The following is a 112826-nucleotide window of genomic DNA, read 5'->3' as shown; positions in this document are numbered from 1 at the left end:
GGCCGCCACCTTGCGGGCGGCGCGGGCGCAGGCCCTGCAGAGCGGGGTGGTGCTGACCCTGACCGGCGTCTTCGTCGCGATCACCGCCTACGCGGGGGCGCGGCTGGCGCAGGAGGGCACGATCAGCCTGGGACAGCTCGTCTCGGCGGTCGGGCTGGCGCTCTTCCTGATCGGGCCGCTGCAGATGCTCGCCTGGGTCAGCGCCGAGCTGGCGCAGGCCCGCGCCTCGGCGGTCCGGGTGGCCGAGGTGCTGGACGAGCCGTACGCCGTGCCCGAGGGCGACGGGCCGCTGCCGGGGCACGTGGCCGGCCGGGTACGGCTGCGCGAGACCGGCCTCGACGTCGCGGCGGGACAGACCGTCGGCGTCGTCGCCCCCGACCCCGCCGACGCGCTGAGCCTGCTGCGGCGGCTGGGCCGGGAGGCCGATCCAGGCGGCGGCGGAGGCGCCGAACTGGACGGGACACCACTGGCCGGCATCGACCCGGCCGCCCTGCGCGAGGCCGTGCTGGTCGCCCCGCACGACGCCGACCTGTTCGACGGCACGGTGCTGGACAACGCCGGCGACCTGGAGGCGCTGGCCGCGGCCGGAGCCGGCGACCTGCGCCCCGAGACGCCGGTGGGCGAGCGGGGCGGATCGTTGTCCGGCGGGCAGCGCCAGCGGGTCGCCCTGGCCCGCGCCCTGGCCGCCGACCGGCCGGTGCTGGTGCTGCACGAGCCGACCACGGCGGTGGACGCGGTGACCGAGGCGCGGATCGCCGAGGGCATCCGCCGCCGGCGGGCCGGGCGCACCACCATCCTGGTGACCACCAGCCCCACGCTGCTGGCCTCGGCCGACCGCGTGGTGCTGGTGGAGGACGGCCGGGTGAGCGCTGACGCCACCCACGCCGAGCTGGTGCGGCACAACCCCGTCTACCGGGCGGCGGTGCTGGCATGAGCGAGCTGTTGCCGGTCGCGACGACCGGGCGGGTGCGCTCCGCCGTACAGGAGATGGTCCGGCCGCACCGGAGACTGGCGATCATCGGGTTCGGCGTGCTCGTCGCCGCGACGGCGACCGGGCTGGCCACGCAGCCGCTGCTGGGGCACATCGTCGACCTGGTGGCGGCGGGCCGGGGCGAGCTGCTGCCGCCGATCGCCCTGCTGGTGCTGGTCGCGGTGGGCGCGGGCGCGCTGACCGCGCTCGGGCTGAGCCAGGTGGCCAGGCTCGGCGAGACGGTCCTGGCGGAGCTGCGCGAGCGGTTCGTGGACCACGCGCTGTCCCTGCCGCTGGAGCAGGTGGAACGCGCCGGGTCCGGCGACCTGACCGCGCGGGTGAGCGCGGACGTGACGCGGGTGGCCGAGGCTGTGCGCGGGGCGCTGCCGGAGCTGGCGCGCTCGGGGCTGACCATCGTGCTCACGATGGCGGGGCTGGCGCTGATCGACTGGCGCTTCCTGCTGGCCGCGCTGGTGGCCGCGCCGGTCCAGGTGCTGACCGCCCGCTGGTACGTACGGCACGCGGTGCCGCTGTACGCCGCGCAGCGCATCGCCACCGGCGCCCAGCAGCAGCAACTGCTCGACAGCATCGCCGGGGCGGCCACCGTCCGGGCCTTCCTGCTGTCCGGCGAGCACCTCGACCGGGTCGGCGGGCGCTCGCGGGCGGCGATCGACCTGACCGTGCGCGGGCTGCGCCTGGTGCTCGGCTTCTACAGCCGGCTGCACGTCGCCGAGTTCGCCGGGCTGGCGGCCGTGGTGCTGGCCGGCTTCTGGATGGTGAGCACCGGTACGGCGGGGCTCGGCGAGGCCACCGCGGCGGCGCTCTACTTCCACGGCCTGTTCGGGCCGGTCAACACCACCCTGGTGCTGCTGGACGACGCTCAGGCGGCGAGCGCGGCGCTGGCCAGGCTCGTCGGCGTCATCGACCTGCCCGCCCAGGAGCCGCCCGGCCGCAGCCTGCCCGGCGCGCGGGTCGAGGTGCGCGGCGTCAGCCACGCCTACGCCGGTGGGCAGCCGGTCCTGCACGAGGTCGACCTGACCGTCGGCGAGGGCGAGCGGGTCGCGCTGGTCGGGGCGAGCGGCGCGGGCAAGACCACGCTGGCCAAGCTGGTCGCCGGCCTGCACCCGGCGGCCTCCGGCTCGATCGGCGCGGGCGAGGTGGTCATGGTCACGCAGGAGGTGCACGTCTTCGCCGGTCCGCTCGCCGACGACCTGCGCCTGGCGCGGCCGGCGGCGAGCGACGAGGAGCTGCGGCGGGCGCTCGACCTGGTCGACGCCCTCGACTGGGTGGAGGCGCTGCCGGACGGCCTGGCGACCGTGGTCGGCGAGGGCGGGCAGCGGCTCACCCCCGCGCAACGCCAGCAACTGGCGCTGGCCCGGCTCGTGCTGGCCGATCCGGAGATCGCCGTGCTCGACGAGGCCACCGCCGAAGCGGGCAGCGCCGGAGCGCGGGTGCTGGAGAAGGCGATCGACCGGGCCACCTCGGGCCGCTCGGCGCTGCTCGTCGCCCACCGGCTCAGCCAGGCCGCCGCCGCCGACCGCATCGTGGTCATGGACGGCGGCCGGGTCGTGGAGAGCGGCACCCACCAGGACCTGCTCGACTCCGGCGGCCGCTACGCCGGGCTCTGGTCGGCCTGGACCGAGGGACGCGGCCGAGGCTGAGCCGCCGCGAGCCGTCCCGCGCTCAGGCGCGGGCGGCTCGGCTGCGCCACAGGAGCCAGACGAAGTACGGCGTGCCGAGCAGCGCGGTCACCAGGCCGGCCGGCACCTGGGCGGGGGCGATGACGGTACGGCCCAGCGTGTCGGCCAGGCTCACCAGCAGCGCCCCGAGCACCGCCGCCATCGGCAGCAGCCGGACGTGCCGCCCGCCCACCAGGGCGCGGGCGGCGTGCGGGGCGACCAGGCCGACGAAGCCCACCACGCCGACGGCCGAGACCGCGGTGGAGGTGAGGATCACCGCCCCGCCCAGCCCGAGCAGCCGCACCGGTTCGAGCGGCACGCCGAGCACGCGCGGAGTGTCCTCGTCGAGCGCGAGCAGGTCGAGGTCGCGCCGCAGCCACAACGCCAGCGGCAGGAAGAGCAGCAACGCCACCGCGACCGGCAGGAGCTGCGCCGGGACCCGCCCGTACGTCGAGCCGGACAGCCAGGTCAGCGCCTTGGCGGTGTTCCACGGGTCCGACTTGACGATGATCAGGATGGTGATCGCGTTGAACAGGGCGTGCGCGCCGACCCCCATGAGCACGAGCCGGTCGGAGCTGAGCCCGCCCTTCCAGGCCAGCAGGTAGACCAGGGCGAAGGCGGCCAGCGCGCCGAGCCCGGCCGCGCCGGACACCATCGCGATCCCGGCCATGGGCACGAGCGTGAGCAGGGCGATGGCCGCCGCGCCCGCGCCCGCGGTGATGCCGAGCACGCCCGGCTCGGCCAGCGGGTTGCGGGAGACGGCCTGGAACGCCGCACCGGCCACGGCGAGCGCCGCACCGGCCAGGATCGCCGCGGCGACGCGGGGCCAGCGCTGGTCGAGCACGTAGGTCAGGGCCTTGCCGGTCCGGCCCTGCAGCCAGTTGGCGACGTCGCCGGTGAGCAGCCAGGTGTCGCCGCCGAGCAGGCCGAGCACGACCGCGCCGATCAGCAGGGCCGTACCGGAGACAAGGAGCACCGCGAAGGCGGTGCGGCCGGTGTCGGCGGTGCGCACGGTCGGGGGCTGCCGGGTGGGACCGGCGTCGCGGTGCCGGCGGGCCAGCCACATGAGCACGCCCGCGCCGAGCATGGAGGTCACCACGCCGGGCGGGACGTCCACGCCGGCCTGCGCGCCGAGCAGGAAGCGCAGCGCGATGTCGGCGCCGAGCAGGATGACCGCGCCCGCCAGCGCGGACAGCGGCACCAGGGCCCGGTGCCGGCTCAGCTCGGGCAGCCGCCGGGCGACGAGCCGGACGATGACCGGCGCGCACAGGCCGACGAAGCCGATGGGCCCGGCGACGGTGACCGCGGCGGCCGACAGCAGGACGGCGAGCACGATGACCGTCAGCCGCAGCCGCCGCACGCGCACGCCCAGCACCTGGGCGGTGTCGTCGCCGAGGCCGAGGATGTCGAGGCGGGCGCCGAGCAGCACGGCCGCGCCGATCGCGAGCAGGATCACCGGGGCCATCTGGGTGACGCCGCCGAGGTCGCTCTGCACCAGCGAGCCGCTGCCCCAGGCGAACAGGCCGGTGTTCTCCTCCTGGAAGAGGATCATGAGCAGGGTGGTCATCGCCTGCAGGGCCAGCGCGGTGGCCGAGCCGGCCAGGATGAGCCGGGTGGTGCCGGTCCTGCCACCGGCCGACAGGGCGAGCACCAGGGCGGCGGCGGCCAGGCCGCCGAGGAAGGACAGGCCGCCGGACAGGAAGGCGGGCAGGCTGAGGCCGAAGGTGGCGGCCAGCACGACGGCCAGGTAGGCGCCGTTGCTGACGGCCAGCGTGTCGGGCGAGGCCAGCGGGTTGCGCGCGACCGACTGCAGCAGCGCGCCCGCCGCGCCGAGCGCGACGCCGACGCTGACCGCGGCCAGCAGGCGCGGCAGCCGGGAGGCGACGAGCACGTTCATGGCCTGCTCGTCGAGGGCGAACAGGTCGGTGTCCGAGGTGCCCTGAGTCAGGTGCACCACGGCGAGGACGGCGATGGCCGCCAGGGTCACGAGGAAGGCCCCCGCGACGCCGATTCTGCGCATCGGCGACGCGGGAGCCTCGACTGCGGTGATCACCCGGTGTAGGCCTTCACCAGGGCGTCGGCGAACTGCCGGGACGACAGCGGGCCGCCGAAGGTCCAGATGCCGTCGGGCAGCTTGGTGACCCGGTCCTGCTTGACGAAGGAGAGCGACTTCCACAGCGGGTTGGCGGCCAGGTCGGCGAAGACGTCGATGCCGTCGGAGGCGCTGTAGAAGAAGCGGAGGTTCTCGTCCTTGACCGCGGTCATGCCCTCGACGTCGGTGCTGCCCAGGCCCCACACCTTGTCGACCTCGCCGGTCCAGGCGTTGGCCAGGCCGAGTTGCTCGGCGACGTCGGAGACCAGCGAGCCCTTGCCGAACGGGCGGATGGAGATCTTGCTGCCGTCCTTCCAGCCGTCGGCCATCATGAACTTCTGCCCGGCCGAGCCGGAGGCGGCGATCTTCGCCTTGCCGTCGGCCAGGGCGGTGTCGAAGTCGGCCAGCACCTTGGTGGCCACGTCGGTCTTGCCGACCGCGGTGGCGATCAGAGTGAGGTCGTCACGCATGCGCTCGATGTTGGCCGAGGCGTCGCTGCCCTTGGCGACGATCACCGGGGCGATCTTCTCGAGCTGGGTGATCAGGCCGGAGTCGTCGGACTCCATCACGACCAGGTCCGGCTGGAGCGCGGCGATGGAGTCGACGCTGGGCTCCTGGCGGTTGCCGATGTCCTTGACCGAGGGGTCGAGCGGGGCCGCGGTGACCCAGGTGCCGTAACCCTTGACGTCGGCGACGCCGACCGGCTGCACGCCGAGCGTGACCAGCAGCTCGACCTCGCCCCACTCCAGGCCGACGACCCTCGTCGCGGGCTTGTCGAGGGTGATCTGCTTGCCGCGGGCGTCGGTCAGGGTGATCTGCGCGGCGGAGGCGGAGGCGGAACCGGAGGGCGCCGCGGCCTCCTGGGCGACCGGGGCCTCGGTGGTGCCGCAGGCACTCAGGAGCAACGTGGCGGCGACGACCGCCAGGAGGGAACGCATGGGGATTTCTCAGCCTTTCATCGCCAGGTGGCGACCCAGCGGGCGGGTGCGGACCAGGCCGTTCAGGGGATCGATCGTGGCCTCGACGCGGATGCCGTAGGCCTCGGTGAGCAGGTCCTCGGTGAGGACCTGCGCGGGGGCGCCGTCGGCGCGCACCCGGCCGCCGTGCAGGAGCACGACGCGGTCGGCGATCTCCGCCGCCTGGTTGAGGTCGTGCAGGACCACGCCGACGGCCACGCCGTGCCGGTCGGCCAGGTCACGCACGAGTTCGAGCAGCTCGACCTGGTAGCGCAGGTCGAGGAAGGTGGTGGGCTCGTCCAGCAGCAGGACGCCGGCGTCCTGGGCCAGGCAGGTGGCCAGCCAGACGCGCTGCATCTCGCCGCCGGACAGCTCGTCCACGGCGCGGTCGGCCATCACGCCCACGCCGGTGAGCTCCATGGCGTGGGTGATCGCGCGCTCGCCGTCGGGGTCGGCGGCGCGCCAGCGGCCCCGGTGCGGGTGGCGGCCGTAGCCGACCACGTCCCGCACCCGCACGCCGGTGGGCGTGGGGCGGCTCTGCGACAGCAGGGTGACCCGGCGGGCGAAGTCGCGGGCGGACAGGGCCAGCGCGTCGTCGCCGCCGGCCAGCCGTACCTCGCCCGAGTCGGGGCGGTGCAGGCGGGCCAGGGCCCGGAGCAGGGTGGACTTGCCGCTGCCGTTGGGACCGACCAGCGCGGTGACCGCGCCGGCGGCCAGGCTGATGCAGGCGCCGTCGACCACGGTACGGCCGGCGTACCCCAGGCACAGGTCGGTGCCGGCGAGCGCGCTGTCGGCGGCGCTCGATGCGTCGGGGTTGTTCGTCGGGGCGTCCGGGTTCATCGGGGCGTCAGTGCTCGTCGAGGCGTTCGTGCTCACCGAGCGCTCACGCGTCCTCGGCGCGGCCCTGGCGCCAGTAGCCCATGAACGCGACGGCCTTGCGGTCCATGCCGCGCTCGGAGACCAGGTGGCGGCGCAGCCGCTTGATCACCGCGGCCTCGCCGGCCAGCCAGGCGTAGCAGGGGCCGTCGCCCTCCTCGGGGACCTCCCAGAGGATCTCGGCGTCGACGTCGACCTCCTCGGGCTCGACGCCTGCCGTACCGCTCGGGAGCAGCCGGGCGGCGGCCTGCTCGACGGCGGGCACCAGGCGGCTGCCCCACTCCTCGTGGCCGCGGGCCAGCCAGGTGACCTTCACCGCGCTCGCGGAGACGATCGGCTGGGCGTCGCTCTCGTGCGGGACCTCCAGCAGCGCCTCGCCGGTGATGTGCGCGGGCAGGCGCTCCAGGATGCCGATGATCGCCGGGACGGCGGTCTCGTCGCCGGCCAGCAGCACCGTCGCGAAACCGGTGGGCGGGTGGAACTCCAGGCCGCCGTGAGCGCCCTCGAAGCGGGCGTCGGGGCCGAACAGCCCGGCCTCGGAGCCCGGTTCGGCGCTCGCGATCCAGCGGGCGGCGGGTCCGGGCGTGCCGGCGGCGTCGTCGTGCAGGACGACGTCGATGTCGACCTCGGACAGTTCGGGGCGGACCGCGCGGACGGTGTAGGTGCGCAGCGGGTTGCGCTCCTCGCCCTGGGCGTACCACTGCTTGAACCAGTCGGCGCCGCGCGGGAAGCGCGAGACGCCCGTGCCGGGGAGCGGCAGGATCAGCTTGATGCGCTGGTCGTAGCCGTTGTCCGCGAACTCGTGCAGATCCTCACCGGTGAAGGTCACTCGCAGGAACGACGGGCTGAGCCGCTGCAGGCTCCGGACCCGGACGTCAAACGCGCGAAAGGCGTCAGCCACCACAACTCCTTACTTAGGCAAGGCTAACCTACACCGATCAGCGCAGGTAGGAAAGCCTTGCCTAAGTCAGGAGCAAAACTCCCAGATCGTCCGGGTGAGCAACTCGGTGAGCCGGTCGAGGGAGTCGAGCTCCACCCATTCGGTGGCCGCGTGCGCGCCGCCGCCGTCCACGCCGACCAGCAGGCACGGGATGCCCGCCCCGGCCAGCAGGGCGCAGTCGGTCCAGAACGGCTCGGCCCGGATGACCGGCGGCCGGCCCAGCACCTGCTCGGCCTGGGCCAGCACGGTCCGCACGATCGCCGCCTCGCGGTCGGCCTCGAAGGGCTCGCGGCGCAGCCCGGGTTCGAGGCGGTAGGCGAAGCCGGGCACGGTCGCGGCGAGCCGGTCGAGGATGGCGGCCAGTTCCGCCTCCGGCCGCTCACCCGGCACCGTGCGGCGCTCGACGGTGATCCGGCAGGCCGCCGGATAGCTGGAGGCCTCCTCGCCGCCGCGGATCAGCGAGGCGTGCACGCTGCCCCGGCCCAGCAGCGGATGCGCCGGACCGGCGGCCAGCCGCTCGCCCCACTCCTCGATCGCGACCAGGAAGTGCCCGGCCTTGGCGATGGCGTCCACGCCCAGGTCGGGGCGCGAGCCGTGCGCGGCGACCCCCTCCACGACGACGTCGAACCAGGCGAAGCCCTTGTGCGCGAGGGTGATCTCCAGGTGGCTGGGCTCGGTGACGATCGCCGCGTCGGCGCTGAAGCCGCGCAGGACCTCCTCGGTGCCGGCGCTGGAGTGCTCCTCGTCGGCCACGCAGCAGACCAGCAGGTCGCCGCGGAGCGGACCGGCCGCGACCGCCCGGGCGGCGGCGGTCATCATGGCGGCGAGGCCGCTCTTCATGTCGAACGCGCCCCTGCCGTACAGCCGGCCGTCCTCGACGCGTGGCGCGAGCGGGTCGCCGTCGTAGCCGGCCAGGGTGACGGTGTCGAGGTGGCCGTTGAGCATCAGCGCCGGGCCGCCGCCGCTCCCCCGCGCGACGGCGACGACCGACGGGCGGCCGGGGCGCTCCTCCAGCCAGGTGATCTCGAACCCGCGCTCGGCCAGCCAGCCCGCGCAGTAGTCGGCGATCGCGGCCTCACCGGAGCCGCCGGGGACCAGGTCGGGGTTGACCGAGTCGAGGACGATCAGCCGGCGCAGCAGTTCGACCTGGTCTGGCATGGGTCCTCCGGGGGATGGCGTTTTCCTCCCACCGTGCCCGGCCGACGCTCACCGATCAAGGCATGCGGCCGCCATCCTCGTCATGCGGTCTCGGTCAGGCGGCGGTAGACGGGGCACTGGGCGAAATCGTCGGCCGTGCACTCCATCAGATGCTCGATGAGCGCCTTGGAGGCCGCGATCTCCGCGAGCCGCCGCTCCAGCTCGGCGTGGTGCCGCTGGAGCAACGCCTGCCGCTCGGCCCGGCCGGTGCGGGTCAGCACCTCCCGGATCTGGTCCAGGCTCATCCCGGCCGCCTTCGCCCGCAGGATCGTCACCACCCGGACGACGTGGTCGTGCGTGTAGCGGCGACGCCCGTTGATCCGGTCGGCGGGCGACAGCAGCCCCACCGACTCCCAGTGCCGCAGCACGTGCGGGGCCAGATCGAACCGCTCGGCGAGCTCACCGATCCGCATCGTCGTCTCGCTTGACTTCATGTTGACATTAACTTGCAGACTTGCTCTCCCCGTCAAGATTTTTCGGAGGCAAGACATGTTCGACGCCGTCATCGTCGGCGGCGGCCCGGCCGGGCTGGCCGCCGCCCTCACCCTCGGCCGGGTCCACCGGCAGGTGCTCGTGATCGACGCCGGCCAGGGCCGCAACGCGCCTGCCGCCCAGGTGCACAACTTCCTCACCCGGGACGGCACTCCCCCGGCCGAGCTGCGCGCCCTCGCCCACGCTGAACTGGCGGCCTACCCCACCGTGCGGATGGTCACCGGCACCGTCGTCCGTGCATTGGACGGCGAGGGTTTCCGCCTGGAGCTGTCCACCGGCGAGAGCGTGGGAGCACGTCGGCTCGTGCTGGCCACCGGGCTCGCCGACGACCTGCCCGGGCCGCGCGGGGTTGCCGAGCTGTGGGGCCGCACCGCGGTGCACTGCCCGTACTGCCACGGCTACGAGTGCACGGGCCGGCGGGTGGCGGTGCTGGGGGCCGAGCTTTCCCGGGTACGGCTGGCGCTGCAGCTGAGCCGGTTCGCCGCCGACGTCGTGCTCTGCACCGACGGGCACCCGCTCTCCGCCGACGTGCGGGCCATCTTGGAGACGAGCGGGGTCGGTGTGCGGTGCGAGCCCGTCGCCCGGCTCGAAGGGGCGGACGGGCTGCTGGAGCAGGTCGTGTTCGAGTCCGGGCCGTCCTTGGCCCGGGACGTGGTGTTCGTCGTCAACGTGCCGCGCCAGCGGTCCGACCTGGCCGCCCGGCTCGGCTGCGCGGTGTTCGACGACGGGTGTGTCGAGGTGGACGACCTCGGCCGCACCAGCGTGCGCGGCGTGTACGCGGCCGGCGACATGGCCCGCCGGGCCGGCATGCCGGTGCCCATGGCCGCCGTCATCGCCGCCGCCGCCAGCGGCACCATCGCCGCGGCCGCCCTGGACCAGGACCTCCTCACCACCGACCACCCCCTCCCCAGCCCCTCCTCCCACGCTCCCTCTTCGCCCGACCCCCTCCTGCAGAAGACCCCGCCCCTCCCCTACTCCCACACCCCCGCCTCACCCGACCCCCTTCTGGACGGGTCTCGGGAGACCTCGCCCCTCTCCTCCCGGGAAAGGGGTCAGGGCGCATGATCCTGGTCACCCCGCGTGGCAACGTCCCCCTGGCCACCGCCGGCCTGCTGCTCGGCATGCTGCTGTCGGTCCTCGACCAGACCGTGGTGGCCCTGGCCCTGCCGGCCATCGCCGCCGACCTCGGCGGCCTGGACGCGGTCGGCTGGATCGTCACCGCCTACGTCCTGACCTCCACCGCGACGGGAGCGCTGTACGGCAGGGTCAGCGACCGCTTCGGCCGCCGCCCGGTGTTCCTCGCCGCCCTCGCCGTCTTCGTCGCCGGCTCCGCCCTCTGCGGCCTCGCCGCGTCGACACCGCAGCTCATCGCCGCCAGGACCCTCCAGGGCATCGGCGCCGGAGCCCTGTTCGTCCTCCCCGCTACCGCCTTGTCCGAGCTGTACCCGCAACGCCTCCGCAGCAAGGTGCAGGGCTTCACCGGCGGCGTGTTCGCCCTCGCCGGCGTCGGCGGCCCGCTGGCCGGCGGCGCGATCACGGACGCCTGGGGCTGGCGGTGGATCTTCTTCGTCAACCTCCCCTTGGGCCTGCTCGCCATGGCCCTCACCGCGGCCGGCCTGCGCCTGCCCGGAAGCAGGGCGAAGGTCCGGATCGACCTCACCGGCGCCGCCCTGCTGACGGGCACCGTGGTCGGCCTGCTGCTGGTCGCCGAGTGGGGCGGCCGGGAGCACGTCTGGGGCTCGCCCGCGATCCTGGGCCTGCTCGGTGCGGCGGTGACGCTGTCGGTGCTGTTCGTCCGCCGCCAGCGCCGCACCGCCGACGCTCTGCTCCCGGTGCGGTTGTTCGCCGGCCCGGTCCTGCGCGCCGCCCTCCCCGCCGCCGGGCTGCTCGGCGCGTTGCTCGGCGGCTCGATCGTCTACCTGCCCACCTACCTCCAGGCCGCGTACGGCATGAGCGCCACCCAGGCCGGCCTGGCGCTCATGCCGTACGTGCTGACCTTCATGGCGGTCTCCTCGCTGGCCGGAGCCCGGATCACCGCCGGCGCCCGGGTCAAGCCCGTCCTGATGACCGGTTCGGCCGTGGTGGTGCTGGGCTTCCTCCTGCTCAGCCGCCTCACGCCCGGCCTGCCGTACGGCTGGGCGGCCCTCGGGCTGGCCGTCCTGGGGCTCGGCTTCGGCCTCCTGATGCAGAACCTGGTCGTCGTGGCGCAGAACGCGGTCCCCCCGGCCGACCTGGCCGCCACCACCTCGGCCGTGGTGTCGGTCCGCGGCCTGGGCCTGTCGATGGGCGTCTCGCTCTTCGGCGCCCTCCTCGCCCGGGAACACGCCGCCCCTGCCGCGGCCATCCCGGCCGTCCTCTTCTGGGGCGTTCCCGTAGCCGTCGCGCTGGTGGCGCTGGTGGCCCTCCTGCCCGGCCCTCGGCCCGCCATGGAACGCGGTGGAACGCCTTCCGGAGGTGAACCCATGACCTGAGGAGCCGCCCCATGCCACGCACCGCCCGAATCGTCATCGCCGCCGTGATCGCGCTGGCCGCGGCAGGAGCTCTGGCCGGGGCGATCCTCGGCGGGCTCAACTGGGGGTTCGCCCTGCTGCTGGTGTCCGGCGGGCTGCTGACTGTCGTCAAGGTCTGGGAGTCGTAGCCCACGCGGGTGTTCCCGCATGTCACGCCGGGCATAACAAGATCCTATAGGAAATCGTAGGGTACACTCCGATCAGACTGGGTGTCAGGTTGGGAGAAAGCCTCTGACCCCCCAGGAGCCAGCCATGGAGGAGACCCCGAAGGGCCTCACCCGCAAGACGTTGTTCAAGGCGGCGATCGTGGCCGCCCCGCTCCCGCTGCTGGTGCCGCAGCTTCCCGCGCTGGCCCGCACCATGGAGGAGCCGCTCACCCCCACGCCCTTCTGCGACGACGGCGACGACCCCACGCCCCCGCAGACCGAGGGGCCCTACTTCAAGCCGAGCTCGCCCCGCCGTACCTCCCTGATCACCTCCACCACGCCGGGCGTGCGGCTGACGGTCAGCGGGTTCGTCTTCGGGCTGGCCTGCCAGCCGATCGCCAACGCGCTGCTGGACTTCTGGCAGGCGGACAACAACGGCGCCTACGACAACACCGGCTACAACTTCCGCGGGCACCAGTTCTCCGACGCCACCGGCGCCTTCCGGCTCACCACGATCGTGCCCGGCCTCTACCCCGGCCGTACCCGGCACATCCACGTCAAGGTCCAGGCGCCCGGGCGGCCCGTGCTCACCACGCAGCTCTACTTCCCCGGCGAGCCGCGCAACAGCACCGACACGATCTTCAATCCGGCGCTGCTCATGAACGTCCGTACCGTCGGCAACGCCCGTGAGGCGACCTTCGACTTCGTCCTCAACGTGCCCGGCACGCCCCCCACCAGCCCGCCGCCCACCAGCCCACCCCCGAGCAGCCCGCCGCCCGGCGGTGGGACCTGGGCGGCGGGCACGGCCTACGCCGCCGGCGCCACCGTCACGTACGGCGGAGCCTCCTACCGCTGCCTGCAGGCGCACACGGCGCAGGTCGGCTGGGAGCCGCCCAACGTGCCGGCGCTCTGGCGGCGGGTCTGACCCTGGAGACCGGACTGCCGCCCATCGTTCCCCTCGGCCGGCGGCTCGCCGGGCGGCAGTCCTTTCCGGGTAGCTCCTTCACGCACTTGGACGTGAGGGATGTGCGTCCCACCCTTCACCCCTGGGGGCTCGCGGCCGCGCCGGGACCAGGCGGAGCCCGGCGCGACCTCCTCCCCCATCCCGCCGCGCCCCCTCCCGGTGCGATCTCTCGGGGTTTCTGGCCGGAGCCCTTTGACTGAGGTGCCGTGCAGGTCGAGTTCGTCTCCCTGTCCGCCCAGAGCGTCAACCGCACCGCCGATCTGGCCGGCTCGCGGCACGGGTCGCCGTCTGCTCGTGGCCGGCCCTCACCCTCCTTTGCGGCCGCCAGGCTCGGGCCGCTCTGCCGTACTAGCGCCTGGCCCGTCCGATCCGCCCGCTCGACCTGGCCATGCCCGGGCCGGACCTACCGCCCGTCTTCCTGCAGGCCCTCCCCCGAGTCTTCCTCGGTGACACCGACCGGGAACACGTCGAAGTGCACGATCACCCGGGCCGTCTCGGCAGCGGTCTCGCGACGCTCGGCCGCCGCCCGGAACCGGTCGAGCACCTCCAGAACCTCCGACGCCATCTCGTGCATCTCGGCCGCGGTCAACCGCAACGACCGCCGGCCCAGCACGCTGCCCCGCACCCACTCCTCAGGCGTGGACGCGGCCTCCTGCCGCCACCGGGCCAGTTCCTCGGCCCGCTGACCGAGAGCGCGGTCGATGAGCAACTGGGCCGCGTGTACGGCTCCCGCGTCCGGCTCCTTCCACGGCTCGCCGGTCGAGAAGCCGCCGGGGGTGATGCGCCAGTACTTCTCCTTCCCCCGGCCGAGACCCTCCGCGATCTCGATCATCTGGTGCCGGGCCAGCTCCCGCAGGTGGTAGCTGGTCGCGCCGGTGTTCTCGTCGAGCAGGCCGGCCAGTTTGGTCGCGGTCAGGGGTCCGTGTTCCTCCAGCAGCTCGTAGATCCGCAGCCGGAGGGGGTGGGCGAACGACTTCAGCGCCGCCCCGGTCAGCTTCCGAGCCGCCGCCCCCACCACCCCGGCTCCCACCGAGCCCGCCACTCCTGCAGCCCCGGCCGGGCCCGCTGCTCGGGCCTTGGAGTCGATCGCGCCCCGAACGGCTGAACGGGGCGAAGAGGTGGGTGTGCCGGGCGGGGCTCCCGGCGAGTCCTCGGGGGCGGGGGTGGAGAGCGGGGCGGGCGGGGTCATAGCCATACGCTAGCTGCCCGAATATCCGCTTGCAAAGGAAAGTGTGCAAAGATAGCTTTGCAAAGGAAGATTTGCACAAGCTGCTACGAAGAGGTTCCTGTGCGGGCGTTCAGACATCTGCTGGTTTCCACGGCCACGTCCAACCTGGCGGACGGGCTGCTCAAGGTGGGCGCGCCGCTCCTGGCCGTGACGATGACCAGGTCCCCCACGCTGGTGTCGCTGGTGGGGATGGCCACCACGCTGCCGTGGCTGCTGCTCGCCCTGCACGCGGGCGCGATCGCCGACCGGGGCGACAGGCGGCGGATCATGATGGCGGCGGGCCTGGTGCGCACGGCGACGCTGGGGGCGGCGACGGTGCTGGCGTTGTGCGGGTGGCTGAGCCTCCCCCTGCTGGTGGCGGCGGTGTTGCTGGCGGGCGTGTCGGAGGTGTTCGCCGACACCTCGGCCCAGGCCGTACTGCCGATGACGGTCCCGCGCGAGCGGCTGACGCACGCCAACGGCCAGGTGGTGGGCGTGCAGACGATCGGCAACGACTTCGTCGGCGCCCCGCTGGCCGGCCTGCTGGTGGCGCTGGTCCCGGTGGCGGTGATCGGGGCGCCGGCCCTGCTCTACGGCCTGGCGGCACTGGCCCTGGTGGGGATGCGCGGCACCTACCGGCCGGAGAACCCGTCGACCGGCCCCCTGCGTCGCGACATCGCCTCAGGGCTGCGGTACCTGCGCGAGCACAGGTTCCTCCGCACGCTGGCCATCTCCGCCGGCCTGCTGAACTTCGCCAACGCCGCCTACTTCGCGGTGTTCATCCTGTGGGCGGTCGGCGCGGGCTCGCGGATCGGCATGGAGCCCGCGGCGTACGGCCTGGTGATGACCACGCTGGCGGTCGGCGCGCTGGTCGGCTCGCAGGTGGCGAGCCGGGTGGCCGCGGCGCTGGGCGACGGGCGCACGCTGGCGGCGGTGTGGACGCTGAGCAGCCTGCTCCTGTTGGTCCCGGTCCTGTACCCCACCCCGTGGGCCCTGTACGTGACCGGCGCCCTGCTGGGGGTCACCGGCGCGGCGGGCAACGTGATCGTGATCTCGATGCGCCAGCGCATCATCCCGGAGGAACTGCTCGGCCGGGTGAACTCCGCCTACCGCCTGATCGGCATGGGCGGCAGCCCGCTCGGGGCGCTCGCCGGCGGGCTGGTCGGCGAGGCGTACGGGCTGCCGGCGGTGTTCGTGTCGGCCGTGGTGGTGTGCTTGATCGCGGTCGCGCTGATTTCGCCCCGACTGATTTCCCGCCCCCTGACCTGCACCACCGTCGTTTCCGGCATATCCGGATCACGGTAAGTGTCCCCCGGGCCGTGATCAGGTGACATGATTACGATCGAGCGACGAGGGGATGGTATGCGGGAGATCGGCGGACGGTACCTCCTGAGCGAGGAGGCCGGTCGTGGGGGGATGGGCATTGTCTGGCGTGCTTTCGACCAGCTTCTCCATCGCGAGGTTGCGCTCAAGGAGCTGACGCTCTCCGGCGAGCTCGCCGCGGTGCGCCGCAGGGTGCTCCGCGAAGCCCGGATGGCCGCCGGCCTGAGCCACCCCAACATCGTCACCGTCCACGACCTCATCGAGGAGGGCGGGCGGCTCTGGATCGTCATGGAGTACCTCGACGGCCTGTCCCTGCACCAGCTCCTGTCCCAGGTCGGCACCCTGCCCGCCCAGTCGGTCGCCGCGATCGGCCGGCACCTGCTCGCCGCCCTCCGCAACGCGCACGGCTCCAGCGTCCTGCACCGCGACGTCAAGCCGGCCAACGTCATGCTCACCGGTGACCGCGTGGTGCTCACCGACTTCGGCATCGCCACCGCCGACACCGGCGCCAACGCGCCGGCCTCGCGCGGGCTGCGCGGCACTCCCGCGTTCATGGCCCCCGAGAGGCTGTACGGCGGAGCGGCGACCAAGGAAGCGGACATGTGGTCCTTCGGGGCCACGCTCTACAGCGCGGTCGAGGGGCAGCCGCCGTACCCGGGCAAGGACGCCCCGACGGTCGTGGCGATGATCCAGAACGGCGTGTACCCGCTGCCCCGGCGGGCCGGCGCGCTGCGGCCGGTCATCGAGGGGCTGCTGCGCTACGACCCGGCCCGGCGGCTCACCCAGCAGCAGGCGGCGATCCTGCTGGCCGACATCCGCACGGCCACGCACCACCACCACGCCACGCTCTGACCCACCACAGGACGGCACCCGCCCAGGACTGCCCCGCGCCCGGGGTCACCGGCGCTTGGCCGCCCGCTGAGCGGCCTCTTCCGCGTCCAGCGCCGCCGCCTCCTCCGGGGTGGGCGCACTGCCACCGAGGTGAGCCGGCAGCCACCACGCACCCGCCTCCCGCTCCGGGTACTCGGCCTGCGCCCGGTCGACCAGCCCGCGCATCCGCTCGCGCAGGTCCAGGGTCAGCGCCGCGACGTCGTCGTCCGGCCCGACCTGCATGGGCTCCCCGACCAGGATGCTGATCGGCACGTGCCGCTGGGTGAGGCGCTTGGGCCGCCCCTTGGTCCAGAGCCGCTGCGTCCCCCACAGCGCGACCGGCAGGAGCGGCACGCCGCCCTCCTGCGCCAGCCGTACCGCACCGTTCTTGATCTCCTTGACGGTGAACGACCGGCTGATCGTCGCCTCGGCGAAGACGCCGACGATCTCGCCCGAGCGCACCAGGCCGAGGGCGTGCGCGTAGGAGTCGGCCCCGGCCGAGCGGTCGACCGGGATGTGCCGCATGCCGCGCATGAGCGGCCCGGAGATCGGGTGGTCGAAGACCTGCTTCTTGGCCATGAACCGCACCTTGCGGCCGGCCGGGAAGGCGGCGTAGCCGGCGAAGATGAAGTCGAGGTAGCTGATGTGGTTGCTGACCAGCACCGCGCCACCACGTGCTGGAACGCGGTCGACGCCTTCCATCTGGAAGCGGTAGTCCATGAGTCGGAAGACGGTCCTAGCCGCGGCGATCACGGGCGGGTACACGAGCTCGGCCATGAACTAGACAGTAACCTACGCCTGCGTAACCTTGCGACGCCCGAAGCCGGGGTAGAAGGTGGCAACGAGGCCCCCCACGGCGACGGCGAAGGGAGGAGTGGCCGCCCCGCGCGCGCCACGTACCCGATGAAGAAGCTCCTCAACGATCCCGGCGACGCGGTCGCCGACGCCCTCGCCGGCCTCGCCGCCGCCCACCCCGGGTTGCGGGTGGACGTGGCGGAGCGGGTGGTGTACCGCGCCACGATGACGCCGGGCAAGGTCGGCCTGGTGTCGGGCGGTGGTTCCGGCCATGAGCCGCTCCATGCCGGTTTCGTGGGGTACGGCATGCTGGACGCCGCCTGTCCGGGCGAGGTGTTCACCTCACCGGTGCCCGACCAGATCGTCCAGGCCACCACCGCCGGCCACGGCGGCGCGGGCGTGGTGCACATCGTGAAGAACTACACCGGTGACGTGCTCAACTTCGAGCTGGCCGCCGAGCTCTGCGCCGAGGAGGGCGTGGAGGTGGCCTCGGTGCTGGTCGACGACGACGTGGCGGTCCAGGACTCGCTCTACACCGCCGGGCGGCGCGGCACCGGTGCGACGTTGTTCGTGGAGAAGATCGCGGGTGCGCTGGCCGAGGCGGGGGCGCCGCTGGCCGAGGTGGCGGCGACGGCGCAGCTCGTGAACGGGCGCAGCCGCTCGTTCGGGGTCGCGCTCAGCTCCTGCACGGTGCCGTCGGCCGGGAAGGCCACCTTCGACCTGCCCGCCGACCAGGTGGAGCTGGGCATCGGCATCCACGGCGAGCCGGGGCGCAGCCGGGCGGGCATGGGGACGGCCCGTGAGCTGGCCGGGCTGGCGATGGACGCCGTGCACGGTGACCTGCCGCTCGAAGGGGATCTGCTCGTGCTGGTCAACGGGATGGGCGGCACGCCGTTGCTGGAGCTGTACGTGATCTTCGCCGAGGTCGAGGCGTACATCCGCGGGAAGGGGGCGCGGGTGTCGCGGTCGCTGGTCGGGAACTACGTGACGAGCTTGGACATGCAAGGCTTCTCGGTCAGCGTCTGCCGGCTCACCGACGAGCTCGAACGGCTCTGGGACGCGCCGGTGGAGACGCCCGGCCTGCGCTGGGGGCGCTGATGGACGCCGCCTTCTTCACCGCCTGGCTGGCCGAGTGCGCCGCCGTCGTCGCCGCGCACCGCGACCGGCTCACCGAGCTCGACGCGGCCATCGGCGACGCCGACCACGGCGCCAACCTCACCCGCGGCTTCACCGCCATCCAGGAGGCAGCGGTGCCCGCCCAGGCACCGGCCGACGACCCGGCCCCGACGCCCACCTCCGGCTCCCCCCTCCCTCCCGGGAAGGTGGTCAGTGCGGCCGGGAGCCTGCTCATCCGCAAGGTCGGCGGCGCCTCCGGCCCCCTGTACGGCACGGCGTTGCGGTTGATGGGCCAGGCGCTGGGCGACGCCCCGCAGGTCTCCCCCGCCGACCTGGCCACCGCGTTGGAGGCCGGGGTCGTGGCGGTCGAGCGGCTGGGCAAGGCCGCCGTGGGCGACAAGACGATGATCGACGCCCTCCGCCCGGCAGCCGCGGCCCTGGCGCTTGCCGTACAGGACGGGGTGAAACTGGAGGAGGCGCTCGACCGGGCGGCGACCGCGGCAGAGGCGGGTGCCCGGGCGACGGCACCGCTGCGCGCCCGCAAGGGCCGGGCCAGTTACCTGGGCGAACGCAGCGAGGGCCACGAGGATCCGGGCGCGGCCTCGGCGGCGCTGCTGGTCAGGGCCCTGCACACGGTGGCCGCCCGATGGTAGGCGTCGTGCTGGTCTCGCACAGCGCCGGGATGGCGGCCGAGGCGGTGGCGCTGGTGCGCGGCATCGCCGGGGAGCGCGTGCCGCTGGCCGGGGCGGGCGGCGACGTGGGCGGCGGGCTCGGGACCAGCATCGACCTGATCGAGACGGCGATCGCGCACGCCGACGAGGGCGACGGGGTGGTCCTGGTGCCCGATCTCGGCAGTTCCGTGCTGACCGCACGGCTGCTGGAGGAGCCCGGGCGGGTGCTCGTGGCGGACGTGCCGTTCCTGGAGGGCGCGGTCGCGGCGGCGGTCACCGCCGGGGGCGGCGCGCGCCTGGCGGAGGTGCTCGCCGCCGCGGAGGAGGCCTGGATCTACCGCAAGACCTGACCGGGGCCGCAGGACCCGGCCGGGACCGCAGGCCTGACCGGGGCCCCGCCTTGAGCACGTGGGCCCGGAGCACCATGCTCAGGCCCACCGAACCCCGGCTCAATGACCCTTGAAGGCCTCCTCCAGCCACCACGAGCCGTGCTCGCGGGTCACCTTGGCGTGCACCAGCAGCGGACGTTCGCGCGCGCCCTTCACCCACTCGGCCACCCCGGCCAGGTCGTCCGGCCCGGTCACGGTCACCGCGGCGCAGCCGTACCCCGCGGCCAGGGCGGCGAAATCGGTCGGCGGGAAGGTCACGGTCTGCATGGGCTCGCCGCGGAAGTGGTGCACCTCGGCGCCGTACCCCTCGTCGTCGTAGACCACGATGACCATGGGCAGCCCGAGCCGCACCACGGTCTCCAGCTCGGCGATCCCCATCAGCGCGCCGCCGTCGCCGAGGGCGGCGACGGGGAGCCGGTCCGGCTGGGCGAGGGCCGCGCCGATCGCGGTGGCCAGGCCCAGGCCGATGGACTGGAACCCCTGCGTGCAGCAGAATCCCCGCTCATCCGGGACATCGATGAACATCGCCGGATATCCCATGAAATTTCCGGAATCGGTGGCCAGCACGCGCTCCGCCGGCAGCACGTCGTCCAGCCCGATGCTCAACGTCCGCGGGTCGATGCGCCCCGCCCCGCTCTCGTCCTCGTACGGCACGCACCGCCACCGCCCCTCCCGCGCGATGCGCTCGGCGAGCTCCGGGCTCCGATACCCCCCGGCCGGCCGGTCGAGCGCGGCGGCGACCCTGGCGGCGACCGCGGCGACGTCGCCCACGACGCCCGCGCTGACCGGCCGGTTGCGCCCGAGCGCGGCCTCGTCGGCGTCCACCTGGATCACCTCGGCCCCCGGCGGCAGGAGCTTGCCGTGGGCCGTGGTCCACATGGTCAGCGCGCAGCCCCAGGCGACCACCAGGTCCGCGCCCCCGATCAGCTCGGCGGCCAGCGGGGTGGCGAAGCCGCCGCTCACGTCGAGATCCCAGGGGCTGCCCCGGAACAGCCCCTTGGCGACCGCCGAGGTGGCCAGCAGGGCGCCGGTCCGGTCGGCGAGCTCCTCCAGCGGGCGGCGGGCGTGCCGGGCGCCGCGTCCGGCGATGAACACCGGCCGCTCGGCCGCGCCCAGCTTCCGCGCCAGCTCGTCGGCCCCCGCCCCGCCGTCAAGGGCCGAAGCCGCCTGCGGTCCGGTGAGGGTCAGGCCGTCGGCGAGGGCCTGGGCGATCCGGGCCTCCTGCTCGGGGCCGAAGGCGGCCTCCTCCCGCTGGACGTCGAGCGGCAGGTTGAACAGCACCGGCAGGCGGGCCGTACGAGCGGTCCTGACCAGGTCGACGACCTCCGCCACCACGCTCGCCCCCGAGCCGAGCCGTACCGACAGCCCGCCCACGGACTCGACCAGCCCGGCCTGGTCGATGTGGAAGTTGGACCGCTCGTCCGTGGCCTCTCCGGCGACCACGATCAGGGGCGTCCGGCTCTTGGCCGCCTCGGCGACGCCGGTGACCGTGTTGGTGAGCCCCGGCCCCTGGTGCACGGTGACGAGGCCGACCGAGCCGGTGAGCCGGGCGTGCGCGTCGGCCATGGTGACCGCGCCGGCCTCGTGCCGGGCGGCGACGAAGCGCGTCCCGGCGGCGACGAGCGCGTTGGTGAGGTGGAAGTTGCCGCTCCCGACCACCCCGAAGGCCGTCCGGCAGCCCAGCGCGGCCAGGACCCGCCCGGCGGCTTCGGCGGCGTTCACCGCTCGACCAGCGCCAGGACGCGCAGCGGGCTGCCGGACCCGCCGAGGATGGGCAGCGGCGGCGCGATGACGAGCGCGCCGGTCGCCGGCAGCCGGTCCAGGTTGCGGAGCTGAGTGAGCCCGTACTTGCCCGCGCCCAGGAAGAAGGAGTGGCAGGGGAAGGCCGGGTCGAAGGAGTGCGCGGCGCCCGCGTCGGTGCCGACGGTCTCGACGCCGACGCCCAGGATCGGCGTCTCCTCGGCCAGCCAGCGCGCGCACCCGGGCGAGATGCCCGGCCACGAGCCCTGGTTGAGGAAGGCGGCGCCGTCCTCGGCGCGGCGGTCCCAGCCGGTGCGGTACAGCAGCCAGCCGCCCTCGGGCAGCGGGCCGTTGGCGCGTTCCCAGTCGCGGACGTGCTCGATCTGCAGCAGGAAGTCGGCGTCCTTGCCCGCCTCTGCGGTGCAGTCGAGGACGACCGCGGGGGCGAGCAGGTGCTGGAGGGGGACCTGGGCGACGTCGAGGCCGTCCTGGCCGGTGACCCAGTGCACGGGCGCGTCGAAGTGGGTGCCGGTGTGCTCGCCGGTGTGGATGTCGTTCCAGTACCAGGCGGGTCCGCGGTCGTCGTAGCGGCTGATCTCCTCCAGCCGGAACGGGATGGTGTTGGCGAAGGGCTCGGGGAGCTGGAGGATCGGGGTCTCCGCGGACAGGGGGGCGGTGAGGTCGACGACCTCGACGGCGCCGCTGCGGAGGCTGTCGGCAAGCATCTTCAGCACGGACATGCGGGCATCTTCCCCCGCCCGGCCACATCCGGGGAAGAGCCGGCCGTCCGGCACGCCGGGCGGACCTGCGGGAGGTGGTTCAGCCGCCCACCCGAACCCACTCCCCGCAGCCCGCGGTCTGGAAGGCCTTGTCGGTGGGCTGGATGGTGACGGTCGCCGGCCCGATCGGCAGCCCGCTGTCGATCACGGTGCTGAACGAGGCCTCGGTCGAGTTGTGCCGGGCCCAGAAACACCCCGGCTGCCCGGCGGCAGGACCGGGGCTGCTGTAGGTGCCCGGCTGGATGTCGGTGCCGACGATCATCGTGCGGATGGCCCCGGCCAGCCCGTCGGGCATCCCACCCGGTTCCGGCGTGCCCCCCGGGGTCGCGCCCACGCCGGGCGTCCCGGTCACCCCCGGCGTCCCCATGCCGGGCGTCCCCGTGCCGGGCGTTCCCGTGCCGCCGGGCGTGGCCACCGGGGTCTCGGTGCCGAAGCCGGGCGGCTCCGACTCCTCGAACTGCACGGTCGAGGCCGGTCCCGGGCTCTTGCGCGGCGAGGCGGACGGCTCGGCCAGCCCGATCCCGGCGAACATCCCGATGAGGAACCCCAGCACCCCGGTCAGCCCGGAGACCAGCAGCAGGATCGTCGGGCTGTTGACGGCGCGCGGGCTGTCCGGAGGACCGTACGGCGAGCGATCCGGGGGGCCATACATCACAAGGACAGGGTGCCATGACCGCACCGGGTCTCCTGCGCCCTCCAGCTAGATGCATATACTTCGCAATTGCATCTTTTCGGCATCTTGGAGGTAACCCCATGGGACTGGCCCGGCGCCTGGCCGCGCTGACCGTCGCCGCCACACTGGCGACCGCTTGTTCGGCGCCCCAAGGACCGGCCCCCGCCGCGGGCGGCGCCGGCGACGCCTTCGTGATCGGCCTGGGCTCTGAGTTCGAGAACCTCAGCCCGGTCCTGGGCTTCGCGGCCGACGGCGGCTCGCTGATGTTCGACGGCCTGATGCGCCGCGCCCCCGACCTGTCCCTCCAGCCGAACCTGGCCAGCGCGCCCCCGGCGAGCAGCCCGGACGGCAAGACGGTGACCTTCACGCTGCGCGAGGGCGTCAAGTTCCACGACGGCCGCCCGCTCACCGCGCGCGACGTCGCCTATACCTACACCACGCTGCTCGACCCGAAGACCAACTCGCCGATCAGCGGCGACTACTCGGCCATCGAGCAGGTGAGCGCCAAGGACGACCGGACCGTCGAGTTCACCCTCAAGCACCCCTACGCCCCGCTGGTGCAGCGCACCACGCTCGGCATCGTGCCCGAGGGCGGCATCGACCCGGCCAAGCCGGTCGGCACCGGCCCGTACTCCTTCGTCTCCTGGACGCCGGGCGACAAGGTGGTCCTCAAGGCCAACGAGTCCTACTTCGGCGGCGCCCCGGCGATCAAGAACGTGGTGCTCGCCTTCGCGCTGGACGACAACGTGCGCTCCACCCGGCTGGCGGCCGGCGAGTTCGACGCCGCGATCCTGCCGCCCAAGGCGGCCAAGCGCTTCGAGAACACCGCCGGGACCAAGGTCTACCGGGTCGACAGCGCCGACTACCGGGGCATCATGTTCCCGATGAAGGAGAAGGTCACCGGCGACCTGGCGGTGCGCAAGGCCTTCGACCTCGCGGTGGACCGGCAGGCGATGGTCGACACCATCCTCGCCGGCTCCGGCAAGCCCGCCTTCGGCCCGATCTCGCCCGACATCTCGTGGCACAACCCGGCGGTGACCGGCAACCCGCGTCCCGACCGCGACCAGGCCGCCAAGCTCCTCGACGAGGCCGGCTGGAAGCTCGGCGAGGACGGCGTCCGCGCCAAGGACGGCCTGCGCGCCGCCTTCACCCTCATGTACCCGGCCGGCGACTCGCTGCGCAAGGAGCTGGCCCTGGCCACCGCCTCCGACGCCAAGAAGATCGGCCTGGAGGTCAAGCCCGAGGGCCTCGACTGGGACGCCATCGAGCCGCGCATGGCCAAGGACGCCCTGATCATGGGGTACGGCTCGCCGTACGACCCCGACTACCTCAACTACGAGCTCTTCCACTCCAGCTACCAGGGCAAGGGCTTCTTCAACCCCGGCTTCTACGCCAACCCCGAGGTGGACAAGCTCCTGGAGACCGGCCGCGAGTCGGCCGACGAGGCCGTCCGCAAGCAGGCCTACACCGACTTCCAGAAGATCATCCACGACCAGCAGGTCTGGACCTACCTGGTCTTCCTCAAGCACGTCTACGTGGTCCGCGGCGACTGGCAGGGCATCACGCCGAGCGTCGACGCCCACGAGCACGCCACCGGCGGCCTGTTCCGCGACCTGGCCTCCTGGAAGCCGGGCAAGTGATCAAACTGATCGCCTGGCGGCTGGCGTTCGCGCTGCCGCTGCTGCTGGCCGTGACCGCGGCCATGTTCGCGCTGGCCCAGGCCTCCCCCTTCGACCCGGTCCGCCAGTACCTCGGCGACCGGGCGATGGTCACCGACCCGGCGGTGGTGGAGAGCATTCGCGCCAACTGGGGCCTGGACCGGCCGGTCGTCGAGCAGTACGCCACCTGGCTGGGCAACCTGCTCACCGGCGATCTGGGCGACTCGCACTCCTTCCACCGCCCGGTCGCCGAGGTGATCGCCGAGCGGCTGCCGTGGACGTTGCTGGCGACCAGTTGCGCCATCGCGCTCATGCTGGTCGGCAGCCTGATCGCCGGCACGCTCGCCGCCTGGCGCAAGGGCTCGTGGCTGGACCGGCTGATCACCGGCGGGGCGTTCGCCAACGAGTCGGCGCCGGTCTTCTGGCTGGCGCTGCTGGCCATCTACGTCTTCGCGGTCCGGCTCGGCTGGCTGCCGGCCGGCGGGCTGAGCGACCCGGCCGCGACCTCGCTCGACCCCCTCGACGTGGCGCAGCACCTGGTGCTGCCGGTCGTGGTGCTGGCGGTGTCGCAGTCGTCGTGGCTGGTGCTCTACGTGCGCGAGTCGGTGATCGGCACGCTGCGCGAGGACTTCGTGGTCGGCGCGCGCTCGCGCGGGCTGCGCGAGCGCACGGTGATCGTCCGGCACGCGCTGCGCTCGGCGCTGCTGCCGTTCCTGACCATCCTGGGTGCCCGCGTGCCCGAGCTCGTGACCGGGGCGATCCTGGTCGAGACGGTCTTCTCCTGGCCCGGCGTGGCCTCCACCTCGGTGCAGGCCGCGCTGTCGGTCGACTTCCCGCTGCTGGCCATCCTGACCCTGATGGGCACGGTGGCGGTCGTGGCCGGGAACCTGCTGGCCGACCTGGCCTACCGGGTGGCCGACCCGCGGACCAGGGCGGTGGCCGTATGATCCGCCTCGCCTGGCTCACCCTGCTCGTGCTGGGACTGGCCGTGCTGCTGGTGCCGCCGATCGTCCAGCTCGACCAGCACCTGGTGGACCTGGCCGTCGCCGGGCAGCCGCCGTCGCTCGCCCACCCGCTGGGCACCGACGAGGTCGGCCGCGACGTGCTGCTGCGCTGCGTCTACGGCCTTCGCGTGTCGTTCCTGGTCGGCCTGGTCGCCGCGGTGGTCAGCATGGCCATCGGCGGCACCCTCGGACTGGTGGCGGGAAGCCTCGGGGGCCTTCCCGACCGCCTGCTCATGCGCGTGGTGGACGGCTTCGCCTCCCTGCCGCACCTGCTGCTCGGCATCTTCATCGTGGCGATGTTCGCGCCGAGCCCGTACGCGGTGATCGTCTCGGTGGGCCTGACCCACTGGACGACCGCCGCGCGCATCGTCCGCTCGGAGGTGCTGTCGCTGCGCGAGCGGCCCTTCGTCGAGGCGGCCATCTCCGGCGGCGCGGGCCGGGCCCGGCTGCTCACCCGGCACCTGCTCCCCCACCTGGCCCCGCACCTGCTGCTGGCCACCGTGCTGATGGTGCCGCACGCCATCTGGCACGAGACCGCGCTCAGCTTCCTGGGTCTCGGCCTGCCGCCGCACCTGGCCTCGCTGGGCAACATGATCAACGACGGGCAGCGCTCGATCCTGGCCGGCTCGTGGTGGTCGAGCCTGGCGCCCGGCCTGTTCATCCTGGTCCCCACGCTGGCGATCTCCGTGCTCGCCCAGCGCTACCGCGACCGGCTCAACCCCCGGATGCGATCGGAGCTGGCCCTGTGACGACGAGCGCCCCGGCCGACCGGCTCGGCACCCGCCCGGCGACCGCCCTCGACGTGCGCGACCTGACCGTCACCTTCCGGCTGCCCGGCGCGACCGTGCAGGCGGTGACGCAGGCGAGCTTCGAGGTACGGCCCGGCCGCTGCCTGGCCCTGGTCGGCGAGTCCGGGTGCGGCAAGTCCGTGCTGGCCCACGCCCTGCTCGGCCTGCTGCCGGGCAACGCCACGGTGAGCGGCTCGGCCCTGCTGGACGGCGGGCTCGACCTGCTGGCCGCCAGGCCGGACGTGCTGGCCCGGCAGGTCAGGGGCCGGCGCATCGGGCTGATCCCGCAGAGCCCGGCCACCCACCTGACGCCGGTCAGGACCGCCCGCGCCCAGCTCGACGAGGCGCTGCGCGAGCTCGGCTCGGCCCACACCGCCGCCGAGCTGGCCGGGCGGTTCGGCCTGCGCGAGGCCGACCTCGACCGCTACCCGCACGAGCTGAGCGGCGGCATGGCCCAGCGGGTGGCCAACGCCATCGCCCTGGCCGGGGACCCGGGCCTGCTCATCGCCGACGAGCCCACCAGCGGCCTCGACCGGCCCCTGGTCGACCGGGCGATGGGCGTGCTGCGCTCGCTGTGCGACGAGGGCCGGGCGGTGCTGCTCATCACGCACGACCTGCGGGCCGCCGAGCGGGTGGCCGACGACCTGGCGGTGATGTACGCCAGCCGGCTGGTCGAGGTGGGCGAGGCCGCCGAGGTGCTGGAGCGGCCCCGCCACCCCTACGCCAGGGGGCTGGTGGACGCGCAGCCCGACCGGGCCTTCCGCCCGATCCCCGGTATGCCGCCGGAGCTCACCGCGCTGCCGGGCGGCTGTGCCTTCCAGCCGCGCTGCTCGCAGGCGGTGGCGGCTTGCTCCGCCGTACCGGATCTGGAGGAAGGGGTGGCCTGCCATGTTGCGCGCCGATGAGATCACCGTGCGGTACGGCAGCCGGACCGTGCTGGACCGGCTGTCGTTCGAGGTCGCGCCGGGCGAGATCGTCGGGCTCGGCGGGCCGAGCGGCTGCGGCAAGTCGACGCTGGCCCGGGTGCTGGCGCTGATGCTGCGGCCGGACGGCGGCCGGGTGAGCGTGGACGGCACGCCGACGCCGGGCTGGCGGCAACGCGCGCCGCGCGCCCTGCGCACCAGCGTCGCGCTGCTCTACCAGCAGCCCAGGCTGGCGGTGGACCCGCGGCTGACGCTCGCCGAGATCATCGCCGAGCCGCTCGCGGCGGCGAAGCTGCCCCGGGACCGCGCGGCGGAGCTCGCCGAGCGGGCCGGACTGACGCCCGATCTGCTCACCCGCCGCCCGCACGAGGTCTCCGACGGCCAGCTCCAGCGCGCCTGCTTGGCCCGCGCGCTGACGCTTCGGCCGCGCTACCTGGTGTGCGACGAGATGACCACCATGCTCGACGCCTCGACCCAGGCGTTGCTCGTCGGCGTGGTGCGCGACTACCGGGAGGAGGAGGGCGCGGGCGTGCTGGCCATCAGCCACGACCAGGTGCTCCTGGAGCGGTGGGCCGACCGGCGGGCGGAGCTCAGCGGTGCAGGTAGTCGACCAGTGACGCCTTCTCCGTCTCCAGTTCCTCGATCGCGCTCTTGACCACGTCCCCGATGCTGACGATGCCGACCAGGCGGCCGGCCTCGACGACGGGGACGTGCCGGAAGCGGTGGGTGGTCATGGTCTGGCGGAGCTCGCTGACGTTCGTGTCCGGGCCGACGGTCCGGACCTCCAGCGTCATGATCGCCGACACCGGTTCGTCCAGGACGCCGGCTCCCGTGTCGTGAAGCCTTCGCACCACGTCCCGCTCGGAGACGATGCCGTCGATCGTCGAGCCGTCCGCGGACACCACCACCGCGCCGATGTTGTGCTCGGCGAGTTTGGCCAGCAGGTCGCGGACTGTGGCATCAGGGGCGACGGTCGTCACATCGCTGCCCTTGGCACGAAGGATTGTCCCGATGAGCATGTGCACCTCCTCGGCGGCCGATAGGAGGGAACCTCCCCTCCGGGCGGGCAGGCTAAGCGTCCGCGGCGGCAAACACGTAGAGTGCATGGCGCCGTCTTTGAGACTAATATGTGAAATATCACAGCGTGGTGAGGGGATCACATGACCGAGAAATTGAACACCGGCAGCCACGACCTGCCGATCACCGAGGAACTGGCCGCCTTCATGGCCACCGGCTGGGCCGACACCCACCGGGACGACCTGGCCCCGCTGGCGGTGGCGCCCTGGACCGCCAAGCGCCGCGCCGCCCTGGCCGCCCGCTTCCCCGGCGAACGGCTGGTGATCCCCTCCGGCACGCTCAAGGTGCGCAGCAACGACAGCGACTTCCGCTTCCGCCCGCACAGCGCCTTCTCCTACCTGACCGGCCACACCGAGCCCGGTGACGTGCTGGTCGTGGAGCCGTCCGGCGAGTCGGTGCTCTACCTGCGCCCGCGCTCGCCGCGCGAGGGCAGCCAGGAGTTCTACCGCGACCGCCGCTACGGCGAGTTCTGGGTGGGCCGCCGCCCCGACCTGCGCGAGGCGAGCGACCTGTACGGCCTGCCCACCGCCCACGTCGACACCCTCGACCTGTCCGCCCCCGCCCGGGTGCTGCGCGACGTGGACCCCGAGGTGGACCGCCGCGTCCCGGTCGGCGGCGGCGACGCCGAGCTGCAGATCTTCCTGTCGGAGATGCGGCTGATCAAGGACGAGTGGGAGGTCGGCGAACTGCAGTTCGCCGTCGACGCCACCACCCGCGGCTTCGAGGACGTCGTGCGCGCCCTGCCCGCGGCGCTCGGCCACCCGCGCGGCGAGCGTTACCTCGAAGGCGTCTTCGGCCTGCGCTCGCGGCTGGAGGGCAACGCCGTCGGCTACGACAGCATCGTGGCCTCCGGCTCGCACGCCTGCGTCCTGCACTGGATCCGCAACGACGGCCGGCTCGACCGCGACGAGCTGCTCCTGCTCGACGCCGGCATCGAGACCGACTCGCTCTACACCGCCGACATCACCCGCACGCTCCCGCTGTCGGGCACCTTCTCGCCCGTCCAGCGGCAGATCTACTCGCTGGTCTACGAGGCCCAGAACGCCGGCATCGCCGCGTTGCGGCCGGGCGCGAAGTTCCGCGACTTCCACCGGGCGGCCATGCGGGTCATCACCGAGGGCCTGGTGGACTGGGGCCTGCTGAGCGGCTCGGTCGACTCGCTCATGGAGAGCGGCCTGTACCGGCGCTACACGCTGTGCAGCAGCGGCCACATGCTCGGCCTGGACGTGCACGACTGCGCCAAGGCGCGGGCCGAGGTCTACCTCGACGGCGTGCTGGAGGAGGGCCAGGTGCTGACCGTCGAGCCCGGCCTCTACCTGCAGCAGGACGACCTCACCCTGCCCCCGGAGTTCCGGGGCATCGGCGTGCGGATCGAGGACGACCTGGTCATTACCAAGGACGGCGCCCGCCTCATGTCGGCGGGGCTGCCGCGCCACCCCGACGAGGTCGAGGGCTGGATGGGCGCGCTGCTGTCCTGACCCGCGCCCCATCGACGGCGCCCGCCGGCCCTCGCCGGTGGGCGCCGCCGTACCTGACCGGTTTCGGACGAACGCCTCCGTGATCAGCGGCGCGGATGGCATCGTGGGCGCATGGCGTCCCAGGGGTGGCGAGGGCGGGCCCTCGGGGTGGCGGCCGTGCTGGCGGTGCTGGCGCTCGCCGCCTTCGCCGTCCTCCAGTGGACCGGGGCCAGCAACGCCGAGCAGGCCAGGGGCCGGCTGGCGGCCGAGCGCGACCTGCGCGCGCAGGTCTCGGTCGCGGCCCGGGAGTTCGCCCGGGCGCTGCTGAGCTACGACTACCAGGACCTGCCCGCCGCGCGGGCGACGCTGGCCCGGCTGTCCACCGGCGACTTCATGGCCCTGTACGACCGGGAGTTCGGCGCCGCGACCCGGCGCTCGATCCTCGCGCACAAGGCCGTCTCGCAGGCGACCGTACGCGAGGTCTACCTGGGCGAGGTGGGCGAGGCCACCGCGCGCGCGGTCGTGGTCGTCGACTCGCGCGTGGAGTCCGGCCAGCCGGTCCGCGAGGTGCACGGCTCGCACCTCAAGCTGCTGCTGGTCCGGGAGGGCGCCGCCTGGAAGGCGCAGGAGGTCACCATCCTGAGCACCCCCACGCCGCAGCCGCGCTGAGCCCCCCTCTATGCTGGCGCGGTGCTTGACGCCGTGGTGATGGCCGGCCGGCCCGAGGAGATCGACGCCCCGCCGTCGTGGCTGACCCCCGCCGAGCGGGAGCGGGCCGCCCGGCTGCGGCACGAGGCCGACCGCGCCGCCTTCGTCGCCGCCCACCTGCTGGTACGGCTGGCCGCCGCCGCCTGCCTCGACGCCGACCCGGCCCGCCTGGGCCTGACCCAGCACTGCGACCTGCACGGCCCCGGGCACGGCCGCCCCTCGCTGGAGGGCCACCCCGAGCTGGGCGTCAGCTTCAGCCACACCCGCGGCTACGTCGCCGCCGTCGCCGGCCCCGGCAAGGTCGGCGTGGACGTGGAACGCATCCCCGACGGCCCGCTCGACCCCGCCCTGGCCGCCTCGGTGACCGCGCCCGGCGAACGGGTGGCCGACAGCCGCGAGCTCATCCGGCTGTGGGCGCGCAAGGAGGCCCTGATCAAACGCGGCGAGCTGAGCCTCGACCGGATGCGCACCACCGCCTGGCGGCCGGGCCCCCACGTGCTGGAATGGGAGTGCGACGGCGTGCTGGGCACCGCGGTGACCGACCGGCCGGCCCGCCGGATACCCTGAAAGGGTGTTCTACAAGAAGCCCATCGAGGAGCGCATCGCCGATCGGATGGCCAAGCGCAAGCCGCTCGAAGAGGGCAAGACCTTCGAGCACGGCCCGGCGAAGTTCGTCTTCATCTCGCTCATCGTCATCGTCGTCGTCATGCACGTCGTCGGCATCGCCATCGTGATGGCCCTCGACGTCTAGGAGCCGGTGCGCCGGGTCGGGGTCGGGTCCAGGAAGACCTGGCTGATGCTCGGCACCTGCGCGCGCAGCCGGCGGTCCACCTCGTCGCAGGCGTTCTCCACGCCGGCGGCGCTCGCCTCGTCGGAGAAGTCGACCTTGGCCGCGACCAGGAGCTGCGCCGGCCCGAGATACATGGTGAGCAGCTCCACCACCTCGTCCACCTCGGGCTGCGCGGTCAGGGTGGCGCGGATCGCCTCCTCCAGCCGCGGCGCGGCCGCCTCCCCGATGAGCAGCGAGGCGTTGGCGCTGATCAGGCTGATCGCCACCGCCAGGAGCAGCAGGCCGATGGCGACCGAGGCCAGGCCGTCCCAGGTGGCCGAGCCGGTGAGCTGCGAGCCCAGCAGCCCGAGCGCGGCCAGCACGAGCCCGATGAGCGCCGCGCTGTCCTCCAGCATCACCGCCCGCAGCGCCGTGTCCGGCGTACGGCGCAGCAGCCGGATGGGCGAGACCTTCCAGCGGCGGGCCTCGGTGCGGGTCTGCGACAGGCCCTTGAGGAAGGAGACCGTCTCGATGGCGAAGGAGACGGCGAGCACCACGTAGGACAGGGTGAGGTCGCTCAGGTCCTCGCCGTCGGCGATGGTGTGCAGGCCGTGGGTGATGGAGAAGCCCGCGCCGCCGACCAGGGTGGCCACCGCGGCGAGCATGGCCCAGAAGAAGCTGACCTGGCCGTACCCGAAGGGGTGGCGCCGGGTGGGCGCCCGGCCGCCGTGCCGGATGGCGATCACCAGCAGCACCTCGGTGACCGTGTCGGCCAGCGAGTGCGCCGCCTCCGACATCATCGCGGCCGAGCCGCTGACCAGACCCGCCACGAACTTGGCCGCGGCGATGGCCAGGTTGGCCGCCCCCGCGACCAGCACCGTTCCCAGACTGTCCGCCATGGTAGATCATTGAAGCAGAGCGGAATAGTTGAATATTCATCTGTTGTTCTGCGGAACATGATGCTCAACCAGGACGCCCAGAACCTGCTCTTCCGTGCCGCCCACACCACCTACGGCTTCACCGACGAGCCCGTGTCCGACGAGACGGTCCAGGCCGTGTACGACCTGGTCAAGTACGGTCCGACCGCCATGAACAGCCAGCCGCTGCGCATCGTGCTCGTCCGATCGGACGAGGCCCGCGAGCGGGTGCGCGCGCACATGGGCGAGGGCAACAAGCCGAAGATCGGCAAGGCCCCGCTGGTGGCCCTGCTCGCCGCCGACCTCGATTTCCACGAGGAATTGCCCAAGGTCTTCCCGATTAAGCCGGATGCCGCCGCGCAGTACGCGGCCGACGAAGCCGGGCGTGTCGCCGCGGCCCGCTTCAACGCCGCCATCCAGACCGGCTACTTCATCGTCGGCGCCCGCGCCGCGGGCCTGGCCGCCGGGCCGATGGCCGGCTTCGACGCCGACGGCCTGAGCAAGGAGTTCTTCCCCGACGGCGACCACCACGTCATCGCCGTCGTCAACCTGGGTCACGCCGCCGAGGCCGACGCGCACTTCCCGAGGCAGCCGCGGCTGGCCTTCGACGAAGTCGTGACCTCCGTCTGAGGTACATTTGGGATCATGGGGACGCCACGATGGTTGAGTCAGGCCGAGCAGCGGGCGTGGCGCGCACACCTGGCCATGCACAAGCTCCTGCTGCACCGGCTCGACCGTGAGCTGCACGAGTTCGGGCTCTCGATCAACGACTACGAGATCCTGGTCAACCTCTCCGAGAGCCCCGGCCGCCGGATGCGGATGAGCGACCTGGCCGACGCCACCATCCAGTCCCGCAGCCGGCTGTCGCACCAGATCTCCCGCATGGAGGACAAGGGCCTGGTCACCCGCGAGGACTGCCCCGACGACCGGCGCGGCACCTTCGCCGTGCTGTCCGACCAGGGCTGGGAGACGATCAAGCAGGTCGCCCCGCACCACGTCGCCGGCGTGCGGCAGCACTTCGTCGACCTGCTCACCGACGACCAGCTCGAAGCGCTCGAGCAGGCCTACGCCCCGATCGTCGCGCACCTGAAGAGCCTGCGCTGAGCCGAGGCGAAACCGATATCGGCCTGTCGTGCGAACCCCGGCCGGGCGCTCGCTACGATCCGCTCATGGTGACAAGGTCCCGCCCCTCCCCCCGGCCGCTCGCGCTCGTCGTCCTGATGCTGCTCGCCCTGGTGGCCGCCTGCTCGGGTGAGGGCGCCCTGCCCGCCGGGCCCGAGCTGATGAAGAAGACCGCCGAGGCGATGAAGACGGTCAAGTCGGCCACCTTCGCCATCACCACCGAGGGCACGCCCGCGGTGCCGCTGCGCAAGGCCGACGGCCGGCTGACCACCGCAGGCGGCGCCGACGGCACGCTCTCGGTCGAGCTGTTCGGCCAGCTCACCGAGATGAGCTTCGTGCTGCTCGGCGACACCGTCTACTTCAAGGGCCCCACCGGCGGGTTCCAGACGATGACCCGCCAGACGCTCATGCAGACGCTCAGCTACGACCCCGCCCAGATCCTCGACCCGGCCAAGGGGCTGGCGCAGATCCTGACCACCGCCGCCAACCCCACGGTCGACGGCGAGGAGGGCGGCGCCTACCGCGCCACCGCCGCGCTCAAGCAGGACGCGCTCAAGGCCCTGGTGCCCGGCGTCAACCAGGACGTCAACGCGCAGTTCCTCATCGACAAGGCCACCAGCCGGATCAACCGCGTCACGCTGCCGCTGCAGGGCGGCTCGGCGACGGTGACCCTCAGCGACTACGACGCCGCCGTCCAGATCACCCCGCCGCCGGCCGGATGAGGAAGCTCGTCCTCGCCGCGGGCGGCGCCGTCGTCCTGCTCGCGGCGCTCGACGCCTACGTCGTCGTGACCGTCCTGGTCGACATCTCGCGCACCGTGGGGGTGCCGGTCAACCGGCTGGAGCGCATCACCCCGGTCGTCACCGGGTTCCTGCTCGGCTACATCGCCGCCATGCCGCTGCTCGGCCAGCTTTCCGACCGGTACGGCAGGCGTCCCCTGATCCAGCTCTGCCTGGCCGTCTTCGCCCTCGGCTCGGTGGTGACCGCGCTCGGGGACACCGTCGTGGTGGTCACCGCCGGGCGGGCGCTGCAGGGGATCGCCGGCGGCGCGCTGCTGCCGATCACCATGGCGCTCATCGGCGACCTGTGGGACGAACGCGAGCGACCCGTGGCGCTGGGCGCGGTCGGGGCCGCCCAGGAGCTGGGCAGCGCGCTCGGACCGCTGTACGGCGGGGTCGTGGCGCTGGCGCTGGGGTCGTGGCAGTGGATCTTCTGGATCAACCTGCCGCTGGTGGCGCTGGCCGCGGTCGCCGTGCAGCTCGCCGTACCCCGCGGCGCGCCCACGGCGACCGGGGACAAGCGGGCGGACCCGGCCGGGGACAAGCGAGTGGACCCGGCCGGAAGCAGGCGGGTGGACCCGGCCGGAAGCAGGCGGGTGGACCCGGCCGGGGGCAGGCGGGTGGATCTGATCGGCGGAGGGCTGCTGGCCCTCGCCCTGGGGCTGCTGGTGGCCGGGCTGTACAACCCGGAGCCCGCCGAGGCGGTGCTGCCGCCCTGGGGCTGGCCGCTGATCGGGCTCGGCGTCCTGGTGGCGGCGGTGTTCGTCTGGTGGGAGATCCGCTCCCCCGTCCGGCTGCTCGACCTGACCGGCACCCGCAAGGGCCCGCTCCTGGCCACCCTGGGCGTCAGCTTCGTCACCGGAGCCGCGCTCCTGATCACCATGGTGTTCGTCCAGCTCGCCGCCCAGACGCTGATGGGCCTGCCCGCCCTGGACGCCTCCCTGGTGCTGGCCCGCTTCCTGCTGGCGCTGCCGGTGGCCGCCCTGGCCGGCGGCGCGCTGGCCCGGCGGCTGGGCGACCGGGCGGTGACCGCCGCCGGACTGGCCGTGGCCTCGGCCGGCTTCTTCGTCATGTCCGCCTGGCCGCTGGAGCTGCGCGACCACCCGATCGACCTCGGTCTGATCATCGCCGGCGCCGGGCTCGGCCTGGTCATCGCCCCGGTGTCGGCCGCCGTGCTGCGCACCACCGGCCCCGCCCAGCACGGCGTGGCCTCGGCCGCGGTCGTCGTGGCCCGGATGATGGGCATGCTGATCGGCGTGGCCGCCGTGTCGGCCTGGGGCTTCTACCGCTTCCAGTCGCTCACCGCCGACCTGGACACCCCGCTGCCGACCGGCGACCCGGCCGCCTTCGCGCGGAAGATGGCCGAGTACACCGCGCAGGTGAAGGCCGCGCTGCACGTGGAGTACACCGAGATGTTCCTGGTCACCGGAGTGCTCTGCGTGGCCGGCGCGGCCCTCGCCCTGCTGATGCCCGCCCGGCGGGTTACGGCGTGAGGCGGTGCAGGTCGCGCGGGAAGGCCGCCGCCTGCCGGACGTTGGCCAGCCCGGCCAGCTTCGCCGTCCAGCGCTCCAGCCCGATGGCGAACCCGCCGTGCGGCGGCATGCCGTAGGCGAAGGCCTGCAGGTAGCCCTCGTACGGCTCGACCGGCTCGCCGCGCTCGGCCAGCGCGGCGAGGTAGTCCTCGTAGCGGTGCAGCCGCTGCCCGCCGGTCACCAGCTCGACCCCCCGGAAGAGCAGGTCGAAGCCGTTGGAGTAGGCCGGGCGCGCCGGGTCGGGGTGGGTGTAGAAGGGCCGCTTGACCATCGGGTAGCCGGTCACGAAGAGGAAGTCCGAGCCGTGCTCGCGCCTGGCCCACTCCGACAGCCGGCGTTCCTGCTCCGGCGACAGGTCGGGCTCGTCGGAACCGGTCAGCTCCTGCGCCTGGGTGAAGTGCAGGGCCGGGATCTCGGCCGGCACCTGCGGCAGCTCCATCGGGACGCTGCGCCGTACCGACTCGATCATGCCGGCCAGCAGCTCGCGCAGGACGGCCATGACGTCGCGGTGGTCGCGCACGAAGCCGAGCTCGACGTCGAGGCTGGTGTACTGCGCCAGGTGGCGGGCGGTGTCGTGCGGCTCGGCGCGGAAGACCGGGCCGACCTCGTAGACGCGCTCGAAGACGCCGACCATCATCTGCTTGAAGAACTGCGGCGACTGCGCCAGGTAGGCGGTGCGGCCGAAGTAGTCCACCGGGAAGACGTTCGCCCCGGACTCGGTGGCCGAGGCGACCAGCTTGGGCGTGTGGATCTCGGTGAAGCCGAGCCCGTCCAGGGTGGCGCGGAAGCCCGCGACGCTCGCGGCGGAGATCTCCAGCGCCCGGCGCAGCCTGGGGTGGCGCAGGGCGACCGGCGCGTGGTCGAGCAGCAGCGGCAGCGTGGCCGGCGCCTCGGGCCGGTAGAGCGCGAACGGCGGCGCCTTGGCCGGCTCGCTCAGCACGGTGATGCGCGGCTCGGTGAGCTCGACGCCGCCGGGCGCCTGGGCGCTGGCGGTGACCAGGCCGCTCACCTCGACGACGCTCTCCTCGACCGGCAGGCCGGGCACGGGGCTGACGATCTGGATGAGCCCCGCACGGTCGCGCACGATCAGGAAACTGACGGATTTGAGCGTTCTGCGGCGATGGACCCAGCCCGCGACGGTGACTCGGCGGCCGACGAACTCGGGCAGCTCGGCGGACAGGACACGTGACATGCTTACGGCACCTCCTCGGAGACTACCCCTGGGAGGTGCGGGCGAGCAGGGACTCGCGGTGCCACCACACCTTCGCCGCCGGATCGGCGGCCTCTGGCGGCCCGATGACGGAGGCCGGACCGGCGGGGCATTTCCTCCCCGCACTCAGGAGTGTCTTCACCCGGGGACGCGGGGCCGCCTCACAGCGACCGGCGGCTCTCTCGGCCCGCGTGGACCTCGGGTTACTCGTCTCCCTCAACGTGTTGCGGCCACTGTAACCGGGCAGGGGCGCCCCGGCCAACCGAGTATCGGCCCCACATGTACGGCACCCCGGCCGAGCCGCCGGAGCGGCTCGACCGCGAGCACACCTGGGTGCCGGACCGGGGAGCGAGGCGCCTACTTCTCCTTCTTGCGCTTCTCGCGGATCTTCATCGTCACCTCGATGGGCGAGCCGGCGAAACCGAACTCCTCCCGGATGCGCCGCTCGATGAAGCGCCGGTAGGTCTCCTCCAGCCACCCGGAGGTGAACAGGACGAACTTCGGCGGCTCGGTCGACGCCTGCGTGGCGAAGAGGATCTTGGGCTGCTTGCCGCTCCGCACCGGAGGCGGCGTCTGCTGCACCAGCTCGGTGAGGAAGGCGTTGAGCCGCGACGTCGGCACCCGGGTGGACCAGGAGTCGAGCGCCTTCTCGATGGCCGGGACGAGCCGGTCGACGTGCCGGCCGGTCTTGGCCGAGATGTTGACCCGCAGCGCCCACGGGATGCGGACCATCTGCCGGTCGATCTCCTTCTCCAGGTAGTACCGCCGGTCCTCGTCGACCAGGTCCCACTTGTTGAAGGCGACCACCATCGCGCGGCCGGACTCGATGACCATGCTGAGGATGCGCAGGTCCTGCTCGGTGAGCGGCTCGCTGGCGTCGATCAGCACGATCGCCACCTCGGTCTTCTCCAGCGCCGCGCGGGTGCGCATGGCGGCGTAGAAGTCGGCGCCCTGCAGCTCCCGGTCACGCCGCCGGATGCCGGCGGTGTCGACGAAGCGCCAGATCTGCCCGCCCAGCTCGACCAGCTCGTCCACCGGGTCGCGGGTGGTGCCGGCCATCGGGTCGACCAGCACCCGCTCCTCGCCGGCCAGCTTGTTGAGCAGCGAGGACTTGCCCACGTTGGGCTTGCCGAGCAACGCCACGCGGTGCGGGCCGCGCTCGGTGCCGAAGGTCTCGCGCGGGGTCTCGGGCAGCTTGTCGAGCACCACGTCGAGCAGGTCGCCGCTGGACCGGCCGTGCAGCGCGCTGACCGGGTACGGCTCGCCCAGGCCCATCGACCACATGGCGTGCGCCTCGAGCTCGAGCTGCTGGTTGTCGACCTTGTTGGCGGCCAGGATGACCGGCTTGCCGGACTGCCGCAGCACGTTGCCGACCTCCTGGTCGGCGTCGGTGATGCCGACCGTGGCGTCGACCACGAACAGGATCACGTCGGCCAGTTCCACGGCGACCTGGGCTTGCTCGGCGATGCGCAGGTTCATGCCGGTGGCCTCGGGGTCCCAGCCGCCGGTGTCGACGACGGTGAAGCGGCGGCCACGCCAGTTGGCGTCGTAGGTCACGCGGTCACGGGTCACGCCCGGGACGTCTTCCACGACCGCCTCGCGGCGGCCGATGATGCGGTTGACGAGCGTGGACTTGCCCACGTTGGGGCGGCCCACGATGGCCAGGACGGGGAGCGGGCCGCTGTCGGCCTCGTCCTCCCCGTGCTCTGTCGTCAGATCTTCGAGCTCGGCCTCAATCCAGCCGGAGTCCCCCGTTGACATCTGTGTTCATCCTCACGAGTACCGCGCCTGATCCGTTCAGGCGCGCTCCTTGACCAGTCTCACCACCGTGGCGATGACCTCTTCGAGGTTCAGGGCCGTGGTGTCGAGCTCGACGGCGCCAGCCGCCATCGAGAGCGGATCGGTCTTACGTGTCGAGTCAAGGGTGTCACGCCGCGCCATGGCGGCCTGCTGCGCCTCCACCGTCGTGCCCGTGAGCTCGGCGGTGCGGCGGTTGGCGCGGGCCTCGGCGCTGGCGGTCAGGTACACCTTCAGCGTGGCGTCGGGAGCGACCACCGAACCGATGTCACGGCCCTCGACCACGATGCCGCCCTCGCCGATGATCTCGCGCTGCAGGGCGACCAGCCGCCGCCGGACCTCCGGCACGGCCGCGACCAGCGAGACCGAGCCGGTGACGGCGTCACCGCGGATGGCGGTGGCGACGTCGGCGCCGTCCACGTGGATGGTGGGGGCCTGCGGGTCGGTGCCGGACTCCAGGACGGGCTCGGCGGCCCGCGCCGCGACGGCCTCCTGGTCGCCCACCTCGACGCCGTGCTCCAGCATCCACCAGGTCATGGCACGATACTGCGCCCCGGTGTCCAGGTAACGCAGGCCCAGCTCGCGGGCGACGCCACGGGATGCGCTCGACTTGCCGGACCCCGAGGGCCCGTCCACGGCTACGACCAGACCGGCCACGACTCCTCCTTCGACTCAACCCAAGGAGGTTACCGTGCCTTGACCCCCGCACCGGACGGGCCGGGCCTGCGGCAGGCGTCCGGGAGAATTCCTGACACGGGCAGTTACGCCCGGCTACGCTCGGTCCATGGACGGGGTGGAGACCGTAACGCTGGCGGATCGCATCGCCGGGCTCCGAGCCACCTACCGCTGGGACCCGGGACAGGCCGACCGGTTGCTCCAGGCGGCGCTGCTGGAGCTCGACCGGGCCCAGCGCGAACTGGCCGGCTGCGAGGCCAGGATCGGCGCCGCCGCCGTCGAGGGCCGCCGGCACCGGCAGTCGTTGTGCGGGCTGCTCGACCGCATGCCGGTCCCGCTCTTCCTGCTCGACCTCCAGGGCCGCATCACCCGGCTGAACCAGGCGGCCGGCCGCGCCTTCGGGCCGCGCCTGCCGGCCGTGCACGGCAAGCCCTTCGTGGCGGTCGTCGACCTCGCCCACCGGCCGGCCTTCCGCTCGCACCTGCACGCCGCCTGTCACGGGGGCGCCGAGCTCTCCCTGTCCACGCACCTGTGCCTCACCGGCGAGGCTGTGGCCGCCGAGCTGACGATGACGCGCCTGCCGGGCGAGGACCTGGTGGCGGTGACCGTCCTGCCCTCCGGCGGCGGCGTCCCACCGGCGCCCCCGCCCTCCTGCGACGTGCGCATCGAGGTGATCAGCGAGCTGGCCGGCGCGCTGCTCGCCGAGCGCGAGCCCAGCGAGGGCTGGCTGCTGCGGCGGGCCGCCGAGGTGCTCACCGCCTCCTACGCCGACCTCGCCGTCATCGACCGCCGCTACCGCGACGGCTCCCGCACCCGGGCGGCGGTCGCGGGCGACCCCGGCGAGCTCGACAGCATCGGCCTGCTGGAACGGCTGGCGCCGCTGGAGGACGACGGCCCGGCCCTGCTCAACCCGATCCACGACGAGCTCGCGCTCGGCCGCGACCAGTCCGGGCTGCCCGCGCTGACCCTGCTGCGCGCCGGATCGGTGATCATCACCCCGATCGGCGACGACATCGACGGCTTCGGCACCCTCACCCTCATCCGCCGCTCCGACCGCCCCGGCTTCGACCACGAGGACCTCCGCCTGTGCGAGCGGGCCGGCCGCCACCTGGCCCTCGCGCTGCGCGCCGACCGCACCCGGCGGGGCCGGGCCACCTCCGCGCACGCGCTGCAGGCCAGCCTGCTCCCCCGGCGCCTGCCGGAGGTGCCCGGCTGCGGGCTGTCCTCGCTCTACTCACCCGCCGGTGAGGGCGAGCTGGTCGGGGGCGACTTCTACGACGTCTTCCCCTGCCTCGGCGGCTGGGGGCTGGTCCTGGGCGACGTCTGCGGCAAGGGCGAGGAGGCGGCGGCGATCACCGCGGTGGCGCGGCACGGCCTGCGCGTGCTGGCCGGCCGGATCGACGACCCGGCGGTGCTGCTCGGCGAGATCAACCACGCGTTGCTGGTCCATCCCGACACCGACCGGTTCGTCACCGCGGTCCTCGCGCTCCTGTCGCCCTCCTGTGGCGGGCTGCGCATCCGGCTGGCCTCCGCCGGGCACCCGCCCGCGCTCATCCGCGGCGCCGACGGGGTGGTCCGTCCCGCCGACGGGGGCGGGCTGCCGCTCGGCCTGTTCGACGACGCCGGCTACCCCGTCCAGGAGATCAAGCTCCGGTACGGCGAGGCCCTCGTCCTCTACTCCGACGGCGTGACCGAGGCGCGTGACGAGCAGGGGCGGCTGTACGGCCCGCAGCGGCTCGGCACCGCGGTCGCCGCCGCGCCCGGCGAGAGCGCCGACGACATCATCCGCGCGGTCCACGAGGACCTGCGCCGCTTCGCCGCCCCCGGCCACGCCGACGACACCGCCCTGCTGGTGCTGCGAGCCCACGACGAGCCGGAGTTCTAGCCCGCCCGAACGATCCAGGGTGCGTGGTGCTCCCGCGTCTAGTCCGCCCAGTCGATCTCGGGTGAGCGGTGGAAGCCGATGCCGCGTGCCGCCCAGCGCGGCCCGTGCGCGGCCAGCCGGGCGCGGAATCCGGGCCAGTCCCGGGCCCGCTCGGGGCTCCAGCCCAGCTCCGCGATGGCGGGCAGCCTCGGGAAGACCATGTGATCCAGGTAGACCTCAGGGTCGGGGTAGACCGCGGTCGAGTCCGGCAGGCGGTGGCTGCCCGGATACGCCCGATCGGTCCACAGCGGCGCCTCCACGCCGAGCACCTGCCCCTCGGCGACCACCGGCTCCAGCACCCGCACCGGGTCCCAGTCGTAGGCCCGCTCCACCGGCACCAGCCCCGCCCACCGCAGCCCGTAGGGGGTGTCAGCGGTGTACTTCATGTCCAGGTAGGCCCGGTCGGCGGGCGAGACGATCACCTGCGCGCCCTGCCGCACCGCCCGGCGCAGCAGCCGGACGCTCTCCGTCTCCTCCGCCGTCCCGATCGCCGGCCGATCCTCGTGCGTCAGGCCCCAGTACTGCACGGCGCTCCCCGGCGGAAGCGGGCCGTCGCCGACCTGGTGCCAGCCGATCACCCGCTTCCCGTTCGCGACCGCCGCCCGGCCCGCCAGCCCGACGTAGGCGGCGTACTGCTCGCGCGTCACCGACGGCACCTCGTCGCCGCCGATGTGCAGCCACGGCCCGGGGCTGAGCGCCGCCGCCTCGGCGAAGGTCTTGTCCACGAAGTCGCGTACGGCCGGCAGCCGCGCCTCGTCCAGGCAGAAGACGCTCACCCGGACGTCGAACCCGTGGTACGGCTCCCGCGCCACCCCGTCGCAGTTGAGCCCCGGCACCGAGGCCATCGCGGCGGCGCTGTGCCCGGGCCCGTCGATCTCCGGGACGACGGTGATGAACCGCTCGGCGGCGTAGGCCACGACGTCGCGGTACTCGGCCTCGGTGTAGAACCACGGCCCGCCCTCGCGCCAGCCCGCCTGGGTGGAGGCTCCTATCCGGTTGAGGGCCGGGAAGGCCCGGCTGGGCAGGCGCCAGCCCTGGTCCTCGGTGAGGTGCCAGTGGAAGACGTTGATCTTGTAGCGGGCGGCCTGGTCGATGAGCCGCTTGACCGACGCCGCCGGGACGAACCTGCGGCCCACGTCGAGCATCAGGCCCCGGTAGCCGAACCTCGGGCGGTCGGTGATCTCGACCTGCGGCACCGTCCACGGGCCGGGTTGTCCTGTGGTCTCCACGTCGGGTGGCAGGAGCTGGAGGAGGGTCTGGGTGGCGCGGAACAGGCCTTCCGCGGTGGTGGCGGCGAGCCGTACGCGCTGGTTTCGGGCGGTCAGCGTGTACCCCTCCCGGCCCAGCCCCGCCGGGGCGGCGAGGGTGAGCTCGACCGTGGGCGCGGCAGGGGTCGCGACGGCCGCGAGGGGCATGGGGAAACCCGTCGCCCGGCGCAGCGTCCGGGCCAGGTGCGTGGCGACCTGGCGTTCGGCTCGGCCGGCGACGATCGTGGTGGCCGCGGTCAGCGCCACCGCCGGACCTCCGAGCGCGGCCACCCGCTCCGGCTGCGGCACCAACGGCAACCCAGCCGCCCCACTCCGCTCTGCGGGGGCCTCCTGAGCGAGCGGCACGGTGGCACATCCGGCCAGAAGCAGCAAAACGACAGCGAGCACGCGGGCGGGCACGCGGGCATTGTGGGGCGCGCACCCGATGGGGTCAAGGTCCGTCAGGGGCAGTGCGGGTCAGGGAACCTGCCAGCCGCGTTCGCGCAGGGCGGCGCTCAGCACGAGGACCGCGTCCGGCTGGACCGACAGTTCGGCCATACCGAGCGGCAGCCCGGGCGCGTGCTCCAGCCGCACGTCCTCGACGTTGACCCCGACCTCGTCACACACCTGGAACAGCCGGGCGAGCTGCCCGGGACGGTCCCCGATGACCACCTGGACCACGCCGTACCGCGCCGCCGGGCCACCGTGCTTGCCGGGGATGCGGCCATGCCCGGCCACGCCTCGCTTGAGCAGCCCGGTGACCTCGTCGGCCGCACCCGGCTCCCCCTTGGACAGGCCACGAAGCGCCTCGGCGGCCTCGTTGAGGTCACGCGCGACCGCGTCGAGCACCTCGGCCACCGGCGCCGCGTTGCCGGACAGGATGCCCAGCCACAGACCAGGGTCGCCGCCGGCGATCCGGGTCACGTCCCGCACCCCCTGCCCGGCCAGCCCCAGCGCCACCTCGGACGCCTCGGCCAGCCGCGCGGCCACCGCACTGGCGGCCACGTGCGGAGCGTGGGACACCAGCGCCACGGCCTGGTCGTGCTCGGCCGCACCGACCTCGACCGGGTTGGCCCCGCACAGCGCGATCAGCTCCAGCACCGCCGCCACGGCCTCGGGCGAGGCCTCCGGCGTCGGGCACAACGCCCAGGGCCGGCCCAGGAACAGATCGGCCCGGGCCGCGCCGGGCCCCGACTTCTCCCGCCCGGCCAGCGGATGCGAGGCGACGTAGGACCCGAGGTCGCAGCCCAGCTCGCGGGCCCGCTCGATCGGCTCGGCCTTGACGCTGGCCACGTCGGTGTACCAGGTCGCCACGCCCCGGGACTGCAGGCCCTTCAGCTCGCTGGCCACGTGCGGCGGCGGCACCGCCACGACCGCGAGGTCCACCTTCTCGTCGTAGTGCCACTCCTCGCCCGCGCCCAGCTCGCGCGCCAGCCGTACCGAGGTCAGATCCCGGTCGGCGAGCAGCACGCGCGTGCCCCGCCCGCGCAGCGCCAGCGCCACGGAGGTGCCGATGAGACCGGTCCCGAGGACCAGAACGGTGTTCATTGCGCGATGTCCTGACGAAGAACGGTGGCGCCACGCAGGTAGACGTGCTGGATCTCCGCACGCGGCCGGTCGGTCTCGACGTGCGCCATCAACCGCACCACGCGCGGCAGCGCGCCCGGCACGGCGATCTCCGTGCAGCAGATCAGCGGCACGTCGTGGAAACCGAGCTTACGCGCCGCCAGCGCGGGGAACTCGGCGGTCAGGTCGGGGGTCGCGGTGAACAGCACGCTGATCACCTCGTCGGTGGTCAGCCGGTTGCGCTCCATCACCGCGGAGACCAGCTCGGTCGTCGCACCGATGATCGCGTCGCGGTCGTTCCCCTCGACCTGGATCGCTCCTCGGATCGCCCGGACCATGCTCGTCCAACCCCTCTCAGATGGCGGAGAGCCCGCGCGGTCTCCCACGCGGGCTCCGTGTTGGTCGCGGCCAGACTACATCTTGACCGCGGCGTACAGCTCGCCGACCTCGTGCAGGCTGAGCGAGCGCAGCGTGCCCGGCTTGGTACGGCCGAGCTTGATCGGCCCGAACTCGATCCTGGCCAGGTCGATCACGCGGTGCCCGGCGACCTCCAGCATGCGCCGGACGACGTGCTTGCGGCCCTCGTGCAGCACGACCTCGACCAGCGCCTGCTGGGCGTGCTCCTGCACGATCTCGAAGCTGTCGGCCTTGACGATGCCGTCCTCGAGCTCGATGCCCTTCTTCAGGCGGCGGCCCAGGTCGCGCGGGATCGGGCCGGGGACCTTCGCCCAGTACTTCTTCTGCACGCCGTAGCTCGGGTGCGTCAGCCGGTGCGCCAGCTCGCCGTCGTTGGTGAGCAGCAGCAGGCCCTCGGTCTCGGTGTCCAGCCGGCCGACGTGGAACAGGCGCGGGGCCAGCTCCTCGACGAAGTCGGCCAGGCACGGGCGGCCCTCCGGGTCCTCCATGGTGCTCACCACGCCGATGGGCTTGTTGAGCGCGTAGTAGACCAGGTCGGGGGCGGTCGGGATGCGCTTGCCGTCCACGTGGATGGCCTGCTTGGCCGGGTCCACCTTGGCGCCGAAGCGGCGGACGACCTGGCCGTCGACCGTCACCCGGCCGTCACCGATCATCTCCTCGCAGGCGCGGCGGCTGGCCACGCCCGCCTGGGCGAGCACCTTCTGCAGCCGGACGCCGTCCGGCACCTCGGTGGTGTCGCGCTCGTCGTTGTCCCACGGCTCGTAGAAGTCGCGGTCACGCTTGGGGCGGTCGGTCTTGAACCGGTCCTTGGGGGCGGATCCGGTACGGCTGCCGCCGCCGATCGTCTGCACGTTGTCCCGCCTGGGCGGGCGGGACTGGTACGGGCGGGACTCGGGGGCGTCGTCGCGCTTGCCGTACCGGCCGCGGACCGGGGCGCCGTCGCCGCGCTCGTTCCACGGCTCGCGCTTGGCCTGCTCGTCCCGGCCGTAGCTCGGACGGGCACCCTCGCGGGAACCACCGTAGGAGGGACGGTTGCCGCCGCCGTACGAGGGGCGGTTACCGTCACGGGAGCCACCGCCGTAGGACGGACGGTTGCCGTCGCGGTTGCCGCCACCGTAGGAGGGGCGGTTGCCGTCGCGGGAGCCGCTGCCGTAGGAGCGGGCGCCGTCGCGGCCGGCGCGAGGGGCCTCGCCGCGTGAGCCGCGCTCGTCGTAGGAGCGGCCACCGGACGGGCGACCGGAGCCACCTCGCTGGCCACCGCCGCTGTAGGAGCGGCCCTCGGAGCGGTCACCGCCGAAGCCACGCCCGCCGGACCGCTCGCCCCCGAAGGAGCGCTCGCCGGACGGCCGGCCCGAGCGGTCACCGTAGGACCGCTCCCCGGACGGCCGCCCACCGGAACGGTCACCGTAAGAAGACCGGCCACCGGAGGCGGAGGAACCGTAGGAAGACCGGCCACCCGACCGGTCGCCGGAGGAGGAGCCGTAAGAGGACCGGCCGCCGGAACGGTCGCCAGAGCCGTAAGAGGAACGGCCACCGGAGGCCGAGGAGCCGTAGGAAGAGCGGCCACCCGAGCGGTCGCCGTAGGAGGACCGGTCGCTGCCGGAGCGGTCGCCGTACGAGCGGCCCTCGGAGCGGTCGCGGCGGTCGTCACCGTAGGACCCACGGCGGTCGTCACCGTAAGAGCCACGGCGGTCATCGCCGTAGGACCCGCGGCGGTCGTCGCCACGGGAGGAGGAAGAGGAACCGAAACCACGCCCGGCGGAGCCGGCACCGCGACGGTCGTCGCGCCCGGCAAAACCGGAGCCGGAGCCGGACCCGGAGCGGTCGCGCGAGCCGTCACGGCCGGCGCGGAGCGAGTCGCGGCCGGAGGGGCCGTCCTCGCGGCGGGAACCGCCACGGAAGTCGTCACGGCGCGGTGCGTCGGAGCGCCGGTCGTCGGAGCGGAAGGCGGGACGTCCGGTGCGTCCTCGACCGCGTCCATCACCGGACGGGGTGCTTCGCCTGTTGTTCACTGGAGTTCTCCTATGAGTGGGTTCGACCGGTCTGAGGTCAGGCCGATCTGTGGTCCTCGAGCCCGTCGACGTCGTCGGGCAGGAACGGGGCGAGCTCGGGGAGCTCGTCGATGCTGGTCAGTCCCAGCCGTTCGAGGAAGTATGCGGTTGTCCGGTAGAGCATCGCCTGGCTCTCCGGGTCGGTCCCGGCCTCTTCGACCAGGCCGCGCGCGACGAGGGTGCGCATCACGCCGTCGCTGTTGACGCCGCGGACCGCTGCCACTCTCGCCCGGCTGACCGGTTGACGGTAGGCCACCACGGCGAGGGTTTCGAGCGCCGCCTGGGTCAGCCTGGTCTGCTGGCCGTCGCGGACGAACCGCTCGACCAGGGGCGCGCAGTCGGCCCGAGTGTAGTACCGCCAGCCGCCCGCTACCTGCCTCAGGTCAAAACCCCGTCCGGCGTCGGTGTATTCCGCCGCGAGCGCGTGGAGGGCCGCGGTGACCTCGTGGGTGGGGCGTTCGAGGACCTGGGCCAGGGTGACCTCGGGCACGGGCTCGTCGACCACGAGGAGGATGGCCTCCAGCGCAGCCCGGAGGCCGGGCCCGTCGGCCGCGGGCTGCTCCACACCAGGAGCGGGGGCCGATTCGGGCGAGGTGCGGGGGAAGGGGAGGTCGTCGAGGCGTTCAGTCATCTGCTGGCTGCTCCGCTGGCTGGTCGGTGTCGGGTTCTTCGTAGTCGTCGCCGACCGAGACGTCGCCGTCGTCGGCGCCGGTCCAGGTGACGTGGAGGTCGCCGAGCGGTTCGACCTGCTCGAAGGTGACCGCGGATTCGCGGAAGAGCTCCAGCACGGCCAGGAAGCGGGCGATGACCTCGAAGGTGCCTTCGCAGTCGGCGACGAGCACCCGGAAGGTCGCCACGCGCAGCCGGCGCAGCCGGGCGACCAGGATGGCGGCCTGCTCGCGGACGCTGGCCAGCGGCTGGTAGATGTGCTGGACGTTGACGGTGGGCGGCGCCTTGGGGGTGAAGGCGCGGGCGGCGATGCGGGCGAGCTGGTCGGGGCCGATGCCGAGGATGAGCTCGGGCAGCAGGTTGGCGAACTGGGCCTCCATGGGCGCCGTGCGCGGGAAGCGCAGCGCCTCGGCCGCCATGAGGCCGGAGAAGACCTTGGCGACCTCCTTGTACGCCTTGTACTGCAGCAGCCGCGCGAACAGCAGGTCGCGGGCCTCCAGCAGCGCGAGGTCCTCCTCGTCCTCGACCTCGCCGGAGGGCAGCAGCCGGGCGGCCTTGAGGTCGAGCAGGGTGGCGGCGACCAGCAGGAAGTGGGAGGTCTGGTCGAGGTCCCATTCGGGCCCGCGCGAGCGGATGTAGGCGATGAACTCGTCGGTGACCTTGGAGAGCGAGACCTCGGTGATGTCGAGCTTGTGCTTGGCGATGAGTCCGAGCAGCAGGTCGAACGGGCCCTCGAAGACGTCCAGGTGGACGTTGAAGGCGTTGGGGTCGAGCTCGAGCTGCTCGGGCTGCTGCGGGGCCACGCGCTCATTGTCCCGCACCCCGGGGGGCCGTGCCCCCCGAAAGGGCGTCAGCGGGCCAGGGTCGCCGGGGCGGGCCAGCGCGAGAGCACCTCGCGGGCGAGCTCGCGGTAGGAGTTGGCGCCGAGCGAGGTCGGGTCGAAGGTGGTGATCGGCTCGCCCGCGACGGTCGCGTCGGGGAAGCGCACGGTCCGGTTGATGACCGTGTGGAACACCTTGTCGCCGAAGGCCTCGACCACGCGGGCGAGCACCTCGCGCCCGTGCAGGGTGCGGGCGTCGTACATGGTGGCCAGCAGGCCCTCGATGACCAGTTCGTCGTTGAGCCGCTCCTGCACCTTGGTGATGGTGTCCATCAGCAGCGCCACGCCGCGCAGCGCGAAGAACTCGCACTCCAGCGGCACCATGACGCCGTGGGCGCAGGTGAGGGCGTTGATGGTGAGCAGGCCGAGCGACGGCTGGCAGTCGATCAGGCAGACGTCGTAGTGCGGCAGCAGCGGCTTGAGCACCCGGCCGAGCACCTGCTCGCGGGCGACCTCGGTGACGAGCTGGACTTCGGCGGCCGACAGGTCGATGTTGCACGGCAGCAGGTCGAGGTTGTCGACGCCGGTCTCCAGGAGCACGTCCTCGCCGGAGACCTCGCGGTCCATCAGCAGGTTGTAGACCGTGAGGTCGAGCTGGAGCGGGTTGATGCCGAGCCCGATGGACAGGGCGCCCTGCGGGTCGAAGTCGACCAGCAGCACGCGCAGGCCCAGTTCGGCCAGGGCGGCGCCGAGGTTGATGGTCGTGGTGGTCTTGCCCACCCCGCCCTTCTGGTTGACCATCGCGACCACGCGGGCGGGCCCGTGCGTGTCGCGCCGGGCCGGCTCCGGGAACACCGGACGCGGGCGCCCGGTCGGGCCGAGATTCACACCGCGCTTGGCGGTGTCGGTCTTCGTGTCACCCCAGGGGTTCTCGGGGGTCCCCGGGGTCGAACCATTGGCGGTCACAGTCACCAGCTCGAACCTCCCTGACGGTCCCGAACCGGACCGTCCGGACGGACACTATGGCGTCAGCTTATGTACGGCAAGGCAACACACCGCGCCCATCGAACCACACTGCCGCACGTCGGAAAGACTATAGATCAATGGATGGCGCGAGGGTGCGCCGCGGCGTACACCTCCCGGAGCTTGTCGACCGTCACGAGGGTGTAGACCTGAGTGGTCGTCACCGATGCGTGGCCGAGCAACTCCTGCACCACCCTAACGTCGGCGCCGCCGTCGAGGAGGTGAGTTGCGAACGAATGGCGTAGGACGTGCGGGGAAATCCCTTCGAGCCCGGCTCGTTCCGCCGCGCTCTGCAGCACCTCCCAGGCGCCCTGCCGGGTCAGCCGGCCGCCGCGGGCGTTGAGGAAGAGCGCCGGGGTGCGGGCCGCCAGAGTGGGGCGGGCGCGCACGAGGTAGGCGTCGAGCGCCTGGCGGGCGTAGCGGCCCAGGGGCACGACGCGGGTGCGGCCGCCCTTGCCGCGCAGCCGTACCTGCTCGGGTTCGAGGTCGTCCACGGCCAGGCCGACCGCTTCCGAGATGCGGGCGCCGGTGCCGTACAGCAGCTCCAGCAGGGCGCGGTTGCGCAGCGTCAGCGGCGCGGCCTCGGGCCCGGAGGCGGCGATGAGCCGCTCGACCTCGGCCACGGAGATGGCCTTGGGCAGCCGGCGCGACTGCCGGGGCGGGCGGACCAGGTGGGCGGGGTCGTGGCCGGCGACGCCCTCGCGCAGCGCGAAGCGGTGCAGGCCCCGCACGGCCGAGACGGCGCGGGCGGCGGAGCTGGCCACCAGGGCCGGGTGCTCGCCGTCGCCCTGGCGCAGCGCGGACAGGAAGTCGAGGACGTCGGCCTCGCCGACCTCCGCGATCTCGCTGCGGCCCAGGCCACGCAGGTGGCCCAGGTAGCGCTGCAGGTCGCGGCGGTAGGAGGCGAGCGTGTTCGCGGCCAGCCCCCGCTCCACGGCCAGGTGGGCGAGATAGCTGGAGATCACCGCCTCCACCGGAAGTCCTCCCTGCTGCCCGGTCCGGGGACCGGGCGTCGTGCCGTGTCCGGCGGGCGGGCGTTCCGGTGTCCGGATCCGCCCGGGTCCGGGGCCGCCGGGGCGGCCCCGGCGGCTCACGCCTCGGGGGCGTCGGCCGGGCGCAACGAGGCGAAGCCACCGGCCGATGCCGCGTATGCGGCGAGGATACCGGCCACGGCCGGAGAATTGTGGATCATCCCGTCGAGCACGCGCCGGGCCGCCTCCTCCAGGGGGATCCACTCCACCGGCATGTCGCTCTCCTCGTGCCGGCGCACGAAGTCGATCTCCACCGTGGAGACGTCCCGGGCCAGGAAGACGCGGATGCGCTCGCTGGTCATCCCGGGCGAGCTCATCAGGTCGACCAGGGTGTGCCACTCGCGCGCCTGCAGGCCCGCCTCCTCGGCCAGCTCGCGGGCGGCGGTGTCGAGCAGCGGCTCGCCGTCCACGTCGCGCAGCCCGGCGGGCAGCTCCCAGAGCTGGTGCCGTACGGCGTGGCGGTACTGGCGCAGCAGCAGCACCCGCCCCGCCTCGTCCAGGGCCACCACGGCGACCGAGCCGATGTGCGTGGTGTAGTCGCGGTCGGCGACCTCGTCGCCGGGCATCACCACGCTGTCGGTGCGCACGCCGAAAACGCGGCCCTGGAAGTGCTCCTTGGTGGCGACGACCGGCCATTCCTCGGGATAGTCCTGGATGACGGTCACTTCTGGGCCGCCAGCGCGGCGGCGACCAGGCCCTTGAACAGCGGGTGCGCGCGGGTCGGGCGCGACTTGAACTCGGGGTGGGCCTGGGTGCCGATGAAGAACGGGTGCTGGTCGGCGGGCAGCTCGGTGTACTCCACCAGGCGGCCGTCGGGCGACAGGCCGGAGAAGACCAGGCCGACCTTCTCGAGCTGCTCGCGGTAGGCGTTGTTCACCTCGTAGCGGTGGCGGTGGCGCTCGTCGGCCTTGGCCTTGCCGTACAGCTGGCGGGCCAGGGTGCCCTCGCCGAGCTTGGCGGTGTAGCTGCCGAGGCGCATGGTGCCGCCCATGTCGCGCTCGCCGGCGACGACGTCCTCCTGGTCGGCCATGGTGGAGATGACCGGGTGCTTGGTGTCGGCGTCGAACTCGGCGCTGTTGGCGTCCTCGACGCCGGCCAGGTTGCGGGCGGCCTCGATGACCATGCCCTGCATGCCGAGGCAGATGCCGAGCAGCGGGACCTTGTTCTCGCGGGCGTGCCGGATGGCGCCGATCTTGCCCTCGATGCCGCGCACGCCGAAGCCGCCGGGGATGAGCACGCCGTCCACGCCGTCGAGCTCGCGGCGGGCGCCCTCCTCGGTCTCGCAGTCGTCGGACTTGACCCAGCGGATGTTGACCCGCGCGTCGTTGGCGAAGCCGCCCGCGCGCAGCGCCTCGGTGACGCTCAGGTAGGCGTCGGGCAGGTCGATGTACTTGCCGACCAGGGCGATGGTGACCTCCTTGGCCGGGCGGTGCACGCGGCGCAGGAGCTGCTCCCACTCCTTCCAGTCCACGTCGCGGAAGGGCAGGCCGAGGCGGCGCACGACGTAGGCGTCGAGGCCCTCGGAGTGGAGCACCTTGGGGATGTCGTAGATGCTGGCCGCGTCCACGGCGCTGACCACGGCGTCCTCGTCCACGTCGCACATGAGGGAGATCTTGCGCTTCAGCGAGACGGTGATCGGCCGGTCGGAGCGGCAGACGATCGCGTCGGGCTGGATGCCGATGCTGCGCAGGGCGGCCACGCTGTGCTGGGTCGGCTTGGTCTTCAGCTCGCCCGAGGGCCCGATGTAGGGCAGGAGCGAGACGTGCAGGAAGAAGACGTTGTCGCGGCCGACCTCGTGCCGGATCTGCCGCACGGCCTCCAGGAAGGGCAGCGACTCGATGTCGCCGACGGTGCCGCCCACCTCGGTGATGACCACGTCCACGTCGGGGCCCGCCATGCCGCGGATGCGGTCCTTGATCTCGTTGGTGATGTGCGGGATGACCTGGACGGTGTCGCCGAGGTACTCCCCGCGCCGCTCCTTGGCGATGACGTTGGAGTAGACCTGGCCGGTGGTGACGTTGGCGCTGCCGTGCAGGTCGGTGTCGAGGAAGCGCTCGTAGTGGCCGACGTCGAGGTCGGTCTCGGCGCCGTCGTCGGTGACGAAGACCTCGCCGTGCTGGAACGGGTTCATCGTGCCGGGGTCGACGTTGAGGTAGGGGTCGAGTTTCTGCATGGTGACCCGGAGTCCGCGTGCCTTCAACAGCCTGCCCAGGCTGGAGGCCGTGAGTCCCTTGCCGAGGCTGGAGGCGACACCGCCGGTGACGAACAGATGCTTGGTTTGCGATGCGCTGCGCAAAGAGGCTCCCGTGGCTCGAGGTGTGGTCGAAGTGTCCACGGGCTCTCAGGATATCAAACAACGCCCTCCACATGCGTGAACGGCCCTCCCCGGGCGCGTCACGGCCCGTGCCGGCCGGGGATGCGGCGGGCTTTCCGGCCCTTCACGCCACTTTTCCAGCCGGTACGGCAGGCCGCCTCCGGGCCCCCGGCGCGGCGACGACCCCGGATGACCTGCGGCTCGCCGGAAACCGGGCGGCACCGGCGGCGGGACGGGCCGAACCGGAGGGTAACTTGAGGGCTTATGGCAGTAGTGGGCGCGTTGATCCACCGCGCATACGCGTGGATCCGCCGGGCGGGGGCGATCTCCCCGGCCAACCCCGCCGGATACCGCTTCCGGCGGCTGGGCGAGGGCGTGAGCATCGCCTTCCCGCCGGGCGCGATCTTCGGCGAGCGGTGGATCGAGATCGGCGACCACACCCTGATCGGCGAGCGGGTGTCGATCTCGTGCGGCATGATGCCCGGCGCCGAGCTCGGGCCGGACACGATCGTGCGGATCGGCGCGTCGTGCTCGATCGGGCGGGGCAGCCACATCGTCGGGCACCAGTCGATCGACATCGGCGACCACGTGTTCACCGGGCCGTACGTGTACATCACCGACCAGAACCACGTCTACGACGACCCCGACATCCCGATCGGGCGGCAGTGGCCGCGCAACAACCCGGTCTCCATCGGCAGCGGCTCGTGGCTCGGGACCGGGGCGATCGTGCTGCCGGGCTCGCGGATCGGGCGGCAGTGCGTGGTGGCCGGGGGCGCGGTGGTGCGGGGCGAGTTCCCGGACCACAGCGTGATCGCGGGCGTCCCGGCCCGGGTGGTCCGCAGCTACGACCCGGCGGAGGGCTGGCACACGCCGGTCTCGGCGACCGTACCGTCCTTGAGCGCCCTGGAGCGGCCCGCCTGACCGGACGGATCACCGGTCCCGGGTCAAACGCTGGGCCACGGCAGGGCCAAACCTCGGCCAGTGACCGCCAGAGCCGCCCCCAAGAGGGAAATTTCTGGACATGGTGGATCTGGACCTGCTCCTGCGCCTCCTGGTCGCGGGAGCGCTGGGCGGGGTCATCGGCATCGAACGCCAGTGGCGCGCCCGCATGGCCGGCATCCGCACCAACCTCCTGGTGGCCGTCGGGTCCGCCCTGTTCGTGCTGCTCAGCGCCTACGGCTTCACCAGTGGCGGCGACACCGCCGACCCGACGCGGGTGGCCGCGCAGATCGTCTCGGGCATCGGCTTCCTCGGCGCGGGCGTGATCCTGCGCGAGGGCTTCACCATCCGCGGCCTCAACACCGCCGCCACGCTGTGGTGCGCCGCCGCGGTCGGCTCGCTGGCCGGGGCCGGCATGTTCGTGCTGGCCGCGGCGGGCACGGTGCTCATCGTCGGGGCCAACACGCTGATGCGCCCCCTGGGCCGTTTCCTCGACCGCCGCCGGGCCCGGCACCGCACCCGCTACCGCTTCGAGGTGATCTGCCCCAAGCAGGACGAGGCGCACGTGCGCAGCCTGATCGTCTCCGCGCTCACCCGTCCCGAGCTGCGGCTGCGCAGCCTGCACAGCTACGACGCGGACGTGCGCGACCAGGTCGAGGTGCACGCCATGGTGGACAGCCTGCGCCGCGACGAGAACCTCTTCGAGAAGGCCACCAGCCGCCTCAGCCTGGAGCCGTCGGTCACCTCGGTCTCCTGGACCCTCGAAGGCGACGACGACGATGACGACGACTCCTGAACGGGCTAACGTCAGCGCATGCGGACAGCTTTGACCGAGCGCTTGGGCATAGAGTTTCCGATCTTCGCTTTCAGCCACTGCCGCGACGTCGTCGCCGCGGTCACCAACGCCGGCGGCTTCGGCGTCCTCGGGGCGGTCGCCTACTCCCCCGAGCAGCTCGACGCCGAGCTGTCCTGGATCGACGCCCAGGTGGGCGGCCGGCCGTACGGGGTGGACGTGCTGGTGCCGGGCAAGCTGGACGCCCGCGGCACGCGGGTGGCCGACCTCGTCCCCGCCGAGCACCGGGCCTTCCTCGACGACCTGCTGCGCCGCTACGGCGTGCCGGCCCCGCCCGGCGCCACCGGCGAGGCGGCCGACGAGTTCGCCGGGCGGGTGACCGCATCGGGGGCGACCGGGCTGGTCGAGGTGGCGCTGAAGCACCCGATCGGGCTGATCGCCAGCGCCCTCGGCCCGCCGCCCGCGCACATGGTCGAGCTCGCCCGCGAGGCCGGGGTGCCGGTGGCCGCCCTGGTGGGCACGGTCGAGCACGCGCTGCGGCAGGTCGAGGCGGGCGCCGACCTCATCGTCGCGCAGGGCACCGAGGCCGGCGGGCACACCGGCGAGGTCTCCACCATGGTGCTGGTCCCGCAGGTCGTGGACGCGGTGGGGCCGGTCCCCGTGCTGGCCGCCGGCGGGATCGCCGACGGGCGGCAGGTCGCCGCCGCGCTCGCGCTGGGCGCGCAGGGGGTGTGGTGCGGGTCGGTCTGGCTGACCACCGAGGAGGCCGAGACCCCGCCCGTGGTCAAGCGCAAGCTGCTGGCCGCCTCCTCGCTCGACACCGTCCGCTCGCGTTCGCGCACCGGCAAGCCCGCGCGCCAGCTCCGCTCGGCCTGGACCGAGGAGTGGGACCGCTCCCCCGCCAGCCCGGGACCGCTCGGCATGCCTTTGCAGCTCCTGCTCGCCGAAGGGGCCATGCGGGCGGTCAACCCGGCCGCCGAGCGCGGCGAACCGGGCGCGGTGGACCTGGCCGGCTACTACGTCGGCCAGGTCGTCGGCCAGCTCGACCGGGTCAGGCCGGCCCGCGACGTCGTCTACGACCTGGTCCGGGGCTACGGCGAGGCCGTGGACCGGCTGGCCGGCCTCGCCGAACCGGACGCGGCAGAATCCGAGCCGGACACCGCCGATTGACCGTGCCTATCCGCGGATGCGCGAGCCGCTGGGGTCGAACAGCGGCTCGTCGGTGACCAGGCCGGCCACACGGGTGCCGAAGACGTCCACGCCCACCTTGGTGCCCGGACCGACCGGCAGGTAGGCGTAGGCGATGGACCTGCCCACGGTGTAGCCGTACCCGCCCGAGGTCACGCGCCCGGCCAGCTCGCCGTCCACGCTGACCGGCTCGTTGCCGAGCGCGACCTGGCGCGGGTCGTCCAGCACGATGCAGCGCAGCCGCCGCTCCGGCTCGGGGTCGAGCGCGTCGCGGCCGAGGAACCCCTTGTCCGGCCGGACGCAGAAGCCGAGCCCCGCCTGGTACGGCGTGGTCTCTGGACCGATGTCGGCGCCCCAGACGCGGTAGCCCTTCTCCAGGCGCAGGCTGTCGATCGCCTTGTAGCCCCCCGCCACCAGCTCGTACGGCAGGCCGGCCCGCCACAACGTCTCCCACAGGCCCGCGCCGTACTCGGTGGAGCAGTAGAGCTCCCACCCCAGCTCCCCCACGAAGGTGACCCGCAGCGCCAGCACCGGCACGTCCCCCACGGTGAGCTCACGCGAGGTCATGAACGGGAAGTCGAGCGGGTCGTCGGTGAGCGTGCGCAGGATCTCCCGCGCGTTCGGCCCCCACAGCGCGAAGCAGGCGTACTGCCCGGTCACGTCGGCCACCCGCACGTCCGCCCCACGCTCGCGCGCCTGCCTGCGCAGCCAGGCGAGGTCGTGCGAGCCGAAGGCGGTGCCGGTGACGACCATGAACTCCGACTCCCCGCGCCGGGTGACGGTGAAGTCGCACTCGATGCCGCCGCGCGAGTTGAGCGCCTGGGTGTAGGTGATCGCGCCGACGGCACGGGCCACGCGGTTGTCGCAGACCCACTCCAGCAGCTCGGCGGCGTCGGGCCCGGTGACCTCCAGCTTGGCGAAGGAGCTCTCGTCGAACAGCCCGGCGCTCGCCCGGGTACCGAGGTGCTCGGCGCCGGTCGAGGGCGACCAGTGCCGGCCGGCCCAGCCGTGCGGGCGCAACGACTCGTCGCCGGGCAGGTCGTAGTGGTTGACGCGCTCCCAGCCGGACTTCTCGCCGAAGCTCGCGCCGTGGGCGGCATGCCAGCCGTACGCCGGGGAGGTCCGCAGCGGGCGGCCGGCGCTGCGCTCGTGGCCGGGGTAGCGGATGTCGTAGTAGGTCTCGTAGTTCTCCACGACGCGCTTGCGGGTGTAGCCGGGCGAGCGGTAGGAGCGGCCGAAGCGGCGGATGTCCATGTGCCACAGGTCCCAGGTGGGCTCGCCGGAGACGATCCACTCGGCCATGACCAGGCCGATGCCGCCCGCGCCCGCGATGCCGTGCGCGCAGAAGCCGGCGGCGACGTAGAAGCCGGCCACCTCGCTCTCGCCGAGGATGAACTCGTTGTCCGGGGTGAAGGCCTCGGGCCCGTTGATGAAGCTGCGGATGCCCGCCTCGCCCATGGCCGGGACGCGGATCTCGGCGTTATCGGAGATCTCGGTGAAGCGGTCGTGGTCCTCGGGCAGGAGCTTGCCGTTGAAGTCGGCGGGCACCGGGTCGACCCAGGGGCTGGAGCGGCGCTCGTAGCCGCCCATGACCAGGCCCTGCACCTCCTGGCGGTAGTAGACGAGCAGGTCGGGGTCGCGCAGCGTGGGCAGGCGGGTGTGCTCGTGGAAGGCCTCGGTGATCACGTACTGGTGCGACATCGGGATGATCGGGATGCGCACCCCGGCCATCCGGCCGATCTCCGGGGCGAACATGCCGCCGCAGTTCACCACGATCTCGCACTCGATCTCGCCCTGGTCGGTGCGGACCGAGCGCACCCGGCCCTCGCGGACCTCGATGCCGAGCACGCGGGTGCGGGTGCGGACCCGCACCCCTGCCTCGCGGGCCTTGGCGGCCAGCGCGTAGCAGAGCTGGGCCGGGTCGATCTGCCCGTCGGTCGGCAGGTAGCAGGCGCCGACCACGCCTTCGGGGTCCATCAGCGGGAACAGCTCGGCCGCCTCGCGCGGCGAGATCTCGGTGAGCGGCAGGCCGAAGGTGCGGGCCCAGTCGAGCTGCCGCCGGATCTCCTGCATGCGCTCGGGGGTGGAGGCGAGCTTGACGCCGCCGCACTCCACCCAGCCGGGCAGCGTGCGGTAGAGCTCGACCGAGTACTGGTTCATCCTGGTCAGGGTGGGGTCGGCGCGCAGTTGCCCGACCAGCCCCGCGGAGTGGAAGGTGGAGCCGCTGGTCAGCTCGTCGCGCTCCAGGAGCACCACGTCCCGCTCGCCCAGCTCGGCCAGGTGGTAGGCGACGGAGGCGCCGCCGACGCCGCCTCCGATGATCACGATCCGCGCCCGGTCAGTCATATCCGCACCCTAAAGATCGGGTGCGGTTATGTCATTCGTCACAGCCGACGGTCATCACGTTCTGCTCTCGAAACCGGCCGGAGCGCCGCGCTGACCGCCGGCCGCCACAGGATGTCAGTGTGAGAGCCTGAAAGCCGGGGGGTTGCCCATGTTCGCCACGCTCACCGGGCTCGGTCTGTCGACCGCGGCCGGGTTGAACGCCTACATTCCGCTGCTGGTGGTCGGGATCCTGGCCAACTTCACCGACCGGGTGAAGCTGCCGGACGGCTATGCCTGGCTGTCCAACTGGGGCGTGCTCGCGGTGCTGGCCGTCCTGCTCCTGCTGGAGATGACGGTCGACAAGATCCCCGCGGTCGACAGCGTCAACGACCTGATCCAGACCGCGGTGCGCCCGGCGTCGGGCGGCGTGGTCTTCAGCGCCACCGCCGCGGCCGCCGAGATCGACGCCTCGACCTGGATGACGGAGAACCCGTGGGCCGGCTGGCTCATCGGCATCGTCGTCGCGCTCGCCGTGCACGCGCTCAAATCGGCCGCCCGCCCGGTGGTCAACGCCGGTACGGCAGGCGTGGGCGCGCCGGTCGTCTCCACCGCCGAGGACGCAGGCTCCCTGGGCCTGAGCCTGCTGGCGGTGCTGGCTCCGCTGCTCGTGCTGGTGGCGCTGATCCTGCTGGCCTTCCTGGCCTGGCGGGTGCTGCGGCGCATCCGGCTCCGCCGGTCGGCTGACCGGCGATCACCCTAGCGGCTGACGTCCCGCCCGAGGCCGCGCTCCTACCGTTGTGCCCCATGAAGCGGATCATCGGGGTGGGCGGGGTCGCCCTGCTCGGGCTGGCCGTCGTGACGGCTCCGGCCCAGGCCGACCAGGGGGCGGTCACCGTCGTGGCCAAGAAGCTGGACAACCCGCGCGGCCTGGCCTTCGGGCCGGACGGCGCGCTGTACATCGCCGAGTCCGGCAGCGGCGGCAAGCTCAAGTGCACCACCGTCCCCGGGGTCGACGGCGGCAAGGCGGAGAAGATCTGCCTCGGCCTGACCGGCCGGATCAGCAAGCTGGCGGGCGGCAAGAAGAGCGTCGTGACCGACGGCCTGCCCTCGGCCGGCTCGCAGGGCTCGGGCACCGGCCCGCACGACGTCGCCGTCGCGGCCGACGGCAGCCTGCTGGTCGCGGTCGGCATGGGCGGCGACGGCAAGCTGCGCAAGGGCCTCGGCCCGCAGGGCAAGCGCCTGGCCACCCTGCTGCGGATCAAGGACGGCAAGGTGTCGGTCCTGGCCGACCTGCTCAAGCACGAGATCGCCCACAACCCTGACAAGAAGGACAAGGGCAGCGTGGTCGACTCCTACCCGTACGCGGTGGTCCCCACCGCCGACGGCGGAGCCCTCGTCACCGACGTCGGCGCCAACGACGTGCTGGAGGTCTCACCGACCGGCAAGGTCACCACCCGCGCGGTCTTCCACGCCCGCATGGTGCCCGCCCCCGCCAACCTCAAGATGCCCAAGGGCAGCAAGGTGCCGATGCAGTCGGTGCCCATGGGCATCGCCGCCGGGCCCGACGGCGCCTACTACGTCGCCGAGCACAACGGCTTCCCCAACCCCGACGGCATGGCCCGCGTCTTCAAGCTCGCCGGTACGGCCAAGCCGGTCACCGCGGTCAAGGGCTTCACCACCGTCGCCGACGTCGCCTTCGACGCGCAGGGGCGGCTGATCGTCCTCGGCTCGGTCGGGCCGATCCCGGCCGACCACATGACCAAGAGCTCCCTCTACCGGATCGAGGCCGACGGCACCCGGACCGAGCTGCTCAAGCCGGGCACGCTCACCATGCCGCTCGGGCTGGCGGTCGGGCCGGACGGGGCGCTCTACGTGACCAACAAGACCTTCGTGCCCGGCAAGGGCGAGGTCGTGCGGGTGACCGTACCCGAGTAGGAGCGGGTGACCGTACCCGAGGCGAAACGGGAGACGTGCCCGAGGTGAAGCGGGCGACGGACCCGCGGTGAAGACGTGTGCGAGGCGCATGGAGGCCCCCGCCCCCGCTCTCGCACACCCCGGCCCGGCAGTGGCGGTGCACACTGCCGGGCCAACTCATGCCCGGGCCTTCCTTGGAGTGCCTGGTTTCATGGGCGCGGCACTTGTGCGGCGGGCGACTATGCTCGAAGCACGGGTTCCCGATGGGAGGTGTCCACGATCAGCGAGATCTTGGTCGTGCTGCTGGTGATCGTCGCTTTCGTGCTGCTGGTCGCGGGCGTCGGCCTCTATTTCATGGTCAAGCTGGGCCGCAAGGCCGCCGTCAAGGCGCGCGAGACGGCCACCCGGCTGACCACCCACTACAACGCGATGGGCACCGGCGAGGCCGCCGAGGTCGAGCGGCTCCGCATCGACCTGCGCCGCGAGGTCGGCCTCACCCGCCAGGCGGTCGAGACCGCCCAGGCGCAGGGCTGGGGCCTCGGCGAGCTGCCGCACCTGCTGGCCGAGCTGACCAAGCAGGCCGACATCCAGGACACCCAGCTCGGCATGTACGCCCAGCAGCGGCGCGTCTCCCCCTACGTCGACCACGTCACGCTGGAGCGGCTGCGCGAGCACCAGGCCAAGCTGACCGCGACCTGCGCCCGCATCCGCGCCGACCTGTTCGGCGCCCAGGTGCACCACGCCTCCGAAGGCGTCGAGGAGCTCAGGGCCCGGGCCGACCTGGAGATCGAGTCACGCCGCCGCGCGCCCGACCCGCTCGACGAGATCGACGAGCTCTACCAGCGCGCCATGCAGGAGCGTCACGACCCGCCGGCCCAGTCCCGGTAGACCAGCTCGGCGTACTCCCGCTCGCCGCCGCCCCGGCGCAGCACCGCCCGCGCGGCCTGCGCCTGCTCGGTGGTCGGCAGGTGGCCGTCGAGCAGCACCGGCAGCAGCAGCCGCCGGGCGATCAGCTCGTGCTCCGACACCCAGTGCGGGCGGCGGACCACCGCTACGTTGACGCGGATCGCGTGCTCGTTGCCCGGCACGACGCCCGGCCGGTCGATCTCGATCGCCGAGAACCGGAACCCGTTCGCCACATCGCACGCGCCGCACCCCACCGGGCCCCGGCTCAACCGCCCACCGCACTCGGGGCACCTCAGCCGGTCGTAGGCGGCATCCACCACCCGCCACGGATGCCGGTCCGGCTCATGCACCACCATCTCAGCCAGTTCCCGCTCGGCCGCCTCCTGTCTACCTGCCTGCTGCTCGGCCGGTTTCCTCCCGGCCTGCGCCCCTGTGGCCAGGCCGCTGCCGCTCCCGAGGCCGAACTCGGCCGCGAACGGGGTCCAGCCCTCCTCCACCAGCGCATCCACCAGGGCAGCGCAACGCGCACACCCCGGCGCACCGGCCGGCTCGAATCCCCCGCACTCCGCACACCTCCGCACCCGCCCGACGATATTCGGTTGCACAACCGAATATCAGCCCCCCATACTCGTGCTCACTGTCCGCCGCCGACGGCACGAAGGGAGGAGATGACCGTGATGACGCCTGTCCGCGTGCCTTTCACGCTCCAGATCCCTCCCACCGGGCGGCCGCTGACCTGACGCCTTCGCGCCGGTGGAGTACCACTTCTTCGCAGGAGACACCCACCCGTGCCGAAGCACAGCAAGACCCGCATCCGTGGCCTCGACGCCGACGACCTCGAGTGGCTGGCCGCCAACCCCGAGCCCGACCCCGACCTGCCGCCCTCCGGTGACCGCTGGTCCACCTGGGACCAGAGCACGCCGACCGAGCGCGGCCCCAAGCCGCACCCCGTCTGGCTCGTGACCGAGTTGGCCGCCGTCGACACCGAGCTCGGCATCCTCAAGACCGGCAAGGAAGCCGACGTCCACCTGCTGTCGCGGGCCGTGCCCGACACCGACCGGGCCTGTCTCCTGGCCGCCAAGCGGTACCGCGACTCCGAGCACCGGCTCTTCCACCGCGACGCGGGCTACCTGGAGGGGCGCGCGGTCAAGGAGAGCCGGATGAACCGCGCCATGGCCAAGCGCACCTCCTTCGGCATGCGCCTGATCGCCTCGCAGTGGGCGCAGGCCGAGTTCTCCGCGCTGTGCCGGCTGTGGGAGCTCGGGCTGCCGGTGCCGTACCCGGTGCAGATCGTGGGCACCGAGATCCTGCAGGAGTTCATCGGCACCTCTGACGGCTTCGCCGCCCCACGGTTGGCGAACGTCTCCGAGGGGCTGGAGTCGTTGTGGGAGCAACTGGTCGAGGCGATGGTACGGCTGGCGCACGAGGGCCTGGCGCACGGCGACCTGTCGGCGTACAACCTGCTCGTGCGGGACGGCCGGCTGGTCATCATCGACCTGCCGCAGATCGTGGACGTCATCTCGCACCCCACCGGGCCGGACTTCCTCGACCGGGACGCGCGCAACGTGGCCACGTGGTTCGCCTCCAAGGGCGTCACCGCCGCCGACCCCGACACCCTCGCCACCCTGCTACGCCGCGAGGCCCGCCTCCCCTGACCCCCACCCCGCCACCCAACAGCGGTCACCTGCACCGCGTGGCCGAGTAGCTCGGGTGGCCGGGTGGCCCGGGTGGCCCAGAGTGCCGGGAGGTGCGGGTGGCCCGGGCGGCCGGGCGGCCTGAGTGGTCGGGTGGGGCCGGGGCGGCCGAGTGGCCGGGGTAGCCCCTCGGCGTGCTCCCGGAAAGTCTCGGCTCCCCCACCGATGACTTTCCGGGAGCCCGAGAGTCGTCCCTCCCTGAACACACCGAAACCGCACCCGAAGACCTCAGGGAGAAACCATGGCCGCCCCGCAGCTCAACAGCCTGCTCCTGTCCAGCACCGACCCGCAGCGCCTGCGCCAGTGGTACGTCGCCGCCCTGCAGCCCGACGAGAACGCCGACGTGGAGAACTACGGGGTGCTCCGGTTCGGCAGCGTCTACCTGATGATCGACACCCGGACCGATATCTCCGACAAGAGCCCCGAGCCCGGTCGGATCATCCTCAACTTCGACGTGGACGACGCCCGCGCCGTGGTCGAGCGGATGAACGGCCTTGGGGTCACCTGGCTCGCCGAACTCGACGACCGCGACGGCAGCCTCTTCGCCACCGCCATCGACCCGGACGGCAACTACGTCCAGCTCATCCAGATCAGCGAAGCCCACCGCAACGCCATGGGCGGCTGACCCACCCACCCACCCGGCCCAGCCCAGCTCTGGCCCAGCCTGGCCCAGCTCTGGCCCCGCACCAGCCAGCCCACCCACCTCGCCGGCCAACCCGGGTGGCTCGGTCACCGCCGCCCTGAGTGGCGGGTCCGCAGGGGATCCGGGTGACCCGAGGGCGGCGGGACCGGTCGCTCCACCGCAAGGAGCCGCCCACCCGAAGACCAGCCGCTCGGTAGCTAGCCGCAGGGGAGCTGGCCACTCGAGGACCAGCCGCTCGGGACCGGTGCTTCGTCGGGCAGGGCAAGGCCGGGGGCGGCTCGGGCGGCCGGGAGCCGTGTCAGGCAGCGCAAGGCGACCCCCTCCGGTCATGGGGGCATGGAGGGGGTCGCTGAGCCTGAAGCTGAGCGGGGTTACTTGACGCCGGCCTCGCGCATGTCGCGGAGCTCGCGCTTGAGTTCCTTGATCTCGTCCCGCAGCCGGGCCGCGACCTCGAACTGGAGGTCGGCCGCCGCCTGGTGCATCTGCTCGGTGAGCGATTCGATCAACGACTCCATCTGCGCCCGGGGCAGTTCCCCCGCGATGGCCTTGGCGTGCTGCCCCGAGGCCTTCGCGACAAAGCCGGGAACGGGCGCCTTGCCGCGCGACTGCTGCCTGCCGCTGCCCATGAGCTGCTCGGTGTCGGCGTCCTCTCGCTGGAGCGAGTCGAGGATGTCGGCGATCTTCTTGCGCAGCGGCTGCGGGTCGATGCCGTTGGCCTCGTTGTAGGCGACCTGCTTGGCCCGCCGCCGGTTGGTCTCGTCGATCGCCCGCTCCATCGACGGCGTGACCTTGTCGGCGTACATGTGCACCTGCCCGGAGACGTTTCGAGCGGCACGGCCGATGGTCTGGATGAGCGAGGTCTCCGACCGCAGGAAGCCTTCCTTGTCCGCGTCGAGGATCGCCACCAGCGACACCTCGGGCAGGTCGAGGCCCTCCCGCAGCAGGTTGATGCCGACGAGCACGTCGTACTCGCCCACCCGCAGCTCGCGCAGGAGCTCGATCCGCCGCAGGGTGTCGACCTCGCTGTGCAGGTACCGCACCCGGATGCCGAGCTCCAGGAGGTAGTCGGTGAGGTCCTCGGACATCTTCTTGGTCAGCGTCGTGACCAGCACCCGCTCGTCGCGGTCGGCGCGCACCCGGATCTCGTGCACGAGGTCGTCGATCTGCCCCTTGGTGGGCTTGACGACGATCTCGGGGTCGACCAGGCCGGTCGGCCGGATGACCTGTTCGACGACCTCGCCCTTGGCCCGGCCGAGCTCGTAGGAGCCCGGCGTGGCCGACAGGTAGACGGTCTGGCCGATCCGCTCCAGGAACTCCTCCCACTTCAGCGGCCGGTTGTCCATCGCGGACGGCAGCCGGAAGCCGTGGTCGACGAGGGTGCGCTTGCGCGAGGCGTCGCCCTCGTACATCGCGCCGATCTGCGGCACCGTCTGGTGGGACTCGTCGAGCACCAGCAGGAAGTCTTCGGGGAAGTAGTCGAGCAGAGTGTTGGGCGCGCTGCCGGCCTCACGGCCGTCCATGTGCCGCGAGTAGTTCTCGATGCCGGAGCAGGTGCCGATCTGGCGCATCATCTCGATGTCGTAGGTGGTGCGCATGCGCAGCCGCTGGGCCTCCAGCAGCTTGCCCTGCTTCTCCAGCTCGGCCAGCCGGTCGGCGAGCTCGGCCTCGATGCCCATCACCGCGCGCGCCATGCGCTCCTCGCCGGCCACGTAGTGGGAGGCGGGGAAGATGTACAGCTCCTCGTCGTCGGTGATCACCTCACCGGTGAGCGGGTGCATCGTGGAGAGCTTCTCGACCTCGTCGCCGAACATCTCGATGCGCACGGCGAGCTCTTCGTACTTCGGGATGATCTCGATCGTGTCGCCCCGCACCCGGAAGGTGCCCCGGGTGAAGGACAGGTCGTTGCGCGTGTACTGCATGTCGACCAGGCGGCGCAGGAGCTGGTCGCGGTCGACCTCCATGCCGACCTTGAGCCTGGCCATGCGGTCGACGTATTCCTGCGGCGTGCCCAGGCCGTAGATGCAGGAGACCGACGCGACCACGACGGTGTCACGGCGGGTCAGCAGCGAGTTGGTCGCCGAGTGGCGCAACCGCTCGACCTCGTCGTTGATCGAGGAGTCCTTCTCGATGTAGGTGTCGCTCTGCGGGACATACGCCTCGGGCTGGTAGTAGTCGTAGTAGGAGACGAAATACTCCACCGCGTTGTTCGGCAGCATCTCGCGCAGCTCGTTGGCGAACTGCGCGGCCAGGGTCTTGTTGGGCTGCATGACCAGCGCGGGCCGCTGGAGGCGCTCGATCAGCCAGGCGACGGTGGCGGTCTTGCCGGTGCCGGTGGCGCCCAGCAGCACGTTGTCCTTCTCGCCCGCCTTGACCCGGCGCTCCAGTTCCGCGATGGCGGTGGGCTGGTCGCCCGACGGGGTCATCTCGGTGACCACCTCGAAGGGCGCCACCTTACGCTGCAAGTCAGTCACCGGTCGCATGCTGCTTACTGTAGGCGGTGCCACCGACAATTCCGCCGGACTCCCGCCCCGACCAGCCGGAACGCCGCCCGCTCAGCCGGAACGGGCGCCGATCCGAGGGAAGGGCGTGATGGAGAAGACCACCTCCACCGGCACCTCGAAGAAGGCCGCGATCCGCAACGCGAGGTGCAGCGACGGGCTGTACTCGCCGCGCTCCAGATACCCCACCGTCTGGTAGTGCACGCCGAGCTCGTCGGCCAGCCGCCGCCGGCTGATCCCCCGCTCGGCCCGGAGCAGGGCGATGCGGTTGTGGACGACCTCGCTCACCACCCCCACCAGCCAAAACTCCTCGTAGTACGCATGCTCTTTTTATAGCATTCCCGCTACAGAAGCAGCAGTCCTGCTATACGGCTTGCAAGCGTTTAGTAAGTCTGGATAGATACGGTCGGAATCGCTCGTAAAGCGAAAAGAGGTGTGATGTCACGACCCAGAGAAGTCCTGCGCCAAGCCGGACAGGGCATAGCACAAGCCGTCGTCCAGGGCGGTGACGTACGGCAGGCGGTCGGCCAGGCCATCGAGCAGGCAGCCGGCCAGGCCATGGGTCAGCCGGGAGACCAGGGCCCGGCCTTCGCCCTCAACCCGCGCGACTTCGCCGCGGCCCGTGACGGCGGGGTCTCGATCGGCACCGTCATCGAGGCGCGCAGCGTCTCGCTGAACGAGGCCGGCGAGGTCCTCAGCCGCAGCTTCAGCGACTCCGCCGGCAACCACGTGATCTCGCCCGTGGTCATCCCGAAGGCCGGCACGGCCAAGCTCGTGCTGCCGCTCGCCGGGCTGGTCGCGCTCGGGCTGGTCGGCGCGCTCGGCAATGTCCTGCCGTTCGTGGACGTCTTCTTCGGCATCCACTACTGGGTGGTCCTAGCCCTGGCCGCCGTCTTCCTGTGGTGGCGGCGCAGCGTGGTCATGGTCCCCGACGGCTGCCGCGCGCTGATCACCAAGTTCGGGAAGCTGGTGCAGATCGCCGAGCCGGGCCGGGTGACGCTGTTCAACCCGTGGAAGCGGGTCAGCTACATCGTCAACACCACCCGCGAGTACCCGTTCAACGCCCCCATCCGCGAGGCGCCGACCCAGCAGGGCGTCAAGGCCAGCGTCGACCTGTTCCTGCAGTTCAGGATCGAGAACCCGGCCGAGTTCATCTTCGTGCTGGGCAGCGTCAGCGGCTTCTCCTCCAAGCTCCAGAACGCCATCAGCGAGGTGACCAGGAGCCTGATCTACGCCCAGCGCGCCGAGGACATCTACGACCTGGTTGGCGAGAGCACCCAGGGCATGCTGGAGTCGCTCAACCAGCAGTTCCTGCCTGCCGTACGGCTGACCGACGTGAACATCACGCACGCCGAGCCCTCCAGCCAGGAGTACCGTATGGACCTCGCGGCCCCCGAGATGGTCCGCGTGGCCAAGGAGGCCTACACCTACGAGTACGAGCTCCAGTTGCGCAAGGAGCAGAACGAGGGCGACCTGATCAGGGAGCTGGCCGGCCTGAACGAGCAGCTCAGCGCGATCCAGGCGGAGATCGCCGGCTACCAGGCCCGGATGGACACCGCGCTGGAGCGGGCGACCAACCAGTCCAAGGCGCAGGCCCGCCAGCGCCTGGTCGAGGCGGAGACGACCGCCAAGGCCAACTCCGCGCTGCTGGAGGCCCAGGCGCTCGACATCAGGGCGCTCAGCGCCGCCCAGGCGCCGGAGATCCTCGACTACCGCTTCCAGCAGGACCTGCTGGACAAGCTGGAGGGCGTGGCCGGCCGGCTGCCGCAGGTGGTCCAGGTCGGCGACGACACCGACATCGACTTCCTGGAGCTGGCCCGCCAGCTCGTCGGCGGCAAGGACGCCGTGCTCTTCAGCGCGGAGGACATGGCCGCGATCCGCGGGCGCCTTTCCGAGATCGGGGACCGCATCACGGAACGCGGAGCGGAGATCGCTTCGTTGCTCAAGACGGCGGCCGAACCGGACGTCCCGGTCGCGCCGGAGCCGGAGATGGAACCGGACGTCGAGCGAACCGTCGAGCGCGCGCTGCCGCAGAGGGGTGAGATCTGATGAGCCGCGAGTTCTCCAAGATCAAGGAGTCGCTGGCCTCCTGGTCCGACATCCGCCAGTTGCTGCGCGGCGGTGAGCAGGGCCAGCTCGTCCCGGTCGTCATTCCCAAGGACCGGCGCGGCTTCGCCTGGGTCGCCGTGGTCTTCCTCGCCCTGTACGCCGCCGGCTCGCGCGAGCTGCTCGGCATCGCCGCCGGGCTGTTCCTGCTGCTGGTGGCGATGGTCTGGATGTGGCGGCGGGCGATCATCGAGATCGAGGAGGGCACCACCGGCGTCTACAGCCGCTGGGGCGCGATCGTCGGGGTGCTCCCGCCGGGCCGCCACTACCTGTGGCTGCCGTGGGACCGGGTGGACGCCGTCGTCGACACCTCCACCGAGATCCCCTACTCGGCGCCGATCGTGGCCTGCCCCACGGCCGAGAACGTGCCGCTGAAGTCCATCGAGTTCTTCCTCAAGTTCCGCATCGTCGACCCGGTCGCCTTCGTCCGGACGATCGGCGCGGGCAACTTCGACCTGGTGCTCTCCAGCGCCGTGCAGGACGCGATCCGTCAGCGCGGCCGCCGGGTCAGCACCGAACGCGCCTACGACCTGCGCGGCGCCGACGTCGGCGACATGCAGGAGGCGCTCAACCGGCAGCTCGGCCGCTACGGGGTGCGCGTGACCGGCGCCAACATCCCGGACGTCCAGCTCCCGGACCAGTACCAGCAGCACCTGGCCACCCGCGAGAAGGTGGCCAAGGAGCTGTCGGCCTACGAGCGCGAGTGGGAGCTCACCCGCAAGCGCCGGATCGACACCCTGATGATGGAGATCGAGCGGGCCAAGAAGACCCGCGACGCCCGCATCGTCGAGGTGAAGGCCGCGCTCAACAAGGCGCGCAAGGATGTCGCGCGGATGCTCGAGGAGCACGAGACCGAGGCCCAGCGGGTGCGCTGGGAGATCGAGGCCCGTGGCCGCGCCGAGCTCACCGCCGCCGAGAACGAGGCCAAGGCCCTGAACCGGCTGGCCGAGTCCTACCGCGACAACCGGGCCGTCCTGCAGTACGAGCTGGCCCGCCGGCGTCTCGACGTCGGCGCCAAACTGGCGGAGAGCGCACCGCAACCGCTGGTCGTCCGCACGCGTGGAGGCGGCGAGGACTCCGCGTTGTCCACTCTCGTCCTCGCTCAACTCCTCCCCAAACTGGCCGCCAACGGCAACGCCGTCCATGGCACCACCGTCCATGGCAACTAGGAGAACCCCATGGTGTTTCGCAAGCTGATGGCCGCCTTCGGCGCGGGCGTCGAGGTCGACACGGTCCTGTCCGGCACCAGCGTGCGGCCGGGCGAGCTGCTGCGCGGAGTCGTGAACTTCCGCGGCGGCGGCTCCGACTACAAGGTCGAGGGCATCTTCATCGACCTCACCGCCGTCGTCGAGGTCGAGAGCGGCGACAACGAGTACAAGTCGACCTACAGCTTCCTGCGCCAGCAGGTGGCCGGGTCCTTCCAGCTCGCCGCCGGCGCCTCGCACAGCCAGCCGTTCGAGATCCCGATGCCGTGGGAGACCCCGATCAGCGCGATCGGCGGCCACCCGCTGCACGGCATGCGGCTGGGCGTCCAGACCGAGCTGGCCCTGGCCGGGGCGCTGGACAAGGGCGACCTCGACCCGCTGTTCGTCAACCCGCTGCCGGTCCAGGAGTACGTGATCAGCGCGCTCGACCGGCTCGGCTTCCGGTTCAAGAAGGCCGACCTGGAGCGCGGCACGTTGTACGGCTCGACCATGCCGTTCTTCCAGGAGATCGAGTACTACGCCGGCGGCCAGTGGCGCAGCCACTTCAACGAGCTGGAGCTGACCTTCCTGGCCGGCCCCAGCCAGATGGACGTCATCCTGGAGGCCGACAAGCGCGGCGGCTTCCTGTCCTCCGGGCAGGACTCCTACAACCGCTTCACCATCCGCTACACCGACGACCCCGCCACCGCCGACCAGGCGCTGCAGCGCGGCCTGGAGGCCATGGCGCGGCACCGCGGCTGGTTCTAGGTCCTTCTGTACGGCAGGCCGTACGGCAGGCGAAGGCTCCCCTCACCCTCGGGTGGGGGGAGCCTTTCCCCGTTCACCGGGCCTGTACGTGGTACATCCGCTCGGTCCACGCCCGCGACCGCCAGCCCGGCACGGCGCGGTAGTCGTGCTTGCGGTACACCTCGAACACCTGCCGCTTGACCTCGGCCAGCCGCGGGTCGAGATTGGCCGGCAGCCGCGTCATGCTGTAGCCGCGATACGACCGCACCCGCACGTCCAGCCCCCGAGCCGCGGCGATGGCCAGCTTGGCCGAGCTCACGTGGTCGCGGTGGTCCTGGTGCGGCCCGACCGCCCCCGCGTCGAGCGTCCGCAGCACCGTGGGCCGCAGGCGGGTGAGCAGCCCGCGCAACGCCACCACCAGCTTCCGGCGGCCCACGCACGGCCCGCCGGTCACCGGGCGCACGCACGCGTCGTCCGTCCAGAGCCGGTGCAGCGCGTCCCGCCCGCCCTCGGCCCGTGGGTCACCCCCGTCGGGCAGCCCGACGAAGACCAGCCCCACCTCCGGCCGCCCCAGCAGCACGTCCCACCAGGCGCGCAGCCCCGGCAGCTCCAGGAGCTGGCGCCGCCACCGGTTCGGCTTGCGCGCCAGGTAGGCGTAGGCCGCCCGCACGCCCTCCTCACGCTGGCGCGCGTACTCCAGCGCGTCGCGGCGGTCGTCGATCCCGGCCGCCGACTCCCCCGCCGTCAGGTACACCGTGGTCGTCGGCGCGCCGCCCGCCACGGCCCCGAACAGATCGGGGCTCATGAACAGCAGGTCGTCGTCGGCATGCGCCACCACCTGCACGAACCGCTCCCCCGCCGCCGGCGGCCGCACCAGCGCGTGCGCCGTGTCCGGCCGTCTCGGGCAGATCGTCACCACGCACAGCGCCGCCGCCAGGCCCCCCAGGCATGCTGACGCCACAAACCTTCTCATCCCCCGCATTTCGCCCCCCCGGGGGACAAAGGTAAGGAAGCTGCAAGGTTCCTGGCAATCAGCCGAAGGTCTCTGCCCTTTTTCGCAATATCGTGCTAAAGGACTAGGCGGTACCCACTAAGGTCCACGTGGCCGCCGCCACCGCCACCAGCGCCAGGCCCGCCCCGGTCAGCACGAACCGGGTCATAGGCACCAGCACGCCGTGGCGCGCGCAGGTCTCCAGCCACAGCAGGGTCGACAGCGACGCCCACGGCGTCACCAGCGCCCCGGCGTTCGTCCCGATCAGCAGGGCGAACACGAGGTCGGGCTCGGTCACCGGGATCGCCGTCTGCGTCGCCAGGTAGGCCGGGACCGCGTTGACCAGGTTCGCCAGCACGGCTCCCACCGCCGCCGTCCGGTACGGCTCCGCAGCCGTCACCTCCGCCATCGCCCCGGCCAGGCCGTACTCACCGAGAGTGGCGACGATCAGCACCAGCCCGGTCACGAACGCCGGCAACCGCCACGGCAGCAGCCCCCACCCCAGCGCCGCCCGATCACGGACCACGAAGGCCACCACCAGCAGCGCCGCCGCCCCGCAGGCGGCCAGCCAGGGCTCCACGTCCAGCAGCACCGCCACCGCGAACCCGGCACAGGCCACCCAGGCGACCGCGGTCAGCACCCGGTCCTTGGCCCGCTCAGCCTCGGGCGGCACGTAGCGAGGCTCGCCACGCTGCCGCAGCCGCCAGTGGAACACCCACAGGAACACCATCGTCACCCCGGCCGCCACCGCCTCCGGCAGCCACATCCGGGCGGCGAACTCCCCCGCCGACACGTGCAGCCGGTCGCCGGCCAGCAGGTTCGTCAGGTTCGAGACCGGCAGCAGCAGCCCGGCGGTGCCGGCGAGCCAGACCGTGGTCATCGCCAGCGGCAACGGCGAGATCCCGGCCCGGGCCGCGAGCGCCAGCAACACCGGCGTGACCAGGACCGCGGTCGTCTCCAGGTTGAGGAAGACGGTGGTGAGCGCGGCGAAAGCCGTACAGAGCAGGAAGAGGACGACGTAGTTGCCGCGCGCCACGACGGTCAGCCTGGCCGCGACCAGCTCGAAGACCTGCGCCCGCCGGGCGAGCTCGGCCAGCACCACCAGCGCCGCCAGGAACACCAGCGTGGGCACGACCCCGTCCAGGCTCTCCACCACCCGTTCGAGCGGCAACAAGCCGGTCAGGAGGGCGAGGACGCCGAGCGCGAGCACCGCCGCTGCGGTCCGGTCGAGCCACCCCAGGCGGTTCAGGAGTCGATCCTGGCTTCGATCATCCGGCGCGGGCCGAGCTCGATCCGGGTGAGCTTCTCCTGGGCGTTGGTGAGATCCTCGATCAAGGTGCCCATCGCCGGCGGCCGGGACAGGTTCTTGATCCGGATGAGGGTGTCCACCTCGTGCGCCCGCTTGATCGCCGCGGACAGATACCCCGACAGCGCGGCCAGCCGCGTGTCCGGCGGGTGGACGAGGCACTTTGCGGTCAGCGCCTCCAGATCCCGCAACGCCTTCAGGCTGTCGGACGACAGGACGGCGAACGCGCCCCACAGGTCGTCGATCGACTCACGCTCGAACTGCAGGACCAGCGCCTCGTACGTCTCGTTCCTGCGCTGCACGGCCTCGCGGACGTCCCGCAGCACGTCACCCAGCTCGGAGCGGATCTCCGCGCTCAGGACGTACGTGCTCTGCGCCTCCGGGCTGTCGGCCGCGCGCTCCAGGCTGATCACGTTGGCCAGCGCCTCGTCCAGATCGTCGAGGATCACCCGCAGCAGCGGGGCGTTCAGGTAGAACCGCGGATCCTTCGACTGCAGGTCGTAGAACTCCGCCGCGCGCCGGCCCGCGGCGACCACGTTGCGCTTGACCAGCGCCAGGTCGGAGTGCACGCCCTTGGCGTGCAGCCGCTTGGCGAGCTCGTCGTCGAGCTCGGCGGCGATCTCCGACGTCTTGCCCTCGCGGATCATCGCCAGGGCGGTGTCGACGCCCTTCCTGCTGAACGCCCGCGTGAAGCAGACGCTGGTCCCGCCGAGCAGGAGCCCGAGGACGAAGGACGGCTCGGCCTGGTAGATGTGCTGCAGGTTGGCCTTGGCGATCAGCGCGATCAGCACCACGAGCACCACGCCGAGGGCCAGCCAGAGCATCTGGGCGATGGTCATGCGCCTCAACCATCTGGGGGGTGCCGGTTTGCTCAAGCGTGTTACCACCCTTTCACCGAGGCCCCATGATCCCCACGCCGTTTCACCCCCGTCAACCTCTTCCACCACACTCCCTCTGGGCCCCCAGACCCAACGTGAGGGCTCCGGATGGCCGGCCTAGGGGTGGCTGGGGCCCATGGGTTGGTACGGCCGGCATGGGCACTCCAGGGCCCGCCCGGCTCCCGGCCCCTTGGGTGGCCGCTTGGTGCACGGCCTCATTGGGTGGCCGCCCGCCCCGTCACCGCCACCGTCACCTGCACCGCGGCGAGCACCCGTGCGGCGCCGGGTCTACGGCTCCAGCGAGTACGCCTTTACGTTGTAGATTTCCTGGCGACGAGTTGCTCCCACACCCGAGCCACCTGCGCCTCCAGCTCCTCGATCGTCCCCTCGTTCGAGATCACCACATCCGCGACCGCCAGCCGCTCCTCCCGGGAGGCCTGCGCCGCGATCCGGGCCTTGGCATCGGCCTCCGGCATCTGCCGGTACTCCCGCAACCGCGCGATCCGCGTCTCGTCGGAGGCGTCCACCACGATCACCACGTCGTACAGCGGAGCCAGCTTGTTCTCCACCAGCAACGGCACGTCGTAGACGACCACCGCCCCCTCGGCCGCCTGCCCCTGCAGCACCGCCACCCGCTCCCCCACCAGCGGATGCACGATCCCGTTGAGGGTGGCCAGTTTCTCCGAGTCGGCGAAGACGATCGCGCCCAGCTTCTCCCGGTTCAGCGACCCGTCCTCCCGGAGGATCTCCTCCCCGAACGCCGCCACCACCCGGGCCAGCCCCTCGGTCCCCGGCTCCACCACCTCGCGGGCGATCTTGTCCGCGTCGATGATCACCGCACCCCGCTCGCCCAGCCGCCGGGCGACCTCGCTCTTGCCCGACCCGATCCCGCCGGTGAGCCCAACCTTCGTCATGATCGTCACCCTACGCTTCGCCGGAGATGAACCAGGGTCAGGTGCTCGTCCATCCGTTCCCGATGGGTCTCGCGGTAGCCCAGCTTGCGGTACAGTCGCAGGTTCCCCTCGGACAGATGGCCGGTGAACAGGTCGAACGCCCGAGCCTCGACCGCCTGCTCGTGCAGCGCCCGCAGCAACGACCCGCCGATGCCCTGCCCCTGCCGATCCGGCGCAACCACCAGCCGCCCGACCAGGCACGCCGTCCCGGCCATCCGTCCCCGGACCGAACCCACGATCCGCGCCTCGTCCACGGCCTTGAGCACGAGCCCGGTCTCGATGAACTTCCGCACCTGCTCCACCGACTCCACCAGCGGCGGGATGAACGGGTCACCGTACAACTGCGCCTCGGTCACGTACGCCGCCCGCGTCAGGGTGAGAATCTCGCCCGCGTCGCCCGGGACCGCCTGCTCGATGCGCATCACTCGGCCACCATAGTCGGCTGGAGATAGGGCCTTGCGGCGACCCGGAAGAACCGGAAAGTCATCATGATCGTCCCCACCAGGCCGATGAGCCCGAGAAGACCGGTCAGCAGTCCGACCGACAGCACCTGTTCGGCCACGTAGGCGGCGAGGTATCCCCCGGCCACGGCTGTGCGGGCCACGTCCAGGCGCCGGGCCGCATGGGTGTCGCCGCCGTCGTTCGCGCGTCGCATCACGGCTCCGGCGATCAACCAGAGGCAGTAGGCGGGGAAGACGAACAGGAGATCCGCCGGGCGGAAGGGCAGCAGGTAGTACGCCACTGACAGCGCGGCGGTGATCAAGGCGGGCAGGAAGTCGCGTGCTCCCGAGCGGACCAGCAGGCCGAGTCCCACGCCGGTGACCGCCCAGCCCGCGGCCGCCGTGTAGCCGGTCACATCGATGAGCTGAGGCCCCAGGAAGACGGCAAGGAGGTCGCCCGAGAACGGTAAGAGGAGGTGGAGCAGAACACCGGTCGCCACCAGGGTCAGTGATCGCATCGAGGGATGCTATCGGCGCCCCACCCGCCGAGCGCACCGGCCCCAGACCTCCTTGTCGCCGGAACAGGCCGGTCCCCCGGCGACTCCGGTGCCCGAGCAGGACCGGAACAGGCCGGTCCCCCCGGAGATGCCGGCCGCCCGAGCAGGGTCCGCGGCCATCCGGAGCAGGCCGGGAATGCGGGAAGGCCCCGCACCCATCAAGTGGGTGCGGGGCCTTCCGCGTGGAGCTGTTACCGCTGGAGCTACTAGCTCTGACCGCCGGCGAGCTTCTCGCGGAGAGCCGCGAGCGCCTCGTCGGAGGCGAGGGCGCCCTGCGAAGCCGGAGCCTGGGTGGTCGGCGCGGTCTCGCCGGTGTAGGTCGAGGGCACCTCCCCGGCCTCAGCCTCGGCCTTGCGGGCCTCCTCGATCTGCTTCTTGTGCGCCTCGAAGCGGGTCTGGGCCTCGGCGTACTGCCGCTCCCACTCCTCACGCTGCTTGTCGAAGCCCTCGAGCCACTCACCCGTCTCGGAGTCGAAGCCCTCGGGGTAGATGTAGTTGCCCTGGTCGTCGTACGTGGCCGCCATGCCGTACAGCGTCGGGTCGAACTCGACCTCGGCGCCGGCGCCCTCGTTGGCCTGCTTGAGCGACAGGCTGATCCGCCGACGGTCGAGGTCGATGTCGATGATCTTCACGAAGATCTCGTCGCCGACCTGGACGACCTGCTCCGGGATCTCGACGTGGCGCTCGGCCAGCTCGGAGATGTGGACCAGGCCCTCGATGCCCTCCTCGACCCGGACGAACGCGCCGAACGGCACCAGCTTGGTGACGCGGCCCGGCACGACCTGGCCGATCTGGTGGGTGCGGGCGAACTGCTGCCACGGGTCTTCCTGGGTCGCCTTGAGCGACAGGGAGACGCGCTCGCGCTCCATGTCGACGTCGAGGACCTCGACCGTGACCTCCTGGCCGACCTCGACGACCTCGGAGGGGTGGTCGATGTGCTTCCAGGACAGCTCGGACACGTGGACCAGACCGTCGACGCCACCCAGGTCCACGAAGGCACCGAAGTTGACGATCGAGGACACGACGCCCTTGCGGACCTGGCCCTTCTGGAGGGTGTTGAGGAAGGTCTGGCGGACCTCGGACTGCGTCTGCTCGAGCCAGGCGCGGCGGGACAGAACCACGTTGTTGCGGTTCTTGTCCAGCTCGATGATCTTGGCCTCGAGCTCGCGGCCGACGTACGGCTGCAGGTCACGGACACGGCGCATCTCGACGAGCGACGCGGGCAGGAAGCCGCGGAGGCCGATGTCGAGGATGAGACCACCCTTGACGACCTCGATGACGGTGCCGGTGACGATGCCGTCCTCGTCCTTGATCTTCTCGATCGTGCCCCAGGCGCGCTCGTACTGCGCGCGCTTCTTGGACAGGATGAGACGGCCTTCCTTGTCCTCCTTCTGGAGAACCAGGGCCTCGACGTGCTCACCGACCTCGACGACGTCCGCGGGGTCGACATCGTGCTTGATCGAGAGCTCGCGCGAGGGGATGACACCCTCGGTCTTGTAGCCGATGTCGAGAAGAACCTCGTCTCGATCGACCTTGACGACGGTGCCCTCGACGATGTCGCCGTCGTTGAAGTACTTGATGGTCTCGTCGATCGCGGCGAGGAAGGCTTCCTCGGAACCGATGTCGTTGATCGCGACCTGCGGGGTGGTCGAGGTGGCCTCAGTGCTGGACGTCATGTGTGGAATTGCTCCGAACGCGGACAGAAGTCGATGTGGCGGACGCGTTGAGGGCATTTGTTCGTTCAAGCCGGATCGACCAGATCGAGCGCGAGCCCGCTCCGTCTGAGGCGCGCGCGAGCCCACAGCGCAGCGATCAGCATATGAGACCTTCGCCACGGGGTCAATCCGGGGCTCACGAGTAAGCGTTGAGCTGGGCCCTGCGCTTGGCCTGGATATTACCTCGTTCGGCCTGCGGGACGGAGATCCGGTCCGGATCTCCGTCGGAGACATACCGGCGTTTGGGGTGCTTGTCCAGCCATTCCAGCCAGTACTGCGAGCACCATCGGCGGCATTCGCCCTTCTTGCCGTTGCTCTGGATCCGCTGGATGGCTCCGGGGTCGAAAGACTTCGCGAAGGGCGAAACCGAGGGCTCGGCGCCGGCCAGGAACACGCCGGCGAAGTCGTAGGCCGTGCCGTCCCACGAGCCGCGGTCGGCGGCGCTCTTGCTGCGCGGCATCGAGCCGAACGGCAGGGCGATGGTCGCCGAGGGCTCCACGCCGAGCTTCTTGAGCAGCCGCTCCAGCCGGACGATCTGCTCACGCACCTGCTTGCTCTTGAGCGCGCGCAGGTTGGGGTGGCTCCAGGTGTGGTTGGCCACCTCGAAGCCGTGGTGCGCCAGCCACTGCGCCGCCTTGGCCTGCTCGGCCGGGTCGTCGATGCCGAACGGGCGCCGGTTCACCCAGAAGGTGGCGACCGGCTGGAAGTGCGGGTACTTGCGGGCGACCTCCAGCAGGATGCCGACCGCGGTGTCCCTGCGCGGCCGGCCCTGGGCGTCCAGGCCGAAGTGCGACTCGTGGCCGTCGTCGAAGGTCAGCACCACGGGCGACTTGCCCGCCGGGACGCGGATGTCGCCGGTCGCGAACTGCTTGGCGGTGATCGGCACGTAGCCCTTGCGGGCCAGTTTCTCCAGCTCCTGGCGGAGCTGGGCCGGGGTGCGGTCGATCGAGGCCAGGCGCTTGGGGATGATCCGGTGGTACATGATCACCGGGACCATGCCGGCCTCGTTGGCCTTCACCTGCTTGGCGAACTCCGGCGTGGCGACCACTCCCGGCGGGGGCTGCTGTGGCTGGGCCGGGGCGCTCGGCTGGGGGCTGGCCGCCGGCTTGGCCATCGCGCGGGACGGCGTTTCCTCTTCCGGCAGGATCCCCAGGAGCACCAGGGCGACGAGCACCACCACGACGTTGGCGACACCGACGATCCGGACGAGGGACGCTGTACTGCGCACGTGACTCCATGGTTGACGGCCGATCAACCCGGCCAGCCTAGTCCAGAACGCTCCTTCGCCGACAAACCCGCAGATCTATGGGAGAGGGCGGGTTGCCCGGTTTCTCAGGGGTCCGGGACGGAGTGGGGTCCCCAGAACCGTCCTCCAGCCTGGGCCCCATAGCAAAGCGGCCCGGGCTGGAGGAACGTCCGACGAGGGTCAGTGGCCGGCGTCTTCCCAAGTGCGGCCGACGCCGACGGAGACGTCGAGGGCCACCCGCAGCGGGTAGGCCGCCGCCATCTGGTCGCGGACGAGCTGGGTGAGGCCCTCCAGCTCCCCCGCCGCCACCTCGAACACGAGCTCGTCGTGCACCTGGAGGAGCATGCGCGAGCGCAGCCCCTCCTCACGCAGCGCCTGGCGGACGTTGAGCATGGCGACCTTGATGATGTCGGCCGCCGACCCCTGGATGGGCGCGTTGAGCGCCATCCGCTCGGCCATCTCCCGTCGCTGCCGGTTGTCGCTGGTGAGGTCGGGCAGGTAACGCCGCCGCCCCATGATGGTCTCGGTGTAGCCGTCGGTGCGGGCCTGGGCGACGATCGCCTGGAGGAAGTCGCGCACCCCGCCGAACTCCTCGAAGTACTCGTCCTTGAGCGCCCGCGCCTCGCCGACCGAGATGTTGAGCTGCGCGGCCAGCCCGAAGTCGGACAGGCCGTACGCCAGCCCGTAGTTCATCGCCTTGATCTTGGCTCGCAGTTCCCCGTCCACCTGCTCGGGCGGCAGGTCGAAGACCCGCGAGGCGGTCGCCTGGTGGAAGTCGTGCCCCGACTCGAAGGCCGCGATGAGCGACTCGTCGCCCGACAGGTGCGCCATGATGCGCAGCTCGATCTGGCTGTAGTCGGCGGTGAGCAACGTCTCGAAGCCCTCGCCGACGACGAAGCCCTGCCGGATGCGGCGGCCCTCGGCGGTGCGGATGGGGATGTTCTGGAGGTTGGGCTTCTCCGACGACAGCCGCCCGGTGGCCGCGATGATCTGGTTGAACGTGGTGTGGATGCGCCCGTCGTCGGCGATCTCGGCGAGCAGGCCGGTGACGGTGGTCATGAGCTTCTGCTGGTCGCGGTGGCGCAGCATGATGACGGGCAGCTCGTGCTCGGTCTGGGTGGCCAGCCAGGCGAGCTGCTCGGCGTCGGTGGAGTAGCCGGTCTTGGTCTTCTTCGTCTTGGGCAGCCCGAGCTTGGTGAAGAAGATCTCCTGGAGCTGCTTGGGCGAGCCGAGGTTGAACTGCTCACCCACCACCCGGTGGGCCTCCTCGACGGCCTGCTTGACCCCGGCGGCGAACTGCGACTCCATGCCCGAGAGGTACTCGCGGTCGACGGCGATGCCGGCCCGCTCCAGCTCGGCCAGGACGCCGAGCAACGGGAGCTCCACGTCGGCCAGCAGCTCGGTGCCGCCGCGCTCGGACAGGAAGGTCTCCAGCGCGTCGGCCAGCTCGCGCACGGCCGCGGCGCGCAGGGCGAGGTCTTTAGCCGGGGCGTCCTCGTCGTCGCCGAAGAGGGCGGCCTGCCCGGAGGAGGACTCCTCGGCGCGCAGGTCGCGGTTGACGTAGCGGCGGGCGAGGTCTTCGAGGGCGAAGGTGCGCTGGCCCGGCATCGCCAGGTAGGCGGCCAGGGCGGTGTCGCAGGTGAGGCCCTTGAGCTCCAGGCCCTGCGCCCAGAGGGCGAGGATGGGGCCCTTGGCGTCGTGGACGGCCTTGGGCGCGCTCTCGTCGCCGAGCCAGTCGGCCAGCGCCTTGAAGTCGGACTCGGTCAGCCGGGCGGGGTCGATGTGCGCTGCGCTGCCGTCGGGCGAGGCGATCGCCAGGCCCTCGATGCGGCCGGTGCCGCTGCCGTACGCGCCCTTGAAGGCCAGGCCGGCGCGGCCGGCCGGCAGGGCGGCGAGCCAGCCGGCGACGCGGTCGGGGCCGAGGATGACGGTCTCGACCTCGAAGCCCTGCTCGGGGTCGGCCTCGCCGGTGCCGAGCACCTTGAAGACGCGCTCGCGCAGCTCGCCGCGGATCTGCAGCGTGTCGAAGAGCTTGTTGATCTCCTCGCGCTGCCACTGGCCCTGGTGGAGGGTCTCGATCGGGACGTCGAGCGGCACGTCGCGCATGAGCTCGGTGAGCCGGCGGTTCATCAGCACCTGGTCGAGGTGGTCGCGCAGCTTGTCGCCGACCTTGCCCTTGACCTCGTCGACCCGGTTGACCAGCTCCTCCAGGGAGCCGAAGTCGCGCACCCACTTGGCGGCGGTCTTCTCGCCGACGCCGGGGATGCTGAGCAGGTTGTCGCTGGGGTCGCCGCGCAGCGCGGCGAAGTCGGGGTACTGCTGCGGGGTCAGCTCGTACTTCTCGAAGACCGCCTCGGGGGTGAAGCGGGTCATGTCGCTGATGCCGCGCCGGGTCATCAGCACGGTGATGTCGGCGTTGACGAGCTGGAGCGCGTCGCGGTCGCCGGTCACGATGAGCACGTCCATGCCCTCGGCGGCGGCGCGGGTGGCCAGCGTCGCGATGAGGTCGTCGGCCTCGAAGCCCGGCTTGGACAGGTACGGCACCTTGAGGATGTCGAGGAGCTCGAAGATGAGCCGCATCTGGTCGCGGAACTCGTCGGGCGTGGCCGAGCGGTTCGCCTTGTACTCCCCGTACGTCTCGTGCCGGAACGTGGGCTCCGACCGGTCGAAGGCGACCGCGATGTGCGTGGGCTGCTCGTCCCTGATCATGTTGGTCAACATGGAGGTGAACCCGTACACGGCCGCGGTGGGCTGACCGTCGGTGGTCATCAGGTTGGCGTCCTTCAGGGCGTAGAAAGCCCGGTACGCCAGGGAATGCCCGTCCAGGAGCAGGAGTCGGGGCCTCACGGGGGTCGCTTCACTCTTCGGCACAGTCGCAGCCTAGTCTCCAAGTGCGACAGAAAACCCGAGCTCGCGAGAGTGGAGACGGCACCTTGACCCTCATCGACATCGACTTCGTCAACAGCCTCAACCAGGGCACCCTCGGCGAGCGGATGGGCATCGAGTTCGTGGAGGCCACCCCCGAACGGGTCGTGGCGCGGATGCCGGTGGCGGGCAACACCCAGCCGTACGGCCTGCTGCACGGGGGCGCCTCGGTGGTGCTGGCCGAGTCGGCCGGCTCGATCGCGGCGGCCATCCACGCCGGGCCGGACCGCATCGCGGTGGGGATCGAGATCAACGCCACCCACCACCGCTCGGCCACCTCGGGCCACGTCACCGGGGTCGCCACGCCGCTGCACACCGGGCGCACGCTGGCCACCTACCAGGTGGAGATCACCGACGAGCAGGGCCGCCTGGTGTGCACCTCCCGCATCACCTGCATGCTGCGTGACCGCCCCCAGAACCCCTGAGCACTTCCCCACCAGGCGCGGAGCCACTCCAGGCGAACCTGAGCACCCCTGAACCTTTGATGAGTTTCGGTCTCCCTTTGCGCAGCCTCCCCGCGGTCGCTACCGTTGTCCCAGCAGAGCCCGCGGGGGAGGCCGAGTAGATAACGCGTAGGGCCGGGGAAGCCCTACATGGTCCCAAAGGCCCCCTCCCGGGTTCGTTCCCCTCCGGCCGCCCGTCGCGCGCGGCCCACCCTCTTCTCGCTCCCGTCGACGATCTCCGGGACGCCACGAAATCCTCGCAAAACGCCACATTCCGGGCATCCGTTACCCGCTCGCGTCCCGCTTCGGCATATCTAGCCAAAATTCATGGGACTTTCCGCTGATCGTGACAATCGAGGGAAAACGATCGACACGGGTGAATGACCATTTAGCCCCTGACCTGCCGCGTTGTTTCCTTACATCAGTGACACACACACATCACTAATTGGTGACGAACGGTTCGGAACCGGGCGTAGCCAGAATAGGCTCCCGCCACAGCATCCCAGTCGTGCCTGCGATGCCTGCGTACCGACGAGGGGGGCTGACCGCCTTCCTAGACTTGCGAGGGAGCACCATTGCGCAGAGCCGTGATCGCGTTCACGGCCTTCCTGGGTGGCCTTATCTTCCTTCTCGCCAGCCCGGCAGGCGCCGCGGCAGTCGAGGGTGAAGGCTTGAAGGGCACACTCACATTCCAAGGCCAGCCAGTGAACGGCGCGAAAATCGTCGTGACCACCGAGGACGGACAACCCGTCAAGGAGGTCACCACCAACGCCCAAGGCACGTGGGAAGTAGAGGTCCCGAAGGCGGCGACCTACAAGGTCACTCTCGACCCCGCGAGCCTCCCGGCCACCGCTCAGCCGCGCGGCGGCGTGAACGTCCGGACGCTCCCGGTCTTCGAGGGCGACGTCCGTACGGTCCTGTTCCCGCTCGAGCCCAAGGCGGTCGCGGGCCAGGAACCGGCCGCCGACCCCAACGAGGGCGCCTTCCTCCGCCAGGCGGCCCAGCTCGCCTTCGAGGGCTTCAACCTCGGCCTGATCATCGCCCTGGCCGCCCTCGGCCTGTCGCTGATCTACGGCACCACCGGCCTGACCAACTTCGCCCACGGCGAGCTGATCACGCTGGGCGCCGTCGTGGCCTTCCTGTTCAACACCGGGATGTTCGGCTGGGCCGGGATGCCGCTGGAGCTGGCCGCCCTGCTGGCGGTCATCGTCTGCGGCGCGCTCGGGTACGCCCAGGACCGCTGGTTCTGGGGCAAGCTGCGCAAGCGCGGCACCGGCGTCATCGCCATGATGATCATCTCGATCGGCGTGGCGATCCTGCTCCGCAACCTGATCCAGTTCTTCTTCGGCGCGCAGAACGAGTCGTTCTCCGACTACAACGCGCAGGCCGGCATGAACATCGGCCCGATCACCGTGGCGCCCAAGAACCTGTGGGCGATGGGCATCGAGCTGATCGTGCTGGTCGTCGTCGGCATCGCCCTGCTGAAGACCCGCACCGGCAAGGCCGCCCGCGCGGTGGCCGACAACCCGGCGCTGGCCTCCTCCTCGGGCATCAACGTCGACCGGGTCATCCGCATCATCTGGGCCTCGGGCGGCGCCATCGCGGCGCTGGCCGGCATCATGCTCGGCCTGTCCCAGCAGCTCAAATTCACCATGGGCCAGGACATCCTGCTGCTCATCTTCGCCGGCGTCACGCTCGGCGGCCTGGGCACCGCGTTCGGCGCCCTGGTCGGCTCGCTGGTCGTGGGCGTGTTCATCCAGCTTTCCACCCTGTGGGTCCCGCCGGAGCTGAAGTCCGTGGGCGCGCTGGCCGTACTGATCGTCGTCCTCCTCGTCCGGCCGCAGGGCATCCTGGGCCGCCGCGAGCGGATCGGCTGAGGGGAGGGAAGTCATGGACTGGCAGACAATCATCAGCACCACCCTCTCGACCCTGGTGGGCTGGCAGGCGGTGGTCTACGGACTGGCCGCGATCGGCATCAACATCCACTTCGGCTACACCGGCCTGCTCAACTTCGGCCAGGCGGCCTTCATGGCCGTCGCCGGGTACGGCCTGGCCGTCACGGTCACCGTCTTCGACCTGCCCTTCTTCGTGGGCATCCTGGTCGGCCTCGCGGCGGCGGTCCTGCTGGCGCTCCTGCTGGGCATACCGACGCTGCGGCTGCGCGCCGACTATCTGGCGATCGTGACGATCGCCGCGGCGGAGATCATCCGGCTCATCTTCCGCTCGGTGGCCTTCAAGGAGGTCTTCGGCGGCTCGGACGGCCGGCGCGGCTTCAACACCGACTTCTACGCGATGAACCCCTACCCGGACGGCACCTACGGCATCGGCCCGGTCAGCTTCGACGAGCGCTCCATGTGGGTGCTGACCGTCGGCTGGGCCCTGGTCGGCGTCTCCTGCCTGGTGGTGTGGGCGCTCATGCGCAGCCCGTGGGGCCGCGTGCTGAAGGCCATCCGCGAGGACGAGGACGCCGTGCGCAGCCTCGGCAAGAACGTCTTCTCCTACAAGATGCAGTCGCTCATCCTCGGCGGCGTCATCGGCTGCCTGGCCGGCTTCATCTACGGGCTGTACTTCGGCTCGGTCCAGCCGGACGTCTTCGGCACCGAGCTGACCTTCTTCGCCTACACCGTCGTCATCCTCGGCGGCGCCGCCCGCGTCCTCGGACCGGTCGTGGGCGCGATGATCTTCTGGGTGCTCTTCGTCTTCGTCAGCGGCACGCTGGCCGAGGCGACGCGCGCGGGGTACATCCCGTTCATGACCGAGACCCAGGTCGGCCCGATCGTCTACGCCCTGGTCGGGTTCGGCTTCATCCTGCTGCTCGTCTTCCGGCCGCAGGGTATCTTCGGTGACAAGAGGGAGATCGCACTCGATGCCCGATAACACGCCCAGCCGCAAGGCTGACGCGCTGGCCGCCCTCCAGGACCTGGAGCGCGAGCCGGGCGTCGCCAAGCCGGACCCGATCCTGATCGCCGACGGCGTCGTGCGCCGCTTCGGCGGTCTCACCGCCGTGGACGTCCAGCACGTCGAGATCCAGCGCGGTTCCATCACCGCGCTGATCGGACCGAACGGCGCCGGCAAGACCACCTTCTTCAACCAGCTCACCGGGTTCGACACCGCCGACGCCGGCTCGTGGACCTTCAACGGCAAGCCGATGAACGGCGTGCCCGCGCACAAGGTCGCCCGGGCCGGGATGGTGCGCACCTTCCAGCTCACCAAGGCGCTGTCCAAGCTCACCGTCATGGAGAACATGCGGCTGGGCGCGCAGAAGCAGATCGGCGAGAACTTCTTCCAGGCCCTGGTGCCCTTCCGGTGGCGGCTGCAGGAGCAGCTCATCACCGAGCGGGCCGAGGAGCTGCTGCGGCGCTTCAAGCTCGACGCCAAGAGCGAGGACTTCGCCGGCAGCCTGTCCGGCGGCCAGCGCAAGCTCCTGGAGATGGCGCGGGCGCTCATGGTCGGCCCCGAGCTGGTCATGCTCGACGAGCCCATGGCGGGCGTCAACCCGGCGCTCACCCAGTCGCTGCTCGGCCACGTCAAGGACCTGCGCGAGCAGGGCATGACGGTGCTGTTCGTCGAGCACGACATGGACATGGTCCGCGACATCAGCGACTGGGTCATCGTGATGGCCCAGGGCGGCATCATCGCCGAGGGCCCGCCCGACGCGATCATGTCCGACCACCGCGTGATCGACGCCTACCTGGGCGCCCACCACGACGCGCCGCTGTCGGAGGAGGAGCTCCAGCAGCAGTTGCACGAGGCCGAGGCCGCCCTGGAGGCCGAGGCCGCAGAGGAGGAGACGGCCAGATGAGCTCCGCACCCGAGTCGAAGGCCGCGGTCGTCGACCGCAGCGCCCACGTCAGCGGCGCCGAGGGCGCGGTCCTGCGCTGCGACGAGCTGATCGCCGGCTACCTGCCCGGCGTCAACATCCTGAACGGCTCCGACCTCTACGCCCAGCAGGGCGAGCTGATCGGCATCATCGGCCCCAACGGCGCGGGCAAGTCCACGCTGCTGAAGGCCATGTTCGGGCTGGTCAACGTGCGCAGCGGCACGGTCGTGCTCAACGGTGAGAACATCACCAACATGAAGGCGCACTCGCTGGTCTCGCGCGGCGTGGGGTACGTCCCGCAGACCAACAACGTCTTCCCGAGCCTGACCATCGAGGAGAACCTCGAGATGGGCGCCTTCCAGCAGCCCAAGAAGTTCAAGGAGCGCTTCGAGTTCGTCGCCGAGCTCTTCCCCGCCCTCAAGGAGCGGCGCAAGCAGCGCGCCGGCTCCCTGTCCGGCGGTGAGCGGCAGATGGTGGCGATGGCACGGGCGCTCATGACCGAGCCCTCGGTGCTGCTGCTCGACGAGCCCAGCGCCGGCCTGTCGCCCAAGCTGCAGGACCTGGTCTTCATCCAGGCCCAGCAGATCAACAAAGCCGGCGTGACGGTCATCATGGTCGAGCAGAACGCGCGGCGCTGCCTGCAGATCTGCCACCGCGGCTACGTGCTGGACCAGGGGCGCAACGCCTACTCCGGCACCGGCAAGCAGCTCGCCAACGACCCGAAGGTGATCGAGCTCTACCTGGGGACGCTCGCCCGCGCCTGACGGAAATCATCATCTAGGGGGTACGGCTCGCGCGAGCCGTACCCCTTAAATGGTTCTGTGAGGCATCTACCGGCTCTGTTAGCCATCGCGGCACTCGTGGCCTGCCAGGCCGCCCCCGAGCCCCGTACGGACAAGTACAGCACCGGCGGGGACGCCAAGGACTCGCCCTGCACGCGCGTCATCTCCTCCATCGGCTACGCCGAGCTCCTGCTGCTGCCCCGCGGCCAGGAGGACAGGCAGAACTTCGAGGACGCGGTCCTGGGCCGCATCGCCGAGACCCGGGGCATCGCCGCGGAGTTCGGCGGGCGGCTGCCGGAGTCCATCAAGGCGGCGGCCGGGGAGCTGGAGCAGGCCGCCTCGGGCCTGGCGCGGGCGGACGTGCCGCGCGAGCGGCAGGTCGAGCTGCTCAAGCGCTACCGGGCGGCGACCGAGGAGATCAAGAAGAACTGCCGGACATAGCAGAAGGCCCGGTCCGAAGCGGACCGGGCCTTCTTCATGCGGCCTTAGCCGGCGATGTTGCCCTTGCGGTACTCCAGCGCCTTGGTGCCGTAGGTGTTGTTGTCGGCGTACTCGTAGATGCCGATCGTGGCGACGGCCGGGTCACCGGCGTCGTTGAACTCGATCGGGCCGGAGACGCCCTCGTAGTCGATGTCCTTGCCGGCCTTCATGAGCTCGTTGCAGCTCTTGAAGTCGGTGCACTTCTCGCCGCCCTTGCTGACCTCGGCCAGCTTCTTGGCGATGTCCTCGCCCGCGTCCGACTTCGCGGCCTCGGCGGCCAGGGCCACCAGGTTCGCGGCGTCGTACGACTCCGGCGCGTAGCTGAAGTCGGCGAGCTCGGGGTTGATCTCCTTGAGCTTGGCCTGGAAGGCCTCCGGCGAGGCGGCCCCGGGGATGGTGCCCTTGACGCCCTTGAGGGTGCCCTTGGGCATCTTCACGTAGTTGGTGTTCGAGGTGTTGCCGTCGACCATGTACCACTTGTACTTGTCGGCGGTCAGACCCTGCTTCACCAGCTCCTGGACCAGCTTGGCGGTCTCCTCGAAGCCGATCAGGACGATCGCCTTCGGGTTCTTGGCCTTGATCTTCGCCACGTCGGCGGAGAAGTCGGCGGCCTTGGGGTCGTAGTCGACGCGCTCGGCGACGGTGCCGCCGCCGCCCTCGATCGCCTTGGTCACGTTGTCGGCCAGGCCCGTGCCGTAGGAGTCCTGCATCGCCAGGATGCCCACGGTGTCGCTGCCGTCGGCCAGGACGAGGTCGCCCAGCACGCGGCCCTGCAGCACGTCCGGCGGAGCCGTACGGAAGTACAGGCCGTTGTCCTGGATCGTGGTGAACTTGTCGGAGGTGTTGGCCGGCGAGAAGTGCACCGTGCCCGCACCCGTGATCTTGTCGATGACCGACTCGGACACCGAGGAGGACGCGGCGCCGATGATGGCGTCGGCCTTCTGGGCGAGGAGCTTGTCGACCGACTGCGAGGCGATGTTGGTGGTGGTGTCGCCGGAGTCGGTGTGGATCTTGGCCACCGGCTTGCCGAGGACGCCGCCGGCGTCGTTGATCTCCTTGACCGCGAGGTCCACACCGGCGAACTCGGGCGGGCCAAGGAAGGCGAGAGAGCCGGTCTGCGGCAGCAGGGTGCCGATCGTCAGGGTGCCGTCACCCTTCGACGCCGCTGCGGGCGACGAAGCGGCGGGAGCCGACGCGCTCTCTGAGGCCGCGGGCGGATTGGCGGTTGTTCCCCCGCCGCCACCACACGCCGTAAGGGCGAGGCTTGCCGCGGCAGCCACGGCCAGCGCGCGCCCGAGAGGGGCAATGCGGATCATGAAATGTCTCCTCCATCCAGGCCCGGGATCCGGTCAGCTCCGCCGACGAGTCCCGATCGAATGACGGAAACGTACAAAACACCTGATGACCGTAGCCAGTGCTGGGGGTGAACTGTCGGCACTTGGATGCGGAGTCGTAATCAGTCCTCAACTTACCGGCGGGGGAAGTGCTGCCTAATGTGCTTAACGTGAAGCGCGTCCTGCTTGCGATCCTGTTGACCGGCTCGTGTGCGGCACAGCCCGATCCGCCGGCGAATTCCGCTCCGTCCACCGAGCCTCCGGTGGGGGTTTCGGTCACCCTGGGGCAATGGCGATCGGACGAACCGGCGCACCGGCTTCAGGCGGCCGTCCGAAATTCAACCGACATTCCCATCTATTTCGCGGACGTCCAGCTCGTCACGGAGTCCTTCAAAACGCTCCCGGCGGAAAAATCGGGGGCTGTGCTTCGCCGTACAAATCGGACAGATCTTCCCATGCCGTACGGCGAGGCCGTCTGTTCCGATGACGGCGAGCAGACCGTACGGCCGGCGTCGGTGATCGCGCACGTCAAGGTCGGCGACGGGCCGCTGCGCAAGGTGGTCTTCCCGGTCCCCCACCCCGACCCGCTGCTGGCCAGGCTGCTGCGCGACGAGTGCCAGGCCCAGCAGGTGCGCAAGCTCAGCGACCTGGCCTTCGCCCCCGAGTGGCGCGAGCGGGGCAAGGAGCTGCACGGCACGCTGGTGCTCACCCGGCGCTCGGGCGCCAACGCGATCACCGTCCGCTCGATCGACGGGACCACGCACTACATGATCGAGGGGCCGGTCCGCACGCTGGAGGCGGGGGCCGCGCGGCTGGAGATCCCGGTGGTGGTCACCCCGGCCCGCTGCGACCCGCACGCCTTCGCCGAGGCCAAGAAGGCCTATCTCTTCCCGGTCCGTGTCACCGTGGACCGGGAGGAGAAGCCCCGCGTGGTCATCGTGATCCCGGACGAGAAGGCCCAGGTCCAGATGCTGTACTACGCGAAGAAGGTGTGCGGCCTACCCTGAGATGTTGCCCTTGCGGTACTCGATGGCCGGGCCGAAGGTGTTGTCGTCCTTGGCCTGGTAGACGCCGATCGTGGCCACGGCGGGGTCGCCCGCGTCGTTGAACTCGATCGGGCCCGAGACGCCCTCGTAGTCGATGTCCTTGCCCGCCTTGAGCAGGTCGAGGCAGCTCTTGAAGTCGGTGCACTTCTCGCCGCCCTTGCTGACCTCGGACAGCTTCTTGCCGATGTCGGCGCCGGCGTCGGACTTGGCGGCCTCGGCGGCCAGCGCGACCAGGTTGACCGCGTCGTAGGACTCCGGGGCGTAGTTCCAGTCCTTGAGCTCGGGGTTGATCTCCTTGAGCCGGGCCTGGAACGCCTCGGGCGAGGCGGCGCCGGGGATGGTGCCCTTGGCCCCGACGAGGGTGCCCTTGGGCATCTTCACGTAGTTGGTGTTCGAGGTGTTCCCGTCGACCATGTACCACTTGTACTTGGCGGTGGTCAGCCCCTGCTTGACCAGCTCCTGGATGACCTTCGAGCTCTCCTCGAAGCCGATGATCACCACGGCCTTGGGGTTCTTGGCCTTGATCTTCGCCACGTCGGCGGAGAAGTCGGCGGCCTTGGGGTCGTAGTCGACCCGCTCGGCGACCGTGCCGCCGCCCGCCTCGAGGGCCTTGGTGACGTTGTCGGCCAGGCCGGTGCCGTAGGAGTCCTGCATCGCCAGGATGCCCACGGTGTCGTTGCCGTCGCTCAGGATCAGGTCGCCGAGCACCCGGCCCTGCAGCACGTCGGGCGGGGAGGTGCGGAAGTACAGGCCGTTGTCCTGGATGGTGGTGAACTTGTCGCTGGTGTTGGCCGGCGAGAACTGCACCACCCCGGCTCCGGTGATCTTGTCGATGACCGACTCCGACACCGACGAGGAGGCCGCGCCCATGACCGCGTCGGCCTTCTGCGCCAGCAGCCGGTCCACCGACTGGGCGGCCAGGTTGGTCGTGGTGTCGCCGGAGTCGGTGTGGATCTTCGTGATCGGCTTGCCGAGCACGCCGCCGGCGTCGTTGATCTCCTTGACCGCCAGGTCGACGGCGGCGAACATCGGCGGGCCGAGGAAGGCCAGCGAGCCGGTCTGCGGCAGCAGCGTGCCGATGGTCAGGGTGCCGTCGGCGCCGGTGGCGGCCGGCGGGGCGCTCTGCTGTCCCGAGGGGGCCGGAGCCGCCGGGGTCGCCGTGGTGCCGCCTCCCCCGGAGCAGGCGGTCAGCACCAGGCCGGCCGCCCCGAGCAGAGCCACTTTTCGGACTATTCGGACCATGTACGGTCACCTCCACGCGGGCACTGATATGTCGCGATCAGAGCCAGCATGGACCCCACCAGGTGCGACGACGCGATCACCTGCGGTACGGATACGCACATGTGACGCCGCCTTGACGCCCGCCGCCGAGCCGTTACCCGCCCTTGACTCCTCCGCCGGGCGCACGGCATGGCGAACCCGTCCGATCGGCGCCGGACGGGCCTGTCGTTATCGCTTCGCGACCGTCACGTGGCCTGCTCGTTATGCCCCGCGTCGTCGATCACGAGCTGCGCGACCTCCCGCATGCTCAGCCGCCGGTCCATCGACGCCTTCTGCACCCACCGGAAGGCCTGCGGCTCGCTCCAGCCGTGCTTGGCCATCAGCAGACCCTTGGCCCGCTCCACCAGCTTGCGGGTCTCGAGCTGGCCGCCGAGGCTGCTCACCTCGCGGGCGAGCGCGACCATCTCCTCGTGCCGGCTCACCGCCATCTCGATCGCCGGCACCAGGTCCGCCTTGGTGAACGGCTTGACCAGGTAGGCCATCGCCCCCGCGTCCCTGGCCCGCTCGACCAGGTCGCGCTGCGAGAACGCGGTCAGGATCAGGCACGGGGCGATCCGGTCGGCCACGATGCGCTCGGCCGCCGAGATGCCGTCGAGGATGGGCATCTTCACGTCGAGGATCACCAGATCGGGCCGGAGCTCGGTGGCCAGTTTGATCGCGCTCTCGCCGTCACCGGCCTCGCCCACGACGACGTAGCCGTCCTCCTGGAGCATCTCCTTGAGGTCGAGGCGGATCAGGGCCTCGTCTTCCGCGATCACCACTCGCCGTTGCGTACTCACGAGCAGAAGAGTACCGACGTCCGCTAGATTAGAGCGAGGCCAGGGCCGTCCCAGCTGATCCAGATGTGGCGGTAGGCTACCTCCTGCGCCGCCCTGATAGCCCAACCGGCAGAGGCGATGGTCTCAAACACCATTCAGTGTGGGTTCGAATCCCACTCAGGGCACCTCAAGCTGCCTTTTCGGCCGGCCCGGTATCTTGTGGCAGGTGACTGCTACCGACTCTGGCGCCCACGGCGTCGGCCTGGCGACGATCGCCGCCGACGGCACCGTCCTCGACACCTGGTTCCCTGTCTTCGCCCTCGGTGAGGCCGGTTTCACCGGCACCGAGCGGCCGGCCGACCCCGGCGAGTTCGCCGCCGCGGTGGGCCCCGACCCCCAGCGCGGCGTCGAGGTCGTGGCGGTCCGCACGGCCATCGCCAAGCTCTCCGAACCGCCCGCCGACGCGCACGACGCCTACCTGCGCCTGCACCTGCTCTCGGGCCGGCTGGTCAAGCCGCACGAGGTGAACCTGGACGGCCTGTTCGGCCTGCTGGCCAACGTGGTCTGGACGAACCACGGCCCGTGCGCCGTGGACGGCTTCGAGGCCGCCCGGCTGCGGCTGCGCGCCCGGGGGCCGGTCACCGTCTACGGGGTGGACAAGTTCCCGCGCATGGTCGACTACGTGCTGCCCTCGGGGGTGCGCATCGCCGACGCCGACCGCGTCCGGCTGGGCGCGCACCTCGCGCCGGGCACCACGGTCATGCACGAGGGCTTCGTCAACTTCAACGCCGGCACGCTGGGCGCCTCCATGGTCGAGGGGCGCATCTCGGCCGGGGTGGTCGTCGGCGACGGCACCGACGTGGGCGGTGGCGCCTCGATCATGGGCACGCTGTCCGGCGGCGGCAAGGAGGTCATCTCGGTGGGCGAGCGCTGCCTGCTGGGGGCCAACTCCGGCATCGGCATCTCGCTCGGCGACGACTGCGTGGTCGAGGCCGGGCTGTACGTCACGGCGGGCACCAAGGTGGGGCTGCCGGACGGCCGGGTCGTCAAGGGCAAGGAGCTGTCCGGGGTGAACGGGCTGCTGCTGCGGCGCAACTCGCAGACCGGCGCGGTCGAGGCGGTCCCCCGACAGGGCACGGGCGTGGAGCTCAACGCCGCCCTGCACGCCAACTAGCCGCGCGCCGGGACCTCCGGTGGCCGGGGGTCCCTGGTCAGGCCGGGGTGCCGCACTTGCCGGGGTTCAGCAGCGCTGCGGCGGAGCCGTACCGGCCGCTGACCGGCCGGGTGCCGCGCCAGTAGGTGCTGCCGTCGGCGCGGCGGAACTGGACGGTGGCGTAGATCTCGTCGGTGTCGGCGAGGTCCTCGTCGAGGTACTCCGAGTCGAGGTCGCTCGTCCAGGTGAACAGGGTTCCGGTGGGCGGGCAGCCCATCAGGGTGTCGTCCTTGAAGGAGTCGTCGCCGTGCAGCCGGATCCAGGTCAGCCTGTCGCTGAACGGGCTCTCCGCGCGGCAGTGGATGCGGACGCGGGCGGTCGCGGCGCTCAGCTCGGTGATGTTCAGGCTGCAGGAGGCCGGCTGGGCCGAGGCGGAGGCCGGGAGGACGGCCAGCGGGACGGCGCTCAGCGCGAGCAGCGTGGCGGTGGCCAGGGAGGCGAGTCTCATACGGCCATGAGACCGCGAGACTCGCCCTCCGGCCCAGGTCCACTCAGGGCCCGGGAACGGATCCCAGTGGCCCCCGGCCCGCTCGTCAGGGCCAGGGGTCGCGCGGGCTTCAGGGGTGGGAGACGGCGGCGCCGATGGTGTGGACGCGCAGCGCGTTGGTCGAGCCCGGGGTGCCGGGAGGCGAGCCGGCCACGATGACCACCTTGTCGCCCTTCTCCACCTTGCCCAGCGCCAGCAGCGAGGCCTCGACCTGGCGGACCATGTCGTCGGTGTGGTGCACGAACGGCACGTGGAAGGTCTCCACGCCCCAGGTCAGCGAGAGCTGCCCGCGCACGTGCGGGGCGGAGGTGAAGGCCAGCAGCGGGATCGGCGAGCGGTAGCGGGCCAGCCGCCGCGCGGTCTCCCCCGACATGGTGAAGGCGCACAGCGCCTTGGCCCCGACGACCGCGCCGACCTCGGCCGCCGCGCGGGCGATGGCGCCGCCGGTGGTCTCGGGCAGCCGGTCGAGGGTGTGCGTGGCCTGCAGCGAGGTCTTCTCGGCGGTGCTGGCGATGCGGTCCATGGTGGCGACCGACTCGATCGGGTACTGGCCCACGGAGGTCTCGCCGGAGAGCATGACCGCGTCGGCGCCGTCCATGACGGCGTAGGCGACGTCGGAGGCCTCGGCGCGGGTGGGCCGCGGGCTGTGCATCATCGAGTCGAGCATCTGGGTGGCCACGATGACCGGCCGGGCCTTCTCGCGGCACAGCTCGATGATCCGGCGCTGCACGACCGGGACCTCTTCGAGGGGCAGCTCGACGCCGAGGTCGCCGCGGGCGACCATGATGCCGTCGAAGGCCTCGATGATCTCGGGGAGCCGGTCGACCGCCTGTGGCTTCTCGATCTTGGCCAGCAGCGGCAGCCGTACGGCCTCCTGCTCCATGATGTTGCGCACCACGTCGGCGTCGGAGGGCCGGCGCACGAAGGACAGGGCGATCATGTCGAAGCCGGTGCGGAGCGCCCAGCGCAGGTCGGCCTCGTCCTTGTCGGTGAGGGCGGGGGCGCTGACGTTGACGCCCGGCAGGTTGAGGCCCTTGTTGTCGGAGATCATGCCGCCGATGACGACGCGCGTGGTGACGCGCTGGCCGTCGACGCGGGTGACCTCCAGGACCAGGCGGCCGTCGTCGACGAGGATGGTGTCGCCGGAGCGCACGTCGCCGGGCAGGCCCTTGTAGGTGGTGGAGACCTGCTCGCGGTCGCCGGGGACGTCTTCGGTGGTGATGGTGAAAACGTCGCCGAAGCCCAGGCGGACGGGGCCCTCCTCGAACCGGCCGACGCGGATCTTGGGACCCTGCAGGTCGGCCAGGACGCCTACGCCGCGGCCGAGCTCGGCCGCGACCTCCCGGATCCGGTCGTAGACCTCTTTGTGAAGCTCATGAGTGCCATGGCTGAGGTTGAACCGGGCCACGTCCATCCCCGCGGAGATCAGCTCGCGGAGCTGTTCGGGGGACGAGGTGGCGGGACCGAGAGTGCAGACGATTTTCGCGCGACGAGTCACGGCTCCTACCTTAATTGGTACAGACCACTCGGCTGTCACCGTCTTCGGAGAACAAAGCCCGTCCAGGAGGTCAACACCAGGGCCGCGACGGCGATTCGCGCCAGATTCGTGTGCTCGTCCGGGTAGACGACGCCCTCGATGTAGGTGTCGATGAAGCCGCCCGGCCGCAGCCCCTGGAGCCCGGCGTGCTCGCGGCCCCAGTTCTCGACCACGGTCAGCGGGCACTCCATGCCGGTCAGCACCGACAGCACGCCCCAGGCGGCCACCGCCAGGTGCGCCCAGATCAGCCGCGGCCAGCGCCAGGCCAGGAAGCCGCCGACCGCCATGAACAGCAGGAACAGGAAGTGCACCACCATGGCGGCTTCGGCGAGCAGGCGGTACGGCATGCCGCGAGCCTACGGCTTGACGGTGGCCGCCTTCAGCGCGTCGACGACGCCGCGGCCGTAGAACCCGTTGCGGGACTTACCACCCTCGCAGGCCCGCACGGCCGGGCACGCCTTGGGGGTGGCGGTGGCGTACAGCAGCTTGGCGACCTTGCCGGGGTCCATCCGCACGCCGCCCTTGCCGGGCTTGCCGAAACGGCTGATCAGGATCGCGGCGACGCCGGTGGCGTGCGGGGCGGCCATGGAGGTGCCGTCGAGGTACTGGTAGTAGGAGCAGTCGCCGGGCGTGCAGTCGCGGATGACCTCGCTGGTGGTCGGCTCGCCGGAGGAGTCGAGCTTGCGGTCGGCGCGCAGCGCGTTCTCGGGGGCGGCGGCCAGGATCGAGCGGGTCGTCGACAGGCCGCCGCCGTCGCCGCCGGGGGCCGACAGGTCGGCCTGCTCCAGGCCGTAGTTGGAGTAGCTCGCCTTGCGGCCGGCCGGGTCGAGCGCGGAGACCGAGATGACGTGCTTGCCCTCGGCGGGCAGGTTCAGGCAGGAGTTGTCGATGCCCCGGGTGCGCTCGCTGCCGCGCGGGTAGTTGGGGCTGGCCGTGTCGACGGTGGGTCGGCCGAGGTCCATCGACTCGTTGCCGAGCGCGCTGATCAGCGTGACGCCCTTGGCGTGGGCGTAGTCGAGCGCGCGCTGCATGCCGGTGCGGACGGCGCGCTGCTGCTGGCGCTGCTTCTTGCTGTCGGACTTGTTGGCGGTGCAGTTGAACAGCCACGGGTCGATGTAGAAGCTCATGTTCACCACGTCGACGCCGATGTCGGCGGCGTAGGTGAGCGCGTCGAGGCTCGGCTTGAGGAAGAAGAAGCCGGAGTCCTGGCCGGCGCGGATGTTGACGATCTGCACGCCGGGGGCCACGCCCGCGATGCCCACGCCGTTGATCGGGGAGGCGATGGTGCTGGCCACGTGGGTGCCGTGGCCGTCGTCGTCCACGTCGGCCGGGTCCTTGCAGGACTTGACCTCGCAGGCGCCGTCGACCTCCTGGCCCTCTCGGTCCTTGGGGATGTCGGTGACGAAGTTGCGGGACAGGGCGCGGTTGAAGTTGGGGGCGAGGTCGGGGTGCTTGCCGTCCACGCCGGTGTCGATCACGCCGACCAGGACCTTCTTGGTGCCGGGGGCGCGGGTGTTGGCGCGGTCGGCGCCGATCATGCGCATGTCCCACTGGCGCTTGGCCAGCGGCTCGGCCGCGGCGCCCGCCATGCCGGAGACGTCGGGCATCGCCGTCCGGCCCGCGGTGGCCGGGCGGGCGGTGGTGGCGGGGAGGGCGTGGAGGGCGGTGGCCGGGCGGGTGGCCTCGGTGCCGGTCCAGCGGGCGGCGGTGACGGCGCCGATCAGGCGGTCGCCGGTCACGCCCGCGACCGCGGGGTCGCCGTCCAGCGCGTCCACGAAGGCGTCGCCGGGGCCGCTGGCCAGGAGGTAGCCCAGCTTGGGCTCGGCGCCGAGCGCGGTGCCACCGGCCCGCTGGATCGCCGCACGGGCCGCATCCTGAGCGCCGTCGGCGTAGAACACCAGGAAGTCCGCCGCACCGGTGGCGACCGGCGCGGAGGCCGTGCCGGTCCGCGGGACCGCAGGCGCGCAGGCGGTGAGCCCCCCGGCGACGGCCAGCGCCGCCACCAATCCGACAAACCGCCGCATGTATCCCCCTCTACCGCATTTACCCAGAAGACGCTCATCCTCCCGCACTCGTTGGCCGAATGCCATTTTCTCGTGATATTTCGGTCTTTCCTGAGGCCCCGCCGTACCCCGAGACACGCGAAAGCCGGGGCCCCGCGAGGGACCCCGGCCGGTGACGCGGACCTCAGACCAGCGGGCGGGCCGTCGGCAGGATCGGGTACGGCAGAGCCGTCTCCCCCGTCAGGAAGCGGTCCACCCCGGAGGCGGCGGCGCGCCCCTCGGCGATGGCCCAGACGATGAGCGACTGCCCCCGCCCCATGTCCCCGGCGGAGAAGACGCCCTCGACGTCGGTCATGTACGTCTTGTCGCGGGCGACGTTGCCGCGCGCGTCGAAGGACACGCCGAGCTCCTCCAGCAGCAGCCCCTTCTCCGGCCCGACGAAGCCCATCGACAGGGTCACCAGGTCGGCGGGCAGCTCGCGCTCGCTGCCGGGGATGGGCCGGAAGCCCGTCTCGGGGCCTTCGACGTCCACCAGGCGGATGGCGACCACGTTGCCGGCCTCGTCGCCGACGAACTCGGTGGTGGAGACGGCGTAGACGCGGGCGCCGCCGCCCTCCTCCAACTCCTCGTGCGCGCTCTCCATCTTGAACAGCGTCGGGAAGGTCGGCCACGGCTGCGAACCGGCCCGCGAGGCGGGCGGCTTGGGCATGATCTCGAGCTGGGTGACCGAGGCGGCCCCCTGCCGGATCGCGGTGCCGATGCAGTCGGCGCCGGTGTCGCCACCGCCGATCACCACCACGTGCTTGCCGCGGGCGTTGATCGGGGAGTCGGCCAGCGCCTTGTTGGCCGGGGGCAGGTACTCCATCGCCTGGTGGACGCCCTGGAGCGAGCGCCCGGCGACGGGCAGGTCGCGCCACTGGGTGGCGCCGCCGGCCAGGACCACCGCGTCGAACTGCGCGCGCAGCTCGGCGGCGGTGATGTCGACGCCGACGTTCACGTTGACCCGGAACTCGGTGCCCTCGGCCCGCATCTGCTCCAGGCGGCGGTCGATGTGCCGCTTCTCCATCTTGAACTCGGGGATGCCGTACCGCAGCAGGCCGCCCGGGGCGTCGGCCCGCTCGAACACGACCACGTCGTGCCCGGCGCGGGTGAGCTGCTGGGCCGCGGCCAGACCGGCGGGGCCGGAGCCGACGACGGCCACCCGCTTACCGGTCTTCACGGCGGCCGGGTGCGGCCGGACCCAGCCCTCGGCGAAGGCGCGGTCGACGATCTCGACCTCGACCCGCTTGATCGCCACCGGGTCGGCGTTGATGCCCAGCACGCACGCCGCCTCGCACGGAGCCGGGCACAGGCGGCCGGTGAACTCCGGGAAGTTGTTGGTGGCGTGCAGGCGCTCGATCGCCTCGCGCCAGTCGTGCCGGTAGACCAGGTCGTTCCACTCGGGGATGAGGTTGCCCAGCGGGCAGCCGTTGTGGCAGAACGGGATGCCGCAGTCCATGCAGCGCGCGGCCTGCTTGTTCAGCTTCTGCGCCGGGAAGGCCTCGTAGACCTCCCGCCAGTCCTGGATGCGGACGTCCACCGGGCGGCGTGCCGGCAGCTCCCGGTCGTGCGTGAGGAAACCCTTCGGGTCGGCCATCGGTTACGCCTCCTTCTTGGCGAGGGATCGCGGGGTCAGCCTGCGCGGGACCAGCAGGCGCGGGGTCAGCGGGCGGCGGCTCATGACTGCACCGCCGCGGCCATGACGGCCTCGTCCACGTCGCGGCCCTCGATGCGGGCGGCCTCGGCCGCGCGCAGGACCCGCTTGTAGTCGGTCGGCATGATCTTGCTGAACCGGGTGAGCGCCGTCTCCCAGGTGGCCAGCAGGTCCCTGGCCACCGGCGAGCCGGTCTCGGCGTAGTGCTTCTCGACCGCGCCGCGCAGGAACTCGGCGTCCTGCTCGGCCAGCGGCTCGATGGCGACCATCTCCCGGTTGACCCGCTCGGGTCGGGCGTCCAGCAGGTAGGCGATGCCGCCGGACATGCCCGCGGCGAAGTTGCGCCCGGTCTGCCCGAGGACGACCACGCGCCCGCCGGTCATGTACTCGCAGCCGTGGTCGCCCACGCCCTCGACCACCGCGGTGGCGCCGGAGTTGCGGACGCAGAAGCGCTCGCCGGTGACGCCGCGGATGAAGGCCTCGCCGGAGGTCGCGCCGTAGAGGGCGACGTTGCCGGCGATGATGTGCCCGTCCAGGTCGGCGGCCGGGCGGAGGGTGAGGCGCCCGCCGGACAGGCCCTTGCCCAGGTAGTCGTTGGCCTCGCCGGTCAGCCGCAGCGTGACGCCCTTGGGCACGAAGGCGCCGAAGGAGTTGCCGGCCGCGCCGGTGAAGCTGACGTCGATGGTGTCGTCGGGCAGGCCGGCTCCGCCGTACCGCTTGGTGACCTCGTAGCCGAGCATGGTGCCGACGGTGCGGTTGACGTTGCGGATCGGCAGGTCGAGCTTGACCGGCCGGCGGCTGGCCAGCGCGCCCTCGGCGAGCTGGATGAGGGTGTTGTCCAGCGCGTGATCCAGGCCGTGCTCCTGCTCGACGGTCTTGCGCAGCGGGGTGCCCGCGGGCAGCGCCGGCTGGTGCAGGATCGGCGACAGGTCGAGCCCGGCGGCCTTCCAGTGGTTCTCCGCCGCGGTGGTGTCGAGCAGCTCGACGTGGCCGATCGCCTCGTCGAGGGAGCGGAAGCCCAGCTCGGCGAGGTACTCGCGGATCTCCTCGGCGATGAACTCGAAGAAGTTGACCACGAACTCCGGCTTGCCGGTGAAGCGCTTGCGCAGCTCGGGGTTCTGGGTGGCGACGCCGACCGGGCAGGTGTCCAGGTGGCACACGCGCATCATGACGCAGCCGCTGACCACCAGCGGGGCGGTGGCGAAGCCGTACTCCTCGGCGCCCAGCAGGGCGGCGATGACCACGTCACGGCCCGTCTTGAGCTGGCCGTCGACCTGGACGACGATGCGGTCGCGCAGGTTGTTGAGCAGCAGCGTCTGCTGGGTCTCGGCCAGGCCGAGCTCCCACGGGGCGCCGGCGTGCTTGAGCGAGGTCAGCGGGGAGGCGCCGGTGCCGCCGTCGTGGCCGGAGATGAGCACCACGTCGGCGTGCGCCTTGGAGACGCCCGCGGCGACGGTGCCGACACCGACCTCCGCGACCAGCTTCACGTGCACCCGGCTGACCGGGTTGGCGTTCTTCAGGTCGTGGATGAGCTGGGCGAGGTCCTCGATGGAGTAGATGTCGTGGTGCGGCGGCGGCGAGATGAGGCCGACGCCCGGTGTGGAGTGCCGGGTCTTGGCGATCCACGGGTAGACCTTGTGGCCGGGCAGCTGGCCGCCCTCGCCGGGCTTGGCGCCCTGCGCCATCTTGATCTGCAGGTCGTCGGCGTTGACCAGGTACTCGGAGGTGACGCCGAAGCGGCCGGAGGCCACCTGCTTGATGGCGCTGCGCCGGGCCGGGTCGTGCAGGCGCTCGGGGTCCTCGCCGCCCTCGCCGGTGTTGGACTTGGCGCCCAGCCGGTTCATGGCGATGGCGAGCGTCTCGTGCGCCTCCATCGAGATGGAGCCGTAGGACATCGCGCCGGTGGAGAAGCGCTTGACGATCTCGGCGACCGGCTCGACCTCCTCGATCGGCACCGGGCTCCGGTCGCTCCTGAACTTGAACAGCCCGCGCAGCGTCATCAGCTTCTCGGCCTGGGAGTCCACGAGGTTCGTGTACTCCTTGAAGATCTCGTACCGCCGGGTGCGGGTGGCGTGCTGGAGCTTGAAGACGGTCTCGGGGTTGAACAGGTGCGGCTCGCCCTCGCGCCGCCACTGGTACTCGCCGCCGACCTCCAGCTTGCGGTGGGCGTTGGCGACCCGCGGGTAGGCGCGGCGGTGGCGCTGCGCGGCCTCCTCGGCCAGGACGTCGAAGCCGACGCCGCCCAGGCGCGAGGTGGTGCCGGTGAAGCACTCGGCGACCACGTCCTCGCCCAGGCCGAGCGCCTCGAAGATCTGCGCGCCGGTGTAGGAGGCGACGGTGGAGACGCCCATCTTCGACATCACCTTGATGACGCCCTTGCCGTACGCCTTGATCAGGTTGCGCACGGCCTTGTGCTTGTCCAGGTCGAGCACGCCGGTGTCGACCAGGTCCTCGACCGTCTCGATGGCCAGGTAGGGGTTGACCGCGCCGGCGCCGTAGCCGATGAGCAGCGCCATGTGGTGGCACTCGCGGGCCTCGCCGGTCTCGATCACCAGGCCGACCCGGGTGCGGGTCTTCTCGCGGATCAAGTGGTGGTGCACCGCGCCGGTGAGCAGCAGCGACGGGATCGGCGCGAGCTCCTCGCTGGCGCCGCGGTCCGACAGCACCAGGATGCGGGCGCCGGACTCGATGGCCTGGGAGGCCTCCTCGCGGATCTCGGCCAGGCGCTGCTTGAGCGCCGCGCCGCCGCCGGCGACCGGGTAGAGGCCGGAGATCACGATCGGGTGGAATCCGGGCAGGTCGTGCTCGTCGTTGATGTGGATGATCTTCGCGAGCTCGTCGTTGTCGATCACCGGGTAGGGCAGCACGAGCTGGCGGCAGGAGGCCGGGCCCGGCTCCAGCAGGTTGCCCTCCGGGCCCAGGGTGCTGGCCAGGCTGGTGACCAGCTCCTCCCGGATGGCGTCCAGCGGCGGGTTGGTGACCTGCGCGAAGAGCTGGCTGAAGTAGTCGAACAGCAGCCGCGGCTTCTCGCTCAGCACCGCCACCGGGGTGTCGGTGCCCATCGAGCCGATCGGCTCCTGGCCGCTCCTGGCCATCGGCGACAGGATGATCCGCAGCTCTTCCTCGGTGTAGCCGAAGGTCTGCTGCCGCTTGACCAGCGCCTCGTGCGTCGGCACCTCGTGCGCCCGCGCGGGCAGTTCCTCGAAGCGGACCAGGCCCGCGTGCAGCCAGTCCTCGTACGGCAGGGCCGCGGCGAGCTCGGCCTTGATCTCGTCATCCTCGATGATCTTGCCGCGCGCGGTGTCGATCAGGAACATGCGCCCCGGCTGCAGCCGGCCCTTGCGCACGACCTGCTCGGCCGGGATGTCCAGCACACCGGCCTCGGAGGCCAGCACGACCAGGCCGTCCACGGTCACCCAGAAGCGCCCCGGGCGCAGGCCGTTGCGGTCGAGGACCGCGCCGGCGACGGTGCCGTCGGTGAAGGTGATCGAGGCCGGGCCGTCCCAGGCCTCCATCATCGAGGCGTGGAACTCGTAGAAGGCCCGGCGGGCCGGGTCCATCTCGGTGTGGTTCTCCCACGCCTCCGGGATCATCATCAGCACCGCGTGCGGCAGCGAGCGCCCGCCGAGGTGCAGCAGCTCCAGCACCTCGTCGAAGGAGGCGGTGTCGCTGGCGTCCGGGTCGCAGATCGGGAAGAGCCGCTCCAGGTCGCCCGGGATCAGCTCGGAGGCCAGCATGGCCTCGCGGGCGCGCATCCAGTTGCGGTTGCCCTTGACGGTGTTGATCTCACCGTTGTGCGCGACGTACCGGTAGGGGTGCGCCAGCGGCCAGCTCGGGAAGGTGTTGGTGGAGAAGCGCGAGTGCACCAAAGCGATCGCGCTGGCGAAACGCTCGTCGGACAGGTCGGGGAAGAACGGCTCGACCTGGTCCGGGGTGAGCATGCCCTTGTAGACCAGCGTGCGCGACGACAGCGAGGCGAAGTAGCAGTCGACCTCGTGCTCGGCCCGCTTGCGCAGGCAGAAGGCCAGCCGGTCGAGCTCCAGGCCGGTCTCGCCGCCCGGGCTGCTCACGAAGAGCTGCTTGAAGAAGGGCATCACCGCGCGGGCGCTCGGGCCCGGCAGGGCCGTGTCGACCGGCACGTCGCGCCAGCCCAGCACGGTCAGGCCCTCCTCGGCGGCGATCTCCTCGATCATGCCGGTGCCGATCGCCCGTGCTTCCTCGTCACTGGGGAGGAAGACCAGGCCGACCGCGTACGCCCCCGCCTCCGGCAGGGCGAAGTCCACGGTGGCGCGGAGGAACTCGTCGGGCACCTGCGTGAGGATGCCGGCGCCGTCCCCGGTGTCCGGCTCACTTCCCTTGGCCCCGCGGTGATCGAGATTCACCAGAGCGGTCAGCGCCTTCACCACGATCTGATGCCCCCGGCGCCCGGCCACATCGGCGACCATGGCGACGCCGCAGGCGTCGTGCTCGTTGGCGGGGTGGTAGAGGCCCTGAGGCTCGGGGAAACCCCCGTGGAAGCCATTGCGGGCAGCAGGCATGGAAACCCTCCCGTCGTCTTCGTCTGCATTTCTTGCCTACAGGCGGGGACGACGTTGGCCCTGCTGCGTTGTGCGTACGAGGTTACAACACGTTGCCGGAATGGTGCCCAGCACGTCCACATTGCGAACATTTCCCGGCAGGTCGCTCCAGGTTCCCCGGGCGGACCTGCCGGGAGACACTCGCCGGCCTCAGCGCCTCTCAGCGCCTCTCAGCGCCAGAAGGCCAGGTTGTGCTCGGCCGCGTAGTCGATCCGCTTGATCGCGTCCGGTGCGAGCGACTGGGTGCCCCGCTCCAGGCGCGGCCAGGCGGGCAGGCCGGGGCCGTTGGGGGTGCCGGTCCTGGCGAAGGTGGTCCAGTAGCCCACCATCCGCTCCGACAGCCGCTTCTGCTCCGGCGTGAATCGCACGCCCGGTTCGGGGAACAGATACGGCAGGTCGCCCGCGTGGTAGGCGCCCCAGTCGAAGCGCGGCTCGATCGGCAGGAACATCGGCGCGTCCCGGTCGGCGAACTCGTAGCCGTAGACCGGCACGTGCTCGGCCAGGGCACGGTTCTGGGCGTCGGTGCCACGTGCCCACATGCGGTCGGTCATGACGCGGGACCAGGCCAGGTCGGGCGAGGGGTGGGCCGGGTAGCGCCGGGCGACGCGCGCGGCGTCCTCGCCGAAGGCGGCCTTCAGCCGCTCGGCGTAGGAGGCCGCGGTGAGGGGCGGCTCCAGGGCGGTGAACAGCCGGTGCTCGTCCTTGGTGGCCCCGGCCAGCACGGGCATCCGGTGGAAGCGCCCGGCGGCCAGCGCGGCGGCGGGCGACTCGGGCAGGACGGCGTTGCCGTGGGCGTAGGTCTGGAAGACGTTCATGATCTGCGGGACCTTGAGGATGCGCTCGACCGGAAGCGCCCGCAGGCACGGCAGATCGGCACAGCCGAGTTGCTTGGCGTAGACCTGTCCCAGGCCCTCGGCCTCGGCGGCCGTGCGCCAGAAGGACGGCGCGGCGGGCATCCCGGCGGCCAGGGCGCCCGCGGGCATGTCCATCATCGACTCGCCGCTCATCATCACCGCGCGGTGGAACAGCCCGGCCGAGGCCGGGGCGGTGAGGTGGCCGCTGATGGCCAGGGCGCCGTAGGAGACGCCGAAGAGCGTCACGTTGCCCGGGTCGCCCCCGAAGGCGGTGATGGAGCGCCGCACCCAGCGCAGCGCCTCCTGCTGGTCCTGCAGGCCGTACGTGCCGCCGTCGGTCAGGCCGGGGTGGCCGAAGCCGCTGAAGACGCCGAGGCGGTAGTTGATCGTCACGACGACTACGCCCTTGGCCGCCAGGAGCCTGGCGTCGGAGAAGTGCCCGGCGCCCAGGGCCCCGTCGCCGTGCACCCACACCATGACCGGGCGCTTGGACCCGGCGGTGCGCGGGGCGGTGACGTTGAGCATCAGGCAGTCCTCGTTCGTGCTCGCCGTCTGGGCGTACTGCGAGCCGACCTGCGGGCACATGGGGCCGGGCTTGCGGGCGTCGCGGACGCCCTTCCAGGCCGGGGCGGGCTTCGGCGCCGTCCAGCGGGCGGCGGTGGCGTAGCGGATTCCCTGGAACGTCCTGGTCTGCCCGTCGAGGGAGCCGCGTACGGCTCCCGCGGGCGTCTCCACGACGGCCGGATCGGTGGCGCAGCCGCTGAACAAGAGCGCGGCCAGGAGCAGAGTTCTCATGCCTCCACGGTCGCGAACCGGGCCCCCAGCCCGGCAGATGCGTCGATCCCGCATCGAGCAGGACAAATGTCACCATGCGCGAGGTGATCTCCGCGCCCGGCGCGGTCCTCTAGGGTGATCGGTATGGATCGTGACGGGGTGAACGCGCTGCTCACCGAGGCCGGCGCGGACAGCAGGCGGCTGCGGCACGCGCTCATGCTGCTGTGCGACGGCCAGTGGTGGACCCTCGCCGAGCTGGTACGGCGGAGCGCCACCTCGCGGCGCGGCGTCGAGGCGCTGCTGCGGGTGGTCGAGCTGGAGCGCCGGGGCGAGACGATGCGGGTTCCGATGGCGCACACGCCCGACTACCAGGAGTTCTTCGCCGTCGCCCCGCCGCCCGCCGACCCGGTCGAGCACCTCGTGCCGCACTACGCCGGCGTGCTGGCCCGGCTGGAGGAACTGGTCGCCGGGGCGCCGCGCGCGCGGGCCGAGCTCGACCACGTCTCGGCCACCCCGGAGACCGTGCTGCGCCGCGCGCTCCTGCTCGGGGCCCGGTTCTGGCTGCCCGGCGCGCGGCTGCTGTGCGTGGGCGACCACGACCTCACCTCGCTGGCGGTCAAGCTGGTGCACCCGGAGGTCGAGGTGAGCGTGGTGGACATCGACGACCGCGTCCTCGGCTACCTCGACGACCAGGGGCTCGGCGTGCGCACCCACTGGGCCGACCTGCGGCTCGGCCTGCCCGCCTCGGTGCGTGAGCACGACCTGGCCCTGACCGACCCGCCGTACACGCCGGAGGGCGTCGGGCTGTTCGTGGCCCGGGCGGTGGAGGGGCTGCGCGACGACGGGCGGGTCCTGCTGGCCTACGGCGCGAGCGAGCGGACGCCGATGCTGGCGCTCAAGGTCCAGAACAGCCTGTCGGACCTCAACCTCGCCTACGAGGCGATGTATCCCGACTTCAACCGCTATTTCGGCGCGGAGGCCATCGGGTCGGCGGCCGACCTGTACATCCTGCGCCCGACCACCAAGACCCGGCCCGCCGTGGCCGCCCGCGCCGAGCGCTACGCCACCGCGATCTACACCCACGGGCCGCAGTCGATCGAGTCCGCCTCGGCCGCGCCGCTGCCCGCCGGGTTCGACCCGGCCGACTGGGACCTGCTGGTCGGCGACTGGCCGAAGGAGATCGGGCTGCCCCGGGTGCAGCTCGCCACCTGGCTGGCCAAGCCGTACCTGGGCAACCAGGACCGGGTGGCGATCGCCGTACCGGCCGGGCTGGAGGCGACCCTCCCCCGGCTCATCCTGGCCTCGCACGGCAGCAAGGTGCGGGCCTGGCTCGCCGCGCCGCCCGCCGAGCTGCCCGCGGTGCTGAGTCCGGTGCTGGGCCCGCTTTTCTCGCTGCGGGCCGACGGTCCGGCCGTCGAGGCGGTACGGCTGGCCCGCCCCGCCGAGGAGACGGCGGCGATCGTCTGGCGGCTGCTGGACAAGGCGCACGCCAAGCTGGTCAACACCTGGCGGGAAGCGCTCATCACCGCCCACCGGCAGCGCGGGGCCGAGCTGACCAAGAACCAGGCGCGGGCGCTCATCACCGCCGCCGCACCCTGGGCCGACGGGCTCACCGCCCTGGAAGCCCCGCTCGACCGGCTGGCCGCACTCCCCCAGGCCGTCCGGGCCAGCCTCGACCTGCCGCCCAGCTAGGGGCGGGGCCGGGTCAGGAGGCGGCGAGGACGCGGGCCTGCAGACCCTTGCCCAGGCCGTCGAGGGCGACGTGCGCGGGCCCGAGGTCGGGGTCTCCGGCGGCCGGGCCGACCCAGCTCACCGTCACGAAGTGGCCCAGCGCCCGAGCCTGGGCCCGGCTGCGCCCGGCGTCGAAGGTGGCCGCCTGCCGGACGAAACCGCCCTGCCCCAGCGCGGTCACGAACGCGTCGGCCGCCGCCGAGTCGGCCAGGTTGAACACCACGAACTGCCCGGCCACGGAGCCGTTGCCGTAGACCGCCCGCAGGGCCTGGGTGCAGCCGGGCGCCTCGACCCCGTCCAGCACCTCGCCGCAGTCGGCGAACTCCGCGGTCGCCTGGCGGGTCAGCCCGTCCACCGTGGGCTGCGCGAACAGTTCGTCCAGCTTCAGCGGGGCCGGATCGGCGGCCCGGGTGGCGATCGGCGCGTACAGGGCCGAGGACGGCTCGCCCTTGAACACCCCCGGCCGCGGGCTGACCGCCTGGTTCAGCCACCAGACGGTGAGCCCGGCCACCACAAGGACAACCGCGACCAGCGGGACGAGAACGACCTTCGGCAACTTGCGCATCAACCGCTCCCCGGTCCGGTGATCGCCACGACGCGGCGGTAAAGGGCCTTCTCCGCATCGCGCAGGGTCAGCGCGAGCGACACGAAATCGTCCTTGGGGCCCGGCTCGGCGCCGTCGGCGCGAGCCACCCAGACGATCCCGACGTAGTGCCCGAGCGCGTAGGCGCCGCCCTCGGTGTGCGCGCGGTGCGGGAAGGCCGCCTTCTCGCTGGGCAGCGGCTGGACCCAGCCGGCCAGGTACAACGCCTTCAGCGAGGAGACCAGCGCGTCGGCCGCGGCCGCGTCCCGGAGGTTGAGCAGCGTGTACTGCGCCACGTAGCGCCGGTCGGCGCTGGCGTACAGGCCGCGCGCCGCCTGCGAGCAGCCCGCGGCGGTCACCTGCTCGATGAGCTGGCGGCCCCACAGCACCGGCGCGCACTCGGCGGCGACCTCGCTGGCCACCAGCTTGAGCGACAACTTCTTGTCACGGGTCAGCGACTTGGCCGCGAACAGCTCCTTCTGGCTGAGCGGCTTGGCGTCCTTGGCCCGATCGGCGATCGGGGCGAACAGCTTGGGCGAGGCCCAGCCCTCGAACCGGGCCGGCCGGTCCTGTCCCGGCCCGGCCTGCGCCGCGGCGGGGACCCGGGCGGGGTCGCCGGTGGCGTTGCCGAACGAGCCGATCAGCACGACCAGGCCCACCGTGGCCAGCAGACCGGCGGCCACCGAGGCGACGATCACCAGCAGGCGCTGCTGCTCCGGCCGCAGGCCCCAGTCGGTGAGCAGCGGGAACTGCCAGTCCGACTTCGGGGTGCGGCGGCGCTTGCGCAGGTCGGGGCGGACGTCCTTGCCGGACTTGCGGCCCCGCTCGGCGCGGCGGCCCCCCTCGGGCTCGGGCTCCTCACCGAACGGCGACGGCTCCTGATGGGCGTCACGCGGCCGGCCCTGCTCCGGGAAACGGGGGTCCGGGAAGCCGGCGTGGGGCGGTTGCGGCTCCTGCTGGAAGGGCGGGCCGCCCTGGTGCCACGGGTCCTGGCGGGCCGGGTTCTGGAACGGCGAGCCCTCGGGGAAGCGGGGCTCCTCCGCGGGCGGCTGGGCGGCGCGCTCGCCCCGGGCCGGGCGTTGCTGCCGCGCCGTACGCTGGTCTCTCCTGGGGGGACGGCTTCTCACAGACCACTGGTTCCGATCAGGCTGCCCAGGCCGAAGGTGAGGGCGGCGGCCAGCATTCCGACGACGAGCTGGCGCAGGCCGGAGTACCACCAGCTCCGGGCGGTGACCGTCGAGACGAGCGCCCCGGCGCCGAACAGCGCCAGGCCCGACAGCACCGCGGACAACCACAGGCTGGTGACCCCGAAGAGGTACGGCAGCAGCGGCAGGAGCGCTCCCACGCCGAAGGCCAGAAACGACGAGACGGCCGCCACCTTGGGCGAGGGCAGGTCGTCGGGGGCGACGCCCAGCTCCTCCTGGGCGTGCACCTCCAGCGCCTGCTCCGGGTCGCGGGAGATCTGCTCGGCCACCTGGCGGGCGAGCGCGGGCTCGACGCCCTTGGCGATGAAGACCTCGGCGAGCTCGGCCTCCTCCGCCTTGGGGCGGCGTTCGAGCTCGCGCCGCTCCACGGCGATCTCGGCCAGGGCGAGCTCGCGCTGGCTGGCGACCGAGACGTACTCGCCGCCGGCCATCGAGAAGGCGCCCGCGGCGAGGCCGGCGATCCCGGCCAGGGCGATGACCTCGGTGTCGCCGGTTCCGCCGGCGACACCGGCGATGAGCGCGAAGTTCGACACCAGTCCGTCCATCGCGCCGAACACCGAGGGCCGGAGCCAGCCCCCGTTGACGTCGCGATGCTGGTGGTGGATCTCCGCGCGTTCGCTCATGAAGCCGGGTTCTCCCCCGGTTTCCGCTCGTCATGCCCGTCTGCCCGGTCATCCGCGGTGTCGGGCTCGGCCTCGTCTTGCTCCGCCTCTCCGACGGGCTTCTCAGTCGGCTCGTCGTCCACCACCGTGGCACCGGAGTCGGCGTCAGCGTCGGCCGTGGTCGCGCCCACCGTGGCGGGGACGAGGGCCTTGTCCTCGGCGGACCGGTCGATGATGATCTCCGGCTTGGTGTTGTCGCGCTGCACCCAGAAGTAGATCAGCGCCCCGACGAAGAGCACGATCGCGGTGTACTGGTTGATGCGCAGCCCGAGGAACTCCACCGCGTGGTCGACCCCGCCGACGGGGTCGGTGCGCAGGCCCTCGATCCAGAACCGGCCGAGCGTGTACCCGGCCACGTAGAGCGCGAAGAGCCGCGCGTGCCGCAGGTCGAAGCGCTTGCCCGCCCACAGCAGCAGGAAGCCGAGCGCGACGTTCCACAGCGACTCGTACAGGAAGGTCGGGTGGTACAGCCCGGTGTAGCCCGGGACGGTGCCCGCCTGGCCCGGCGTGATCTCCAGCCCCCAGGGGAGATCGGTGGGCCCGCCGAACAGCTCCTGGTTGAACCAGTTGCCCCAGCGCCCGATGGCCTGCGCGAAGGCGATGCCGGGCGCGACGGCGTCGGCCACCGCGCTGAGCGACAGGCCTCGCCGGCGGCACGACAGCCACACGCCGAAGCCGCCGAGCGCGATGGCGCCCCAGATGCCCAGCCCGCCTTCCCAGATGAACAGCGCCTGGTAGGGCTCCTTCTGCGCCTTGGGCCCGAAGTAGATCTGCCAGTCGGTGATGACGTGGTAGAGCCGGCCGCCGATCAGTCCCCACACCACGGCGGGGACGGCGATGTCGACGATCACGCCCGGCGTGCCGCCGCGCTTGCGCCAGCGGCGCTCGCCGAGCCAGACCGCGAGGATGACGCCGAGCACGATGCACAGCGCATAGGCCCTGATGGGAATCGGGCCGAGCCACCAGACCCCTTGGTCCGGGCTGGGAATCGAAAGGAGGGGCATGTCACGTGAGGGTAGCGGACGCGCGCCTACTTGGCGGCATCAAGAACGGCCTGGCGCAGGCCTTCCGGCGAGAGCTGGGCGCCTTCCAGGACGGTGCCGTTGAGCTTGACCGTCGGGGTGCCCTCGATGGCGGCGCTCTTGAGGGTGGCGTCGCTGTAGGCCAGGTGCGCCTGGGCGTGCTTCTGGCTGGTGACGCACTGCTCGAAGTCGGGCGCGGTCACGCCGACGTCCTTGCCCCACTGCACGAGGTCCTCCAGCTTGAAGCCCGCGACGGTCTCCGGCGGCTGCTCCTCGAAGAGCTTGTTGTGGAAGGCGAGCCACTGCGGGCCGGCCGGCACGCAGCGGGCCGCGGCGGCGGCGCGCACCGAGTTGCCCCGGGTGGGCTCCTCGCCGAAGATCGTGACCGGGTGGTAGACGATCTTCGCCTTGCCCTCGGCGGCGAGGTTCTGGAAGGTCGGCCCGTCCACCTTCTCGAACTCGCGGCAGGCCGGGCACTGGAAGTCCTCGTACACGTCGACCACGGGCTTCTCGACGCCGGCCTTGGCCATGACGACCGAGCCGTCGGCGGCCAGGGTGATCGGGGCGAGCGGACCGGTGACGGCCTCCTCGGCGGAGCCGCGGTTGACGCTGTACAGGTAGCCGGCGCCCACGGCCAGGACGGCGACCGCGCCGCCCACCACGTAGGTGATCATCCGCTTGCGCTGCTCGCGTGCCCGCTCGGCGGCCTGCTGCTGCTTGATGCGGTCCCGCGCGGACTTCTCGCGGTCGGCCTTGCCCATCAGTCGTTCTCCTCGTAGTCACTGCTCCGGGTCAGGCCCAGCGCCCCGTCGAGCGCCAGCCGCCCGGGCGGGAAGCGCACGGTCCAGGCGGCGCAGAGCACCAGGCCGAAGTCCCGGACGATGTCCAGCAGGTACGTCGGTTCCTCGCCGCCCTTGAGCTGTCCGCCGCCGCCGAAGCAGCCGCAGTCGATCTTGAGGCCCTTGGCCCAGGCCCAGGCGATGCCGAACACGAAGGCCAGCATCAGCAGGCCGCCGATGAGACCGGCCACCCGGGTCAGCAGCCCCACGATCAGCAGCACGCCGACCACGATCTCCACGATCGGCAGCGCGTGGCCGACCACGGTCGCCGCCGACTCGGGCAGGATCCGGTACGCCTTGACCGCCGTCACCGACTGGATCTGGTCGCGGAACTTGGGCACGCCCGCGACGATGAGCACCACGCCCAGAATCAGGCGGGCGGCGGTCGTCACCCAGGGTATAGCCAATCTCACGCTGCGCGACGGCTTCGACGCGAACACGATCACTCCTATGTCAGCGGATCGGGGATCCGCACAGTACCTGGCGACCATCCGACCATGTCGTGGATAAGCCTCAGCTAAGCACTGTCGGCCGCGACGAATCCACGATATTGCTGGGACCGGAACTCGGTGGGCGGCAGGCCGACGCGGCGGGTGAAGATTCTGGTGAAGTAGGCCGGATCCTCGTAACCGCACCGCCGGGCGACCGCCGCCACCGGCAGGTCGGACCCGGCCAGCAGTTCCTTGGCCCGGCTCAGCCGCAGCCCCAGCACGTACTCCTTCGGGCTGGAGCCGGTCAGCCGGCGCACCGTCTGGCGCAGCTCGGCCAGCGGCACGCCGAGCCGCCGGGCGTGCTCGGCCACCGAGATCGGCAGGCAGGCGTCCCTGGCCAGCACCGCGAGCACGGGATCGCCGTTGGCGTCCTGGTCGGCGCGGGTGTGCCGCAGTGCCACCAGCACCTCGTGCACCAGGGCGGAGGCCTCCACCTCCAGGAAGGCGCCGCCCCGGCGGCAGGCGCCGACGATGCGGCCGATCGCGCGCACCGCGGGCTCGGGGGTGGTGAGCGGCACGACCGGCGCCTGCGGGTCGACGAAGCCCAGCTCGGTGTAGGCGGCCAGGGCCGGCCCGGTGAAGTCGACGAACCACTCGGCCCAGCCGTCGCCGTCGGGCGCGTAGTGGTGGCTGACACCGGGGAAGAGCCACAGCGCCGCGGGCGCCTCGACGGGTACGGCGGGGCCGCCGGCCTGGCTGAACCAGCCCCGGCCCTCGCTCACCACGACCACCACGTGGTTCCGCATCGTCCGCGGCCCGACCACCGGCAGCGGCCCCTCCTGGTGCCCGGCGCCGAGGCAGACCAGGCCGAGCCGGCGGTGGGCGGCCGACGGGGTCAGGTAGCGCGTCCACTGGTAGGTCGGCCGTGCACGTCCGTCCAAGTGCTCCCCACGCTTGTCCATGGCCCGGTGACCTGCGAATCCGCCACCCTGAGAAGGCTGAAGACCCTAGTCTAAGGACCCCAGATGCCTGCTTTCTCGATCGAGGACGGCGCCTTCCGGCTGGACGGCGAGGAGTTCCGCGTCCTGTCCGGCGCGCTGCACTACTTCCGCGTGCACCCCGACCAGTGGGCGCACCGGCTGCGGATGCTGCACGCGATGGGCCTGAACACGGTGGAGACCTACGTGCCGTGGAACCTGCACGAGCCCGCGCCGGGCACCTTCTCCGGCATCGAGCGGCTGGGCGCCTTCCTGGACGCCGCGGCGGCCGAGGGCCTGCTGGCCATCGTGCGGCCCGGGCCGTACATCTGCGCGGAGTGGGACAACGGCGGCCTGCCGGCGTGGCTGACCGCGCAGCCCGGCGTGCGCGTGCGCACCAGCGACCCGGTCTACCTCGGCCACGTGGACCGCTTCTTCGCCGAGCTGATCCCGGGCGTCGCCGAGCGGCAGATCACCCGCGGCGGCAACGTGATCATGGTGCAGGTGGAGAACGAGTACGGCTCCTACGGCACCGACCGCGCCTACCTCGGCCACCTGGCCCGCACCCTGCAGGAGCTCGGCGTCGAGGTGCCGCTGTTCACCTCCGACGGCCCCGGCGACTGGTGGCTGACCGGCGGCACCCTGCCCGGCGTGCTGGCCACGGTGAACTTCGGCTCCGAGCCCGAGCGACACTTCGCCACCCTGCGCGAGCACCGGCCGGACGACCCGCTGATGTGCATGGAGTTCTGGTGCGGCTGGTTCGACCACTGGGGCCAGGAGCACATTACCCGCGACCCCGCCGACGCCGCCGACAGCCTGGAGCGCATCCTGGCCGCCGGCGCCTCGGTCAACCTCTACATGGCGCACGGCGGCACCAGCTTCGGCACCTGGTCCGGCGCCAACCGCACCGGTGACAGCCACGGCGGCGAATGGCGGCCGACCGTCACCTCCTACGACTACGACGCGCCCGTGGACGAGCGGGGGGCGCCGACCGAGAAGTACCGGCTCTTCCGGGAGATCCTCACGCGCTACAACCCGGACGTGCCCGAGGTGCCGGAGGTGCCCGCCACCCTCCCGGCCGCGACCGTCCCGCTGACCGAGTCGGTACGGCTGGCCGCCGCCGGCCTGGGCCGGACGACCACGGCCCCCGCCCCGCCGTCCTTCGAGCAGCTCGGCCTCACGCACGGCCTGGTCGCCTACCGCACCGAGATCCCGGGGCCGCGGCAGCCGTACCGGCTGAGCGTGGACGGCCTGCACGACCGGGCGCACCTGTTCGTGGACGGCGAGCTGCGGGCGGTGCTGGAGCGCGACGCCGAGCAGCCCGAGGTGACGGTCGCGGGGCCGGCGACGGTGGAGCTGCTGGTGGAGTCGATGGGACGCACCAACTTCGGGCCGCGGCTCGGCGAGTCGAAGGGCATCCTGGGCGGGGTGCGCCACCACCAGCAGTACCTGCACGGCTTCGAGGTGACGGCCTACGACCTGGAGGACGTCTCGGGCGTGCGGTTCGGGGCGGGCTTCTCCGGCGAGGCGCGCTCGTTGTTCCGCGGCCGGCTGGAGGTGGGCGAGCCCGCCGACGCCTTCCTGGCCCTGCCGGGCTGGGGCAAGGGGTACGTCTGGGTCAACGGGTTCCTGCTCGGCCGGTACTGGGAGCGCGGGCCGCAGCGGACGCTGTACGTGCCGGCGCCGCTGCTGCGGGCCGGGGCGAACGAGATCGTGGTGCTGGAGCTCGACCGGAGCGGGCCCGGCGCGATCGAGGTCGTGGCCGCCGCCGAACTCGGCTGAGCCGCAAACACGGCGCGACCGCCCGGAATGGACGGTCGCGTCGATGTTTGACTACGGCTCGGTCGTACCTCCCCGGCCAGGACGGCTAGCTTCGCCGTACGCCCTCGGCCAGCTCGGCGGCCAGCTCGCGCACGGCGGTCAGCCCTTCGGCCTCGGAAGGCGCGTCCAGCAGCCGCCGGATGAAGGCCGAGCCGACGATGACGCCGTCGGCGTAGCGGGCCACCTCGGAGGCCTGGCGGCCGTTGCCGATGCCCAGGCCGACGCAGACCGGCAGGTCCGTCTGGGCGCGGGTGCGCGCCACCAGGCCCTCGGCGGCGGCGTTGACCGAGTCACGCGCGCCGGTGATGCCCATCAGCGAGGCGGCGTAGACGAAACCGGTGCAGCAGTCGACGACCGCCTTGATCCGCGGCTCGGTGGAGCTGGGCGCGACCAGGAAGACGGTGTCGATGCCGGCCTCGGCGGAGGCCTGCCGCCACGGCTCGGCCTCCTCCGGGGTCAGGTCGGGCGTGATCGTGCCGACGCCGCCGGCGTTGGCCAGGTCACGGGCGAACCGGTCGGCGCCGTAGCGGTCGATCGGGTTCCAGTAGGTCATGACCAGGGTGGCCGCGCCGGTCGCCGCGACGCCCTCGACGGTGCGCATCACGTCGGCGATGCGGGTGCCGTTGCTCAGCGCCAGGTGCACCGCGTCCTGGATGGTCGGG

Annotated in this window: 103 protein-coding genes and 1 tRNA gene (2 of these 104 cut by a window edge); 47 read left to right on the top strand and 57 right to left on the bottom strand. The window is 72.0% G+C overall.

The features are described 5' to 3' along the window. Together ACIBG7_RS11075 and ACIBG7_RS11070 are read left to right on the top strand one after the other, a co-directional pair. On the top strand, positions 1-934 hold the 3' portion of the coding sequence (locus ACIBG7_RS11075) for an ABC transporter transmembrane domain-containing protein (protein WP_397335916.1). 656 nt of this gene lie to the left of the window's left edge; the window shows 934 of its 1590 coding nt (coding positions 657-1590); its start codon lies off the left edge, out of view; it ends in the stop codon at positions 932-934. Beyond that, on the top strand, positions 931-2631 hold the full coding sequence (locus tag ACIBG7_RS11070) for an ABC transporter ATP-binding protein (protein ID WP_397335915.1): 1701 nt from the start codon (positions 931-933) through the stop codon (positions 2629-2631). Before ACIBG7_RS11075 ends, ACIBG7_RS11070 begins: the two co-directional genes overlap by 4 nt. Before the next feature lie 22 nt (positions 2632-2653). On the opposite strand, the gene ACIBG7_RS11065 is transcribed toward ACIBG7_RS11070, so the two are convergent. The 6 genes from ACIBG7_RS11065 to ACIBG7_RS11040 all read right to left on the bottom strand — a co-directional run bounded on the left by ACIBG7_RS11065 (position 2654) and on the right by ACIBG7_RS11040 (position 9144). Continuing rightward, positions 2654-4702: an iron ABC transporter permease gene (locus tag ACIBG7_RS11065; protein WP_397335914.1), complete on the bottom strand. Its 2049-nt coding sequence runs from the start codon at positions 4700-4702 to the stop codon at positions 2654-2656. Beyond that, positions 4699-5679, bottom strand: coding sequence for an ABC transporter substrate-binding protein (locus tag ACIBG7_RS11060; protein ID WP_397335913.1), 981 nt, complete (start codon positions 5677-5679; stop codon positions 4699-4701). The genes ACIBG7_RS11065 and ACIBG7_RS11060 overlap by 4 nt, the downstream gene beginning before the upstream one ends. A gap of 9 nt (positions 5680-5688) precedes the next feature. Next, positions 5689-6573 carry an ABC transporter ATP-binding protein gene (locus tag ACIBG7_RS11055; RefSeq protein WP_357924777.1) on the bottom strand — a complete coding sequence of 295 codons (885 nt, stop codon included), beginning with the start codon at positions 6571-6573 and terminating at the stop codon, positions 5689-5691. A 7-nt stretch (positions 6574-6580) separates the two neighbouring features. Beyond that, on the bottom strand, positions 6581-7474 hold the full coding sequence (locus ACIBG7_RS11050) for a siderophore-interacting protein (RefSeq protein ID WP_357924774.1): 894 nt from the start codon (positions 7472-7474) through the stop codon (positions 6581-6583). Positions 7475-7540: 66 nt separating this feature from the next. Then, complete coding sequence (locus tag ACIBG7_RS11045) at positions 7541-8671, bottom strand: M20/M25/M40 family metallo-hydrolase (protein ID WP_397335912.1); 1131 nt, start codon at positions 8669-8671, stop codon at positions 7541-7543. An 80-nt stretch (positions 8672-8751) separates the two neighbouring features. Beyond that, complete coding sequence (locus tag ACIBG7_RS11040; RefSeq protein ID WP_397335911.1) at positions 8752-9144, bottom strand: MerR family transcriptional regulator; 393 nt, start codon at positions 9142-9144, stop codon at positions 8752-8754. A gap of 55 nt (positions 9145-9199) precedes the next feature. On the opposite strand from ACIBG7_RS11040, the gene ACIBG7_RS11035 reads away from it, so the two are divergent. From ACIBG7_RS11035 to ACIBG7_RS11020, 4 genes are all read left to right on the top strand, one after another. Further along, complete coding sequence (locus ACIBG7_RS11035) at positions 9200-10267, top strand: NAD(P)/FAD-dependent oxidoreductase (RefSeq protein WP_397335910.1); 1068 nt, start codon at positions 9200-9202, stop codon at positions 10265-10267. Beyond that, positions 10264-11673, top strand: a complete 1410-nt coding sequence (locus ACIBG7_RS11030; protein WP_397335909.1) for an MDR family MFS transporter — start codon at positions 10264-10266, stop codon at positions 11671-11673. The genes ACIBG7_RS11035 and ACIBG7_RS11030 overlap by 4 nt, the downstream gene beginning before the upstream one ends. 11 nt (positions 11674-11684) lie before the next feature. Next, positions 11685-11840: a hypothetical protein gene (locus ACIBG7_RS11025; RefSeq protein ID WP_357924761.1), complete on the top strand. Its 156-nt coding sequence runs from the start codon at positions 11685-11687 to the stop codon at positions 11838-11840. Positions 11841-11964: 124 nt separating this feature from the next. Then, entirely contained in the window at positions 11965-12783 is an 819-nt protein-coding gene (locus tag ACIBG7_RS11020; protein ID WP_357924759.1) for a carbohydrate-binding protein, read from the top strand. A gap of 442 nt (positions 12784-13225) precedes the next feature. Here the strand turns inward: ACIBG7_RS11020 and ACIBG7_RS11015 are convergent, their stop codons facing one another. Continuing rightward, positions 13226-14011 (bottom strand): ArsR/SmtB family transcription factor, encoded by a 786-nt coding sequence (locus tag ACIBG7_RS11015; protein WP_397335907.1) that lies wholly within the window; start codon positions 14009-14011, stop codon positions 13226-13228. A 99-nt stretch (positions 14012-14110) separates the two neighbouring features. Between ACIBG7_RS11015 and ACIBG7_RS11010 the strand changes: the two genes are divergently transcribed. Continuing rightward, positions 14111-15334 carry an MFS transporter gene (locus ACIBG7_RS11010; RefSeq protein WP_397335906.1) on the top strand — a complete coding sequence of 408 codons (1224 nt, stop codon included), beginning with the start codon at positions 14111-14113 and terminating at the stop codon, positions 15332-15334. Between the two features lie 57 nt (positions 15335-15391). Continuing rightward, the gene (locus ACIBG7_RS11005) at positions 15392-16204 is read left to right on the top strand and encodes a serine/threonine-protein kinase (protein WP_397335905.1); all 813 of its coding nucleotides are present in this window, start codon (positions 15392-15394) and stop codon (positions 16202-16204) included. A gap of 45 nt (positions 16205-16249) precedes the next feature. Here the strand turns inward: ACIBG7_RS11005 and ACIBG7_RS11000 are convergent, their stop codons facing one another. After that, a complete protein-coding gene (locus ACIBG7_RS11000; RefSeq protein WP_357924745.1) occupies positions 16250-16999 on the bottom strand; it encodes a lysophospholipid acyltransferase family protein in 750 nt (249 codons plus the stop codon). A gap of 126 nt (positions 17000-17125) precedes the next feature. Between ACIBG7_RS11000 and dhaK the strand changes: the two genes are divergently transcribed. The 3 genes from dhaK to ACIBG7_RS10985 are packed head-to-tail and all read left to right on the top strand — an operon-like array spanning position 17126 to position 19154. Further along, on the top strand, positions 17126-18115 hold the full coding sequence (gene dhaK, locus ACIBG7_RS10995) for a dihydroxyacetone kinase subunit DhaK (protein WP_397335904.1): 990 nt from the start codon (positions 17126-17128) through the stop codon (positions 18113-18115). Then, the gene (gene dhaL / locus ACIBG7_RS10990; RefSeq protein WP_397335903.1) at positions 18115-18786 is read left to right on the top strand and encodes a dihydroxyacetone kinase subunit DhaL; all 672 of its coding nucleotides are present in this window, start codon (positions 18115-18117) and stop codon (positions 18784-18786) included. Before dhaK ends, dhaL begins: the two co-directional genes overlap by 1 nt. Then, on the top strand, positions 18780-19154 hold the full coding sequence (locus tag ACIBG7_RS10985) for a phosphoenolpyruvate--protein phosphotransferase (protein WP_357924739.1): 375 nt from the start codon (positions 18780-18782) through the stop codon (positions 19152-19154). Before dhaL ends, ACIBG7_RS10985 begins: the two co-directional genes overlap by 7 nt. 99 nt (positions 19155-19253) lie before the next feature. Here the strand turns inward: ACIBG7_RS10985 and ACIBG7_RS10980 are convergent, their stop codons facing one another. The 3 genes from ACIBG7_RS10980 to ACIBG7_RS10970 form a co-directional block, all read right to left on the bottom strand. Beyond that, positions 19254-20915 (bottom strand): thiamine pyrophosphate-binding protein, encoded by a 1662-nt coding sequence (locus ACIBG7_RS10980; protein WP_397335902.1) that lies wholly within the window; start codon positions 20913-20915, stop codon positions 19254-19256. Next, on the bottom strand, positions 20912-21673 hold the full coding sequence (locus tag ACIBG7_RS10975) for a cyclase family protein (protein ID WP_397335900.1): 762 nt from the start codon (positions 21671-21673) through the stop codon (positions 20912-20914). Before ACIBG7_RS10975 ends, ACIBG7_RS10980 begins: the two co-directional genes overlap by 4 nt. A gap of 79 nt (positions 21674-21752) precedes the next feature. After that, on the bottom strand, positions 21753-22367 hold the full coding sequence (locus ACIBG7_RS10970) for a hypothetical protein (protein WP_397335899.1): 615 nt from the start codon (positions 22365-22367) through the stop codon (positions 21753-21755). A gap of 98 nt (positions 22368-22465) precedes the next feature. Between ACIBG7_RS10970 and ACIBG7_RS10965 the strand changes: the two genes are divergently transcribed. The 5 genes from ACIBG7_RS10965 to ACIBG7_RS10945 are packed head-to-tail and all read left to right on the top strand — an operon-like array spanning position 22466 to position 27413. Continuing rightward, on the top strand, positions 22466-24025 hold the full coding sequence (locus tag ACIBG7_RS10965) for an ABC transporter substrate-binding protein (protein ID WP_397335898.1): 1560 nt from the start codon (positions 22466-22468) through the stop codon (positions 24023-24025). Next, entirely contained in the window at positions 24022-24990 is a 969-nt protein-coding gene (locus ACIBG7_RS10960; protein ID WP_357924726.1) for an ABC transporter permease, read from the top strand. The genes ACIBG7_RS10965 and ACIBG7_RS10960 overlap by 4 nt, the downstream gene beginning before the upstream one ends. After that, positions 24987-25796, top strand: a complete 810-nt coding sequence (locus ACIBG7_RS10955) for an ABC transporter permease (protein WP_357924723.1) — start codon at positions 24987-24989, stop codon at positions 25794-25796. Before ACIBG7_RS10960 ends, ACIBG7_RS10955 begins: the two co-directional genes overlap by 4 nt. Further along, positions 25793-26740, top strand: coding sequence for an ABC transporter ATP-binding protein (locus tag ACIBG7_RS10950; protein WP_397335897.1), 948 nt, complete (start codon positions 25793-25795; stop codon positions 26738-26740). The genes ACIBG7_RS10955 and ACIBG7_RS10950 overlap by 4 nt, the downstream gene beginning before the upstream one ends. Then, positions 26724-27413, top strand: coding sequence for an ABC transporter ATP-binding protein (locus ACIBG7_RS10945; RefSeq protein WP_397335896.1), 690 nt, complete (start codon positions 26724-26726; stop codon positions 27411-27413). Before ACIBG7_RS10950 ends, ACIBG7_RS10945 begins: the two co-directional genes overlap by 17 nt. Here ACIBG7_RS10945 and ACIBG7_RS10940 read toward each other — a convergent pair. After that, on the bottom strand, positions 27349-27777 hold the full coding sequence (locus ACIBG7_RS10940; RefSeq protein WP_357924714.1) for a CBS domain-containing protein: 429 nt from the start codon (positions 27775-27777) through the stop codon (positions 27349-27351). The two genes, ACIBG7_RS10945 and ACIBG7_RS10940, sit on opposite strands and share 65 nt — an antisense overlap. Before the next feature lie 141 nt (positions 27778-27918). Between ACIBG7_RS10940 and ACIBG7_RS10935 the strand changes: the two genes are divergently transcribed. The 4 genes from ACIBG7_RS10935 (at position 27919) to ACIBG7_RS10920 (ending at position 30751) form a co-directional block, all read left to right on the top strand. Next, positions 27919-29313: an aminopeptidase P family protein gene (locus ACIBG7_RS10935; RefSeq protein WP_357924711.1), complete on the top strand. Its 1395-nt coding sequence runs from the start codon at positions 27919-27921 to the stop codon at positions 29311-29313. A gap of 111 nt (positions 29314-29424) precedes the next feature. After that, positions 29425-29961, top strand: a complete 537-nt coding sequence (locus ACIBG7_RS10930) for a hypothetical protein (RefSeq protein ID WP_357924709.1) — start codon at positions 29425-29427, stop codon at positions 29959-29961. A gap of 21 nt (positions 29962-29982) precedes the next feature. After that, entirely contained in the window at positions 29983-30567 is a 585-nt protein-coding gene (locus ACIBG7_RS10925) for a 4'-phosphopantetheinyl transferase family protein (RefSeq protein ID WP_397335894.1), read from the top strand. Between the two features lie 4 nt (positions 30568-30571). Then, positions 30572-30751, top strand: a complete 180-nt coding sequence (locus tag ACIBG7_RS10920) for a hypothetical protein (RefSeq protein WP_357924705.1) — start codon at positions 30572-30574, stop codon at positions 30749-30751. Here the strand turns inward: ACIBG7_RS10920 and ACIBG7_RS10915 are convergent. Then, positions 30748-31668: a cation diffusion facilitator family transporter gene (locus ACIBG7_RS10915; RefSeq protein ID WP_357924704.1), complete on the bottom strand. Its 921-nt coding sequence runs from the start codon at positions 31666-31668 to the stop codon at positions 30748-30750. The genes ACIBG7_RS10920 and ACIBG7_RS10915 overlap by 4 nt on opposite strands. A 57-nt stretch (positions 31669-31725) precedes the next feature. On the opposite strand from ACIBG7_RS10915, the gene ACIBG7_RS10910 reads away from it, so the two are divergent. From ACIBG7_RS10910 to ACIBG7_RS10895, 4 genes are all read left to right on the top strand, one after another. Then, positions 31726-32316 carry a malonic semialdehyde reductase gene (locus ACIBG7_RS10910; protein ID WP_357924701.1) on the top strand — a complete coding sequence of 197 codons (591 nt, stop codon included), beginning with the start codon at positions 31726-31728 and terminating at the stop codon, positions 32314-32316. A gap of 15 nt (positions 32317-32331) precedes the next feature. Then, positions 32332-32790 (top strand): MarR family transcriptional regulator, encoded by a 459-nt coding sequence (locus ACIBG7_RS10905; protein WP_357924698.1) that lies wholly within the window; start codon positions 32332-32334, stop codon positions 32788-32790. A gap of 65 nt (positions 32791-32855) precedes the next feature. Then, entirely contained in the window at positions 32856-33530 is a 675-nt protein-coding gene (locus tag ACIBG7_RS10900; protein WP_397335893.1) for an LppX_LprAFG lipoprotein, read from the top strand. After that, positions 33527-35080 (top strand): MFS transporter, encoded by a 1554-nt coding sequence (locus ACIBG7_RS10895; protein ID WP_397335892.1) that lies wholly within the window; start codon positions 33527-33529, stop codon positions 35078-35080. Before ACIBG7_RS10900 ends, ACIBG7_RS10895 begins: the two co-directional genes overlap by 4 nt. Here the strand turns inward: ACIBG7_RS10895 and aspS are convergent. The 3 genes from aspS to cmk form a co-directional block, all read right to left on the bottom strand. After that, the gene (aspS, locus tag ACIBG7_RS10890) at positions 35070-36311 is read right to left on the bottom strand and encodes an aspartate--tRNA(Asn) ligase (RefSeq protein WP_397335891.1); all 1242 of its coding nucleotides are present in this window, start codon (positions 36309-36311) and stop codon (positions 35070-35072) included. The two genes, ACIBG7_RS10895 and aspS, sit on opposite strands and share 11 nt — an antisense overlap. Before the next feature lie 375 nt (positions 36312-36686). Further along, positions 36687-38090, bottom strand: coding sequence for a ribosome biogenesis GTPase Der (gene der / locus ACIBG7_RS10885; RefSeq protein WP_357924689.1), 1404 nt, complete (start codon positions 38088-38090; stop codon positions 36687-36689). A 36-nt stretch (positions 38091-38126) separates the two neighbouring features. Beyond that, the gene (gene cmk / locus ACIBG7_RS10880) at positions 38127-38783 is read right to left on the bottom strand and encodes a (d)CMP kinase (protein WP_397335890.1); all 657 of its coding nucleotides are present in this window, start codon (positions 38781-38783) and stop codon (positions 38127-38129) included. Between the two features lie 127 nt (positions 38784-38910). On the opposite strand from cmk, the gene ACIBG7_RS10875 reads away from it, so the two are divergent. Next, positions 38911-40686, top strand: a complete 1776-nt coding sequence (locus ACIBG7_RS10875; protein ID WP_357924684.1) for a SpoIIE family protein phosphatase — start codon at positions 38911-38913, stop codon at positions 40684-40686. Positions 40687-40724: 38 nt separating this feature from the next. Here the strand turns inward: ACIBG7_RS10875 and ACIBG7_RS10870 are convergent, their stop codons facing one another. The 10 genes from ACIBG7_RS10870 to ACIBG7_RS10825 form a co-directional block, all read right to left on the bottom strand. Next, a complete protein-coding gene (locus tag ACIBG7_RS10870) occupies positions 40725-42281 on the bottom strand; it encodes a beta-N-acetylhexosaminidase (protein WP_397335889.1) in 1557 nt (518 codons plus the stop codon). Positions 42282-42449: 168 nt separating this feature from the next. After that, complete coding sequence (locus tag ACIBG7_RS10865) at positions 42450-43520, bottom strand: prephenate dehydrogenase (RefSeq protein ID WP_357924678.1); 1071 nt, start codon at positions 43518-43520, stop codon at positions 42450-42452. Next, positions 43517-43876 carry a chorismate mutase gene (aroH, locus tag ACIBG7_RS10860; protein WP_357924676.1) on the bottom strand — a complete coding sequence of 120 codons (360 nt, stop codon included), beginning with the start codon at positions 43874-43876 and terminating at the stop codon, positions 43517-43519. The genes ACIBG7_RS10865 and aroH overlap by 4 nt, the downstream gene beginning before the upstream one ends. Positions 43877-43951: 75 nt before the next feature. Further along, on the bottom strand, positions 43952-45967 hold the full coding sequence (locus ACIBG7_RS10855; RefSeq protein WP_397335888.1) for a pseudouridine synthase: 2016 nt from the start codon (positions 45965-45967) through the stop codon (positions 43952-43954). 37 nt (positions 45968-46004) lie between these two features. Continuing rightward, positions 46005-46637 (bottom strand): SMC-Scp complex subunit ScpB, encoded by a 633-nt coding sequence (gene scpB / locus ACIBG7_RS10850; protein WP_397335887.1) that lies wholly within the window; start codon positions 46635-46637, stop codon positions 46005-46007. Beyond that, the gene (locus ACIBG7_RS10845) at positions 46630-47478 is read right to left on the bottom strand and encodes a segregation/condensation protein A (RefSeq protein ID WP_357924667.1); all 849 of its coding nucleotides are present in this window, start codon (positions 47476-47478) and stop codon (positions 46630-46632) included. The genes scpB and ACIBG7_RS10845 overlap by 8 nt, the downstream gene beginning before the upstream one ends. A 47-nt stretch (positions 47479-47525) precedes the next feature. Beyond that, on the bottom strand, positions 47526-48467 hold the full coding sequence (locus ACIBG7_RS10840; protein ID WP_397335886.1) for a ParA family protein: 942 nt from the start codon (positions 48465-48467) through the stop codon (positions 47526-47528). A 128-nt stretch (positions 48468-48595) separates the two neighbouring features. Next, positions 48596-49492, bottom strand: a complete 897-nt coding sequence (locus ACIBG7_RS10835; protein ID WP_357924664.1) for a site-specific tyrosine recombinase XerD — start codon at positions 49490-49492, stop codon at positions 48596-48598. 116 nt (positions 49493-49608) lie between these two features. Beyond that, the gene (locus ACIBG7_RS10830) at positions 49609-50214 is read right to left on the bottom strand and encodes an NUDIX hydrolase (protein WP_357924662.1); all 606 of its coding nucleotides are present in this window, start codon (positions 50212-50214) and stop codon (positions 49609-49611) included. Beyond that, a complete protein-coding gene (locus ACIBG7_RS10825) occupies positions 50211-51845 on the bottom strand; it encodes a CTP synthase (RefSeq protein ID WP_357924660.1) in 1635 nt (544 codons plus the stop codon). The genes ACIBG7_RS10830 and ACIBG7_RS10825 overlap by 4 nt, the downstream gene beginning before the upstream one ends. A gap of 282 nt (positions 51846-52127) precedes the next feature. Here ACIBG7_RS10825 and ACIBG7_RS10820 point away from each other — a divergent pair, with 282 nt between their 5' ends. The 3 genes from ACIBG7_RS10820 to ACIBG7_RS10810 all read left to right on the top strand — a co-directional run bounded on the left by ACIBG7_RS10820 (position 52128) and on the right by ACIBG7_RS10810 (position 54765). Then, positions 52128-52784: a DapH/DapD/GlmU-related protein gene (locus ACIBG7_RS10820; RefSeq protein WP_357924657.1), complete on the top strand. Its 657-nt coding sequence runs from the start codon at positions 52128-52130 to the stop codon at positions 52782-52784. A 100-nt stretch (positions 52785-52884) separates the two neighbouring features. Further along, a complete protein-coding gene (locus ACIBG7_RS10815; RefSeq protein WP_357924655.1) occupies positions 52885-53598 on the top strand; it encodes an MgtC/SapB family protein in 714 nt (237 codons plus the stop codon). Positions 53599-53616: 18 nt separating this feature from the next. Further along, positions 53617-54765 (top strand): nitronate monooxygenase, encoded by a 1149-nt coding sequence (locus ACIBG7_RS10810; RefSeq protein WP_397335885.1) that lies wholly within the window; start codon positions 53617-53619, stop codon positions 54763-54765. Positions 54766-54771: 6 nt separating this feature from the next. On the opposite strand, the gene ACIBG7_RS10805 is transcribed toward ACIBG7_RS10810, so the two are convergent. Further along, positions 54772-57129, bottom strand: coding sequence for an FAD-dependent oxidoreductase (locus tag ACIBG7_RS10805; RefSeq protein ID WP_397335884.1), 2358 nt, complete (start codon positions 57127-57129; stop codon positions 54772-54774). Between the two features lie 148 nt (positions 57130-57277). On the opposite strand from ACIBG7_RS10805, the gene ACIBG7_RS10800 reads away from it, so the two are divergent. From ACIBG7_RS10800 to ACIBG7_RS10790, 3 genes are all read left to right on the top strand, one after another. Continuing rightward, complete coding sequence (locus ACIBG7_RS10800) at positions 57278-57868, top strand: DUF4126 domain-containing protein (protein ID WP_357924648.1); 591 nt, start codon at positions 57278-57280, stop codon at positions 57866-57868. A gap of 44 nt (positions 57869-57912) precedes the next feature. Continuing rightward, positions 57913-59043, top strand: a complete 1131-nt coding sequence (locus tag ACIBG7_RS10795) for a ScyD/ScyE family protein (RefSeq protein WP_357924646.1) — start codon at positions 57913-57915, stop codon at positions 59041-59043. A gap of 249 nt (positions 59044-59292) precedes the next feature. Continuing rightward, positions 59293-59910 (top strand): hypothetical protein, encoded by a 618-nt coding sequence (locus ACIBG7_RS10790; protein ID WP_357924643.1) that lies wholly within the window; start codon positions 59293-59295, stop codon positions 59908-59910. On the opposite strand, the gene ACIBG7_RS10785 is transcribed toward ACIBG7_RS10790, so the two are convergent. Continuing rightward, positions 59883-60437: a hypothetical protein gene (locus ACIBG7_RS10785; RefSeq protein WP_397335883.1), complete on the bottom strand. Its 555-nt coding sequence runs from the start codon at positions 60435-60437 to the stop codon at positions 59883-59885. The two genes, ACIBG7_RS10790 and ACIBG7_RS10785, sit on opposite strands and share 28 nt — an antisense overlap. A 279-nt stretch (positions 60438-60716) precedes the next feature. Between ACIBG7_RS10785 and ACIBG7_RS10780 the strand changes: the two genes are divergently transcribed. Together ACIBG7_RS10780 and ACIBG7_RS10775 are read left to right on the top strand one after the other, a co-directional pair. Further along, positions 60717-61583: a serine protein kinase RIO gene (locus ACIBG7_RS10780; protein ID WP_397335882.1), complete on the top strand. Its 867-nt coding sequence runs from the start codon at positions 60717-60719 to the stop codon at positions 61581-61583. Between the two features lie 280 nt (positions 61584-61863). Next, positions 61864-62247, top strand: a complete 384-nt coding sequence (locus ACIBG7_RS10775; protein ID WP_397335881.1) for a VOC family protein — start codon at positions 61864-61866, stop codon at positions 62245-62247. 389 nt (positions 62248-62636) lie between these two features. Here ACIBG7_RS10775 and uvrB read toward each other — a convergent pair whose 3' ends face one another. Beyond that, positions 62637-64745: an excinuclease ABC subunit UvrB gene (uvrB, locus tag ACIBG7_RS10770; RefSeq protein ID WP_397335880.1), complete on the bottom strand. Its 2109-nt coding sequence runs from the start codon at positions 64743-64745 to the stop codon at positions 62637-62639. A gap of 72 nt (positions 64746-64817) precedes the next feature. After that, the gene (locus ACIBG7_RS10765; RefSeq protein ID WP_357924629.1) at positions 64818-65051 is read right to left on the bottom strand and encodes a helix-turn-helix transcriptional regulator; all 234 of its coding nucleotides are present in this window, start codon (positions 65049-65051) and stop codon (positions 64818-64820) included. A 150-nt stretch (positions 65052-65201) separates the two neighbouring features. Between ACIBG7_RS10765 and ACIBG7_RS10760 the strand changes: the two genes are divergently transcribed. The 3 genes from ACIBG7_RS10760 to ACIBG7_RS10750 are packed head-to-tail and all read left to right on the top strand — an operon-like array spanning position 65202 to position 68821. Continuing rightward, positions 65202-66812 (top strand): SPFH domain-containing protein, encoded by a 1611-nt coding sequence (locus tag ACIBG7_RS10760; RefSeq protein WP_357924626.1) that lies wholly within the window; start codon positions 65202-65204, stop codon positions 66810-66812. After that, positions 66812-68038 carry an SPFH domain-containing protein gene (locus ACIBG7_RS10755; RefSeq protein WP_357924623.1) on the top strand — a complete coding sequence of 409 codons (1227 nt, stop codon included), beginning with the start codon at positions 66812-66814 and terminating at the stop codon, positions 68036-68038. Before ACIBG7_RS10760 ends, ACIBG7_RS10755 begins: the two co-directional genes overlap by 1 nt. Before the next feature lie 9 nt (positions 68039-68047). Continuing rightward, positions 68048-68821 (top strand): sporulation protein, encoded by a 774-nt coding sequence (locus tag ACIBG7_RS10750; protein WP_357924620.1) that lies wholly within the window; start codon positions 68048-68050, stop codon positions 68819-68821. A 73-nt stretch (positions 68822-68894) separates the two neighbouring features. On the opposite strand, the gene ACIBG7_RS10745 is transcribed toward ACIBG7_RS10750, so the two are convergent. From ACIBG7_RS10745 to polA, 9 genes are all read right to left on the bottom strand, one after another. Beyond that, the gene (locus tag ACIBG7_RS10745) at positions 68895-69773 is read right to left on the bottom strand and encodes a PIG-L family deacetylase (RefSeq protein ID WP_357924617.1); all 879 of its coding nucleotides are present in this window, start codon (positions 69771-69773) and stop codon (positions 68895-68897) included. A gap of 103 nt (positions 69774-69876) precedes the next feature. Beyond that, positions 69877-71031 carry an SLC13 family permease gene (locus tag ACIBG7_RS10740; protein ID WP_397335954.1) on the bottom strand — a complete coding sequence of 385 codons (1155 nt, stop codon included), beginning with the start codon at positions 71029-71031 and terminating at the stop codon, positions 69877-69879. A gap of 5 nt (positions 71032-71036) precedes the next feature. After that, positions 71037-71936 (bottom strand): hypothetical protein, encoded by a 900-nt coding sequence (locus tag ACIBG7_RS10735; protein ID WP_357924615.1) that lies wholly within the window; start codon positions 71934-71936, stop codon positions 71037-71039. Positions 71937-72286: 350 nt separating this feature from the next. Beyond that, positions 72287-72889, bottom strand: coding sequence for a dephospho-CoA kinase (gene coaE / locus ACIBG7_RS10730; protein ID WP_397335879.1), 603 nt, complete (start codon positions 72887-72889; stop codon positions 72287-72289). A gap of 5 nt (positions 72890-72894) precedes the next feature. Then, complete coding sequence (locus ACIBG7_RS10725; protein WP_357924878.1) at positions 72895-73350, bottom strand: GNAT family N-acetyltransferase; 456 nt, start codon at positions 73348-73350, stop codon at positions 72895-72897. Continuing rightward, positions 73350-73886 carry a hypothetical protein gene (locus ACIBG7_RS10720; RefSeq protein WP_397335878.1) on the bottom strand — a complete coding sequence of 179 codons (537 nt, stop codon included), beginning with the start codon at positions 73884-73886 and terminating at the stop codon, positions 73350-73352. Before ACIBG7_RS10720 ends, ACIBG7_RS10725 begins: the two co-directional genes overlap by 1 nt. Positions 73887-74131: 245 nt before the next feature. Then, positions 74132-75601: a 30S ribosomal protein S1 gene (gene rpsA / locus ACIBG7_RS10715; protein ID WP_357924606.1), complete on the bottom strand. Its 1470-nt coding sequence runs from the start codon at positions 75599-75601 to the stop codon at positions 74132-74134. A 175-nt stretch (positions 75602-75776) separates the two neighbouring features. After that, positions 75777-76868, bottom strand: coding sequence for a polysaccharide deacetylase family protein (locus ACIBG7_RS10710; protein WP_397335877.1), 1092 nt, complete (start codon positions 76866-76868; stop codon positions 75777-75779). Between the two features lie 198 nt (positions 76869-77066). After that, complete coding sequence (gene polA / locus ACIBG7_RS10705; protein ID WP_397335876.1) at positions 77067-79757, bottom strand: DNA polymerase I; 2691 nt, start codon at positions 79755-79757, stop codon at positions 77067-77069. A gap of 122 nt (positions 79758-79879) precedes the next feature. On the opposite strand from polA, the gene ACIBG7_RS10700 reads away from it, so the two are divergent. The 6 genes from ACIBG7_RS10700 to ACIBG7_RS10675 all read left to right on the top strand — a co-directional run bounded on the left by ACIBG7_RS10700 (position 79880) and on the right by ACIBG7_RS10675 (position 85297). Next, the gene (locus tag ACIBG7_RS10700; protein WP_357924875.1) at positions 79880-80236 is read left to right on the top strand and encodes a PaaI family thioesterase; all 357 of its coding nucleotides are present in this window, start codon (positions 79880-79882) and stop codon (positions 80234-80236) included. A 722-nt stretch (positions 80237-80958) separates the two neighbouring features. Next, positions 80959-82131 (top strand): branched-chain amino acid ABC transporter permease, encoded by a 1173-nt coding sequence (locus tag ACIBG7_RS10695; RefSeq protein WP_357924598.1) that lies wholly within the window; start codon positions 80959-80961, stop codon positions 82129-82131. 13 nt (positions 82132-82144) lie between these two features. Continuing rightward, positions 82145-83131 carry a branched-chain amino acid ABC transporter permease gene (locus tag ACIBG7_RS10690; RefSeq protein WP_357924595.1) on the top strand — a complete coding sequence of 329 codons (987 nt, stop codon included), beginning with the start codon at positions 82145-82147 and terminating at the stop codon, positions 83129-83131. Then, a complete protein-coding gene (locus ACIBG7_RS10685; RefSeq protein ID WP_357924592.1) occupies positions 83121-84056 on the top strand; it encodes an ABC transporter ATP-binding protein in 936 nt (311 codons plus the stop codon). The genes ACIBG7_RS10690 and ACIBG7_RS10685 overlap by 11 nt, the downstream gene beginning before the upstream one ends. Next, positions 84053-84838: an ABC transporter ATP-binding protein gene (locus ACIBG7_RS10680; protein WP_357924589.1), complete on the top strand. Its 786-nt coding sequence runs from the start codon at positions 84053-84055 to the stop codon at positions 84836-84838. Before ACIBG7_RS10685 ends, ACIBG7_RS10680 begins: the two co-directional genes overlap by 4 nt. A 57-nt stretch (positions 84839-84895) precedes the next feature. Beyond that, the gene (locus ACIBG7_RS10675; RefSeq protein ID WP_357924586.1) at positions 84896-85297 is read left to right on the top strand and encodes a hypothetical protein; all 402 of its coding nucleotides are present in this window, start codon (positions 84896-84898) and stop codon (positions 85295-85297) included. 44 nt (positions 85298-85341) lie between these two features. On the opposite strand, the gene ACIBG7_RS10670 is transcribed toward ACIBG7_RS10675, so the two are convergent. Beyond that, positions 85342-86652: an ABC transporter substrate-binding protein gene (locus tag ACIBG7_RS10670; protein ID WP_357924585.1), complete on the bottom strand. Its 1311-nt coding sequence runs from the start codon at positions 86650-86652 to the stop codon at positions 85342-85344. A 473-nt stretch (positions 86653-87125) separates the two neighbouring features. Between ACIBG7_RS10670 and ACIBG7_RS10665 the strand changes: the two genes are divergently transcribed. Beyond that, positions 87126-87677, top strand: coding sequence for a hypothetical protein (locus ACIBG7_RS10665; RefSeq protein ID WP_397335875.1), 552 nt, complete (start codon positions 87126-87128; stop codon positions 87675-87677). On the opposite strand, the gene ACIBG7_RS10660 is transcribed toward ACIBG7_RS10665, so the two are convergent. Together ACIBG7_RS10660 and ACIBG7_RS10655 are read right to left on the bottom strand one after the other, a co-directional pair. Next, positions 87669-88937: an ABC transporter substrate-binding protein gene (locus ACIBG7_RS10660; RefSeq protein WP_357924579.1), complete on the bottom strand. Its 1269-nt coding sequence runs from the start codon at positions 88935-88937 to the stop codon at positions 87669-87671. The two genes, ACIBG7_RS10665 and ACIBG7_RS10660, sit on opposite strands and share 9 nt — an antisense overlap. Positions 88938-89182: 245 nt before the next feature. After that, positions 89183-89776, bottom strand: a complete 594-nt coding sequence (locus ACIBG7_RS10655) for a response regulator (protein WP_357924578.1) — start codon at positions 89774-89776, stop codon at positions 89183-89185. Between the two features lie 90 nt (positions 89777-89866). On the opposite strand from ACIBG7_RS10655, the gene ACIBG7_RS10650 reads away from it, so the two are divergent. Together ACIBG7_RS10650 and dapD are read left to right on the top strand one after the other, a co-directional pair. Then, positions 89867-89940, top strand: a tRNA-Leu gene (locus tag ACIBG7_RS10650). Between the two features lie 41 nt (positions 89941-89981). Next, on the top strand, positions 89982-90929 hold the full coding sequence (dapD, locus tag ACIBG7_RS10645) for a 2,3,4,5-tetrahydropyridine-2,6-dicarboxylate N-succinyltransferase (RefSeq protein WP_357924575.1): 948 nt from the start codon (positions 89982-89984) through the stop codon (positions 90927-90929). Between the two features lie 37 nt (positions 90930-90966). Here dapD and ACIBG7_RS10640 read toward each other — a convergent pair whose 3' ends face one another. The 7 genes from ACIBG7_RS10640 to ACIBG7_RS10610 form a co-directional block, all read right to left on the bottom strand. Next, positions 90967-91416: a hypothetical protein gene (locus tag ACIBG7_RS10640; protein WP_397335873.1), complete on the bottom strand. Its 450-nt coding sequence runs from the start codon at positions 91414-91416 to the stop codon at positions 90967-90969. A 109-nt stretch (positions 91417-91525) separates the two neighbouring features. Then, the gene (gene pyk, locus ACIBG7_RS10635) at positions 91526-92953 is read right to left on the bottom strand and encodes a pyruvate kinase (RefSeq protein ID WP_357924571.1); all 1428 of its coding nucleotides are present in this window, start codon (positions 92951-92953) and stop codon (positions 91526-91528) included. Positions 92954-92988: 35 nt separating this feature from the next. After that, positions 92989-93339, bottom strand: a complete 351-nt coding sequence (locus tag ACIBG7_RS10630; protein ID WP_357924569.1) for a DUF2784 domain-containing protein — start codon at positions 93337-93339, stop codon at positions 92989-92991. Between the two features lie 9 nt (positions 93340-93348). Continuing rightward, entirely contained in the window at positions 93349-95016 is a 1668-nt protein-coding gene (locus ACIBG7_RS10625; protein ID WP_397335872.1) for a S8 family peptidase, read from the bottom strand. 163 nt (positions 95017-95179) lie between these two features. Further along, positions 95180-96631 (bottom strand): glutamate synthase subunit beta, encoded by a 1452-nt coding sequence (locus ACIBG7_RS10620; RefSeq protein WP_397335871.1) that lies wholly within the window; start codon positions 96629-96631, stop codon positions 95180-95182. Positions 96632-96711: 80 nt separating this feature from the next. Then, complete coding sequence (gene gltB, locus ACIBG7_RS10615) at positions 96712-101226, bottom strand: glutamate synthase large subunit (protein ID WP_397335870.1); 4515 nt, start codon at positions 101224-101226, stop codon at positions 96712-96714. Between the two features lie 209 nt (positions 101227-101435). After that, entirely contained in the window at positions 101436-102914 is a 1479-nt protein-coding gene (locus tag ACIBG7_RS10610) for a carboxylesterase/lipase family protein (RefSeq protein WP_397335869.1), read from the bottom strand. 123 nt (positions 102915-103037) lie between these two features. Between ACIBG7_RS10610 and ACIBG7_RS10605 the strand changes: the two genes are divergently transcribed. After that, complete coding sequence (locus ACIBG7_RS10605) at positions 103038-104585, top strand: bis-aminopropyl spermidine synthase family protein (RefSeq protein WP_397335868.1); 1548 nt, start codon at positions 103038-103040, stop codon at positions 104583-104585. A gap of 13 nt (positions 104586-104598) precedes the next feature. Here the strand turns inward: ACIBG7_RS10605 and ACIBG7_RS10600 are convergent, their stop codons facing one another. The 7 genes from ACIBG7_RS10600 to ACIBG7_RS10570 form a co-directional block, all read right to left on the bottom strand. Beyond that, the gene (locus tag ACIBG7_RS10600; RefSeq protein ID WP_357924552.1) at positions 104599-105189 is read right to left on the bottom strand and encodes a hypothetical protein; all 591 of its coding nucleotides are present in this window, start codon (positions 105187-105189) and stop codon (positions 104599-104601) included. Then, a complete protein-coding gene (locus ACIBG7_RS10595) occupies positions 105189-106334 on the bottom strand; it encodes a hypothetical protein (protein WP_357924549.1) in 1146 nt (381 codons plus the stop codon). Before ACIBG7_RS10595 ends, ACIBG7_RS10600 begins: the two co-directional genes overlap by 1 nt. Further along, positions 106331-107035: a VIT1/CCC1 transporter family protein gene (locus ACIBG7_RS10590; RefSeq protein ID WP_397335867.1), complete on the bottom strand. Its 705-nt coding sequence runs from the start codon at positions 107033-107035 to the stop codon at positions 106331-106333. The genes ACIBG7_RS10595 and ACIBG7_RS10590 overlap by 4 nt, the downstream gene beginning before the upstream one ends. Beyond that, a complete protein-coding gene (lgt, locus tag ACIBG7_RS10585) occupies positions 107032-108078 on the bottom strand; it encodes a prolipoprotein diacylglyceryl transferase (RefSeq protein ID WP_397335866.1) in 1047 nt (348 codons plus the stop codon). Before lgt ends, ACIBG7_RS10590 begins: the two co-directional genes overlap by 4 nt. Before the next feature lie 26 nt (positions 108079-108104). Beyond that, positions 108105-108857, bottom strand: a complete 753-nt coding sequence (locus ACIBG7_RS10580) for a thioredoxin domain-containing protein (RefSeq protein ID WP_357924541.1) — start codon at positions 108855-108857, stop codon at positions 108105-108107. Next, positions 108857-109327 (bottom strand): MauE/DoxX family redox-associated membrane protein, encoded by a 471-nt coding sequence (locus ACIBG7_RS10575; protein WP_357924539.1) that lies wholly within the window; start codon positions 109325-109327, stop codon positions 108857-108859. Before ACIBG7_RS10575 ends, ACIBG7_RS10580 begins: the two co-directional genes overlap by 1 nt. A gap of 125 nt (positions 109328-109452) precedes the next feature. After that, entirely contained in the window at positions 109453-110307 is an 855-nt protein-coding gene (locus ACIBG7_RS10570; protein ID WP_397335865.1) for an AraC family transcriptional regulator, read from the bottom strand. Between the two features lie 84 nt (positions 110308-110391). Here ACIBG7_RS10570 and ACIBG7_RS10565 point away from each other — a divergent pair, with 84 nt between their 5' ends. Beyond that, positions 110392-112125 (top strand): beta-galactosidase family protein, encoded by a 1734-nt coding sequence (locus ACIBG7_RS10565; protein ID WP_397335864.1) that lies wholly within the window; start codon positions 110392-110394, stop codon positions 112123-112125. Between the two features lie 85 nt (positions 112126-112210). Here the strand turns inward: ACIBG7_RS10565 and trpA are convergent, their stop codons facing one another. Beyond that, a protein-coding gene (trpA, locus tag ACIBG7_RS10560) for a tryptophan synthase subunit alpha (RefSeq protein ID WP_397335863.1) crosses the window boundary here: on the bottom strand, positions 112211-112826 show its 3' portion. It continues 182 nt past the right edge of the window; the window shows 616 of its 798 coding nt (coding positions 183-798); its start codon lies off the right edge, out of view; the stop codon is at positions 112211-112213.

Origin of the sequence: Nonomuraea sp. NPDC050328, assembly GCF_044459405.1 — a bacterium.
Taxonomy (GTDB): Bacteria; Actinomycetota; Actinomycetes; order Streptosporangiales; family Streptosporangiaceae; genus Nonomuraea.
Note: the sequence above shows the minus strand (reverse complement) of the source record. Positions and strands in the feature narration are given on the sequence as shown.

What these genes read in the sequence shown, in the direction of transcription:
- ACIBG7_RS10865 (WP_357924678.1), bottom strand. Translation starts at nt 43,520, where the DNA reads ATGAACACCGTTCTGGTCCTCGGGACCGGTCTCATCGGCACCTCCGTG.
- ACIBG7_RS10605 (WP_397335868.1), top strand. Translation starts at nt 103,038, where the DNA reads ATGGATCGTGACGGGGTGAACGCGCTGCTCACCGAGGCCGGCGCGGAC.
- ACIBG7_RS10590 (WP_397335867.1), bottom strand. Translation starts at nt 107,035, where the DNA reads ATGAGCGAACGCGCGGAGATCCACCACCAGCATCGCGACGTCAACGGG.
- aspS (WP_397335891.1), bottom strand. Translation starts at nt 36,311, where the DNA reads ATGTCACGTGTCCTGTCCGCCGAGCTGCCCGAGTTCGTCGGCCGCCGA.
- ACIBG7_RS10735 (WP_357924615.1), bottom strand. Translation starts at nt 71,936, where the DNA reads ATGACCATCGCCCAGATGCTCTGGCTGGCCCTCGGCGTGGTGCTCGTG.
- der (WP_357924689.1), bottom strand. Translation starts at nt 38,090, where the DNA reads ATGTCAACGGGGGACTCCGGCTGGATTGAGGCCGAGCTCGAAGATCTG.
- ACIBG7_RS10755 (WP_357924623.1), top strand. Translation starts at nt 66,812, where the DNA reads ATGAGCCGCGAGTTCTCCAAGATCAAGGAGTCGCTGGCCTCCTGGTCC.
- ACIBG7_RS10905 (WP_357924698.1), top strand. Translation starts at nt 32,332, where the DNA reads ATGGGGACGCCACGATGGTTGAGTCAGGCCGAGCAGCGGGCGTGGCGC.
- ACIBG7_RS10600 (WP_357924552.1), bottom strand. Translation starts at nt 105,189, where the DNA reads ATGCGCAAGTTGCCGAAGGTCGTTCTCGTCCCGCTGGTCGCGGTTGTC.
- ACIBG7_RS10955 (WP_357924723.1), top strand. Translation starts at nt 24,987, where the DNA reads ATGATCCGCCTCGCCTGGCTCACCCTGCTCGTGCTGGGACTGGCCGTG.
- ACIBG7_RS11020 (WP_357924759.1), top strand. Translation starts at nt 11,965, where the DNA reads ATGGAGGAGACCCCGAAGGGCCTCACCCGCAAGACGTTGTTCAAGGCG.
- dhaK (WP_397335904.1), top strand. Translation starts at nt 17,126, where the DNA reads ATGAAGAAGCTCCTCAACGATCCCGGCGACGCGGTCGCCGACGCCCTC.
- ACIBG7_RS10910 (WP_357924701.1), top strand. Translation starts at nt 31,726, where the DNA reads ATGATGCTCAACCAGGACGCCCAGAACCTGCTCTTCCGTGCCGCCCAC.
- ACIBG7_RS10580 (WP_357924541.1), bottom strand. Translation starts at nt 108,857, where the DNA reads ATGGGCAAGGCCGACCGCGAGAAGTCCGCGCGGGACCGCATCAAGCAG.
- ACIBG7_RS10820 (WP_357924657.1), top strand. Translation starts at nt 52,128, where the DNA reads ATGGCAGTAGTGGGCGCGTTGATCCACCGCGCATACGCGTGGATCCGC.
- ACIBG7_RS10800 (WP_357924648.1), top strand. Translation starts at nt 57,278, where the DNA reads ATGTTCGCCACGCTCACCGGGCTCGGTCTGTCGACCGCGGCCGGGTTG.
- ACIBG7_RS10745 (WP_357924617.1), bottom strand. Translation starts at nt 69,773, where the DNA reads ATGAGAAGGTTTGTGGCGTCAGCATGCCTGGGGGGCCTGGCGGCGGCG.
- ACIBG7_RS10690 (WP_357924595.1), top strand. Translation starts at nt 82,145, where the DNA reads ATGGACTGGCAGACAATCATCAGCACCACCCTCTCGACCCTGGTGGGC.
- lgt (WP_397335866.1), bottom strand. Translation starts at nt 108,078, where the DNA reads ATGCCCCTCCTTTCGATTCCCAGCCCGGACCAAGGGGTCTGGTGGCTC.
- ACIBG7_RS10985 (WP_357924739.1), top strand. Translation starts at nt 18,780, where the DNA reads ATGGTAGGCGTCGTGCTGGTCTCGCACAGCGCCGGGATGGCGGCCGAG.
- ACIBG7_RS11030 (WP_397335909.1), top strand. Translation starts at nt 10,264, where the DNA reads ATGATCCTGGTCACCCCGCGTGGCAACGTCCCCCTGGCCACCGCCGGC.
- ACIBG7_RS10685 (WP_357924592.1), top strand. Translation starts at nt 83,121, where the DNA reads ATGCCCGATAACACGCCCAGCCGCAAGGCTGACGCGCTGGCCGCCCTC.
- ACIBG7_RS11070 (WP_397335915.1), top strand. Translation starts at nt 931, where the DNA reads ATGAGCGAGCTGTTGCCGGTCGCGACGACCGGGCGGGTGCGCTCCGCC.
- ACIBG7_RS10725 (WP_357924878.1), bottom strand. Translation starts at nt 73,350, where the DNA reads ATGCGCATCGAGCAGGCGGTCCCGGGCGACGCGGGCGAGATTCTCACC.
- ACIBG7_RS10610 (WP_397335869.1), bottom strand. Translation starts at nt 102,914, where the DNA reads ATGAGAACTCTGCTCCTGGCCGCGCTCTTGTTCAGCGGCTGCGCCACC.
- ACIBG7_RS10665 (WP_397335875.1), top strand. Translation starts at nt 87,126, where the DNA reads ATGCCGTACGGCGAGGCCGTCTGTTCCGATGACGGCGAGCAGACCGTA.
- ACIBG7_RS10565 (WP_397335864.1), top strand. Translation starts at nt 110,392, where the DNA reads ATGCCTGCTTTCTCGATCGAGGACGGCGCCTTCCGGCTGGACGGCGAG.
- ACIBG7_RS10935 (WP_357924711.1), top strand. Translation starts at nt 27,919, where the DNA reads ATGACCGAGAAATTGAACACCGGCAGCCACGACCTGCCGATCACCGAG.
- ACIBG7_RS10940 (WP_357924714.1), bottom strand. Translation starts at nt 27,777, where the DNA reads ATGCTCATCGGGACAATCCTTCGTGCCAAGGGCAGCGATGTGACGACC.
- ACIBG7_RS11005 (WP_397335905.1), top strand. Translation starts at nt 15,392, where the DNA reads ATGCGGGAGATCGGCGGACGGTACCTCCTGAGCGAGGAGGCCGGTCGT.
- coaE (WP_397335879.1), bottom strand. Translation starts at nt 72,889, where the DNA reads ATGACGAAGGTTGGGCTCACCGGCGGGATCGGGTCGGGCAAGAGCGAG.
- ACIBG7_RS10760 (WP_357924626.1), top strand. Translation starts at nt 65,202, where the DNA reads ATGTCACGACCCAGAGAAGTCCTGCGCCAAGCCGGACAGGGCATAGCA.
- ACIBG7_RS10915 (WP_357924704.1), bottom strand. Translation starts at nt 31,668, where the DNA reads ATGGCGGACAGTCTGGGAACGGTGCTGGTCGCGGGGGCGGCCAACCTG.
- ACIBG7_RS10975 (WP_397335900.1), bottom strand. Translation starts at nt 21,673, where the DNA reads ATGTCCGTGCTGAAGATGCTTGCCGACAGCCTCCGCAGCGGCGCCGTC.
- ACIBG7_RS10930 (WP_357924709.1), top strand. Translation starts at nt 29,425, where the DNA reads ATGGCGTCCCAGGGGTGGCGAGGGCGGGCCCTCGGGGTGGCGGCCGTG.
- ACIBG7_RS10875 (WP_357924684.1), top strand. Translation starts at nt 38,911, where the DNA reads ATGGACGGGGTGGAGACCGTAACGCTGGCGGATCGCATCGCCGGGCTC.
- ACIBG7_RS10775 (WP_397335881.1), top strand. Translation starts at nt 61,864, where the DNA reads ATGGCCGCCCCGCAGCTCAACAGCCTGCTCCTGTCCAGCACCGACCCG.
- ACIBG7_RS10805 (WP_397335884.1), bottom strand. Translation starts at nt 57,129, where the DNA reads ATGACTGACCGGGCGCGGATCGTGATCATCGGAGGCGGCGTCGGCGGC.
- ACIBG7_RS10630 (WP_357924569.1), bottom strand. Translation starts at nt 93,339, where the DNA reads ATGCCGTACCGCCTGCTCGCCGAAGCCGCCATGGTGGTGCACTTCCTG.
- ACIBG7_RS10620 (WP_397335871.1), bottom strand. Translation starts at nt 96,631, where the DNA reads ATGGCCGACCCGAAGGGTTTCCTCACGCACGACCGGGAGCTGCCGGCA.
- uvrB (WP_397335880.1), bottom strand. Translation starts at nt 64,745, where the DNA reads ATGCGACCGGTGACTGACTTGCAGCGTAAGGTGGCGCCCTTCGAGGTG.
- ACIBG7_RS11000 (WP_357924745.1), bottom strand. Translation starts at nt 16,999, where the DNA reads ATGGCCGAGCTCGTGTACCCGCCCGTGATCGCCGCGGCTAGGACCGTC.
- ACIBG7_RS11040 (WP_397335911.1), bottom strand. Translation starts at nt 9,144, where the DNA reads ATGAAGTCAAGCGAGACGACGATGCGGATCGGTGAGCTCGCCGAGCGG.
- ACIBG7_RS10750 (WP_357924620.1), top strand. Translation starts at nt 68,048, where the DNA reads ATGGTGTTTCGCAAGCTGATGGCCGCCTTCGGCGCGGGCGTCGAGGTC.
- ACIBG7_RS10720 (WP_397335878.1), bottom strand. Translation starts at nt 73,886, where the DNA reads ATGCGATCACTGACCCTGGTGGCGACCGGTGTTCTGCTCCACCTCCTC.
- ACIBG7_RS10965 (WP_397335898.1), top strand. Translation starts at nt 22,466, where the DNA reads ATGGGACTGGCCCGGCGCCTGGCCGCGCTGACCGTCGCCGCCACACTG.
- ACIBG7_RS11045 (WP_397335912.1), bottom strand. Translation starts at nt 8,671, where the DNA reads ATGCCAGACCAGGTCGAACTGCTGCGCCGGCTGATCGTCCTCGACTCG.
- aroH (WP_357924676.1), bottom strand. Translation starts at nt 43,876, where the DNA reads ATGGTCCGGGCGATCCGAGGAGCGATCCAGGTCGAGGGGAACGACCGC.
- ACIBG7_RS11060 (WP_397335913.1), bottom strand. Translation starts at nt 5,679, where the DNA reads ATGCGTTCCCTCCTGGCGGTCGTCGCCGCCACGTTGCTCCTGAGTGCC.
- ACIBG7_RS10810 (WP_397335885.1), top strand. Translation starts at nt 53,617, where the DNA reads ATGCGGACAGCTTTGACCGAGCGCTTGGGCATAGAGTTTCCGATCTTC.
- rpsA (WP_357924606.1), bottom strand. Translation starts at nt 75,601, where the DNA reads ATGACGTCCAGCACTGAGGCCACCTCGACCACCCCGCAGGTCGCGATC.
- ACIBG7_RS10700 (WP_357924875.1), top strand. Translation starts at nt 79,880, where the DNA reads ATGGGCATCGAGTTCGTGGAGGCCACCCCCGAACGGGTCGTGGCGCGG.
- ACIBG7_RS10900 (WP_397335893.1), top strand. Translation starts at nt 32,856, where the DNA reads ATGGTGACAAGGTCCCGCCCCTCCCCCCGGCCGCTCGCGCTCGTCGTC.
- gltB (WP_397335870.1), bottom strand. Translation starts at nt 101,226, where the DNA reads ATGCCTGCTGCCCGCAATGGCTTCCACGGGGGTTTCCCCGAGCCTCAG.
- ACIBG7_RS10640 (WP_397335873.1), bottom strand. Translation starts at nt 91,416, where the DNA reads ATGAGACTCGCCTCCCTGGCCACCGCCACGCTGCTCGCGCTGAGCGCC.
- ACIBG7_RS11025 (WP_357924761.1), top strand. Translation starts at nt 11,685, where the DNA reads ATGCCACGCACCGCCCGAATCGTCATCGCCGCCGTGATCGCGCTGGCC.
- ACIBG7_RS10680 (WP_357924589.1), top strand. Translation starts at nt 84,053, where the DNA reads ATGAGCTCCGCACCCGAGTCGAAGGCCGCGGTCGTCGACCGCAGCGCC.
- ACIBG7_RS10625 (WP_397335872.1), bottom strand. Translation starts at nt 95,016, where the DNA reads ATGCGGCGGTTTGTCGGATTGGTGGCGGCGCTGGCCGTCGCCGGGGGG.
- ACIBG7_RS11015 (WP_397335907.1), bottom strand. Translation starts at nt 14,011, where the DNA reads ATGACCCCGCCCGCCCCGCTCTCCACCCCCGCCCCCGAGGACTCGCCG.
- ACIBG7_RS10815 (WP_357924655.1), top strand. Translation starts at nt 52,885, where the DNA reads ATGGTGGATCTGGACCTGCTCCTGCGCCTCCTGGTCGCGGGAGCGCTG.
- dhaL (WP_397335903.1), top strand. Translation starts at nt 18,115, where the DNA reads ATGGACGCCGCCTTCTTCACCGCCTGGCTGGCCGAGTGCGCCGCCGTC.
- ACIBG7_RS10795 (WP_357924646.1), top strand. Translation starts at nt 57,913, where the DNA reads ATGAAGCGGATCATCGGGGTGGGCGGGGTCGCCCTGCTCGGGCTGGCC.
- ACIBG7_RS11035 (WP_397335910.1), top strand. Translation starts at nt 9,200, where the DNA reads ATGTTCGACGCCGTCATCGTCGGCGGCGGCCCGGCCGGGCTGGCCGCC.
- ACIBG7_RS10670 (WP_357924585.1), bottom strand. Translation starts at nt 86,652, where the DNA reads ATGATCCGCATTGCCCCTCTCGGGCGCGCGCTGGCCGTGGCTGCCGCG.
- ACIBG7_RS10945 (WP_397335896.1), top strand. Translation starts at nt 26,724, where the DNA reads ATGTTGCGCGCCGATGAGATCACCGTGCGGTACGGCAGCCGGACCGTG.
- ACIBG7_RS10895 (WP_397335892.1), top strand. Translation starts at nt 33,527, where the DNA reads ATGAGGAAGCTCGTCCTCGCCGCGGGCGGCGCCGTCGTCCTGCTCGCG.
- scpB (WP_397335887.1), bottom strand. Translation starts at nt 46,637, where the DNA reads ATGACTGAACGCCTCGACGACCTCCCCTTCCCCCGCACCTCGCCCGAA.